The sequence below is a fragment of the Rickettsiales bacterium Ac37b genome (assembly GCA_000746585.2).
Taxonomy (GTDB): domain Bacteria; phylum Pseudomonadota; class Alphaproteobacteria; order Rickettsiales; family Arcanibacteraceae; genus Ac37b.
Genome location: CP009217.2, coordinates 57,672 through 173,014, shown reverse-complemented (window position 1 = coordinate 173,014; position 115,343 = coordinate 57,672). Strand labels below are relative to the sequence as shown.

General features: G+C 30.8%; 114 protein-coding genes and 1 pseudogene (2 of these 115 cut by a window edge). 70 read left to right on the top strand and 45 right to left on the bottom strand.

Annotated features, from left to right (window positions below):
• From proA to NOVO_00870, 3 genes are all read right to left on the bottom strand, one after another.
• Window positions 1–1,104, bottom strand: partial view of a Gamma-glutamyl phosphate reductase gene (gene proA / locus NOVO_00880; GenBank protein ID AIL64586.1) — the 5' portion only. It extends 144 nt beyond the left edge of the window; 1,104 of the gene's 1,248 nt are visible here — the first part of the coding sequence; the start codon lies at window positions 1,102–1,104; its stop codon lies beyond the left edge, outside the window.
• A gap of 9 nt (window positions 1,105–1,113) precedes the next feature.
• Window positions 1,114–2,181 (bottom strand): Glutamate 5-kinase, encoded by a 1,068-nt coding sequence (proB, locus tag NOVO_00875; GenBank protein ID AIL64585.1) that lies wholly within the window; start codon window positions 2,179–2,181, stop codon window positions 1,114–1,116.
• Between the two features lie 335 nt (window positions 2,182–2,516).
• The gene (locus tag NOVO_00870) at window positions 2,517–2,933 is read right to left on the bottom strand and encodes a hypothetical protein (GenBank protein AIL64584.1); all 417 of its coding nucleotides are present in this window, start codon (window positions 2,931–2,933) and stop codon (window positions 2,517–2,519) included.
• Window positions 2,934–3,178: 245 nt separating this feature from the next.
• On the opposite strand from NOVO_00870, the gene NOVO_00865 reads away from it, so the two are divergent.
• Window positions 3,179–3,835: a hypothetical protein gene (locus tag NOVO_00865; protein AIL64583.1), complete on the top strand. Its 657-nt coding sequence runs from the start codon at window positions 3,179–3,181 to the stop codon at window positions 3,833–3,835.
• Window positions 3,836–4,080: 245 nt separating this feature from the next.
• Here NOVO_00865 and NOVO_00860 read toward each other — a convergent pair whose 3' ends face one another.
• Genes NOVO_00860 through NOVO_00850 form a run of 3 tightly spaced genes read right to left on the bottom strand, consistent with a single transcriptional unit; the run spans window position 4,081 to window position 8,111 of the window.
• Window positions 4,081–6,450, bottom strand: coding sequence for an NB-ARC domain protein (locus tag NOVO_00860; protein ID AIL64582.1), 2,370 nt, complete (start codon window positions 6,448–6,450; stop codon window positions 4,081–4,083).
• Window positions 6,428–7,138, bottom strand: a complete 711-nt coding sequence (locus NOVO_00855; protein AIL64581.1) for a hypothetical protein — start codon at window positions 7,136–7,138, stop codon at window positions 6,428–6,430. The genes NOVO_00860 and NOVO_00855 overlap by 23 nt, the downstream gene beginning before the upstream one ends.
• A 4-nt stretch (window positions 7,139–7,142) precedes the next feature.
• Window positions 7,143–8,111 carry a hypothetical protein gene (locus tag NOVO_00850; GenBank protein ID AIL64580.1) on the bottom strand — a complete coding sequence of 323 codons (969 nt, stop codon included), beginning with the start codon at window positions 8,109–8,111 and terminating at the stop codon, window positions 7,143–7,145.
• A gap of 136 nt (window positions 8,112–8,247) precedes the next feature.
• Between NOVO_00850 and NOVO_00845 the strand changes: the two genes are divergently transcribed.
• The 12 genes from NOVO_00845 to NOVO_00790 all read left to right on the top strand — a co-directional run bounded on the left by NOVO_00845 (window position 8,248) and on the right by NOVO_00790 (window position 18,672).
• Window positions 8,248–8,640, top strand: a complete 393-nt coding sequence (locus NOVO_00845; protein ID AIL64579.1) for a Transposase — start codon at window positions 8,248–8,250, stop codon at window positions 8,638–8,640.
• A gap of 152 nt (window positions 8,641–8,792) precedes the next feature.
• Window positions 8,793–9,101: a hypothetical protein gene (locus NOVO_00840; protein AIL64578.1), complete on the top strand. Its 309-nt coding sequence runs from the start codon at window positions 8,793–8,795 to the stop codon at window positions 9,099–9,101.
• A 54-nt stretch (window positions 9,102–9,155) separates the two neighbouring features.
• Window positions 9,156–9,458 carry a hypothetical protein gene (locus NOVO_00835; GenBank protein ID AIL64577.1) on the top strand — a complete coding sequence of 101 codons (303 nt, stop codon included), beginning with the start codon at window positions 9,156–9,158 and terminating at the stop codon, window positions 9,456–9,458.
• Between the two features lie 89 nt (window positions 9,459–9,547).
• Window positions 9,548–10,717, top strand: coding sequence for a Deoxyguanosinetriphosphate triphosphohydrolase (gene dgt / locus NOVO_00830; protein ID AIL64576.1), 1,170 nt, complete (start codon window positions 9,548–9,550; stop codon window positions 10,715–10,717).
• A 393-nt stretch (window positions 10,718–11,110) separates the two neighbouring features.
• On the top strand, window positions 11,111–12,670 hold the full coding sequence (gene secD / locus NOVO_00825; protein AIL64575.1) for a Protein translocase subunit SecD: 1,560 nt from the start codon (window positions 11,111–11,113) through the stop codon (window positions 12,668–12,670).
• Between the two features lies 1 nt (window position 12,671).
• Window positions 12,672–13,055, top strand: coding sequence for a hypothetical protein (locus NOVO_00820; GenBank protein ID AIL64574.1), 384 nt, complete (start codon window positions 12,672–12,674; stop codon window positions 13,053–13,055).
• Between the two features lie 103 nt (window positions 13,056–13,158).
• Entirely contained in the window at window positions 13,159–13,620 is a 462-nt protein-coding gene (locus NOVO_00815; protein ID AIL64573.1) for a Phosphatidylethanolamine-binding protein, read from the top strand.
• Complete coding sequence (gene tmk, locus NOVO_00810) at window positions 13,617–14,288, top strand: Thymidylate kinase (protein AIL64572.1); 672 nt, start codon at window positions 13,617–13,619, stop codon at window positions 14,286–14,288. Before NOVO_00815 ends, tmk begins: the two co-directional genes overlap by 4 nt.
• Before the next feature lie 132 nt (window positions 14,289–14,420).
• Window positions 14,421–15,875, top strand: a complete 1,455-nt coding sequence (glnG, locus tag NOVO_00805; protein ID AIL64571.1) for a Nitrogen regulation protein NR(I) — start codon at window positions 14,421–14,423, stop codon at window positions 15,873–15,875.
• A gap of 14 nt (window positions 15,876–15,889) precedes the next feature.
• Complete coding sequence (gene dat / locus NOVO_00800) at window positions 15,890–16,753, top strand: D-alanine aminotransferase (protein AIL64570.1); 864 nt, start codon at window positions 15,890–15,892, stop codon at window positions 16,751–16,753.
• A 385-nt stretch (window positions 16,754–17,138) separates the two neighbouring features.
• Window positions 17,139–18,323 (top strand): hypothetical protein, encoded by a 1,185-nt coding sequence (locus tag NOVO_00795; GenBank protein AIL64569.1) that lies wholly within the window; start codon window positions 17,139–17,141, stop codon window positions 18,321–18,323.
• Between the two features lie 19 nt (window positions 18,324–18,342).
• Window positions 18,343–18,672, top strand: coding sequence for a hypothetical protein (locus NOVO_00790; GenBank protein ID AIL64568.1), 330 nt, complete (start codon window positions 18,343–18,345; stop codon window positions 18,670–18,672).
• Between the two features lie 143 nt (window positions 18,673–18,815).
• Here NOVO_00790 and NOVO_00785 read toward each other — a convergent pair whose 3' ends face one another.
• The 3 genes from NOVO_00785 to mreB form a co-directional block, all read right to left on the bottom strand.
• Window positions 18,816–19,913, bottom strand: coding sequence for a hypothetical protein (locus NOVO_00785; GenBank protein AIL64567.1), 1,098 nt, complete (start codon window positions 19,911–19,913; stop codon window positions 18,816–18,818).
• A gap of 214 nt (window positions 19,914–20,127) precedes the next feature.
• Window positions 20,128–20,994 (bottom strand): Rod shape-determining protein MreC, encoded by an 867-nt coding sequence (locus NOVO_00780; protein ID AIL64566.1) that lies wholly within the window; start codon window positions 20,992–20,994, stop codon window positions 20,128–20,130.
• Between the two features lie 18 nt (window positions 20,995–21,012).
• Window positions 21,013–22,053 (bottom strand): Rod shape-determining protein MreB, encoded by a 1,041-nt coding sequence (gene mreB / locus NOVO_00775; protein AIL64565.1) that lies wholly within the window; start codon window positions 22,051–22,053, stop codon window positions 21,013–21,015.
• A gap of 195 nt (window positions 22,054–22,248) precedes the next feature.
• Between mreB and yibH the strand changes: the two genes are divergently transcribed.
• Both yibH and emrB_1 read left to right on the top strand, forming a co-directional pair.
• On the top strand, window positions 22,249–23,295 hold the full coding sequence (yibH, locus tag NOVO_00770) for a Multidrug export protein EmrA (GenBank protein AIL64564.1): 1,047 nt from the start codon (window positions 22,249–22,251) through the stop codon (window positions 23,293–23,295).
• Window positions 23,296–23,300: 5 nt separating this feature from the next.
• The gene (emrB_1, locus tag NOVO_00765; protein ID AIL64563.1) at window positions 23,301–24,863 is read left to right on the top strand and encodes a Multidrug export protein EmrB; all 1,563 of its coding nucleotides are present in this window, start codon (window positions 23,301–23,303) and stop codon (window positions 24,861–24,863) included.
• A gap of 235 nt (window positions 24,864–25,098) precedes the next feature.
• Here the strand turns inward: emrB_1 and NOVO_00760 are convergent, their stop codons facing one another.
• The 7 genes from NOVO_00760 to xseA form a co-directional block, all read right to left on the bottom strand.
• Window positions 25,099–26,838 (bottom strand): hypothetical protein, encoded by a 1,740-nt coding sequence (locus NOVO_00760; GenBank protein ID AIL64562.1) that lies wholly within the window; start codon window positions 26,836–26,838, stop codon window positions 25,099–25,101.
• A 70-nt stretch (window positions 26,839–26,908) separates the two neighbouring features.
• Window positions 26,909–27,802, bottom strand: a complete 894-nt coding sequence (gene hslO / locus NOVO_00755; GenBank protein AIL64561.1) for a 33 kDa chaperonin — start codon at window positions 27,800–27,802, stop codon at window positions 26,909–26,911.
• A 25-nt stretch (window positions 27,803–27,827) separates the two neighbouring features.
• Window positions 27,828–29,111, bottom strand: coding sequence for a UDP-N-acetylglucosamine 1-carboxyvinyltransferase (murA, locus tag NOVO_00750; GenBank protein ID AIL64560.1), 1,284 nt, complete (start codon window positions 29,109–29,111; stop codon window positions 27,828–27,830).
• A gap of 5 nt (window positions 29,112–29,116) precedes the next feature.
• Window positions 29,117–29,698 carry a CDP-diacylglycerol--glycerol-3-phosphate 3-phosphatidyltransferase gene (pgsA, locus tag NOVO_00745; protein ID AIL64559.1) on the bottom strand — a complete coding sequence of 194 codons (582 nt, stop codon included), beginning with the start codon at window positions 29,696–29,698 and terminating at the stop codon, window positions 29,117–29,119.
• A 44-nt stretch (window positions 29,699–29,742) separates the two neighbouring features.
• Window positions 29,743–31,602 (bottom strand): Excinuclease ABC subunit C, encoded by a 1,860-nt coding sequence (gene uvrC / locus NOVO_00740; protein AIL64558.1) that lies wholly within the window; start codon window positions 31,600–31,602, stop codon window positions 29,743–29,745.
• 492 nt (window positions 31,603–32,094) lie between these two features.
• Window positions 32,095–32,289, bottom strand: a complete 195-nt coding sequence (locus NOVO_00735) for a hypothetical protein (protein AIL64557.1) — start codon at window positions 32,287–32,289, stop codon at window positions 32,095–32,097.
• 370 nt (window positions 32,290–32,659) lie between these two features.
• On the bottom strand, window positions 32,660–34,045 hold the full coding sequence (gene xseA, locus NOVO_00730) for an Exodeoxyribonuclease 7 large subunit (protein ID AIL64556.1): 1,386 nt from the start codon (window positions 34,043–34,045) through the stop codon (window positions 32,660–32,662).
• A gap of 226 nt (window positions 34,046–34,271) precedes the next feature.
• Here xseA and purD point away from each other — a divergent pair, with 226 nt between their 5' ends.
• The 3 genes from purD (at window position 34,272) to NOVO_00715 (ending at window position 37,241) form a co-directional block, all read left to right on the top strand.
• Complete coding sequence (gene purD / locus NOVO_00725) at window positions 34,272–35,528, top strand: Phosphoribosylamine--glycine ligase (protein AIL64555.1); 1,257 nt, start codon at window positions 34,272–34,274, stop codon at window positions 35,526–35,528.
• Window positions 35,529–35,637: 109 nt separating this feature from the next.
• A complete protein-coding gene (gene def1 / locus NOVO_00720) occupies window positions 35,638–36,180 on the top strand; it encodes a Peptide deformylase 1 (protein AIL64554.1) in 543 nt (180 codons plus the stop codon).
• Window positions 36,181–36,491: 311 nt separating this feature from the next.
• Entirely contained in the window at window positions 36,492–37,241 is a 750-nt protein-coding gene (locus tag NOVO_00715) for an Ankyrin repeat protein (GenBank protein ID AIL64553.1), read from the top strand.
• A 754-nt stretch (window positions 37,242–37,995) separates the two neighbouring features.
• Here the strand turns inward: NOVO_00715 and NOVO_00710 are convergent.
• The gene (locus NOVO_00710; protein AIL64552.1) at window positions 37,996–38,268 is read right to left on the bottom strand and encodes a hypothetical protein; all 273 of its coding nucleotides are present in this window, start codon (window positions 38,266–38,268) and stop codon (window positions 37,996–37,998) included.
• A 320-nt stretch (window positions 38,269–38,588) separates the two neighbouring features.
• Between NOVO_00710 and NOVO_00705 the strand changes: the two genes are divergently transcribed.
• Window positions 38,589–39,776, top strand: coding sequence for an HI0933 family flavoprotein (locus tag NOVO_00705; protein AIL64551.1), 1,188 nt, complete (start codon window positions 38,589–38,591; stop codon window positions 39,774–39,776).
• 9 nt (window positions 39,777–39,785) lie between these two features.
• Here NOVO_00705 and NOVO_00700 read toward each other — a convergent pair whose 3' ends face one another.
• A complete protein-coding gene (locus NOVO_00700) occupies window positions 39,786–40,565 on the bottom strand; it encodes a hypothetical protein (protein ID AIL64550.1) in 780 nt (259 codons plus the stop codon).
• Between the two features lie 327 nt (window positions 40,566–40,892).
• Here NOVO_00700 and dxr point away from each other — a divergent pair, with 327 nt between their 5' ends.
• From dxr to thiD, 10 genes are all read left to right on the top strand, one after another.
• Complete coding sequence (dxr, locus tag NOVO_00695) at window positions 40,893–42,068, top strand: 1-deoxy-D-xylulose 5-phosphate reductoisomerase (protein ID AIL64549.1); 1,176 nt, start codon at window positions 40,893–40,895, stop codon at window positions 42,066–42,068.
• A gap of 140 nt (window positions 42,069–42,208) precedes the next feature.
• Window positions 42,209–42,541: a hypothetical protein gene (locus tag NOVO_00690; protein AIL64548.1), complete on the top strand. Its 333-nt coding sequence runs from the start codon at window positions 42,209–42,211 to the stop codon at window positions 42,539–42,541.
• A gap of 61 nt (window positions 42,542–42,602) precedes the next feature.
• Window positions 42,603–42,995 (top strand): Transposase, encoded by a 393-nt coding sequence (locus tag NOVO_00685; GenBank protein ID AIL64547.1) that lies wholly within the window; start codon window positions 42,603–42,605, stop codon window positions 42,993–42,995.
• A 152-nt stretch (window positions 42,996–43,147) separates the two neighbouring features.
• Window positions 43,148–43,456, top strand: coding sequence for a hypothetical protein (locus NOVO_00680; protein ID AIL64546.1), 309 nt, complete (start codon window positions 43,148–43,150; stop codon window positions 43,454–43,456).
• A 60-nt stretch (window positions 43,457–43,516) separates the two neighbouring features.
• Window positions 43,517–45,568 (top strand): Spermidine synthase, encoded by a 2,052-nt coding sequence (locus tag NOVO_00675; GenBank protein ID AIL64545.1) that lies wholly within the window; start codon window positions 43,517–43,519, stop codon window positions 45,566–45,568.
• A complete protein-coding gene (locus tag NOVO_00670) occupies window positions 45,540–45,791 on the top strand; it encodes a hypothetical protein (GenBank protein ID AIL64544.1) in 252 nt (83 codons plus the stop codon). The genes NOVO_00675 and NOVO_00670 overlap by 29 nt, the downstream gene beginning before the upstream one ends.
• A gap of 85 nt (window positions 45,792–45,876) precedes the next feature.
• Window positions 45,877–46,749: a UDP-3-O-[3-hydroxymyristoyl] N-acetylglucosamine deacetylase gene (gene lpxC, locus NOVO_00665; GenBank protein ID AIL64543.1), complete on the top strand. Its 873-nt coding sequence runs from the start codon at window positions 45,877–45,879 to the stop codon at window positions 46,747–46,749.
• A gap of 646 nt (window positions 46,750–47,395) precedes the next feature.
• Window positions 47,396–48,148 carry a Thiamine-phosphate synthase gene (thiE, locus tag NOVO_00660; GenBank protein AIL64542.1) on the top strand — a complete coding sequence of 251 codons (753 nt, stop codon included), beginning with the start codon at window positions 47,396–47,398 and terminating at the stop codon, window positions 48,146–48,148.
• Entirely contained in the window at window positions 48,126–48,923 is a 798-nt protein-coding gene (gene thiM, locus NOVO_00655) for a Hydroxyethylthiazole kinase (GenBank protein AIL64541.1), read from the top strand. The genes thiE and thiM overlap by 23 nt, the downstream gene beginning before the upstream one ends.
• Window positions 48,924–48,944: 21 nt before the next feature.
• A complete protein-coding gene (gene thiD, locus NOVO_00650) occupies window positions 48,945–49,751 on the top strand; it encodes a Hydroxymethylpyrimidine/phosphomethylpyrimidine kinase (protein ID AIL64540.1) in 807 nt (268 codons plus the stop codon).
• Window positions 49,752–49,754: 3 nt separating this feature from the next.
• Here the strand turns inward: thiD and NOVO_00645 are convergent, their stop codons facing one another.
• The 6 genes from NOVO_00645 to NOVO_00620 form a co-directional block, all read right to left on the bottom strand.
• Complete coding sequence (locus tag NOVO_00645) at window positions 49,755–50,807, bottom strand: hypothetical protein (GenBank protein AIL64539.1); 1,053 nt, start codon at window positions 50,805–50,807, stop codon at window positions 49,755–49,757.
• A gap of 139 nt (window positions 50,808–50,946) precedes the next feature.
• Complete coding sequence (locus NOVO_00640; GenBank protein AIL64538.1) at window positions 50,947–51,087, bottom strand: hypothetical protein; 141 nt, start codon at window positions 51,085–51,087, stop codon at window positions 50,947–50,949.
• A 25-nt stretch (window positions 51,088–51,112) separates the two neighbouring features.
• On the bottom strand, window positions 51,113–52,078 hold the full coding sequence (locus NOVO_00635; GenBank protein ID AIL64537.1) for a hypothetical protein: 966 nt from the start codon (window positions 52,076–52,078) through the stop codon (window positions 51,113–51,115).
• Window positions 52,079–52,105: 27 nt separating this feature from the next.
• The gene (gene aspS, locus NOVO_00630) at window positions 52,106–53,914 is read right to left on the bottom strand and encodes an Aspartate--tRNA ligase (protein ID AIL64536.1); all 1,809 of its coding nucleotides are present in this window, start codon (window positions 53,912–53,914) and stop codon (window positions 52,106–52,108) included.
• Window positions 53,915–54,101: 187 nt separating this feature from the next.
• Window positions 54,102–54,410, bottom strand: coding sequence for a hypothetical protein (locus NOVO_00625; GenBank protein ID AIL64535.1), 309 nt, complete (start codon window positions 54,408–54,410; stop codon window positions 54,102–54,104).
• 152 nt (window positions 54,411–54,562) lie between these two features.
• Window positions 54,563–54,955 carry a Transposase gene (locus NOVO_00620; GenBank protein ID AIL64534.1) on the bottom strand — a complete coding sequence of 131 codons (393 nt, stop codon included), beginning with the start codon at window positions 54,953–54,955 and terminating at the stop codon, window positions 54,563–54,565.
• Window positions 54,956–55,280: 325 nt separating this feature from the next.
• Here NOVO_00620 and rpoZ point away from each other — a divergent pair, with 325 nt between their 5' ends.
• The 3 genes from rpoZ to NOVO_00605 all read left to right on the top strand — a co-directional run bounded on the left by rpoZ (window position 55,281) and on the right by NOVO_00605 (window position 58,793).
• Complete coding sequence (rpoZ, locus tag NOVO_00615) at window positions 55,281–55,673, top strand: DNA-directed RNA polymerase subunit omega (protein ID AIL64533.1); 393 nt, start codon at window positions 55,281–55,283, stop codon at window positions 55,671–55,673.
• Window positions 55,674–55,955: 282 nt separating this feature from the next.
• A complete protein-coding gene (gene fliD, locus NOVO_00610) occupies window positions 55,956–58,382 on the top strand; it encodes a Flagellar hook-associated protein 2 (GenBank protein AIL64532.1) in 2,427 nt (808 codons plus the stop codon).
• A gap of 33 nt (window positions 58,383–58,415) precedes the next feature.
• Complete coding sequence (locus NOVO_00605) at window positions 58,416–58,793, top strand: Flagellar protein FliS (protein ID AIL64531.1); 378 nt, start codon at window positions 58,416–58,418, stop codon at window positions 58,791–58,793.
• Here NOVO_00605 and NOVO_00600 read toward each other — a convergent pair.
• Entirely contained in the window at window positions 58,783–58,953 is a 171-nt protein-coding gene (locus tag NOVO_00600; protein AIL64530.1) for a hypothetical protein, read from the bottom strand. The two genes, NOVO_00605 and NOVO_00600, sit on opposite strands and share 11 nt — an antisense overlap.
• A gap of 615 nt (window positions 58,954–59,568) precedes the next feature.
• On the opposite strand from NOVO_00600, the gene NOVO_00595 reads away from it, so the two are divergent.
• Complete coding sequence (locus NOVO_00595) at window positions 59,569–60,789, top strand: hypothetical protein (protein AIL64529.1); 1,221 nt, start codon at window positions 59,569–59,571, stop codon at window positions 60,787–60,789.
• Between the two features lie 4 nt (window positions 60,790–60,793).
• Here the strand turns inward: NOVO_00595 and NOVO_00590 are convergent, their stop codons facing one another.
• The 4 genes from NOVO_00590 to NOVO_00575 form a co-directional block, all read right to left on the bottom strand.
• Window positions 60,794–61,102, bottom strand: a complete 309-nt coding sequence (locus NOVO_00590) for a hypothetical protein (protein AIL64528.1) — start codon at window positions 61,100–61,102, stop codon at window positions 60,794–60,796.
• Window positions 61,103–61,254: 152 nt separating this feature from the next.
• Window positions 61,255–61,647, bottom strand: coding sequence for a Transposase (locus tag NOVO_00585; GenBank protein AIL64527.1), 393 nt, complete (start codon window positions 61,645–61,647; stop codon window positions 61,255–61,257).
• 315 nt (window positions 61,648–61,962) lie between these two features.
• On the bottom strand, window positions 61,963–62,877 hold the full coding sequence (locus NOVO_00580; GenBank protein AIL64526.1) for a hypothetical protein: 915 nt from the start codon (window positions 62,875–62,877) through the stop codon (window positions 61,963–61,965).
• Between the two features lie 160 nt (window positions 62,878–63,037).
• The gene (locus NOVO_00575; GenBank protein ID AIL64525.1) at window positions 63,038–63,787 is read right to left on the bottom strand and encodes a Carbonic anhydrase; all 750 of its coding nucleotides are present in this window, start codon (window positions 63,785–63,787) and stop codon (window positions 63,038–63,040) included.
• A gap of 314 nt (window positions 63,788–64,101) precedes the next feature.
• Here NOVO_00575 and NOVO_00570 point away from each other — a divergent pair, with 314 nt between their 5' ends.
• On the top strand, window positions 64,102–66,129 hold the full coding sequence (locus tag NOVO_00570; GenBank protein ID AIL64524.1) for a Prolyl tripeptidyl peptidase precursor: 2,028 nt from the start codon (window positions 64,102–64,104) through the stop codon (window positions 66,127–66,129).
• Between the two features lie 546 nt (window positions 66,130–66,675).
• Complete coding sequence (locus NOVO_00565; GenBank protein AIL64523.1) at window positions 66,676–67,617, top strand: Transposase IS116/IS110/IS902 family protein; 942 nt, start codon at window positions 66,676–66,678, stop codon at window positions 67,615–67,617.
• Window positions 67,618–67,676: 59 nt separating this feature from the next.
• On the opposite strand, the gene NOVO_00560 is transcribed toward NOVO_00565, so the two are convergent.
• A complete protein-coding gene (locus NOVO_00560; protein AIL64522.1) occupies window positions 67,677–68,654 on the bottom strand; it encodes an Ankyrin repeat protein in 978 nt (325 codons plus the stop codon).
• A gap of 246 nt (window positions 68,655–68,900) precedes the next feature.
• Between NOVO_00560 and NOVO_00555 the strand changes: the two genes are divergently transcribed.
• Both NOVO_00555 and NOVO_00550 read left to right on the top strand, forming a co-directional pair.
• Window positions 68,901–69,293, top strand: a complete 393-nt coding sequence (locus NOVO_00555; protein AIL64521.1) for a Transposase — start codon at window positions 68,901–68,903, stop codon at window positions 69,291–69,293.
• Window positions 69,294–69,445: 152 nt separating this feature from the next.
• On the top strand, window positions 69,446–69,754 hold the full coding sequence (locus tag NOVO_00550) for a hypothetical protein (GenBank protein ID AIL64520.1): 309 nt from the start codon (window positions 69,446–69,448) through the stop codon (window positions 69,752–69,754).
• Between the two features lie 4 nt (window positions 69,755–69,758).
• Here NOVO_00550 and NOVO_00545 read toward each other — a convergent pair whose 3' ends face one another.
• From NOVO_00545 to NOVO_00535, 3 genes are all read right to left on the bottom strand, one after another.
• Window positions 69,759–72,635: a hypothetical protein gene (locus NOVO_00545; GenBank protein AIL64519.1), complete on the bottom strand. Its 2,877-nt coding sequence runs from the start codon at window positions 72,633–72,635 to the stop codon at window positions 69,759–69,761.
• Window positions 72,636–72,643: 8 nt separating this feature from the next.
• Window positions 72,644–73,474 carry a hypothetical protein gene (locus NOVO_00540; protein AIL64518.1) on the bottom strand — a complete coding sequence of 277 codons (831 nt, stop codon included), beginning with the start codon at window positions 73,472–73,474 and terminating at the stop codon, window positions 72,644–72,646.
• A gap of 165 nt (window positions 73,475–73,639) precedes the next feature.
• Window positions 73,640–73,894 (bottom strand): hypothetical protein, encoded by a 255-nt coding sequence (locus NOVO_00535; protein AIL64517.1) that lies wholly within the window; start codon window positions 73,892–73,894, stop codon window positions 73,640–73,642.
• Between the two features lie 281 nt (window positions 73,895–74,175).
• Between NOVO_00535 and NOVO_00530 the strand changes: the two genes are divergently transcribed.
• Window positions 74,176–74,790 carry a hypothetical protein gene (locus NOVO_00530; GenBank protein ID AIL64516.1) on the top strand — a complete coding sequence of 205 codons (615 nt, stop codon included), beginning with the start codon at window positions 74,176–74,178 and terminating at the stop codon, window positions 74,788–74,790.
• 38 nt (window positions 74,791–74,828) lie between these two features.
• Here the strand turns inward: NOVO_00530 and xthA_1 are convergent, their stop codons facing one another.
• Genes xthA_1 through ubiE form a run of 3 tightly spaced genes read right to left on the bottom strand, consistent with a single transcriptional unit; the run spans window position 74,829 to window position 77,910 of the window.
• Window positions 74,829–75,620 carry an Exodeoxyribonuclease III gene (gene xthA_1 / locus NOVO_00525; protein ID AIL64515.1) on the bottom strand — a complete coding sequence of 264 codons (792 nt, stop codon included), beginning with the start codon at window positions 75,618–75,620 and terminating at the stop codon, window positions 74,829–74,831.
• Window positions 75,621–75,625: 5 nt separating this feature from the next.
• The gene (gene ubiB, locus NOVO_00520; GenBank protein AIL64514.1) at window positions 75,626–77,086 is read right to left on the bottom strand and encodes a putative ubiquinone biosynthesis protein UbiB; all 1,461 of its coding nucleotides are present in this window, start codon (window positions 77,084–77,086) and stop codon (window positions 75,626–75,628) included.
• Window positions 77,087–77,088: 2 nt separating this feature from the next.
• On the bottom strand, window positions 77,089–77,910 hold the full coding sequence (gene ubiE, locus NOVO_00515; GenBank protein AIL64513.1) for a Ubiquinone/menaquinone biosynthesis methyltransferase ubiE: 822 nt from the start codon (window positions 77,908–77,910) through the stop codon (window positions 77,089–77,091).
• 162 nt (window positions 77,911–78,072) lie between these two features.
• Between ubiE and NOVO_00510 the strand changes: the two genes are divergently transcribed.
• Window positions 78,073–78,486, top strand: a complete 414-nt coding sequence (locus NOVO_00510; protein AIL64512.1) for a hypothetical protein — start codon at window positions 78,073–78,075, stop codon at window positions 78,484–78,486.
• A 213-nt stretch (window positions 78,487–78,699) separates the two neighbouring features.
• On the opposite strand, the gene NOVO_00505 is transcribed toward NOVO_00510, so the two are convergent.
• Together NOVO_00505 and NOVO_00500 are read right to left on the bottom strand one after the other, a co-directional pair.
• Window positions 78,700–78,831 carry a hypothetical protein gene (locus tag NOVO_00505; GenBank protein ID AIL64511.1) on the bottom strand — a complete coding sequence of 44 codons (132 nt, stop codon included), beginning with the start codon at window positions 78,829–78,831 and terminating at the stop codon, window positions 78,700–78,702.
• Between the two features lie 56 nt (window positions 78,832–78,887).
• Window positions 78,888–79,847, bottom strand: coding sequence for an Integrase core domain protein (locus tag NOVO_00500; GenBank protein ID AIL64510.1), 960 nt, complete (start codon window positions 79,845–79,847; stop codon window positions 78,888–78,890).
• Window positions 79,848–80,040: 193 nt separating this feature from the next.
• Here NOVO_00500 and qacA point away from each other — a divergent pair, with 193 nt between their 5' ends.
• Both qacA and NOVO_00490 read left to right on the top strand, forming a co-directional pair.
• Window positions 80,041–81,597, top strand: coding sequence for an Antiseptic resistance protein (gene qacA / locus NOVO_00495; protein AIL64509.1), 1,557 nt, complete (start codon window positions 80,041–80,043; stop codon window positions 81,595–81,597).
• 446 nt (window positions 81,598–82,043) lie between these two features.
• On the top strand, window positions 82,044–82,259 hold the full coding sequence (locus NOVO_00490) for a hypothetical protein (protein AIL64508.1): 216 nt from the start codon (window positions 82,044–82,046) through the stop codon (window positions 82,257–82,259).
• A gap of 276 nt (window positions 82,260–82,535) precedes the next feature.
• Here the strand turns inward: NOVO_00490 and NOVO_00485 are convergent, their stop codons facing one another.
• Window positions 82,536–82,739 (bottom strand): hypothetical protein, encoded by a 204-nt coding sequence (locus NOVO_00485; protein ID AIL64507.1) that lies wholly within the window; start codon window positions 82,737–82,739, stop codon window positions 82,536–82,538.
• A 21-nt stretch (window positions 82,740–82,760) separates the two neighbouring features.
• Window positions 82,761–82,982, bottom strand: a complete 222-nt coding sequence (locus tag NOVO_00480) for a hypothetical protein (GenBank protein AIL64506.1) — start codon at window positions 82,980–82,982, stop codon at window positions 82,761–82,763.
• Between the two features lie 210 nt (window positions 82,983–83,192).
• On the opposite strand from NOVO_00480, the gene NOVO_00475 reads away from it, so the two are divergent.
• The 4 genes from NOVO_00475 to NOVO_00460 all read left to right on the top strand — a co-directional run bounded on the left by NOVO_00475 (window position 83,193) and on the right by NOVO_00460 (window position 86,115).
• A complete protein-coding gene (locus NOVO_00475) occupies window positions 83,193–83,834 on the top strand; it encodes a phage prohead protease, HK97 family (protein AIL64505.1) in 642 nt (213 codons plus the stop codon).
• 97 nt (window positions 83,835–83,931) lie between these two features.
• Window positions 83,932–85,128: a putative phage phi-C31 gp36 major capsid-like protein gene (locus tag NOVO_00470; protein ID AIL64504.1), complete on the top strand. Its 1,197-nt coding sequence runs from the start codon at window positions 83,932–83,934 to the stop codon at window positions 85,126–85,128.
• A 112-nt stretch (window positions 85,129–85,240) separates the two neighbouring features.
• Window positions 85,241–85,546, top strand: a complete 306-nt coding sequence (locus tag NOVO_00465) for a hypothetical protein (GenBank protein ID AIL64503.1) — start codon at window positions 85,241–85,243, stop codon at window positions 85,544–85,546.
• Entirely contained in the window at window positions 85,543–86,115 is a 573-nt protein-coding gene (locus NOVO_00460) for a hypothetical protein (GenBank protein AIL64502.1), read from the top strand. Before NOVO_00465 ends, NOVO_00460 begins: the two co-directional genes overlap by 4 nt.
• A gap of 4 nt (window positions 86,116–86,119) precedes the next feature.
• Here NOVO_00460 and ybaQ read toward each other — a convergent pair whose 3' ends face one another.
• Both ybaQ and NOVO_00445 read right to left on the bottom strand, forming a co-directional pair.
• A complete protein-coding gene (gene ybaQ / locus NOVO_00455; protein ID AIL64501.1) occupies window positions 86,120–86,422 on the bottom strand; it encodes a putative HTH-type transcriptional regulator ybaQ in 303 nt (100 codons plus the stop codon).
• Window positions 86,423–86,433: 11 nt separating this feature from the next.
• Window positions 86,434–86,711, bottom strand: a pseudogene (locus NOVO_00445) (pseudogene for Plasmid maintenance system killer protein).
• Window positions 86,712–86,842: 131 nt separating this feature from the next.
• Between NOVO_00445 and NOVO_00440 the strand changes: the two are divergent.
• The 3 genes from NOVO_00440 to NOVO_00430 all read left to right on the top strand — a co-directional run bounded on the left by NOVO_00440 (window position 86,843) and on the right by NOVO_00430 (window position 88,019).
• Complete coding sequence (locus NOVO_00440) at window positions 86,843–87,052, top strand: hypothetical protein (GenBank protein ID AIL64498.1); 210 nt, start codon at window positions 86,843–86,845, stop codon at window positions 87,050–87,052.
• Between the two features lie 50 nt (window positions 87,053–87,102).
• Window positions 87,103–87,495, top strand: a complete 393-nt coding sequence (locus tag NOVO_00435; protein ID AIL64497.1) for a hypothetical protein — start codon at window positions 87,103–87,105, stop codon at window positions 87,493–87,495.
• Between the two features lie 227 nt (window positions 87,496–87,722).
• Window positions 87,723–88,019: a hypothetical protein gene (locus NOVO_00430; GenBank protein AIL64496.1), complete on the top strand. Its 297-nt coding sequence runs from the start codon at window positions 87,723–87,725 to the stop codon at window positions 88,017–88,019.
• Between the two features lie 4 nt (window positions 88,020–88,023).
• Here NOVO_00430 and NOVO_00425 read toward each other — a convergent pair whose 3' ends face one another.
• The gene (locus NOVO_00425; protein ID AIL64495.1) at window positions 88,024–88,530 is read right to left on the bottom strand and encodes a hypothetical protein; all 507 of its coding nucleotides are present in this window, start codon (window positions 88,528–88,530) and stop codon (window positions 88,024–88,026) included.
• A gap of 28 nt (window positions 88,531–88,558) precedes the next feature.
• On the opposite strand from NOVO_00425, the gene NOVO_00420 reads away from it, so the two are divergent.
• From NOVO_00420 to NOVO_00355, 13 genes are all read left to right on the top strand, one after another.
• On the top strand, window positions 88,559–89,098 hold the full coding sequence (locus tag NOVO_00420) for a Phage gp6-like head-tail connector protein (protein AIL64494.1): 540 nt from the start codon (window positions 88,559–88,561) through the stop codon (window positions 89,096–89,098).
• A 5-nt stretch (window positions 89,099–89,103) separates the two neighbouring features.
• Window positions 89,104–89,439 (top strand): Bacteriophage head-tail adaptor, encoded by a 336-nt coding sequence (locus NOVO_00415; GenBank protein AIL64493.1) that lies wholly within the window; start codon window positions 89,104–89,106, stop codon window positions 89,437–89,439.
• Window positions 89,440–89,870: 431 nt separating this feature from the next.
• Window positions 89,871–90,272 (top strand): hypothetical protein, encoded by a 402-nt coding sequence (locus tag NOVO_00410; GenBank protein AIL64492.1) that lies wholly within the window; start codon window positions 89,871–89,873, stop codon window positions 90,270–90,272.
• Between the two features lie 2 nt (window positions 90,273–90,274).
• Window positions 90,275–90,703, top strand: a complete 429-nt coding sequence (locus tag NOVO_00405; protein AIL64491.1) for a Phage major tail protein 2 — start codon at window positions 90,275–90,277, stop codon at window positions 90,701–90,703.
• 184 nt (window positions 90,704–90,887) lie between these two features.
• Window positions 90,888–94,703: a hypothetical protein gene (locus NOVO_00400; GenBank protein AIL64490.1), complete on the top strand. Its 3,816-nt coding sequence runs from the start codon at window positions 90,888–90,890 to the stop codon at window positions 94,701–94,703.
• An 82-nt stretch (window positions 94,704–94,785) separates the two neighbouring features.
• On the top strand, window positions 94,786–95,775 hold the full coding sequence (locus NOVO_00395; protein AIL64489.1) for a hypothetical protein: 990 nt from the start codon (window positions 94,786–94,788) through the stop codon (window positions 95,773–95,775).
• 92 nt (window positions 95,776–95,867) lie between these two features.
• Window positions 95,868–100,160 carry a hypothetical protein gene (locus NOVO_00390; GenBank protein AIL64488.2) on the top strand — a complete coding sequence of 1,431 codons (4,293 nt, stop codon included), beginning with the start codon at window positions 95,868–95,870 and terminating at the stop codon, window positions 100,158–100,160.
• 514 nt (window positions 100,161–100,674) lie between these two features.
• Window positions 100,675–101,058: a hypothetical protein gene (locus NOVO_00380; protein ID AIL64487.1), complete on the top strand. Its 384-nt coding sequence runs from the start codon at window positions 100,675–100,677 to the stop codon at window positions 101,056–101,058.
• A gap of 23 nt (window positions 101,059–101,081) precedes the next feature.
• The gene (locus NOVO_00375; protein ID AIL64486.1) at window positions 101,082–102,179 is read left to right on the top strand and encodes a hypothetical protein; all 1,098 of its coding nucleotides are present in this window, start codon (window positions 101,082–101,084) and stop codon (window positions 102,177–102,179) included.
• 345 nt (window positions 102,180–102,524) lie between these two features.
• The gene (locus NOVO_00370) at window positions 102,525–102,917 is read left to right on the top strand and encodes a Transposase (protein AIL64485.1); all 393 of its coding nucleotides are present in this window, start codon (window positions 102,525–102,527) and stop codon (window positions 102,915–102,917) included.
• A gap of 152 nt (window positions 102,918–103,069) precedes the next feature.
• Window positions 103,070–103,378 carry a hypothetical protein gene (locus tag NOVO_00365; GenBank protein ID AIL64484.1) on the top strand — a complete coding sequence of 103 codons (309 nt, stop codon included), beginning with the start codon at window positions 103,070–103,072 and terminating at the stop codon, window positions 103,376–103,378.
• Between the two features lie 75 nt (window positions 103,379–103,453).
• A complete protein-coding gene (locus NOVO_00360) occupies window positions 103,454–103,816 on the top strand; it encodes a hypothetical protein (protein ID AIL64483.1) in 363 nt (120 codons plus the stop codon).
• Window positions 103,817–103,824: 8 nt separating this feature from the next.
• Window positions 103,825–104,307 (top strand): hypothetical protein, encoded by a 483-nt coding sequence (locus NOVO_00355; GenBank protein AIL64482.1) that lies wholly within the window; start codon window positions 103,825–103,827, stop codon window positions 104,305–104,307.
• 954 nt (window positions 104,308–105,261) lie between these two features.
• Here NOVO_00355 and NOVO_00350 read toward each other — a convergent pair.
• Window positions 105,262–106,191, bottom strand: a complete 930-nt coding sequence (locus NOVO_00350) for a Patatin-like phospholipase protein (GenBank protein AIL64481.1) — start codon at window positions 106,189–106,191, stop codon at window positions 105,262–105,264.
• A gap of 284 nt (window positions 106,192–106,475) precedes the next feature.
• Here NOVO_00350 and NOVO_00345 point away from each other — a divergent pair, with 284 nt between their 5' ends.
• Complete coding sequence (locus NOVO_00345) at window positions 106,476–110,201, top strand: hypothetical protein (protein AIL64480.1); 3,726 nt, start codon at window positions 106,476–106,478, stop codon at window positions 110,199–110,201.
• 176 nt (window positions 110,202–110,377) lie between these two features.
• Window positions 110,378–111,259: an Ankyrin repeat protein gene (locus tag NOVO_00340; GenBank protein ID AIL64479.1), complete on the top strand. Its 882-nt coding sequence runs from the start codon at window positions 110,378–110,380 to the stop codon at window positions 111,257–111,259.
• A gap of 450 nt (window positions 111,260–111,709) precedes the next feature.
• On the opposite strand, the gene NOVO_00335 is transcribed toward NOVO_00340, so the two are convergent.
• Window positions 111,710–112,084: a hypothetical protein gene (locus NOVO_00335; GenBank protein AIL64478.1), complete on the bottom strand. Its 375-nt coding sequence runs from the start codon at window positions 112,082–112,084 to the stop codon at window positions 111,710–111,712.
• A gap of 136 nt (window positions 112,085–112,220) precedes the next feature.
• Here NOVO_00335 and NOVO_00330 point away from each other — a divergent pair, with 136 nt between their 5' ends.
• From NOVO_00330 to NOVO_00300, 7 genes are all read left to right on the top strand, one after another.
• On the top strand, window positions 112,221–112,589 hold the full coding sequence (locus NOVO_00330; GenBank protein ID AIL64477.1) for a hypothetical protein: 369 nt from the start codon (window positions 112,221–112,223) through the stop codon (window positions 112,587–112,589).
• A gap of 71 nt (window positions 112,590–112,660) precedes the next feature.
• Window positions 112,661–113,107 (top strand): hypothetical protein, encoded by a 447-nt coding sequence (locus NOVO_00325; GenBank protein AIL64476.1) that lies wholly within the window; start codon window positions 112,661–112,663, stop codon window positions 113,105–113,107.
• Window positions 113,108–113,338: a hypothetical protein gene (locus tag NOVO_00320; GenBank protein AIL64475.1), complete on the top strand. Its 231-nt coding sequence runs from the start codon at window positions 113,108–113,110 to the stop codon at window positions 113,336–113,338.
• Window positions 113,301–113,555, top strand: coding sequence for a hypothetical protein (locus tag NOVO_00315; GenBank protein AIL64474.1), 255 nt, complete (start codon window positions 113,301–113,303; stop codon window positions 113,553–113,555). Before NOVO_00320 ends, NOVO_00315 begins: the two co-directional genes overlap by 38 nt.
• 156 nt (window positions 113,556–113,711) lie before the next feature.
• Window positions 113,712–114,095, top strand: coding sequence for a hypothetical protein (locus NOVO_00310; protein AIL64473.1), 384 nt, complete (start codon window positions 113,712–113,714; stop codon window positions 114,093–114,095).
• Between the two features lie 15 nt (window positions 114,096–114,110).
• Window positions 114,111–115,244 (top strand): hypothetical protein, encoded by a 1,134-nt coding sequence (locus NOVO_00305; GenBank protein AIL64472.1) that lies wholly within the window; start codon window positions 114,111–114,113, stop codon window positions 115,242–115,244.
• On the top strand, window positions 115,222–115,343 hold the start of the coding sequence (locus NOVO_00300) for a hypothetical protein (protein AIL64471.1). The gene runs 286 nt beyond the window's last position; 122 of the gene's 408 nt are visible here — the first part of the coding sequence; its start codon is at window positions 115,222–115,224; the stop codon falls past the right edge of the window. Before NOVO_00305 ends, NOVO_00300 begins: the two co-directional genes overlap by 23 nt.

Sequence of the window (115,343 nt, the reverse complement as noted above, 5' to 3'; positions counted from 1 at the left end):
AGTTGAGGCATTAATATATACTACGGCAGCATCAATAGATTGTATAAAACATTCTGAGGCTGTATTATCTTCAGTAATAATTGCTTCACTATGTCCTGAGGTATAATTTGTAACATGTTGTATTGCCTCATCTAAAGAGGTAACAGTTTTAATAGACATTTTATATGATAAAAATTCTTGTCCATAAATTTCTTGCTCATTATAGGAAAGCAAATTAGCAGGATAGTTATCTTTGAGTATCTGATATGCTTGTTTATCAACAAAGAGTTCAACATTATGAGATTGTAAAGGTTCTATAATGGTATATAAATCATATAAACGGTCTTTATGTATTAGTAAGCAATCTAAAGCATTACACACACTTACTCTTCTAGTTTTAGAATTATTGATGATATTTTTTCCTTTGGTAATATCTCCATGTAAATCAAAGTATAAATGTACCACTCCAGCACCAGTTTCAATAATAGGTATAGTTGCATTTTCTCTTACAAAATCAATTAAATTTTTACTACCCCTAGGTATGCAAGCATCTATCAGGCCATTTGCCATAATTAAATTTTTTGTTTCTTTTCTATTCAAAGAAAAGAGTGCAATGATATTAGGATTAATGTGATTTTTGACTAAAACTTCTTTAATTATTGATACTAATATGACATTACTATAATAAGCTTCTTTACCGCCTTTGAGTATACAGCCATTGCAACTTTTAAAACATAGACTAAATACATCCATAGTTACGTTAGGTCTTGATTCGTAAATAACAGCTATTACTCCAAGCGGAACAGAAATCTTATTGATCGTAAGGCCATTTTGCATTATTTTTTTTTGCAATATATGTTTTATGGGAGTAGGTAACAATGCAACTTTTTTAATACTATCTGCAATATTGCGTATTCTATTTTCGTCAAGAAAGAGGCGATCATACATAGGATTACCTTTATCCATACTTGCCAAATCTTTCTTATTTTCAGCAATGATTTTTACAGCATTATTTAATAATACTAAAGCTAATTCGTTTAAAACATTATTGATTTGCTCATCATTTAATAAAAAAAGAGCACTACTTGCTTGTTTTACTTTAGTAAGTTCATTTGTAATATTCATAGTTTACTCTTAGAAAATGTAAAGATAATCATAATGGATTAAAGCCGGCTTATTTTTTTGTCCTAAAAAACTATCTAATTTATTAGAATCATATCTTGCTATACCAAGCCCTATGATATCCTGATTAATATTTAAAATTTCTATGATATCTCCTTTTTCAAATTTACCATTATAAGAAAGGATACCTACAGGTAAAATGCTGATAATACGCTTATCTTCTTTTAAAATTTCATATAAGGGATCGTTTATAAATATTTTACCTGTCGGAGAACTATATGCAATCCATTTTTTTATGTTTGATTTTTTATGATACGGAACAATAGTGGTGCCAACCGATTCTCCATTGATTATTCTATTTAATATATTGGGTTGATTTATAGAAGCTATATGAGTCATAATACCAAGTTTTGACATTTTCTTTGCATTACTTAGTTTACTGATCATTCCACCTCTGCCATGTAAGCTTTTGCTACTGGAAACATTTGGCCAATTTTGATTAAGATTTATTGTGTGTAATAATGTAGATTCGGGTAAATCTGGATTACCACTATAAACTCCTTCTATATTACTTAATATAATAAGCTTATCGGCATTTATCTGTGTTGCAATTAATCCAGCTAATTCATCATTGTCTGTAAACATTAATTCTTCAATTGCTACACTATCATTTTCATTGATTATGGGAATAATATAATTATGTTTTAAGGTTTCTCGTATCAATCTAGATATATTTAAATAATGCTGTCTGGTATAAAAATCTTGCTTTGTTAGTAAAATTTGTGATGCTAAAAATTTATGTTTTATCAACATTTTGGAATAAAGATGTATTAATTCATGTTGACCTAAAGATGCTAATAACTGTTTTTCTCCGATAGATGAATTATATTCTTTATTTAGATAGTTGCGTGCTATATTACGACCAAAGCTAACAGCTCCAGAGCTTATGAAAATAACTTTATGTCCCTGCTGTTGTATATCCACTATTTGATTCACAATAGATTGCATTATATCTATAAGTGGCATACCTTCTTTAGATAATATGCTTTGTGTACCTACCTTAATTACAATTATCATCATATTTAATTTTATACAAATAATGCTTTAATTAAAAAAAACCCTTTACCTTTTATAGTACTGATTTTTATAAAATTAAAGTATATAAAGTAAGTATAAGTATATTATTAGCAAATTCAGCCCTAGAGTAAATTGACTTGAATTCGTGACGCGGTTATAGCTGTGGCAATTTAAATATTTTAAATTGCCTTTGCTATAGCTCAAAGTTTTCCTACCATTTGTAGGTTTTGCTTTATCTGAACCTAGTTCCAAATATAACTTAATTTACTAATAATACGTGCAGCCTTACCAAGGCTTTTTGCGCAATTTATATTAATTATTATAGTCTAATATTTTTATTAAAATATTAGTGGAGTATCACTAGTTAATTTTCCCGAAAAGCATATTGTGACACAACTATTATTAATGCCTTCTGATTCCATACTAATTAGTAAGAATCCTTCAGGACAAGATTGGTTACCGTGTAACCTCAATTCTGTACCATATTTAATTGTGATGTTCGTGATCTCTCTCAATGGTTTTCCTGCGATATTATGCATATTTTCTAGTAGTAAAATTAAGTCTTGAACAGAGTTAATCTTATCAAAAGACTTATTAGGGCTTAACTCGTGAATGTACTGATCATTAAACAAATCTACCTGATGAATCAATTGAGGGGTGTAATCTTTTTTGTAAATTTGATAATGTTTACCATCACAAAATACTTCTTTATCACGTATTTTGGTTGTTGGATCAAATAAGTTTATTTGTGCCATATTTATCCTCCACATTCTATATACGTAGTAAATACTAATAATACAATTAAAACAGATTATATTTAATAAATAATTAACTATAACTGTGGATAAGAAAGGAAAAATTAGGTGCTAAGAACCATAGAATTAATAACATTGGATATAAATAGTTAATAAAAACTTTAAGAATTGATAAAGATTTAATTAAATATTATGAATTATTAATAGTTAATTTTATTTTTAATATAGAGTAAAAAGGAAAAATTATGAAAGACTATATTATAGAATTAAGTAAAGCTGTGTTTTCTCTAAGGGGAGCTAGAGGAGAGTGGAAAGCAATGAATGATGGCTATTATACAAAGGCTTTATTTGCAGGTAGTATAGAAGTATCTAAATATTGTAATTTTGCTAGTTTAGGTGAGGGTGAATTATTAGACGAAACAAAACAACATCTTCTTAAATTAATAAAAATTATTCCCTCACTAGATATATATGGTGTAGTACAAGAAGAATATGAAAATAGCGTAAAAAAATACTTAATAGGAAAAGTCAGCCATGAGGATTATAAAAATATTGCTTACCCTATAATTGAATATTTAAGTAACAAAAATATTACAGATTTTTCAAGTATAATTGAACCAGTAAATACAGCATGCCAGTATATAAGTAGTAAGTTAAATCAAGTGGCAAAAAATGCAATAACAAGTTTAAGAGATGCTACTAATCTTCCTCTTCATATATGTGAGCATATTGTTTCATTTGCTAGTAATATTTCTAACTCAGATGTAAAATCGTTAAATGATGCTTTATCTCATAATAGAATAAATATTGATCATTACCAAGATAGATCAGAAAAAAAATATTTAGATCGTTATCTACAGGGCAATATTACTAAGCAAAATTTACAAGAATTTAAAAGATAATCAAAACATAGTTGATTACATGTTAGTATACTTGCGATGAATTAGTATATGCGTTCTTCTCCGCTAATCTAGCAAAAAGTAGGTTTTGCTCATCATTCCTATCTGCTAAGGAAGCTGAAAAAACTATATAATTCTATCCAGCCTAAAGGTGTTTTTTGAAATTTATCCTTAAACATGCTTTTACTTAAAACAACACTGTACACATTTTAGAATTTAACTTACTTTGTTAATGGTCTCATATATTATTATTTAGCTATTCCTGAAGTGAGATTAAACAAATGATCGCGTATTTCAAACGTACGTGGGTGTGAATAACCAAAATGTTCTTGATGTTTTGTAGCATAATACCGTGCTAATCCATCATCATTTAATCTTAAAGAGCTTTCCACGATCATACTATACAATCTACTTATGTCATCGATTGTCTTTTTTACAAATATTTTTTCAAAAATTTCTTCTGATTGCAGGAAATATTTCTGAGCTTCTTGGTATTTCTTTTCTTGCATTAATATCATACCAAATAACATGTATGAAACGGCATTATATCTAGTATTTATGTAATCACCATTTTTAAAAATTTCAATACTTTCTTCAACTGCTTTTTGTGCTTCTACCAGCCGATTCAATCCATATAATGAATATCCTAACATGCCTTTTATTCTACCAAAATATATATGATTAGAATCTAATATATATTGAGTAACTTTTTCCAGCATTTCAGTAGATTTATTATAAGATTCTTTATAATTTTTTTTACGTAATAATATATCTGTTTCCATGGCAGATATTGGAAATAAAGCTCCTACAAATGGATAATGATCTGAGAGTTTTGAATAAGCAATTTTAATATTTTCTAACGCTTCATCTAATTTGCCCTGATCCATTTTAATTCTAGAGCGTGAAATATAAAAGGCATCTTGATTCCCTAAATATTCACCATCACTAAGTGCGCTATCTATAACTTTTTTACCTAAATCAGAATATTTAATTGATTCTTCTATGTCACCTAAAAATTGATAAGTTTGTGCAATTCTATTATACACCATTAATTTTTCCTCATATGCTTTCTCTATACTAGAAATTATTTTTACTGCTTCTTTTAGTATAGTTTCTGCTTCTTTAAAATTTCCATCCTGCCAATCTAATAAAGCTGCTTTCATGACGATTGATCTTACTTTTAATAAAGGATCTATAAATAATAGATGTTTTTTAATATCTTCTATATTATTTATATATTCATTTCCTTTAATAAAATTTCTTTCTCCAGGTAAATAATATTGTAATATCCTTAAATTTAGAGCTAAGACTTCATTATTATAAATATTATTTTGTTTACATAATTCAACAATCTTTATAACATGTGGTAGCAAGTAAGAGTTTTGTTCTAGAAACGGTACTAAAAGGTCTATTTGATGAGGCAAAAATATATTAAACTCCTTAACTAGTAAGTTTAAATATTTATTTAACGTGGTTTCATCAAGTTGATCTAATATTAGCTTCTGGATAATTTCATGAATGTTATATGTTAATATGCTAGAATTCACTTGGTTTTTTTCAATTAATAAATATTGCTCTATTAAAGAAAGTGCTTCATGACTTTCTAGTTCACTGCGTGTATTGTTATTTTCTGCATTTAGTTTAAGCAATAATTCTTGAGGTATACTATTATTATTAAGTAATGAACATATTATTAATAACTTATACGTATCTTCGGATTGTTCTTTTATTTTTGTAATGGTTAGATTAATTGTTTGCATAAGAGATTCTGAATGACTATCAGTAATGTCTAAAAATTTTTCTGAAGATTCTTTCATTTTTTCTTCCCCTTTCCATATAGTTTTGTAATCTTTTTTTAATAATTCAATATAAGTTTTTGGAGTAACACTAAGATGAAACTTTATATACGAGGCTGCTTGTGATATGGCTAAAGGATAATCATATAGTACTTCTGCTAATTTTTCAGATTCATTTTTTGATATATCATTAATCAATTTTTCAATTAAAACAATTGATTCTTTTCTTTTAAAAGTAGGCACTTTTATTATTTCCCCAATCATATTAATTTTTCTTGATGTAATAATTACATTTGCTCGCTTACTATTATGATGTTCAGGTATATAAGGTATTATATCCTCTTTATTAATAACATTATCAAAGACGATTAAATAATTTAAATTTGTTGTTCTTAAATTATTTTTTATTTTATTGATTATATCTTGTTTTGCAAGATTTTTTGTATCTATATAATGTATAGATTGAGAATCAACTATAATATGCTCGTTCCAACTCTCAGATAAATTTTTATATTGATCTTCTAAATTCTTTGCAGCATCAAACCACCATATAATATCATAATTTTCTCTATATAGCTCAGCAAATTTTTTAGCAATTTGTGTTTTTCCTATTCCTCCTACTCCTATAAGAGACACAGTATCTGTTTTATCTTCAAATGTAAGATGAATTTTGTTAATAATTTCTTCTCTTCCTGCAAAATATCTATTGTAATTCTGTATATTCCATATTTTAGGAAAATGTTTATTAGATGCATTACCAAGCGTTGAAGCTAATAATATATATGATATAATACCATATTTAACTATATAAATACGTAACATTATCGTAACATTTATTTATTTTTGACTGATCATTTTTATTTTCTTCTGGCATTTGTACGGGTATAAATAGTGTAAAGGATGTGCCTTTATTCAATTTACTAACATAATCTAATTGGCCTTTTACTTTAAAAATTATATGTTTAAAGAACTCAATTTTTGGTAAAAATACTGATAAAATACCTAATGTTTTTTCATCAATATTAGAGCTTTCTACAATAAGTTCATTATTTAAGTCTAGTCCAAAACCGTTATCCTCTAAAATAATTTTTAAGCACTCTAAGTTGTTATATATAAACTTAGATAAAGTTAGATCAATTTTTCCTTTTTTTCCAAGCCCTCTTAAAGAATAGGCTATCAATGTTATAAATAAATATTTTAGTGATAGCATCTCTATAAAAATTCCACTTAAATCACCTTCATATTTAATTTTTAATTCTATGTTATTTTCAAATACAAATTTTGAATATATTTTTGATACACTATCCATAATAGTTTCTATATTAATTTCATCTTTATGATAATATATTTCGCTAAAAAAAAGATTATTTGTTATATTTTCTATTTCTTGAAGTAAAATTATCTGCTTTTGAGCTGTTAAAGTAAGACTTAATTCTCCTTTGATAGATTTAGCAAAAATATTTACTATATTATTTACATTATGAAGTTTTAAATTAGCATTTAATATCATTTGCTTAACTAAGCACTGACTGGCTATTATTAGAAATAGCAATAGTTTTTATACTATCTTTCATAGTTTGATTATCATCATTCACTGCTAAATGTTGCATTTGTAGTTGATGCAATACACTTTTTAAACTCTTTAATTCACTCTCAAAATTCTTATGTATTTTATCTTTAATTTTTAAATAAGCTAATTGAATAATTTTCCATAAAATAAATATACCTAAGTTTAAAGCAATGGCTGCACATAATATGTGCTTTAAAAGTTTTTTTACTACTATATCGCTAGGTATTCCTACAATAAAAAAATAATCCTCATTAGTAATTTTTTGCATCAATACTTTGGTGTAAATTTTATTCTGATTACGTAATAAATCTAATAGGGTAAAATCATTAAAATTTATAAAAGATTTCTTAAATCCTTTGGACATTAAAAGCATATTTTGCATTGAATCAAATAATGCATACTCTATATTAACATCTAAGAGCTTATCTAAAACTTCATTGATAGCAGAATTAGTTAATATAAGGTTTATAGATGCTTTATTTTTCTTACCTTGACAAGGCATACTTATTATTAAACCTTGATTACTATAATTAATCATAGGAACAACTTTAAAGGAGGTAGCATCTGCATAATTTATGCCCTTTAATAATTTATAAAGTCTATCATTATTTATATATCCATTTTTTCCTATAAGTTTATCATTTGCAAAGCAATAGATACCTGAAGATCTAACGCCTTTATATGTTCCCATATCATAGCCAGTATTATATAATTCTTTAATAGCTTCAGAAATATAAGTTTTACTCCTAATCTTTCTTTTAATAATTATTTTACTTAGAGTTTCTAAGATATTGTAAGAAAATTCTATTTTTTCTAATGTGATATCTAGAACCTTTCTATCTTGATCATCTAAAAAATTATTTATCTTGTTTTTCTCAAATAAGTATATGCCATAAATGATTACATAATTCATTATCAAAAAACCTAACCACTTCTTTAATAGAACTTTAGTATTTTTCATAACATGAACATTTTTATAGTAAATTAAGTTGATAAAGACATGATATATGATATATTAAAAAGCTCATAAACCCAAAACAGTAGAAGCAATGGCATATTCCTTAGATTTACGTAAAAAAGTAATTCACTATGTTAATAAAGGTTATACCAGAGAAGAAGCTGCAAGAATTTTTGGCATAGGTGAAAGAACAATTTATAGATGGTTATCGAGATCGAAATCCGGGAATTTAGCAGCCACACGAGCAGCTAAGCCATGGAAGAAGCTTGATCCAATCAAATTATTAAACGAGGTGTCTAAAAACAGCAATTGGCTATTATCTGATTTTGCAAAGGTTTTTAATGTGTCTACAGCTGCTATCTGTTTGGCATTCAAGACTTTGGGGATCACACGAAAAAAAAGACCACACTCTATCGTGAACGGGATGAAGCAAAACGGCAATTATTTTTGGCAGCTATCGCAAACTATAAAGCGGAAGATATAGTTTATATTGATGAGAGTGGAATTGATAGCTATTTGTACTATTCTTGGGGATACAGTCTCAGAGGAAGTAAAGTTTATGGTGATATCTCAGGTAAAAAACATGATTGAGAAAGCTTTATTGCAGGTAAGGTTGGGAAGAAAATTATTGCGCCAATGTGTTTCAAGGGCACATGTAATACAGAAGTTTTTAACGAGTGGGTTAGTCAGTGTTTGGTGCCCGAACTAAGATTTGGTCAAGTTGTAATACTTGATAATGCAACGTTCCATAAGTCAGCTAGAACTAGGAATTTAATAGAAGATATAGGCTGTAAACTTTTATTCTTACCACCTTACTCTCCTGATCTCAACCCAATTGAAAAATATTGGGCTCATTTAAAAGCTAAAATCAAACCTATCATTACTAATTTTAATAACCTTAGCGATGCTATTGATTATGGCTTCTCTATGCCATTCTCAACTTAATTGACTATAGACTATTATTATAATTTATATAAAGAAATTGAAGAAGATTATGATATGCAAGAAGAATTAAAATATAGAACGCATAAAGTATTGGGCTACAATAGTGATTTAGAATTATTAAGGCATTACATATATAGCAAATTGACTACTGAAGATGGAAGGCAAGAAATACAACATGCTATTTTGTATGGTAGAGGAAAGGGTGATCCACATAATGTAAACCATTGTAATAATAATATAACTCTTAAAGATACTAAAACTGATAAGATTTATGAGGGTAAAAATACATATGCGCAGCTCACTCTAGCTAAAAAATACCATAATAAAGAAAGAAAACTACCAGATCGTACAAGGTAATATATATGTTTAAATTAATTTATTCGACAAAACTTGTATAATTATGTACTTTTTTTAGTATATATGGTATAGTAACTTAAATTTTTTATATGCCAATTAATACAATAGGGTTAAAAGTGTTACTCAAATCTTTTGCATCTAATTCGGAATTTAGTAAAGGAAGATTATACTTAGAAAACCCTCCTGAATTTTTAAATAACTTTCAATATGATCGAGGCAGATTAGTTAATACAACTGCATTTCGTAGATTAGAATATAAAACGCAGGTATTTGTTAATTTAGAAGGAGATCATTATCGTACTAGACTTACTCATACTTTAGAAGTATCCCACATAGCTCGTAATATAAGTAGAATACTTGGACTTTGTGAGGATTTAACAGAAGTTATAGCACTTGCGCATGATTTGGGACATCCACCTTTTGGTCATGCTGGGGAAGAAGCTTTAAATCAAGCTATGTCTTTATTTGGAGGATTTAATCATAATATTCATACTTTTAAGATATTGACGGAACTAGAACGTTGTTATGCTGAGTTTGATGGTTTAAATTTAACATGGGAAGTATTAGAAGGAATTGCCAAACATAATGGTCCTATTAAAAACTTCGATCAAAATAATTTAATTATTCAATATTCCAGAAAGCATGATTTATCTTTGGATAAATTCTCTTCTCTTGAAGCACAGGTTGCTTCGCTGGCTGATGATATTGCTTACACGAGTCATGATATAGAAGATGGTATTAGAGCTGGGTTTTGTGATATTGAAGATTTTTATCAGTTACCTATTGTAGGAAATATATTTAGTGAGGTAGCAAAAAATCTCCATATCACTGAGAAAAGACGTATTGTATATGAATCGATACGGAGATTTACGAATGTAATAATTATGGACTTAATTAAACACACTAATAGCAATATAAAATTATTCCATATCCGAGATATTCAAGATGTCTATAATGCGCCTCAATATATTGTAGAATTTTCTGATGAGATTAAACATTGTCACCTTACTCTTAAAGAATTTTTATTTAAAAATGTTTATAGACACCCTGAGATAAATATTATGTCCTATAAGGCGAAAAAGGTGGTAAGTGGGCTTTTTGAGATTTTTTTTAATAACCCAGATTGCTTACCTTTAGAGTGGCAAAATAAGTGTGATTTTAATAATAAATTGCAAGTTGCGGATACTATATCTAACTTTATTGCAGGGATGACTGATCGTTTTGCTATCAAAGAATATAATAAATTTTTCAATCAGTAGAAATATATTTATAGTCTTTGTTTTATCTGAACCTATTCCCAAATACAACTTAATTTACTATAATTTTACTATGAAATTATATTTATATGGTAAATGTTAGCAAAATCTATTGAAGTTATAGAAAATTTTGTATATCACTATAGATTATGTTATTTTTTTTGGAGCTGGTTATATGGTTCAAAAGAAATGAGAAGTAGAGGTATGATGGTATAACCACTCTTTTATTTATTATTTGTCATACCTTCCTAAGCTGGTATTTAGTTAAATCATGGTAATTAGATTCTAGCATACGTGGAATGACAAAAGAAGGTACTATTTCACCACTGTTGGTAAGTGTAACCATAAAAGTTTAAAGAGATTTTATACAATTTAATAGATTGATGATGGGAAAATATGCTGCATTTTGCAAGATGGAAAATGATTATAGTTGTATTAGTTTGTATATGTGCCTTTGTAATAGCGCTACCTAGTTTTCTTCCTCATGATAAAATACCTAGTTGGTTACCACATAAAACAGTAAATTTAGGGTTAGATTTAAGAGGTGGCTCACAGTTATTACTAAAAGTGGATATACAGGCTTATATATATGAACAATTAGAAATATTACAGGATACTTTAAGAACAAAGTTACGGGCTAAAAATATTGGTTATCAAAATCTGAGTATTAAGCATAATAAAATTCTTTTTAAGTTACGTAATCAAGATGATTCAAAAGAAATAAAATCTACCATTAAGAAGGTTGGTAGTGATCTAGATATTAAAATAACAGATGGTATATGTGAAGTTACGTATACAGAAGAATATTTAAAAAATATGGAAAATAAAGTTGTTGAACAATCCATAGAGATTATTAGAAGAAGAGTGGATGAAACTGGTACTACTGAACCATCAATACAGCGTCAAGGCTTGGATAATATATTATTACAAGTTCCTGGATTAGATAGTCCTGAGCATTTAAAGCAAGTTTTAGGTAAAACAGCTAAATTAACATTTCACTTAGTAGATGAAAATACTACGATTGAAGCAGCTTCGAAAGGCCAAGTTCCTTTAGATTCTATGCTCTTACCTTTTGATCAGAAAGATACTGATATTCCGTATTATGTTTTAAAAAAGAAAATATCTCTTAGTGGAAACATGCTTAATGATGCAAGAGCTACTATCACAGATAAGTCACAGCCTGCAGTACAATTCACGTTAAATAACCTAGGAGAAAGGCAATTTGGTGAATTAACGAAACAAAATGTTGGTCGCTTACTTGCTATTGTGCTTGATAATAAAATTATTAGCGTGGCTTCCATACGTGAGCCTATTTTAGGAGGTAGTTCTATTATATCTGGTAATTTTACTATTTCAGCAGCAAATGATTTGGCTTTATTACTTAGGGCTGGTGCACTACCAGCACCTTTGGAAATTATAGAAGAACGTACGGTTGGTCCCAATCTTGGTAATGATTCTATAGAAGCTGGCAAAAAAGCAGCTATAGTTGGTATAGTGTTAATCATCATATTTATGGTTATGGTTTATAATGTACTCGGGATATTTGCAAGTGTGGCTTTAGTGATTAATATTATATTAATTATGGCGGCATTATCATTATTGCAAGCTACCTTAACTATGCCTGGTATAGCAGGTATAATTTTAACCATGGGCATGGCAGTAGATGCAAATGTTTTAATTTTTGAGAGAATAAGGGAAGAATTTAAAAATAGTAAAATAGTTCCAGCTGCAATTGATAGAGGGTTTAAGCATGCCTTTAATACTATATTAGATTCTAATTTAACTACTATTATTGTTGGAATTTTGCTTTATATTTTTGGATCTGGCTTAGTTAAAGGTTTTGGTGTTACTTTAACAATAGGAATCCTTGCTTCAATGTTTTCTGCTATTACTTTAACTAAGATGATGGTAATAATATGGTTTAATGTTAGAAAGCCTAAAGAAATAATGTTGTGATATGGATATAACGCCTTTAGTATCACCAGATAAAAAAATTATAACTTCATATGGGAACAAAGGGTTTTCAGTTAATAATATCAGGATAGATGGTAGTATTTTAATTATGCCAGATAAACTTGAAAGTTATGCACATATAGATAATATAGCTAATTTAAGTTTAGAGCATCTTGGAAGTTTAAACCAATTAACAGGAGATAATATAATATTATTAATTGGATGTGGAAATGTGCCATATACATTAGAACAGGATTTAGTTGCTCAAATTAAAAATAATTTTTTGCCGATTACTATTGATATGATGACAACTGGGGCAGCGTGTCGTACTTATAATATATTGCTTACTGAGGGTAGAAATGTTGCAGCATTTCTAATCGCTATATAGCAAAATATAATATAAATTAGGTTTTTATCTTTGACATAAGTTTTTTGATTAGAGTATTATTAGGGACAAAGAAGCCCAGTAATCATATTAGAGGGAGACTATAATGGCTTTAATAATAAAATCAAAAGGTTTTAATAATGGAGGATTAATATCTTCTAATTTTACTTGTGATGGTCAAGATATTTCTCCAGAATTAGAGTGGGAGAATGTGCCTGCTTCTACCAAATCTTTGGCGTTAATTATGGATGATCCTGATGCTCCTAGGGGCACGTGGGATCACTGGATTCTATTTAATATACCTGCGATGGTGACTAAGCTAGAATCTAATATTAAGCAATTGCCGGAAGGGACAAAAGTAGGTAAAAACAGTTGGGGTAGAAATGACTATGGAGGTCCGTGTCCTCCTGATCGTGAACATAGATATTTCTTTAAATTATATGCGCTAGATACCATGCTTAATTTGGAAAGTGGTGTTACTAAACAAGCAATAGAGCAAGAAATAGCAGAACATGTGATTGAATATGCGGAAATTATATGCCGTTATAATAGAATATCAAATAAATGATGCATTCATTTAATAATATACCTTTATTTATTACTTTTGAAGGCGGAGAAGGTGCTGGTAAGAGTACGCAGAGTAATTTATTGTACAAAGCGTTAGAAAAAAATAATAGTGAGGTTTTGCACACTAGAGAGCCAGGTGGTACAAAAAGCGCAGAAGTTATTAGAGAATTATTGACTGTGGGTCCTACGGATAAATGGCAGCCGAATACAGAGCTTTTATTACATATGGCTGCTAGGGTTGAGCATGTAGAGTTAGTAATCAAGCCTTCTTTAAAGCAAAGAAAAACAGTAATTTGTGATAGATTTCTTGATTCAACAATAGCTTATCAAGGTTATGGTCATCAGCTAGGTCAAGATATTATAATAAAGATGCACGAATTAGTACTTGGGAATTTTTATCCGGATATTACAATAATGATTAATGTCTCACCTCACGATGCGATGAAAAGAATTGCTGGTAGTATTAAAAGAAAAACCAGACCGGCCAGATATGAAAATATGGGTGAAGCATTTCATAAGCGTGTTTTGGATGGGTTTTCTAAAATTGTTGAAATGAATCCTGATAGATATATCGTAATTAATGGTAATCAAACTATTGAAAGAGTACACAAAGAAATAATTCTGTCTTTAAATAGTAAATTTAATCTAAGTTTGTTATCTGTTTTGTAATAATATATTTATAAATTGTGAATAATAAGGGTTTTATACAATTATTCTGTGGATGTTTTTGTTTTTTTATTTAAACTATATTATAAACTGTTATATTATATAGTTTTAAGATTTAACTAGGTGAGATAAATTATGCCGTATGATATACTCGTTGTAGATGATGAAGCTGACATTAGAGAATTAATTTGTGATGGCTTAAAGGATGAAGGATATAGTACTCGTGTAGCTGCTAATAGTCTTGAGGCTTTTCATAGTATTAATGAAAAAGTACCTTCAGCAATTATATTAGATATATGGTTACAAGGTAGCGAATTAGACGGCTTAGGTATTTTAGAGATTATAAAGCACAAATATCCTTATTTACCGGTTATTATGATTAGTGGTCATGGTACTATAGAAACAGCAATTACATCTATTAAGATGGGTGCATATGACTATATAGTAAAGCCGTTTACAGAAGATAAACTACATGTAGTAGTACAAAGAGCATGCGAAACTTCTAAGTTATTAAAAGAAAATTCTGAACTTAAACTAAAGGTAAGAGATAAAACAGAATTAATAGGCACATCAAGTGCAATGAATAATTTAAAAAACACTATTGAAAAAGTTGCTCCAACAGCAGGACGTATCTTGATTACTGGTCCGGCTGGGAGTGGTAAAGAACTTGTTGCGCGTATTATTCATAAAAAATCTAAAAGGTCAAATGAGCCTTTTCTTACTTTAAATTCTGCTGGTATGTCTTCCGATAAAATTCATTTAGAATTGTTTGGTGAAGAACATAAGAATAATTTATATGATGCGCCTAGGAAGGTAGGTATTTTAGAACTTGCTAACCATGGTACGTTATTTATAGATGAGGTGAGTGATTTACCTTTACCTGCGCAAAACAAAATTTTAAGATTTTTACAAGATAGTGTCATAGAGAGACCTGGTAACGCCAAACCTCTTAAACTTGATGTACGTGTGATTGCTTCTACTAGTAAAGATTTACAGGAAGAGATTAAGATTGGTAAATTCAGACAAGATTTATTTTATCGTTTGAATGTTATACCAGTAAAAATACCTTCACTAGCTGAAAGAAAGGACGATATACCTTTATTATGTGAATTTTTTATTAAAAATTTAGAAAAAACTTCAGGACTGATTCCAAGAAAATTAGGAGAAGATACAATCGCAGCAATGCAAGCATATAATTGGCCTGGTAATATTAGACAGTTGCATAACGTTTTGGAATGGCTATTAATTATGTCACAAGAAACACAATTAAAGGAGCCTATTAGAGTTGAGTTATTGCCTCCTGAAATTTTGTCTGGTGGTGTAAAAATTATACGGCCAGATGCTAGTGCGGATGTTATGTCTATGCCACTTAGAGAGGCAAGAGAGGTATTTGAACGTCAATATTTATTAGCTCAAATGAGTAGATTTAATGGTAATATATCCAGGACGTCTTCATTTGTTGGTATGGAGCGTTCTGCTTTGCATCGAAAATTAAAATCTTTAAATATTAGCACTACCAGTGCTAATAATAATTTTGAAGATGAAAAGGTTATGATGTCTAGTTGGAATAAACAGCACGAACAAGCATAAAGGTAGCTTGTTATATGCCAAAGGTTAGTTATGTAAATGGTAGATATTTAAATCACAGTGCTGCGAGTGTGCATATAGAGGATAGGGGATATCAATTTGCCGATGGTGTGTATGAAGTTATTAAGATAGATAATCGTAAGCTTTTATACAAGGATTTACATTTCTTACGACTTAAACATTCTTTGGATGTATTAAAAATACCTTTCTCTATTAGTAATATTTCCTTATCTGTTATAATTTCTGAATTAATTAGGCGTAATAAAATTAAAGATGGCATATTATATATGCAAATTACGCGAGGGGTTGCAAGACGTATTCACAGTTTTTCTCCTGATTTAATTCCATCTCTTGTAATGGTTATATATAGTGCAAGATCTCAGGAATCAATAAATTTATTAACTATCAAAGGTGTAAATATTGTAACTCAAGAAGATTTAAGGTGGAAAAGATGTGATGTGAAGTCCATCTCTCTACTTGCTAATATATTATCAAAACAATATGCAATGAATAATCAGGCATTTGAATCATGGTTATATAACGAAGAAGGATATATTACTGAAGGAAGTAGTTCAAATAGTTATATAGTAACCCATGAAGGTATAATTGTTTCCCATCCTAGTAATCGTAATATTTTGTCTGGTATTACTAGACAAATAGTTTTAAAAATTGCTAATAAATTAAATATAAAATTTGAAGAACGTCCATTTTCTATTGCTGAAGCTTTAAATGCTAAGGAGGCCTTTTTAACTAGTACTACTCTTGGTATTATACCTGTGGTTAAGATTGATGAGAAGGTGATTAATGGAGGAGTTATGGGAGATATTACCCATAATCTTTTGAAAAATTATAAAAATTATTCTTGTAATAAATTGATTTGAATCCGGGACGTTGTCGCATCAAAGCTCTCTTACTATTTGTATGCTTTACTTATCGCTCCTAGTTCCAAATACAACTTAATTTACTATAGTACCTTATTACTCAAATTACAGTCAAAAGCCTATAAAAAAGGGCTCTTCACGTCTATCTGCTAAGAAAGATGAAAATATTATAGTTTAGTCAACCAAATGTATTAAAGATTTTACATAAATTAACTTTTGTAATATAGTTATCTTGAACCAAGAATTATAATATAGTAAAAACATTTGAATTTGCATACGGCGTCATTCGTTGCTCACCTAGCAATCAGTAGGCTTTGCGCCTCATTCCTTGTATCAAACTTCAACTGTTTTTACTATAACCAATAAGATAAAAGATTATATTATAATGCGTACTCCCACAGATCATAGTTCTCATAAAAGAAATAATAGAGTAGAGAATGTTTATCAGCTCTTATCACTAATGGGTAAAGTAAGGAAGATATTTGTTGTAGATGTTCAAAGATATAGAATGAGTATCACAAACAAATTCCCTAATAGTTGGCACTATTTAGGCCTTGGACTCCATTTAGATCAGGATTATAAAGTTAAACCTATGCAAGAATATAAGCAAGTTATAAGTGATACATATGATGAGTATATAACTTTATTAAAAAATGGTCAAGATCGTTTATTTATTAAAGCATGTATTACTTTAGGTCAAATATTATCAGATAATATTCCTTTATACAATAGTTATCAAGAATTATCTCCAATAGATTGTTACCACGATAGATGGTACCTAAAAATACAAAAAGAGTTCAAAGAAGATTTCAAGGATTATCTAGCAACTGTGTATGTACAACGTGAATATGTGGTTGATCATGATGATTCCTCTTATCTTGAACAAGTATTCAAAAATGCTAGTGAAGGTATTATATGTTTTGTAGATTTAAAAGATTTCTCACCGGATTCTTTGAATGAGATTAAAGAAAAAATTTTAAACCTTGGAAGTGCAGTGTCGCATGGTGCATCTGCTACATCTTATTCCGTAACTGGCATTAGTACTTTAGGCTTGAATATAGCATCCTTTGGTTACAATATATGCCAATACATTGTATTTTCTAAGAGAGTAGAAACTATTACAGAACCAATTTATGCACAGTACAACTCTACTTTAAATCATCATGATGATTTAAATGAGTTGCCATTAATTGGTACATTCCAATATAAAGCCATAACTAAATCGTTAATTTTTGCTGTAGAGGATTCAGAAAATAACATTACTATTTTGTCTTTGGCGTTTATGCCTAATATAGATTATTATAAAATTTTTATAGATAGTGCATATAAGGCGCTATTATTTGATATATTACCAAGTAAAATTGTCGTAGGTATAGATGTAAAAAGTAGTATATCACTTTTTATGGGATCTGTTATGGGATATATTATGGGAGATTTAACAAGAGAATCTGAAAATGAGTATATTCAATTAATCAGATACCCTAGTGTAGCCCTAGGGGGAATAATTAAATATATGATTATTAATATAAGAGATACTATAGGTATAGCAGAAATTATTTGGGTGTTATAATAATATAGGTTATGAATTAATGATAGATGCTGAGCTTAATTATAGTACCTATACTCTGTTTGCTGCGCTTCTTGAAGGAAGTGAGCCACTATTTCATACTTTTTTTGTACCTACCACTGAATTACGCAAAAATATTTTGATAAATGTTGGGATCTCTTTAATTGCCACTGTAAATTCATATTTTATATATGATAAGGAGATACAGCCAATTTTAAATGATATCGTCAATGCGTTTTCTAAGACATTAGAGATTATTGTAGAACCAATTAATGCTCAGTACAACTATATTTTTAATTATCATAATGACTTAAGTGAGTTGCCATTAATTGGTACGGCATCGTCAAGTTAACTAAAAAAGTTAGAAAGAAAGCCATGATTTTAGGCAACAAGAAGTTTTTGCGTCGCATAATACAATTATTCCTTCACTCTTTGTTCCTTTAGTCAAAATACTATACTTAGAAAAAGATTTATAATTGAGTGTAGTAGTTTCTATTAAAACTTCACACAAGCTTGGTAATTATTCAGAATTTTTTTAAACAATACAAAAGCTTCTTGAATGGGAAGGGGATCATATATACTATCTTCTGCAGTAATAAAATTTTTTTCAAACTTTGCCTTTGCAGCTAATTTACCATATTGATTAATATATTTTTTATACTGATACCAGTGAGAGGATTCCATTCCTCTTGTTTCTGGTAGATTTTTTTTGCTTGCGCTTATCAAAGCATTCATACCATTCTGAAATTTCTTATTAGTTTGCTCAACTGAACGCATTGTGTATTCAACCATGTGAAGGCCTTTCGTATTTCCACCTATATAATTAAAACTATCTTTAAACTTATGAGGTATTTTAGTATCTAGAGCATGATTACCTTGAGTGATTATTAAATTATTTCTACCTGTTCTTAAAGCAATTTTATAGTTAATGTGTGAGTACTCTGTTTCTAAAAGAGTTAAATTTTTGGTACGAAATGGTATTTTTTCATAGAAAGGTATTGTGTCTGGATAGTTATAATAATTTTTATTTGCAAAATACCGTGTTCTTAAAACAGTCAGAGCATCATATTTATCTGGAATTTGGCTTAAAATCTGACTTAACTTAGACTGCGGTACCCAGAATTCATCAGCATCAATAGGAAAAACCCATTTAACAGATGGCCACAGCTGAGTTATATAATAGTAAGCTCCTGTAATAATACGAGTTTGTATATGTTCAACTATTGGATCATCGATAATCAATACAGTTGCTATATCTTTAGTTAAACGAGCAAACTTATTGATATGTTCTCTAGTTCCGTCTGAAGATTGATTATCAATTATTATGAATTTTCTAAACCCTATACAGAAATGCCATACCAAATTTTCCATAATTATATCAATTTCATCTTTAACCATAAGGACTAATGCAATGTCTTCGATACCTTCAGGTGTAAATACAGGCGCTAATACTTTATCTACAGCAACATTGACATTTTGTTGATTGGCAAATTTTTGTGAATGTACAAATTCATAAAGTAAATAAAAAAATATACTAAAGCTTATATAAATAATGCTGAGTATAGTAATTATGAATTTTTTACTTCTGATCATATAAAGTTTTATTGTGTTATAATCCTATATAGTAAATTGATTTGAATTAGGAATATTGTTACTCTTCGCGCTCCTATTATTTCTAGGTTTTGCTTATCGTTCTTCGTCCCCAATACAATTTAATTTACTATAATATTACTAAAATAAAACTTATTCTTTAAATATTGTTTAAAATTATTAAATAAAAACTATATAAAGTGCTTAAGCTATAAAATTAATTATTACCTAATTTAAATTCTGATTTTGGGTATCCAATAATAAGTGCTGTGTCTAGAATATTTAGCTGTACGGCGGGTGTAATAGTAATACGGCCACCTTTCACTTCAGAAATTATACCTACTAATATTCCAGGAGGAAAAAATTCTCCATCATCTGAAGTGACAACAATTTCTCCAACTGAAATATTACTATTGTCTGTGGTATATAGTAGGGATAAATGGTCAGTATTTGTACCTTTAGCAATTCCACGTTCCCTAGAGTTTATGGTTATAACTGGTACACGAGAATGAAGATCAGTAATTAAGAGCACCCGAGATGTTTTATGGGCTACATCTTGTACTCTTCCAACTAATCCGTCATTATTAATCACAATTTGTCCTTTGTATATACCACAATCTTTTCCTGCAGTAATCAAAATAGATTTAATATAAGGTGTATTAAAGTTATTAATAACTCTGGTAGTTGTATAAGTATAATCTAAATTATGGACAAAATTTAGTAATTTATGTAATTGTTGATTTTCAATTTTTAATTGTAGGGCTATATTATATTGTTGTTTCAATAAATAATTCTCTTGTTTTAATCTAATATTTTCATGTTTTAAATTAGGAAGCTCTTTTAATGATTTCATAGCAGTTTTTAAGCTGTATAATTCTTCATATATAATTTGGATGGGTGGAGAAATAAAATCTAATACCGTAGTTTTGAATGTTAATAAAGTATGATGTTTTTTAATATCTAAAATAATAAATATTACAACTATTAATATACACAAAGCTAGTATTACGCTATGGTAAAAGCTTTTAATTAAAGCAGTTAAACGAAAAAACCAAAAATTTTTGTTACGATCTATTATATTCATTCATTAATAATGAAGCAACTAGTCTTGTTTAAACAAAACATGCTGGAATTTTTTAAAATTCTCTAATACCTTACCGCTGCCACGTGCTACACATGACAAAGCATCTTCTGCAACGAAAACAGGAAGTTTAGTAGCTTCACGTAGTACTACATCTAATCCACTTAATAAAGATCCTCCTCCGGTCATGACAATACCTTTATCTACTATATCAGAAGCTAATTCAGGAGGTGTACGTTCTAAAGTAATCTTCATAGTTTCAACGATTTGACTTACAGGTTCTTGTAGACTTTCAGCAATTTGTGCTTCACTAATTACAGTTTCCTTAGGTACACCACGGATTAAATCTCTACCTTTAATTTCCATAAGTCTACCTTTGTTGTCTTCAGGCATACAAGCACTACCTACTTGTTTCTTAATTTTTTCTGCTGTAGATTCACCTATTAATAAATTATGCGTTCTGCGTATATAAGAAATGATAGCTTCATCCATTTTATCACCGCCAACTCTAACAGAGTGAGCATGTACTATACCACCTAGTGATAAAACAGCTACTTCAGTTGTGCCCCCACCTATATCAACAATCATTGAACCTGTAGGTTCAGTCACTGGTAAATCAGCTCCTATAGCTGCAGCCATTGGTTCTTCTATTAAAAACACTTCTCTAGCTCCAGCACTTTCTGCAGCTTCTTGGATAGCTCTTCTTTCTACAGGTGTAGAACCATACGGTACACATACAATAATTAATGGTCCAGTAAATCCTCTTCTATTATGTACAGTGCGTATAAAATGCTTAATCATTTCTTCGGCACCTCTAAAATCAGCAATAACACCATCTTTTAAAGGGCGTTTAGCATCAATTTCTGCGGGAGTACGCCCTAACATCATTTTTGCTTCATGACCAAAGGCATAAGGCCTCACTCTACCATTCTCAGTTAGTAATGCTACTACAGATGGCTCATTTAATACTATATCACGGCTTTTGACATATACAAGAGTATTAGCTGTACCTAAATCAATTGCCATATCACATGAAAATAAACCTAATAATTGGGAAAACATACTATATACCAAAAAAATAATTACCATTATATTTTGTACAAAGAAATTACAATTTCTGCAAGAGGTATTTTAGTAAAAGCAATAATTAGTTATCGATTTTTATATAAATGATAAGTAAAATGCTTGTATATCTTGACAAATATCTAAATCAAACCATAGTTATATATTAAAAAGTAACAATTGGTATATTTCAAGATGAGCTTAGATAAAAATTTAACCTATATGGTTAAGCAAAATATCAAAAATATAACTATAATAGTAGCTTTATCTGTATTAATAATATTTTTGTTATATTGGTTCTTCATAGGTCAACATTATGAATCAACAGATGATGCTTATTTAAAATCAGATATTACCATTGTTAAGCCAAAAGTAACTGGTTATATAAAAGATTTGTTTATACAAGATAACCAAGTGATACAAAAAGGTGATGTTATTGCCCGTATTGATGATTGTGATTATCAAGAGAAGGTAAAACAAGCTGAATCTAATCTTGAATTAGCAGCATATTCTATACAAAAACTTGAAAAACAGTTTAAAATTCAAGAAGAACGTATTAACGAAGCAAAGGGTAAATTAGATTATGCTTCATCTGTGTTAGAAAGGGCTAATAAAGATTACGCACGTGCAAAAAATTTAATTAAAGAGGGAGCTATTTCACATCAATCTTATGATCGTAATATTGAAAGTCAGAAAAACTCTCAAGCAGAATATAATAGTGCAAATGCTAATTTTCTTGCTGTGAAGGAACAATTAGAAATACTTGAAGCAGAATATTTAAGTTTACAAGCTAAGAAAAAATACTCTGAAGCAGAATTATCTTTAAGTAAAATTGACTTAGAAAATACGGAGATTAAGGCTCAAAATTCAGGTGTTATTACTAAAAATGCCCTGCAGATAGGTCAATTGGCCCAGCCTGGTATAGCATTAGCTTATTTAGTACATAGTGGCAAGGTATGGGTGGAAGCTAACTTTAAAGAAACTCAGATAGAGCGTATAAAAAATGGACAAAAAGTCATCATTAAAATTGACAGTTTGCAAGGTAAGAAATTTAAAGGTAGGGTAGAAAGTATGTTTCCTGCTACCGGTGCTGAATTTAGTATTTTTCCTCCAGAGAATGCTACAGGAAATTTTACTAAAATAGTTCAACGTATACCTATAAAAATAATGTTTGACGAAAATCAGGATTTATCCAAGTTAAAGCCAGGAATGTCTAGTGTTATTTCTGTATATTTAAAGTAATTAATATGTCAAGTAGTTCATCATATCGTGTATTAACTGTAAACGAATGGATAGGATTCATTGGTTTAATAGTTGGGATGTTTATGGCAGTGTTGGATATCCAAATTGTAGCTAGTTCTTTATCAGAAATACAAGCTGGTTTATCTGCAACTCAAGATGAAATTAGTTGGATTCAAACTTCATATCTCATTGCTGAAGTTATTATTATACCTATCTCGGGTTGGCTCACCCATATTTTTTCAACAAGAATAGTATTTTTTGTTTCATGCTTAGGTTTCACAATTATGAGTGTGGCATGTGCATTAAGCTGGAATTTGGAATCAATGGTGATATTTCGTGCTTTTCAAGGGTTATTTGGTGGAAGTATGATACCAACAGTTTTCTCTACTATATATATTTTATTTCCTCCTAAACAACAGCCGATGATTTCAGTGATAGTAGGAGTTGTAGTGACTGTGGCTCCTATTTCTGGGCCTGTTATAGGTGGGTATTTAACGGAATATATATCCTGGCACTATCTATTTTTGTTAAATATTATACCTGGAATTATGGTGTGTATTTCTACCTGGTTCTTAGTAAATGTTGATTCTCCTAATATTTCTTTATTAAAACAAATGGATGTGCTTGGAATTGTATTAATAGCTATAAGTCTTGCAAGTTTGCAATTTATTTTGGAAGAAGGACCCCGCAAAGAGTGGTTTGATAATAAACTCATTATTGTTTTTACTGTAATAACAATTATAACTTTTATTCTATTAATTTATAGAATATTGACTACGCCAAATTCTGTTATTAGTTTTAAACCTTTTAAAAATAGTAATTTTTGTGCTGGTTGTATATTTAGTTTTGTGATTGGATGGGGTTTATATAGTGTTATATTTCTTATACCTATTTATTTAGCTACAGTACATAATCTTAATAGCTTACAAATTGGCCAATATTTAATGATTACAGGTATATTTCAGTTGTTATCTGCTCCAGTTGCAGGCATGTTGTCAAAAAAAATGGATTTAAGGTTAATGTTAATAATGGGACTAGTGTTATTTGGTACAGTATGTATGATTAATACTAATATTACTTCTGAGTCAGGCTTTATGGATCTTTTTTGGCCTCAGGCAATTAGAGGCTTCTCATTAATGTTTTGTTTTTTACCTATTACCACTATCTCCCTAGGTACTCTTGCTAAGAGTGAAGTAAAAAATGCAAGCGGTTTATATAATTTAATGCGCAATCTAGGAGGGGCTATTGGCCTAGCGTTAAATAATACATTGTTACAAAATTGGCAAAAGAAAAATTTTCTGACATTACGTTCGCAAGTAACAGAAACTAGTTATGAAGCGCAATATACACTTTCATTATTGAAGCAAAAATTTAATAGTTTTAATTATTTTAATCCTGACTTAGCAGCATTAAAGCAGCTTTATAGTTTAGCCTTATTAGAATCATTTGTTATGAGTATTAATCAAGTCTTTTTTTCTATCGCAGGTTTATTTTTTATTAGTATACTCGTTATGGTATGTGTCAAAAAAGTTGATCCTAATAACCAGGCTACAGAGCTTAGCCATTAAGAATGATACTATTTACCATTAAAATTGTACGAGTGATGAGGCCGATAGAGCGTTACTTTATAGTTTTTTTTAAATATGTGTGTTGCCACTCGCTCTTCATGTCTATTCTAATCCAAATTAATTTACTATATAGATTTGATTCGGGATGCGGTTAGCTCAAAGCTCTCCTACTATTTATAGGCTTTGATCTATCTGCCTAGTCCCAAATACAACTTAATTTCTATAGTAAATATTCTTATTTTTCATTAACACGGAATAAGAATTTACCAATCAGAATATCATCAAATTTTTTGGCTACAGGTTTAAATTCGTGCTTTTCTAAAGAAGCTATAAGCTCATCCCATGCCAATGACATAGGGTAGGTCATCTGAGCAGAACCTATATGTTGCCATTCTTCCTTCTGATTTTTTTTAAAAATATTCCCAGAATATTGGCTAATTAATACATATTCGTTTAGATTATCATGATCTAAATCTAATGAAATTACCACGCAACTTGAGGAATCGTTACAGTTATTTATATATGTACTATTCTGTAAAAATAACAGAAAATTATTGTCTAGTGCGCCGCTTGGAAATAGCTTTAATTTTTTTTCTAAGTCTTCTAAGGTAACTGAGGGTTGATTACTATGCTTCCAGTAAGGGGATTGATCGCGCAGCACCATTTCTGCTTTTTTCCTTATAGCACCCGCTTCCTTATGTTTAGAATCTTCTAACACCTCTAATTCTTTTAATTTATTTATTCCAATTTTACCTAAATCATATTTAAAGTAATAATAATCAAAAAGTTCATATGATATATTATTCTCTAAGAGTCTTGTAATTTGAGAATTAGCAGCAATTTTTGTAGGACTTAAAAAAGGAGTGTTAGTTAAAATAAGAATAATTATTGTAAGAATAGATACAAAAATATTAACTTTACCTAATTTATCAAGCCATTTCGCGTTATTAAAAATGCAAGAATATGTATATCCTAACGATTCGATAGTAATAATAAAAATTAATATACCTCCCCATATTCTATCACTAGACCAACCATATTGCTCAACTCTAAGATATAGAGCATAAATACATATAGCTGAATATATAGGTAAGGTAAAAATAGCTATCTTGATTAAAGCTAGGATAGTTTTACCAAAAGGCGCATCATTTTCACCATCTTGATAAGCAGCGTTTAATAGTATAATCGTCCATATAATAAGAGATAATATTAAAGTAGTAGCAGAATGAGTATTCCATAAAGGTTGTAAGCCTGTAAACGGTAAAAATAATATAAAAAGGACTAATATTACTGCGTTAATAGGTAATAACCATTTTAGTAAAGTTAAAATTTGTTTTCGCAAAAAAACTATCATAGTTTCATCGCTGTGTAATATACAGACGGCGATAGAAAATGTAGTACTACTTACAACATATTTAAACCATTTTTTAGATACAAGTTTGGTAAAGAAATTAATATCTATTATATTAAATAGCGCTGCACATAAAATCAATAATATCCATACCAATAATACAAATATAGAGGCTTCTAATAGTAAAATAAAATTTTTCCATGAATAATAATATAAGTTTTTATATAGAGAAGATTTATTTGAATTACTTAAATATGCTTGTAAAAAAGGTAAGGAAATAAACCAAGCTATAGTAATAGTTAGAGAGAAAATACATGTTAAGCTTGAAAATTTTTCTAAAGTAATATTACCCGTATAAATACCAGTTAATGTTATAATAATAGCTGAGCTAAGAATAAAGCACCAAAAGATTTTTGAACCAAAATTTGTAAAAACTAATTGAAATGTAAGAGGTAATAATAAGGTAGTTAAATATATAGGAAGCCAAATATGAATGTTATTATCATGGAAGATATGGTTTTGTAATAAAATATGTAATAAATATAATAGAATACCTTGTGAAAATCCTAAAAGGATGATGGTATAATTTTTTTGATTTATACTTAAAGATTTGTGTTGATTCATATATATACTATTAAAATTAGTCTAAAGTATAATATTAAAATTTTTTTAACATATCAAGATAATATGTAATTTAATTATTTGTTCCTGAGTGTTCATGATCATAAAAGATTTCTTTTTTACCACAAAATTCACACTTAATTTCTATGTAATCATCTATTTTAAAGGAATCTAATTCTTCATACGGTATAGTGTTAAAAATACTTTGTGCTTTTTCTCGTGAGCAACGACATTCAAATATAAAATTTTGTTCTGGAAATAGTAATACTTCATGTTGATTATATAATCTATAAAGTAAATCTTCTTTAGGTAGAATAGGATCTATGAGTTCGTCAATTTTAACAGTCTCGGTCAGTATTTTGATTTCTTCCCATAAATTGTCTAATGCGAATATTTGATTTTGTTCAGAAGGCAATTTTTGTATTATGATACCGCCACCGCACCACTGCATACCTGTTTTTAGGTAGTTTTGCCCAGTAGATACTACCAAAGAGGTATCTATCTGTTCTGATTGTAAAAAATAATTTTCTATACATGCGGTAATAGTTTCTAATTGTAAATCTACAATTCCTTGATATCTATTTGGTAAGTTATGATTTAATGTAATTGCAAGATATCCATTGGTGAATAACTCCGACAATCTAGGGTTTGTTTCATTTTCTATAAGTTTTTTGTAGGAATGAGGATCATACCCAACATAACCTCTAATTTTATTTTGATTAAAACAATCCACTGTGAGTAAACTAATAGGACCATCTGACTTTATTTGTAATGTAGTAGTATTTTGTTCAGATTTATTATTTATACTAGCCAGTATGACGGTTATTATGGTTGCTTCTGCAAGTAAATGTGAAATTAATGGAGGATAATTGTGTTGTTTTATTATCTGATCAACAACGCTATTAACACGGCATATCCTGCCACGTATAGGTGTATTTTTGAATAAAAAAGGTAAAATGGTACTCATATTTTTATGTTTTATAGTTAGATATTTATTTAATTCGTTCTATATCAGCTCCACAAGCTACTAATTTTTCTTCTATTCTTTCATAACCCCTATCTATATGATAAACACGACTGATTTGAGTGTTACCTTTTGCTGCAAGTGCAGCGAGTACTAAAGATACCGAAGCACGTAGATCTGTTGCCATAACTGGTGCGCCTTTAAGCTGATTTATTCCTTTTACCATAGCAACACTGCCATTTACAGTGATATCAGCACCCATTCTCATTAATTCTGAGGCATGCATAAAGCGGTTTTCAAATATATTTTCAGAAATAAGAGAAGATCCACGAGCAATAGACATTAACGCCATAAATTGCGCTTGCATGTCGGTTGGAAAACCTGGATAGGGCTGAGTATGAATATCAGTAGAGTATATATGATCTTCAGATCTTTTTACTAACATACCGGTATCAGTTATGGCGGTACTTACACCTGCATGTTCCAATTTTTGTATTATATTATCAATTAATTCCTGATTAATATTAGTTAAATTAATTTCTCCACCAGTGATAGCTGCAGCAATTGCATAAGTACCAGCTTCAATACGATCAGGAATAACTGTATGATGGGTGCCGTGTAATTGCTTTACCCCTTCAATGGTAATAGTGTCTGTTCCAACCCCTTCTACTTGAGCTCCCATTGCTTTTAAACATACAGCTAAATCGCATATCTCAGGTTCTTTTGCAACATTTGTAATAGTAGTATATCCTTCTGCTAAAGTTGCTGCCATCATTATATTAGCTGTGGCACCAACTGATACCTTATCAAAGCGAATATTAGCACCTTTTAGTTTAGATTTGGTATGTGCTATTATATAACCATCTTTTAATTCAATAGATGCCCCTAGTTTTTCTAGAGCAGATATGTGTAGATCTATAGGACGATTTCCTATAGCACATCCTCCAGGTAAAGATACGCAAGCTTGCCCAAAACGTGCAAGTAAAGGACCAAGTACCCATACGGAAGCTCTCATTTTACGTACTATATCATAGGGAGCTGTATAATTATTAACATTTGCAGCATTAAGTTGTAATACTCTACCATTTTGATAAGTAAAAGAAGCAATCCCATCTACCGTTAAGGAGACCCCATGGTTAGTTAGAAGATGAGACATAGTAGTTATATCTGCAAGTAAGGGAATATTAGAGAGAATTAAAGTATCAGCTGTAAGTAAAGATGCAGCCATAATAGGCAATGCAGCATTTTTAGATCCAGAGATTGCAATTGTGCCTTTTAAAGGTTTACCACCCTTAATAAAAATTTTATCCATATTGTTTATTCTTCATTTTGAGATATATAATGAAGGCTAGCTTTTAAATAAGCATAGCCTGTAAAAATAGTCAAAGCGGCTGCAAGCCATAAAGTAATTTTGCCAGCTAAGTCAACATATTCTAGTGAGCTTCCTTCATTTCCAAGTAACAATAAGAAAATAGCTGTCATTTGTAAAGTAGTTTTAAATTTAGATAATTCACTTACTGGCATACTAACGCGTAATTCTGCTAAAAATTCTCTTAATCCTGATACCAGTATTTCGCGGCAAATAATAGCAAGTGCAGGCATTATATCCGCGCGATCAAAATGTACCAGCATTAATATTACAGATCCTACTATTAATTTATCAGCTATGGGATCAAGAAATCTTCCAAGAGCAGATTGTATTGACCAAGCACGCGCTAAATAGCCATCAAAGAAATCTGTTATACAGGCAAATAAAAACAGCGTTGCTGATATACGGTGTGCCAACGCTCCATTGTTTAAGTAAAAACTTAGTACAATAATGGGTATAATTATGATACGGGAGGCAGTTAGAATATTGGGTACGCGTTTCCATAAAGGTCTTAAAGGCATATTTACCATACATATTACAAGTAAATTATAAAGTTTTTTTTATACTTTATTATTTATTTGCCTTCATGTAAATAGGTGTGAATAACTTTAGCTATCTTTTTACCAATAAATTTTACTTCTGCTAAATCTCTAAAACTTGCTTCTGTTATTGCTTTTATAGAACCAAAATGGCTAAGTAATATTTGTTTCCTCACTTTTCCTATATCAGGTATGTTATCTAAAGAGGAATGGGTTAAAGCTTTACTCCTTTTAGCTCGATGGGTAGTTATTGCAAATCTATGTGCTTCATCCCTGATGATTTGTAAATATTTCATTACTTCAGTATTTTTATCCAAGGTAAAAGGTGGTTTACTTGGAGTAAAAAATTGTTCTTTTCCTGCATTGCGGTCAATTCCTTTAGCAATACATGCTACATTTAAATGATGAGATAAGTTTAGGTCTCTAAGTACTTGCATTACAATTTTTAAATGTCCGGCTCCTCCATCAATTAACAGAAAATCTGGCCATTCTGATGCAGTGTATTGTGGAAATTTCTTTTTGAGATTCATCAGCCTGCGGGTAAGTACTTCTTTTAACATCATATAATCATCGCTATCTGTTGTAGATTTTATATTAAATTTTCGATAAGCACTTTTATCAAAGCCAAAATCTTTAATTACTACCATAACTCCTACAGCAAAACTTCCCATGATATGGCTGTTATCATATACCTCTATACGTTTTGGTATAGTAGGTAATTTAAATAATTTTTGTATTTCAGTTGCAAATTGATGCTGCGTTGTGAAGGCTCTAAGTCTTTGAGTTAAAGCTTCTTGAGCGTTATATTCTGCAAAAATTTTGGCATTAAGTTGATCTTTTTTAAGACGATCAATAATTTTAACTTTATTTTTAGCTATGGTAGTTAAAGCATTTTGCAATAAAGCTCTATCTAGAAGTGCTTCGTTGACAATAATTTCTTTTGGAGGAGTATGGAGTTGATAAAACTGTTCTATAAAAGAGCCTAATATTTCACCTAGAGGTTGGAGTAGGTTGTTTTTAAGAAAATAATTTTTATTACCGTAGTTATGACCATTTCTCAAGAAAAATACTGAAACGCATATTTCATCTAGTTTTTGATAAATAGCGATAATATCTGTATCTTCTTTTATTGATTTAAAATTACTATTTTTAGCTACTATTGTTTTAAGTGAATTTAAACGATCTCTATAGAGGGCAGCGAGTTCGTAGTGCATATTGTTGCTTGCTTTCTGCATTAATTGCTGCAGCTTTTGCTGTAGTTTTTCTGCTTTACCTGAGAGAAAATCATATACTTCGTGAACTGAAGCAAGATAATCTTCCTCTGATATTTTACCTACGCAAGGTGCTGAACATCTTTTAGTTTGGTAAAGTAAGCAAGGACGGAGGCGCGTTGCAAAATAATTATCTGAACAGGTTCTAAGTAAAAAGAGTTTTTGTATAGTAGCAATAGTGTTTTTTACATCTTGAACTGAAGCAAAAGGTCCAAAATACCTACCTTTAACTGTCTTTTCACCTCTATATTTTATAATGGGACTAAAAGGATGATCGGTACGAATCAAAATGTAAGGATAAGTTTTGTCATCACGCAAGAGAATATTATAACGTGGTTTTAGATTCTTAATTAAGTCAGCTTCGAGCAACAATGCCTCTTCTTCTGAAGAGGTTTGTACGGTTTCTATGGTATTAATTTGGGATACCATAGTTTGTAATCTATTATTTAAATTGGCTATTTTAGTATAGCTGCTTAGCCTTTTCTGTAGGTTTTTTGCTTTCCCTATATATAATAATGCACCATGTTTATCTATCATCTTATATATTCCAGATGTTTCTGGCGCATTGATAGCATGATATTTGAGTATATTTATAGATGAGTTAAGATTATCTATTTCTATCACAATATTATATAATACTTTATCCTTGATAATAATTTTTATAGCTTAAGCAATTTAAGTATTGCTTCATTATTTACGTATTATAGTAAAAGCATTTGAATTTGAGTACGGCGTCGCTCAATGTTCACCTAGCAATTAATCCTACTCTCGGACAAAAAATGTAAGTAATGAGCAAGAAATGATGTCATACCTACGAAAGCAGGTATCTCATGAGTCTGAAACATTACTAGATTACCTCTTTCGCGTTCATAACAAAAAAGAGTATATTATATATAGTTTCTTGATTTGAATTAGCATATGCGTTCTTCTCCGCTAATCTAACAAAAAGTAGGTTTCGCTCATCATGCTTATCTGCTAATCCAATTGGAGAAACTATAATCTCTTGCAATTTTGTCCTTGTTTCTAGCCCTATTTTAAATACCCTAAATAATTATACAATGGATATTTAAAATTGAAATATGAAAGTAAAAAATATTCGTTTAGATATTTAATAAACTATTCTTTAAATTCATGATCTTCTAATTTGCGTGCTTGCTCCCTAAGCATGATTGCGATACCAGCTTTGATAGGGTATGCCATTCTTGCTGCAAGACTAACTAATTCATGCCTTTCAGGATTATATATTAAAGGAGTTTTTGTTAAAGGACATACTAATTTTTCTAAAAGTTCTGATGGTAATGTTTTATGCATATTTATTCCCTTTTATTTTATATAATTTTTACAATGTATTTTGATACATTTATATAAACTGTGCAATATTTTTATTTATTGATTTATGCATAATAAATAGGAAATTAATAAATAGAACAAAAGTTATTAACAATTATATAGTTAAGTTTTTACGATTTCTACATTAATATTAATAGCTAAGGCTTAATTTATCATACATTATAGTAAATTGATTTTAACTTGAGGACGTTTTTGTTCCTCGTCTTATGTACTATTTGTACAATTTAACTCGTCTCTTCTAGTCCCAAATACAACTTAATTTGCTATAGTATATGACAGAGATCTAATTCTAGAAGGTATAAGAACTTGGTCATTTAAATGGGAAATAATATTATTTTGATATCTGATATTTACCATCCTCTAGTTCTATAGAGATAGATTTTTCTTTTTCTAAATCTCTAACAGATTTAATAATATTACCTTCTTCGTTTCTAATTATTGCAAATCCACGCTTTAAGATATTTTTATGATTATAGCCAATAAGTTGAGTTGCTATACTTAAAAACAGTAATTTTTTTTGCTCTATTTCTCCTTGAATCAATTTAGGCTTAAATACTGATACTAGCATATTTAATTTATGTTGTTTATTTTGCATAGTAGTTACTATACATTGCTTTAACATATCCGATTTAAACAATAAATTATTATATGCATTAATAATTATATCTTTGGGATTACGTAGTCGTGAGATAGAATTATTTAAAGACATATTTTTTATTTCCATAATTCTTGGTAAGGATGCTATAAGTTTGGTCGACAAATCGTCCAAAGTTTGATACATATTAGTCAGAATCCATGCGTAATTAGGTATAGATTTTGCAAGTATTTCTAAAGATTTTCGTTCATGGCTAATAAAACGTATAATGGTATAATATAAATATCTTGCTTTTTCATCTAAAGTAAGTAACAGTTCTGCTTTCACAGGTACTGCAATTTCAGCTGCAGCAGTAGGCGTTGGAGCTCTTAAGGAGCTTGCATAGTCAATTAAAGTTACATCTGTTTCATGACCTACAGCTGAAATTAATGGAATTTGCGATGAAGATGCAGCTCGTACCACTATTTCTTCATTAAAAGCCCATAAATCTTCTATAGATCCACCGCCTCGTGCTACTATTAATACATCAGGTCTATTATCTGTAAAATTATTAAAACCATTAATAGCACCAGCAATTTGTTCGGCGGCCTGCACTCCTTGTACTAGTACTGGCCATAATATTACCCTTATAGGAAATCTTTCCTGTAATCTATGTAAAATATCTTTAATGACCGCTCCGGTTGGTGAAGTGACTACTCCGATAATTTCGGGATATTTAGGAAGTACCTTTTTTTTATTGGTATCAAATAGGCCTTCTTTTTCGAGTTGTTCTTTACGTTTTAAAAATAGGGCCATTAAAGCACCAGTACCAGCTACTTCAATTTGAGTGACTACTAGCTGATATTTTGACTGGCCTGGATAGGTTGTAATTGCTCCTATACAGATAACTTCTAATCCGTCTTCAGGTAGTACGCTCAAATTATTATAAACATTTTTCCAGCATACAGAAGCAAGGACCGCTTTATCATCTTTTAATGAAAAATAAATATGGCCAGATGGAGAAAGTTTGAGGCCAGAAATCTCGCCGCGCACTCTTATATAAGAAAATCCATCATCAATAGTACGTTTAATCCTAGCTGAAATTTCACTTACACTATAAATGGGCTGATTATGATGTAACATAAATATATATCACCTTATTTTTTTCTTGCTTAATCTATAAACAATATCTTATATTCGCAACTATAGTGAAAACATTTGAACTTTGTTTTCATTATGGAACTGTTAACAAAGTATATAAGTAAGTATATCAACTGTAAATAATATTCAAATTTTTTTAAGTATGCTTAAATACTATAGTAAAAACAAAATTTAAATGTTTTTACTATTATTATAAGGAAATGGTAGTATGAAATTATTAGTCATAGGATCTGGCGGACGTGAACATGCCATTTGTTTTGCTTTATTAAAATCTTCTATTACAACAAAAATATATGCAGCGCCTGGCAATGCAGGTATTGCAGAAATAGCTCAAATTGCTCCTATCGATTATAATAATCATCGTGATATAGCTGGGTTTTGCTTAGAAAAACAAATTGATTTAGTGATAGTAGGCCCAGAAGCTCCTTTAGTCGATGGCTTAATAGATTATTTAGAAAATTATGGTATTAAAGCATTTGGACCATCAAAGAATGCTGCAATCTTAGAAGCTTCAAAGAGTTTTACTAAAAATTTATGTAAGAAATATAATATTCCCACTGCAGAATATGGATGTTTTGATAATCATAATGATGCCAAAACATATTTAGATTCTATAAAATTTCCTATTGTAATTAAAGCAGATGGCCTTGCTGCAGGAAAAGGAGTTATAATAGCCGAAAATAAGAACGAAGCTACTTCTGCCATAGATGATATGTTTGCAGGAAAATTTGGAGAAGCAGGAAATCATGTTGTAATTGAAGAATTTTTAGAAGGAAAAGAAATAAGCTTTTTTGTTATTTGCGATGGTACTGATGCAATATTTTTAGGTGCAGCAGAAGATTATAAACGGGCATTTGATAATAACAAAGGCTTAAATACTGGTGGTATGGGCAGTTTTTCTCCTTCAAGGTTATTAAATGATTTGTTAAAAACACAAATTATGGATCAAATTATCAACCCAACCATGCATGCTATGAAGGTAGAAGGCAGGCCATTTAAAGGTATATTATTTGCTGGATTAATGCTTACAAATGAAGGACCTAAATTGCTTGAATATAATGTACGCTTTGGTGATCCTGAAACTGAATCTATTTTATTATGTTTAAAAACTGATTTATTAGAGCTATTGTTGGCTAGCAATAGTGGTGATTTAAGTAGTATTAAAGTAGAACATTATAATCATCATGCTGTATGTGTTATTATGGCAGCGGATGGCTATCCAGGAGAATATCAAAAAGACACTATAATTAGTGGTTTATCAGAGGTATCTAAATTGCCAAATATAGCTGTCTTTCATGCAGGAACTAAAAAAGATTATAAGCACAATATTGTAGCAAATGGGGGGAGAGTGCTTGCTATTACAGCAATTGGTAATTCTCTTACAGAAGCAAGAGAGCGAGCTTATGATGCTGTGCACAAAATCACTTGGTCAGAAGGATTTTACCGTACTGATATTGCGCTGTAGTGATGAATGATAATCTCTAATTTAAATTAAAAAACTATGGTAATGTTAATAAAATATTGCTAAAAATATTTTGTTAACAATCCTGTATAATGATTAAAAGGATTTATATATGTCAATTTTACCTATTGTTATTGCCCCAAATAATATTTTTAAAACTAAAGCTAACTTAATAGCTAACGTAAATAAGGAAATACAAAGATTTTTAGACGATATGCTTGAAACTATGTATTTTAACCATGCTGTTGGGCTTGGAGCTAATATGGTTGGCGCAATTCATCAATGTGTAGTGGTAGATCTAATGCAAAATGGGCAAAAAAATCCTCTTATTATGGTAAATCCAGTAGTACATATAACATCTGAAGAGAAGCAAGAATTTGAAGAAGCATCGTTATCTTTTCCAGGTATTTCAGCTCCTATTACAAGGCCACGTCATATTACTGTTAATTATATTGATTATGATAATAATGCTCAAGAATTAAAGGCTGAAGGTTTCTTATCTAGTGTATTACAGCATGAAATAGATTATCTTAGTGGCAAAGTTTTTTTAGATTATCTAACTCCTCTAAAACGTTCTTTTTTATTAAAGAAAATGGAAAAATTTAAAAAGCACCCACATCATCATCATGTACATGATGAACATTGCAACCATTAAATCATTCGCTATAGATAAAATAGTCTGCTCTTTATTTTTGATATAATCATTATTATTCAAAGGGATTTCTATATTTACATTTAATAGAAAAAATAATATTTTTTAATAGAAAGATAATATTATAAAGTATTAGGGAGTATGTATAGTGAGAAAAAATAAAGATAAAAATAAAATAGAATATTCTGAAGAAACAAGTAATGATTTCTTAAATGGTCTAGTATATATTAAGAGATGAAGCAGACTTAGAGAAAATTGAGACATATATAACATCTAGTCCCCAATTAATCTCAACTAAAACTACAGAAAAATTTTTGAACGTATTTCATCAAATTGCTTCTAATCACAATTCTATAGCCCTTGGTATAATAGCAAAAATTGAAAAATATCTAACTAAATCTGATCTCAATTTATATTCTGATCGTAATCAAAATGGTGAGACTCCTTTTTTACTTGCCTTATCTAATAGTAATTATGCTATTGCTAGTGAGTTATTGAGTTCGCAAGAACGTATGTTAAAAAAATTTGGATACTCAGAAAATAAAAGTAGAAAACACATAAAAAAAACTATTAATATAGGAAATAATTTTAATTATACCCCTTTACATGAACTAGCAAGAACTGGTTTTTCTCAGGATATGGCTAAATGCTTATTGAAAACTATATTAGAAAAAGGCGCCAATCCGAATGCTCGCGATTCTAATGGAAATACACCTGCGCATGCTATTTTTAATCTAAGTGACTATAATAAACAAACTGAAGAATATGAAATCGTAAGAATAGTAGTAAGTAGAAGGAGCGCTACTCAAATATTAGACTTACTTAAAAAATACAATGTGGATGTCGCAATACAAAATAAAGACGGATATACTGCTTATGATCTTTTAGCTAAAACAACAGATGACTTCAAGAAAGAGAATAATAATTATGTATATTGCATAAAGGAAGAACCTCAAACACGATCAAGCAGATGGCAATCTATTATAAGCTCTGCACTAGAAACAAGGAATTTTGTTGATAGGGTTGAATCTAGTCAAAAACAATCAAATTTCTATACAAGATAATTTAAATAAAGGAGCGTAGTTTTTTTAATGAGTACTACTCTCAAACAAAAAATTGTAAGAGAGGCTTATAATGTGTATTTTACTTCTCCCTATGGGAGAAGTCGCGAAAAACTTTAGTTTTGAGCGGATGAGGGAAATATTAAATAATTAGATTTATTAAACCCTCACCCTCGGAAAGCAAAGCTTTCCTCGACCTCTCCCGAAGGAGAGGTGAAATAAGTATGTGCCTTTTATAATTAATAATTCTAACTTAAATATTTTTTAGTTTTCCTCACCTCTCCCTTAAGGGAGAGGTCGTGTAAATGCTTGCATTTATATGGGTGAGGGTTTATATAATAACATAACTTTTAATTGATAAAATTATTTATAATGAAAAATTTTCAGAAATTTTTACGCAAAAATACAACTTCTGAAGAACGTATACTTTGGTATTATCTTCGAGATCGTCGATTCTACGATTTTAAATTTCGGTAGAAGGAGTCTTAGAGACACTACATCTAACCTTGTTATCTATTCACCCTCATCCTCGGAAAGCAAAGCTTTCCAAAACTATCCCTAATGGAGGAGGTGAAAAAGCATCTATCTGTTAGTTTAGCATTATGAAAGAATACTACACCTTTTTAATATTTTTTCCCCGGACATGATATTATTTCTTATTCATTACTTACATTTTTTGTCTGAGAGTAGGACGATTAGCAGGTTTTGCTCCTCCTTCTTTGTATCAAACTTAAACTGTTTTTACTATAGCTTATACTTAATCAGTATGTGTTTCAGTAAAATATTCATAACTTTTTACACATCCTACCAGAGTTAGGCTGGCTGATACTGTGGCAGCAACAGGCATTGTCAAGTAGTTTAATGAATCAAAGAATTGCTCTACTACATTATAATTATGGTTTTGTTTTTCGTTGGTATATTGCTCATATGTCCAATAAGATGTAAGAGCAGTTAATCCTATAAAAGCTATAGGAGCTGATATAGCTATTGCAGAATTACTATATGATGGAACTTTACTAAATATATTCATTATTATTTTCTCCTAATAAAAGATAATAATCCAATTTGATCGGTTACCGTTATAATAAACTTTTTTATGTGTATAAGTTATTATGAATTTAATTGATTAATTATATAATTATCATTATTTTACAATTTAGTAAAGAAAATAATAATTTATAGCTCTGCAAAATTAAATATAAAATAGTACTTGATATTATGAAAACTAGAATTTCGGGAGAATATAATCTTTCTAGAAAAACTCTTTATAAATGCTTATAAACAGTATAAAACTTTATCGTATAATTCAAATTTCAGTAATCTAGTCCTAAAAGTTTTAGAAAAGATCTTATGAAACAGCAAAAATTTTATGAAGTAATCATAGTAGGAGCGGGGGCTGCAGGACTCATGGCTGCAATAGCAGCCGGAAAAAGAAGTAAAACGGTTTTGTTAATTGAACATACTAATAAGATAGGAGAAAAAATTCGTATCTCTGGAGGAGGACGATGTAATTTTACTAACATAAATACTTCTAGCAATAATTATCTTAGCGAAAATATTCATTTTGCTAAATCTGCTTTAGCAAGTTTTACTCAACATCATTTTATTAAATTAGTTGAATCTTATAACATAGAATATTTTGAAAAAACTTTAGGGCAATTATTTTGTAAAAACTCGTCTAGACAAATTATAGAAATGTTGCTTGAGGAGTGTAGGCGGTATCAAGTAGAAATTAAGCTTAATACCATCATTAATCAAGTCACAAAAAATGATTATTTTAGTATTGCTAGTAACATGGGAGAATTTAATTGTAGGAAATTAATTATTGCAACAGGAGGGTTATCTATACCTCAAATGGGTGCTTCTAATTTTGGTTATGAACTAGCGAAGAAATTTGATCTGCATATTATTCCTACAAAACCTGCTTTAGTGCCTTTAACTTTAAAACCAGAGGATAAAATATTATTAAGTAAATTAAGCGGTATTTCAAATAAGTCTATTGTAAAATATTTGGATAAAAATTTTGCTGAAAATATATTATTTACTCATAAAGGTTTGAGTGGTCCTGCCATATTACAAATATCATCTTACTTAGAAAATTTTAATGATAAAATAGTGCTAATTGATTTATTACCAGATATAAATTTACATAACTTATTTTTGCACGATAAAAATAATAAACAAACTGTAGCTAATTATTTAAAACCTTATTTATCAAACCGATTAATAGAATTTTTTAAACAAAATAATGAAATATTTGCTCAAAAACTTACAGAAATAAAAAAAGAAAAATTAATTGAGATAGCTAAATTATTACATAATTTTCAAATTGTAGTCACCGGTAGCGAAGGATATAATAAAGCAGAAGTAACAAAGGGAGGCATAGATACCGAAGAATTATCTTCTAAAACTATGGAATGTAAGAAAGTCTCTAATTTATATTTTGTAGGAGAGGTGGTGGATGTCACTGGTTGGTTAGGAGGGTATAATTTTCAATGGGCATGGTCATCTGGATTTGTAGCAGGCAACTCTTGTTAAAATCAGAAGCTAATTGTCAAATAACCCTAGATCTTTACCAATAATCTCAGTAGCATTTAAACCGGGATCATCATAAAGGGCAACCGTTAATACCTTATTTTGATACTCGTCACACTCCTTATATTTACTAGGATTGCTAGTATGTAAACACAGATCACCTATATTGGCTCCTGTATAATGATTTGGCTGGCTTGCTGCTACATAATATTCTTTAACATCAATATCTTTTTTTCTTAGCAAAGTAGCAATGCTAAAATGAGTTGCTCCTACTAAAGCTAATACATCTCCCTTATTATTGCATTGCTCAAGAATTTTAGTTGCCATGTAATGATCACGCTTTTTATACGACTCAATGGTAGTTGAAACATTTTCCATAGCATTTCTCTTTATTTGAGGCATGTCCATTGTACAAAAATGAAGGTCAGATGCATCTGTTTGTTTAAAGAGTAATACTGTCTCTTTGAATGATTCAAGAAGGGCTCTCGAAAATGTTCTAATATACTCTAAAATATGCTCTAATGGTATGTTTTTATATATATCACTTAGCTTACTTGGAATAAGTATTTTACATTCATCTAGAATACTTTCAATGTTTGCGCATTGAGTTAAAAGTTTTATATTTAGTAAATATGTATTTAATATATCTGGTTTGCTTTTATCACTTGGTTCTTCAAAGCAATATACTTTTACTCCGCTCTTTTTTAGCAATGGAGTTAATATATTAATAACCTGAGCTGAGTACTTTTCGTGGTGTTTTTCATAAAAAATTATAACTTTTTTACAAGACATTTTTGATACTATACCCCCATACGGTTTTGATTATAAACTATTCTATATATTTTTACAATTAAGATTTTAACTAATATAGAAAAATTATATAATAAATTAGTAATTTAATTTATACCATAGTCCATTTTAAATTATCCGTTAAAGAGTATAATTTTTTCAGCTTCCTTAGCAAATAGGAATGATGAGCGAAACCTACTATAGACGATTTTATAACGCTTACTTTAAAAACTATATTGCTTAACATTAAAGCTATACATAGATTTAATAAAGTATATAATAAAAATAATCTTTGACTAAATAACTATAATATTAAAAAGGTAATGATCAGTGGTAAAAAAAATTAGTATCTTAGGATCTACAGGATCAATTGGTAAAAATTCTGTAAAATTAATTTATAGTCAATTAGAAAAATTTGAAGTACAAGCCTTAACTTCAAATCAAAATGTGGAGTTATTAGTAAAACAAGCTCTGCAATTACAAGCAAAATTAGCTGTAATTGCCGATGAGACTTTATACAATAAATTAAAGCTAGCTTTGGAAGGTACAAATATAAAGGTTGCTGCGGGAATATCAGGCCTATTAGAAGCGGCGTGCATGGAAAATGATTTAGTAATATCAGCTATTGTTGGAATTGCAGGACTTAAGCCAACTATGGCTGCTATTGAAAAAGGTTCTAATATTGCCCTTGCTAATAAAGAATGTTTGGTATGTGCTGGGGATATTATGACCTCTTATGCAAGAGCAAAGCAAGTGCAAATTATCCCAGTTGATTCAGAGCATAGTGCAATATTTCAGCTCTTAGGACAAGATAATATTAATATTGAAAAAATTATATTAACAGCTTCTGGAGGTCCATTTAGGTTATATACTCAAGAGCAAATGCTTTCTATTACTCAAGAAGATGCTTTAAATCATCCCACTTGGCAAATGGGCAAGAAAAATACTATTGATTCAGCTACCTTAATTAATAAAGGATTAGAATTAATAGAAGCGCATTATCTATTTAATATAGAAGAAAATAAGCTTGATGTAATTATACATCCTGAATCTATAATACATAGTATGATTGAGTTTATAGATGGGGCAATGTTTGCGCAATTAAGTACACCTGATATGTGTATACCTATATCATATGCTTTAAATTGGCCTAGTCGAGGAGAATCCCAAGCCCAAAAAATAGATTTTAATACTATCAATAAACTTACTTTTGAAAGAGTTAATTATAATAAATTTCCTGGATTAAAAATTGCTCAAGAAGTATTAAAAGCTAAAGGTTCATTACCAGTTATTATGAATGTGAGCAATGAAGTTGCAGTAGAAGCTTTTATCAATGGTCAGATTAATTTTATAGATATAGTCCCTTTAATTAATGAATCTTTATGTAAATTAAGCTCCTTAACCAGTCCGGCAACTATAGAAGATATATTAGAGATCGAAGAAATTACTAGAAACGCAGTTCAAGCAATGATTATAAACCGTGATAATAATGTAAAAGCAGCGTAATGATATTATAGTAATTATGCTAAAAAACGGTTAAAGTTTTGTAGTATTAATTTATTGTAGTATATTTATTTATATTATGTTTATAAATATAAACTATAGAAACTTAAGTTTCTATAGTGTCGCATAAAGTTTGATATCTTATGAATACCATTATAATAAAATATATAGCTATAATATTTGGTTTTAGTAGTAGTGTATCTATTTTACTTTCTATTAATAAATTTATTTTATTATCTGATTCTTTACCATTATTCATAGCTTGTATAATAATATTATTGATCTGGACTTTATATCAACCTATATTATTTATTCAAATTCGTAATAGAATTCATTACTATTTAGGTCAATTACCAATTAATAATATTATAAAAGAAAAATTTAAACGTTATGATGTATATACCTATCTAATATTTTTAAGTACTATAGGATGCTTATTTTATTTTCAATCCAACTTTGCTACTATAGTAAATTAAGTTGATAAAGACATGATATATGATATATTAAAAAGCTCATAAACCCAAAACAGTAGAAGCAATGGCATATTCCTTAGATTTACGTAAAAAAGTAATTCACTATGTTAATAAAGGTTATACCAGAGAAGAAGCTGCAAGAATTTTTGGCATAGGTGAAAGAACAATTTATAGATGGTTATCGAGATCGAAATCCGGGAATTTAGCAGCCACACGAGCAGCTAAGCCATGGAAGAAGCTTGATCCAATCAAATTATTAAACGAGGTGTCTAAAAACAGCAATTGGCTATTATCTGATTTTGCAAAGGTTTTTAATGTGTCTACAGCTGCTATCTGTTTGGCATTCAAGACTTTGGGGATCACACGAAAAAAAAGACCACACTCTATCGTGAACGGGATGAAGCAAAACGGCAATTATTTTTGGCAGCTATCGCAAACTATAAAGCGGAAGATATAGTTTATATTGATGAGAGTGGAATTGATAGCTATTTGTACTATTCTTGGGGATACAGTCTCAGAGGAAGTAAAGTTTATGGTGATATCTCAGGTAAAAAACATGATTGAGAAAGCTTTATTGCAGGTAAGGTTGGGAAGAAAATTATTGCGCCAATGTGTTTCAAGGGCACATGTAATACAGAAGTTTTTAACGAGTGGGTTAGTCAGTGTTTGGTGCCCGAACTAAGATTTGGTCAAGTTGTAATACTTGATAATGCAACGTTCCATAAGTCAGCTAGAACTAGGAATTTAATAGAAGATATAGGCTGTAAACTTTTATTCTTACCACCTTACTCTCCTGATCTCAACCCAATTGAAAAATATTGGGCTCATTTAAAAGCTAAAATCAAACCTATCATTACTAATTTTAATAACCTTAGCGATGCTATTGATTATGGCTTCTCTATGCCATTCTCAACTTAATTGACTATATTACTTATTATAGCATTTTCACTTTTACAAGTTCTATTGATAATATTCCTTATGGATAATAAAGATTATAAGAAATTTTTAAGATCCGCACATTTTATTCCCTTATTATTCTTTTTTTCTGGGTTTTCTGCTCTCATTTATCAAATTTTATGGCAACGAGAATTATTTATGAGTTTTGGTACTAATACCGAAGCTGTAACTGTAATAGTATCGATTTTCATGTTAGGCTTAGGGAGTGGGGCAATAATAGGAGGTATAATAAGTAAATATTATAGCCGCTATTGCATTAGATTTTTTTTAATTATTGAAATTTTAATTGGGGCTTATGGCATAATTAGTGTAGACCTCATTCAATTTGTAGCAAATAACATAATAGCTGATACAATTTTGAGTATTACTTTAAGGGCATATAGCATATTTATAATACCTACACTTTTAATGGGTGCAACTTTACCGCTACTTGTGACGTATTTAAATCAGCATTATAAAAATATAGGAAAAACAGTTGGAAAACTATATGCTCTAAATAGTATAGGTGCAGCTTTTGCTGCTTTTATTACTACTAATCTGTTACTCACATTATTCGATAAAAAAAGCATAATATATATAGCTGTTGGAGTAAATTTCCTTACAGCAATAATTATATATTATTTTTATAAATTAAATGATCCTAATGTAGAAACATCTAGATTAGATGAATTTCAAGCAATAAATAATACTACCAAAATTTCAATTGCTAAAGCTGCTATAATTTCATTATTTATAGGTTATATTTCATTAAGCCAAGAGATTATATGGTTTCGTGCCTTAAGTTTTAGTACCGGCGGGGAACCAGAAACTTTTGGATTGATTTTGACCGCTTTTTTATTAGCTATTGGAATAGGAGCTTTAAGAGCAGAAAATCTTTACCATAATAAAAATAAAAATTTATTATATTTTATTGCTTACTCATTATCTATATCAACTTTATTATTTTATACAGCTTTTATAGCTATGCATTATTTAAATTCAGTTATTTTAGGATCAAGCTATGTGGTGGGTTATTTGATGGTAGGGGTGTGTGCTTATTATATAGCTCCTATTTTTCCTATATTAACCCATATTTCTAATAATGGTTATGAACAAACTAAGTCTGGTTTTAGAGTATCCCTAATTTATACTGCGAATATTATAGGATCAACGCTAGGACCGTTAATTACTGGATTTGTATTATTTGACTATTTTACTTTAAAACAGAATATAATAATATTAACTTTTATTTCTATTATGCTGGTACTAGCAATAACAGCTTTTATTAATAATAATTACAAAAGTAAGATATTATTATATTTAGGTATAATTATATTATTGATTATCCCAGAAAATAAATTATTTTCCAATTTTCTAGAAAATATACAATACGTTCCTATCTTAAATAACCAATCATTTAAATATACGGTAGAAAACAAAAGTGGCATTATTACAGTGCTTGGAGATAATAGGGGTGATATAATATATGGGGGAGGTGTGTATGATGGTAAATTTAATATTAATTTATTAACTAATAGTAATGGTATATTAAGAGCATATATGGTTGCAGCTTTGCACCCAAATCCTCAAAAAGTGTTAATTATAGGATTAAGCAGTGGTTCATGGACTAAAGTATTTTCCTTATATAACAAGATACAGGCTATAGATGTAATTGAAATTAACCCTGGATATCGAGAACTGATAAGTCGTTATCCTGAAGTCTCAAGCATTTTATATGATAAAAAAATAAAAATTCATTATAGTGATGGCCGGCAATGGTTAAAAACTCATTTCCAGAAATTTGATATGATTGTTATGAATGGTAGCTTTTATTGGAGAAGCAATTCTACCAATCTTCTTTCAAAGGAATTTTTTAATATCATGAAAAATCACCTAAATAGTGAAGGGGTAGTATATTTAAATACTACTAGTTCTGATAATGTAGTTAAAACTATTGCCCAAGTATTTAACCATGTAGTAAGAGTAGAAAATTTTGTAGCCGCAAGTGATGCACCTTTCTCTCTGGATAGAGAGACAAAGATAGAGAATTTTTTACAGTTTAAAAATGATCAGGGAGAAAGTTTTTGCTACTGAATATAATAAAGCTTTAGATAAACTATTAGATATAAAATTAATTGATATAAAAAATGATATAGTTAAGCGTAAAGAACTAATGGTAATTACAGATGATAATATGGCTATAGAATATAAAGTAAATAAGCATTTTTATAGATCTAATACTACTTCCAATTGGTTTACACTATATAAAATATTTAAGAAATCTGCCTGTAATATCATAACTTGTAACAATGCGTAACAAACTGTGATTTGCTATAGTACCTCTAATTAGGCTATAAATATAATAGAGATTATTGTTTTTAAGTTATATAGAGGTTTAAAAAGTGCTATTAAATGGGCCACAATGTACAATTAAGAATATTATAGGATGTTTTGGTATAGGGTTACATAGTGGTAAAAATGTTTCTATAAAATTCCTTCCAGCAGAGGCCAATACTGGGATTATATTTAAACGTACTGACATTATCAGTGGAAAAAATATCATTAAAGCTTCATATGAACTTGTAAGTCATACTATGCTTGGAACAACAATTACCAATGAGTATGGAGTTAAGGTCTGCACAATAGAACATCTTATGGCTGCCATTTGGGGGGCAGGTATTAATAATTTAATTATTGAAATAGATGCTGAAGAAGTACCAATTATGGACGGTAGTTCTGAATCGTTTATGTTTATGATAGAATGTGCCGGTATAAACGAGCAATTACAATCCAAAAAAATTATTGAAATAATTGATACGATTTCTGTACAGGATGGAAATTCTACTATGTCTGTAGAGCCTAGCGATGAATTTTCAGTTAGTATGGAAATTGATTTTACCAACACTATTATATCTAATCAAAAATATAAATTTAACTCTAGTCAGCTCTCTTTTAAGGTGGATTTATGTCGTGCTAGAACATTTGGTTTTATAAATGATGTAGAGAAGTTGCGTCAGATGGGGTTAGCACTTGGTGGCTCTTTGGATAATGCAATAGTTGTAGACGGTGATAAGGTATTAAATAAAGAAGGCTTAAGATATAAAGACGAATTTGTACGTCATAAGGTGCTCGATTCAATAGGTGATTTATATTTATCTGGTTATTACATAAAGGGGCAATTTAAAGGATTACGTGCTGGACACGGAATAAACAATAAAATTTTGCATAACCTTTTTGCAAATAAAGATGCTTGGCGCTTTATGGTTGCAGCATAGCAAAGTATTACTATAGTAAATTGATTTGAATCCGGGACGCGGCTAACTCAAAGCTTTCCTAGTATTTTTCTACTCTCGTACAAAAAATTGTAAGTAATGAGCAAGAAATGATGTCACACCCGTGGAAATGGGTATCTCATTAGTCTGGAACATTACTAGATAGCGTTTATATGCTTTTTAACCTCCTCCATTAGAGAGAGGTCTTGGAAAGCTTTGCTTTCCGAGGATAAGGATAATAGATCTAATTATTTAATATACCTCTCATACGCGTAGAACCTCTGGTTTTTTATGACTTCTCCACATAGGTAAAAGTAAAATATATTATATTCTTGGCTATAGTTTTTTCAGCTTTCTTAGCATATGCGTTCTTCTCCGCTAACCTAACAAAAAAAAGAGGTGTAGCACTGTATCAACATGTATCTTAAAAGAGTAAGCTAAATTAAAAAACTATATAATCTAGTTGACATTATTCTTATATAAATATAAATGATAATTAATCACCGGGGGTGCTAAAATATATATTTAGCTGAGAAAAACCCTTATTACCTGATTGAGATAGTGCTTACGTAGGGAGAGTGTTTTATTATTATTCTTAAACGTATGATTATCTCTATGGGCGCATATAATTTATGTAATAGAGGTAGCCATGAAATTTAGCTCACACATATTAAAACAAATTAGTCGAGTGGCAATGCATAGCAATTTGCGGGGAATCCCTGATCATTTATCTACTAATTTACGACAATCAATGAAATTGTGTCTAGTAACTAATAGGCAAGAGAAATCGTTTAGTTGGTTGATGGATGTGGTAGAAAAAGCTGCAAAAGGCGGAGTAACTATGGTACAACTACGAGAGAAAGATAATATACCTGATAAAGATACAATATATCTTGCAGAACTTCTTCTTAATATATTAAAAGAATTTAATGTACCTTTAATTATTAACGATAGAGTGGATATCTGCCATATTACTAAAGCACAAGGTGTACATTTAGGGCAAAGTGACATGCATCCAGATAAGGCAAGAAAAATTTTAGGAGATAAAGCAATTATAGGATTATCACTTGAGAATTTAGAGCAAGCAGAGATTGCGAATAGACTTACTTCAATTAATTATGTTGCTGCAAGTCCTGTATTTCATAGCAATAGCAAAAATGACTATAACGGATTATGGGGATTGCAAGGATTAAAGGAATTAACTCAAATCTCTAAATATCCTGTAATGTCTATAGGTGGAATTAACCTGAATAATGTCTCTGATATTATTGGAGCTGGTAGCAAAGGAGTTGCAGTTATTTCAGCAGTGCAGAATCAAGATAATCCTGAGTTAGCTGCAAAATTAATGTATAAAGAGATTGATAATAGTTTGAGAAGATATGACAATGATAGATGCAGATAATATATGTGATGATTTACAAAAAATTAGATCTAAATCTCCATTAATTCATAATATAACTAATTTTGTTACTATGGATATTATGGCGAATAGTTTACTTACTCTGGGTGCTTCTCCTATTATGGCACATGCTTCTTCGGAAATAGAAGAAGTGGTAAAAGCAGTACAAGGTATTAATATAAATATTGGTACTTTAGAAGATTCATGGATTAAAGCCATGATAAAAACCGCTACTATAGCTAAAGATAAAAAAATACCTGTAGTGTTAGATCCTGTAGGGGCAGGTTTTACTCAATATCGTACTCAAGCAGCTTTAGCCTTATTAGATATGCAAGTGATAACAGTTGTTCGTGGTAATGCTTCAGAAATATTATCATTAGTAAGTGGTGAGAATATAACTAAGGGTGTAGATAATAATGAAAATGATATAAATAAGGTTGCTGATGCTGCAAAACATTTATCAAGTGCCTTTAATACGATAGTGGTTATAACAGGCCAAAGGGATTATATCATTTGTAATGAAGAAGTAATAACGGTTGAATATGGGCATTCTTGGATGTCAAAGGTTACGGGTATGGGGTGTGCGTTATCTAGTGTTATTGCTGCTTTTCTTGCCGTGAATAATAATTATTTTAGGGCTTCAGTTAATGCTGTATCAATGTTTGGTATAGTTGGTCAGCTAGTTGCAGATTTTTCTGCTGGTCCTGCCTCATTTAAAACTAATTTTATAGATAAGTTACATAATATAACATCTATGGAGATAAAAAATACGTTATAATAATATTTTCAAAGGTTAATTATGAAAAAATATATTCGAGCTCTATCAATAGCTGGATTTGATGGTTCAGGAGGTGCAGGTATACAAGCAGATCTCAAAACTTTTTCCGCTTTAGGATGTTATGGTATGACAGTCCTTACTGCCTTACCCATACAAAACACACAAGGTGTTCAAAAATGCTATTCATTACCATTATCTTCTATAGCAGAGCAAATTACTGCAATTATAGAAGATATTGGGGTAGATGTTATTAAAATAGGCATGTTAGAAAGAACTGAAATAATAGAGGTAATAGCTAGTAGCTTAAGAGCATATAGCCCAATAAAAATAATATGTGATCCAGTGATGGTTTCCAAGAATGGGGAAAGATTAATAGCAAAAGAAGCTATTATTGCTTTAAAAGAACTAATTTTTCCAATAAGTAATATTATTACACCTAATATTTTTGAAGCAGAAGAGATTTTGAATATTAAAATCTCTTCTTATGATGATATGTATAAAGCTGCATTTGACTTATTAAAATTGACGAATAGCGTTTTACTCAAGGGTGGTCATATATTACAAGATGCATTAGCAAAAGATATATTAGTATTAAGTAAGTCAGAAAGTATGTGGTTAGAAGAAGAGCGCATAACTACTAAAAATACTCATGGCACAGGATGTAGCTTGTCGGCAGCAATAGCTGCTTTTTTTGCACATAATTCAGATTTAAAACTATCTGTTCAACAAGCAAAAAAATATATAACCAAAGCAATCTATCACGGTAGTAAGTATGAGATAGGGCATGGACATGGTCCTGTTCATCATTTCTTTAATTTTTGGGAATAAAACCTATAATTCATCATGATCATTGTAGGTTTTTGATATCCCTAAATAACTTATAGATTCAATAACTCCGTCAGCTATATAGTTATTTGTTTCTGATATATCAAGAATATTTTCTAAAATTTTTAAACCTTTTTTTGCTATATCAAATGTCTTTCCAAAGCATTTACTATTTTTTATATTTTTGTCAAAAAAACAGTCTACAGTCTCTACAAACTCATCTTTAATATTGATAGATAAATCTTTAGTTTCTAATAATTTATTGATCGCATGGTCTAATCCTTCTCTAATAGTTTCTACAAGGATGGGCCATTTCTTTACTTCTTTTGTAAATAAAAACTTACCTGTTTTACTATCTACCGTGTCTATCATTTTCTGTAAATTATGTCGTGCGGAAGTTAATTTTAAAAATTCAATAAAACTAGAAGTTATCTCATAAACATCTAGCACTTTAGGTAACGGTATATAATGTTCTTTATCTATAGTTAAAAAGGTTTTACCAGCTTGCTTATTACAAGTATTTATTATATTAGGATTGCCATTATAGATAGTTATATCTTTTAAAGGAAATTGTACGGTGGAGTCAATAGTTTTAATTAGTGGAGCAGAGCCAGGACTATCAAAAGTAGTTGCTTGAGATTTAATTCCTAACTCTTTAGATAAAATAAAGTGACTCACTTCAGCAACGATTGCACCATAAGAATGGCCAGTAAAAGAAAATTTATAATCTTGATAATTTTTTAAAGACTCAATTACCATACGTGCAAAGTGCAATTCCTCATTATAAAAAGAGGTAGGTAACCTGCCAGATAAAATTTCATAATCTTTTCGAATATCATGAACCATATCAATTATACCATGTTCGCCTGTACTAGTACCGCTACTTGCTATTACAACCTCTTTCGTTTTATGGTTGACAAAGGAAAGTCCACGATAACCATTTTCGCTGTATGTATAATCGCTAGAATCTTTATATATTTGCCACTCAGGTAGCTTAACAACTGGATTTTTGGCATAAGAATATGAACTGAAATTTAATAAATAACTCACACTAATCATTAGAGCTCCTTAAAATATTAAATAAAGGAAATAATGTATAACAAAAATTAATTATTTGCAAGAATTTAGTTAATAATTTTATTCATCTTAGATGATCAGATAAATGGCAAATATAACAAAAAATACTATAAATTCTTCACTAAGGTTTAGTCTCATCAAATAAGTCTTCAGTTTCTTGGCCTAATTGGTAACATCCAGCTTGGAGTTTACCTTTTCTACGTAAAAGGTTACGTTGTAGAGCTAAAGATTTTTTGTGAATATTTTTTTTAGGCTTTTCCATTATTATTCCTAATTTATAAACCATATTATGAGAATAAATCGTTTAAACCAGTAGAGGTTATAGCTATATCATAAAGTTTTATACGATCATTATCTATATTAAACAAATAAGATAAAAAATAATTATAATAAAAATTTCCATTAATTTCTCTATCTAACTCTATATTCCAAGAAAATGAATTATCATGAATATTAGGAGGAGGATAAGTAAGCATATTTTGAATTTCATCTTTTATATCTTCATTTAATATAGGCCAAAAATTAACTTTTTCTTTCTGGACAAATTCCCCACTCGAGTTAAATAATTTTTGCATAAGATATAGACTATCAGATATATCATACAATATAATAGGGTTATTCAATTTTTTACCATCTACTAAATACACATCACCAGCTTGTATATTAAAAATATTGATAACATTCGGAGTAGTATTATAAATTATTATATTTGATAAAGGAAGCGTGAATTCATAATATAATTTTATTAATAAATCTCCAGATCCTGCATTATTAAAAGTAATTGATTTTGCCCCAAGTTTTAATATACGTGATAAATAAACTGCATATAAATCTGCAAGTACGGCACTATATAAATGTCCCGTAAAATAATAGCTATATTTTTCATAATCATCTATTGATTTAATGATATTTTTTATAGAATTCACTTCTCTTGAGTAAAATTTATCTGTAAAATCACCAAATAATATATCATGATTACGTAACATTTCTGACATTAAATTGCCATTATCAAGCCTAGAATTAAAAAGGTTATATGATACCACAACCATTTCCTGTGCTTCATAGTTAATGTAAAAACTACTACGATACTTGGCATTATCAATATTATTGGAATATTTATATAGATCCCATCCATAATGTAAACATTTATCTTCTTGTATGTTATCTACAAAGCATAAATTCATTTTTAATAATTCGTAAGTTGCAACCATGACTTCTCCTGTATGTATAGTTTGATATATTAAATTATACATACAGTACATTAAGAATTAATTTAAAACTTAACTATTTTTTAAATTCAATATTTTTTTGGCTAAAGGACTTAATTCTAGATTTAATTCTTTTAATTGAAGACTACTTACTTGACTTGGAGCATTCATAAGCAAATCTTGTGCTTGCTGATTCATAGGAAAACATATTACTTCTCTAATATTAGGCTCATCTGCAAGTAGCATTACTATACGGTCTATACCCGGTGCTAATCCACCATGCGGAGGAGCACCATATTTGAAAGCTTTAATTAATCCTCCAAATCTATTATCTACCTCTTCTTCACTATAACCAACAATTGAAAATGCTTTATACATCAATTCAGGCTTATGATTACGGATAGCTCCACTAGAAAGTTCAATACCATTACATACAATATCATATTGATAAGCTGTAATATTTAATAATTCTTCTTTGGTTTTAGCATTTTCTAAAGCTTCTAAACCACCATTGGGCATTGAGAAAGGATTATGGCTAAAATCTATCATATTTTTTTCTTCATTCCATTCAAAATAAGGAAAATCAACAATCCAGCATAATTTAAAGCTATTTTCTTCAATTAGGGACAATTCTTCTGCTAGTTTTGTCCTTACTTTACCAGCTAGCTTTGCCGCATTATTTTCTATATCACATGCAAAAAACACTGCATCTCCAGCTTGGCATCCTGATATTTTCTTTAATTTATTTAATTGCTCTATGGTTAAAAATTTGGCAATAGGTCCTTTCGCATTTTCATCATCACTAAAAATAATATAACCAAGACCTGGTGCACCAAGCTCCTGTGCAAAAGTAATCATCCCATCAAAAAAACTTCGTGGTAAGTGAGCAACCTTTGGAGCAGGTATAGCTCTTACTATAAATCCTTTTTTAATGTTTTCTCTAAAGATGGTAAAATCTGCATCTTTAAAAATTTCTGTAACGTCACTAATAATTAATGGGTTACGTAAATCAGGTTTGTCACTGCCATATTTCAGCATTGCATCACGATAAGAAATACGTGAAAATGGATATGAAGTAACATCTTTAGAGGAAAATTGTTTAAATATTTCATAGATTACTGGTTCTATAGCACTAAACACATCTTCTTGTGTAACAAATGACATTTCTATATCTAACTGATAAAATTCACCCGGAGAACGATCAGCACGCCCATCTTCGTCCCTAAAGCAAGGAGAAATTTGAAAATAGCGATCAAAACCAGCAACCATTAATAATTGCTTAAATTGTTGAGGAGCTTGAGGTAAAGCATAGAATTTCCCTGGATGAAGCCTACTAGGCACTAGATAATCCCTTGCTCCCTCAGGACTGCTTGCCGTTAAAATAGGTGTTTGAAACTCCATAAACCCCTGAGCTTCCATCTGTTTTCTAATAAAGCTTATGACTTTTGATCTCAGAACTATATTGTTATGGATTTTTTCACGTCTTAAATCTAAAAAGCGATATTTAAGTCTTGTATCTTCTGGAAAATCAAGGTCATTGTTAACCTGTAATGGTAGTAAATCAGCACTTGATTCTAATTTACACTCCTCAATTTCTACTTCAATTTCCCCAGTAACTAAATTATGGTTAACTGTATCAATACTGCGCGCTATTACTTCTCCTGTAATAGTTATCACACTTTCATATGAAATATGATCTATTTTGCTTAGTATTTCTTCAGCTGAACTAACACATTGAGTTATACCATAATGGTCTCTGAGATCAATAAAAAGCAAATTCCCATGATCACGCTTTCTATGTACCCATCCAGATAATTTGACTGTTTTGCCAACATCTTTAACAGTTAATTGTCCACAATTATGAGTTCTATATATATGCATTCTCTCCAGCCATCCTTAAATATTTTATTAATTTATCGATATATCATGGTTATAATATAGTTACAAGTATTATAAGCTCTTATTACTTCAGATCATAAAACTTACTATAATTACCTTTTTATTTCTCCCTTAAGGAGAAATCAATTGAATGCAGGTATTTAACCTAGTTAAGGTTAATTATAGTCAATTAAGTTGAGAATGGCATAGAGAAGCCATAATCAATAGCATCGCTAAGGTTATTAAAATTAGTAATGATAGGTTTGATTTTAGCTTTTAAATGAGCCCAATATTTTTCAATTGGGTTGAGATCAGGAGAGTAAGGTGGTAAGAATAAAAGTTTACAGCCTATATCTTCTATTAAATTCCTAGTTCTAGCTGACTTATGGAACGTTGCATTATCAAGTATTACAACTTGACCAAATCTTAGTTCGGGCACCAAACACTGACTAACCCACTCGTTAAAAACTTCTGTATTACATGTGCCCTTGAAACACATTGGCGCAATAATTTTCTTCCCAACCTTACCTGCAATAAAGCTTTCTCGATCATGTTTTTTACCTGAGATATCACCATAAACTTTACTTCCTCTGAGACTGTATCCCCAAGAATAGTACAAATAGCTATCAATTCCACTCTCATCAATATAAACTATATCTTCCGCTTTATAGTTTGCGATAGCTGCCAAAAATAATTGCCGTTTTGCTTCATCCCGTTCACGATAGAGTGTGGTCTTTTTTTTCGTGTGATCCCCAAAGTCTTGAATGCCAAACAGATAGCAGCTGTAGACACATTAAAAACCTTTGCAAAATCAGATAATAGCCAATTGCTGTTTTTAGACACCTCGTTTAATAATTTGATTGGATCAAGCTTCTTCCATGGCTTAGCTGCTCGTGTGGCTGCTAAATTCCCGGATTTCGATCTCGATAACCATCTATAAATTGTTCTTTCACCTATGCCAAAAATTCTTGCAGCTTCTTCTCTGGTATAACCTTTATTAACATAGTGAATTACTTTTTTACGTAAATCTAAGGAATATGCCATTGCTTCTACTGTTTTGGGTTTATGAGCTTTTTAATATATCATATATCATGTCTTTATCAACTTAATTTACTATAACACTTAAAATTAGAAATTTATATACTAAACTATAGACTACTGATCAAGAATAATATATAAACTCTGTATTATAGTAAATTGATTTGAATCTGGGACGTTGTTACTCTTTGCTCTCCTACTATAGCAAATTAAAAAGCTAATTTGTAGGCTTCGCTCTATCTGCCTAGTCCCAAATACAACTTAATTTGCTATAGTTTAATAATTGATATTTATTACTTTTATAAAAAAGTTTATTGAAGGAAGGGTTTAAATGGCTAGAGTAACCGTAGAAGACTGCATGGAAGTTGTAGACAATAATAGATTTAAACTATGTATATTAGCTGCAAAGAGAGCTAAAGCTGTGTCGCTTGGAGCACGTATGACCGTACCACAAGATAATGATAAATATCCAGTAATAGCCCTTAGAGAGATAGCTGAAGGGACTATAGACATTCAACACCTAGAAGAATCTATTGTTCAAAACTTACAAAAGACTGGCAAAACTGATAGTACAGATGGAGAATTTGTAAATTCTGAGCTTGCTATGGATACTATCGAAGAAACAGAATTTGTTGAATTTGATGTTGACGTAGCGCCTGCAGACGATCTGACATTTGATGAAGATGTATCATTTGAAGATGATAACTTAGATATTGAAGATTAAGATATTCAAATTAGAGCACAAAAATATACTACTGTGCTCTTGCTTCCTCCTACAAATTATGTTTTTAACCCCAAACACCACATTAATCCAATTTTAATATATTACGTTTTATAATAAATGCATTATAAATAGTTAGAGGTATAGCCTTAACTATAGTAAATTGATTTGAACTTGAGGACGCAATTAGCTTAAAGTTCTCCTACTATTTGTAGGCTTCGCTTTATCTGTCCTCGTCACAAATACAACTTAATTTACTATATATCCATGTAGGAGTGTAAGTATATGAGCGTTAATTTTGGTAGTTTTTCTGAGATAGGTGGAAGGCAGGTTATAGGTGGAGTAGCAAGTAATCTAGACTCGCAAAAAATGATAGAGGCTATGTTAAAGGATGACGAAAAACCTATAAAAGCAATAGATGATACTATCAGTAATAATGCTAAAAAAATAAATGCTTACCATAGGTTTGAAAACTTAATAGAGGGTTTTCAAAGATCTTTAAATAGTTTTTATGATCCTCTCTCTTCTACCATATTTCAAAATAAAAAAATTTCTTTAACGGCAAATGCGAATATAAATGCTGATAATTATGTATCTATTGAGCAATTGCCTAACGTAAATATTGAGATAAACAATTTTTCTATAAGTAATATAAAATTGTCAACAAAAGAAGTAAGCTCAGCTAAAGGATTTCATGATAGAATATCCTCTGTTGTAAGCGCTACGCCAATATCAGGACAGTTCACAGCAGGCACCTTCCAAATTAATGGCATTGATATTACGATTAATGAAGGAGATTCTTTAGAAACAATTGCCAAGGCAATAAATAATTCTCAAAATGCAAAAGTCAAAGCTTCCATATTAAAACTTAAAGAAGATGATTATCAATTAAGTATTACATCGCTAGATGAAGGAATTCAAAATGCTTTTATCTATACGGATGATAATCATGTTTTTTTTGAGAGTTCTAACATTACGTGGGCTAATATAGCAGCACAAGACACAACTTTTAATTTTGATGGCAATGAAATTTCTAGATCGAGTAATGTGATAGAAGATTTGGTAGAAGGATTAAAAATTACTTTACATCAAAGTACTTTTACAGATACAGAAATTAAGGTAAATATAAGCTCTGATACAGACGCTATTGTAGATTCTGTAAAAGAATTCATTCATTGTTTTAATGCTCTAATAATATTTTATGAAGAAATGAATCAGAGAGATGAAGAGACCTCTCAATATAGTGATATTTCTCCTCTTGGAGGAGATCGTATATTAAATAATATTATTAACAATATAAAATCATTGGTAAATACTAATTTTTTATGGTTAGGAGAAACAAAATACACTTCTCTTGATTCTCTAGGTATAAAATATCTTATAGATCCACAAGATGTAGAGATTAACAACTCGAACTATGACCCTTCTTTGCCAAAATCTCATAAGAATTCTCCTACTATATCTATAAAAGTAGATGGTGGGCTTCATCTAACAGACGAAAAAATCCTTAGAAACGCCCTAAAAGAAAACATAGAAGATGTACGCAGACTATTTACAATGGAATATAGTAGTACAAATAGTAAATTTTCCCTACGAGATGCTGCTAAAGATACTTCAATAACAAAATTAGATATCAATATGATTAAAACTAATACTATCTCTGAATTAACTACTAAACACTTTACAAGTGATAAGGAAAGCGTAGTATTCTCTAACCCTACAGCAGATAAATATCTAGCTGGAACATTTAAAATTAATAATATAGATATTACTCTTAGTGCTGGCAATAGTATACGGGATATAGCAAACTCTATTAATAATCTTGTATCAAATGTTTCAGCAGTAGTCAAACAAGAGGGGAAGTCTTATAGGCTAGAATTACAACCTAAAAATAGGTTACGTTCATTTACTGTAGATGATCCAAATAAGATTTTTTTAAATAACCCTAAGGCAAGTGTAAAATATAAATTAGCCCCCGGATCAGTAACAGCCAGCTATCAAAATAATAAACCCCATGTTTTAACTATACTAAATAGTAAAGGTTTTATAAGTGATACAGAAAGCATAGTATCGTCTACTCCCGAACCAGATAAATATCTAGCTGGAATATTTAAAATTAATAATATATATATTACTCTTACAGCTGGCAAGAATATACGCGAGATAGCGGATTCCATCAATGCTCTTACCGACACGCCTGTTTCAGCAAAAGTAATACAAGATAATAATTTATATATGCTACAATTACGCCCTAAAAGAGGTTCTTCTTTTACTATACTTGATCAGGGGAAGATTTTTTTTAATAATCCTAATATTGTTAACTTAGAAGCTGAAAATACAGCATTTGGGTTTAGTTTACGTGCTATGGATCATACCGATTTATCAGGCTTAGCTATAAATTATCATGGTGGACATAATCCTGATCAAACAAATATCAATTATTCTCAGGGGATTATGTATCAATTACAAACACATACCAAACCTATTATAAAAGCTGGTTATAACAGCCTTGCTAAAGAGGAAATACAAAACCTAGAAAAAAATAACATTTTTAATAAAGAAGAAAGAAAGAGGCTACAGGAGAAATTAGAGCGCCGTAAAATAGAACTTTTAGAAAATTTTGCAAAGGTAGAAGGCTCAATTGCAAAGGTAAATTCAGTACTAAAATTCCTTGATAATGATGAAACATCAAAACGGTTAGCAGCAAGATAATAAATTTTTAGATTTATATAAATTGGAGATAATATGCATAATAGTCATCTAATAAATAAATATCAAACTGTTCAGTATAGTAATATCAAAAAAACAACGCAAGTTGTAATGTTGTATAATAGTATGGAAAAGTTTATAAAACAATCTATAGATGCCTTAAAAAATTCTAATTTAGAAATACATTATAATATGATGATGAAAACCACCTCTATTATTACTGCTTTACATAATAGCATTGATTTTGATAAAGGAGGAGAAATAGCTAAAGTCTTGCATAACTATTACACTTCTCTTTCAATCAAAATATTATCTATTTATAAAGATAATAATATAGATCTAGTAGAAGAATTGCTAAAAGATATTATCATGATGCGCACTGCATGGGAAGAAATAGATAAATCTAGTAATTAATATTGTCTTTATGATGATTTCTTTCAATTTGAATTATTGCAAATTTTGTAACAGTTGATTCTTTATTTAATTCTTCTTGCTTAAAAATATTTCGTAAATGACTATAAATCACTGATTTATCTATCTGAAATAGAGAAAAGATTTGATTAAAAATATCCATTTACTTTCCTATATTATTACAGATTGTTCGTTAAAGTTTCTTATGCTAGCTGTATTTCTACAGAAATAGTACTACCAATAGTTTCTTGATTCGAATTAGCATATGTGTCATTCTTCACTAACCTAGCAAAAAGTAGGTTTTTCTTATCATTCTTATCTGCTAAGGAAGCTGAAAAAACTATATCGTTTAGAATGGCTCATATATTTTATACTCAATTTACTATTAAACTATTATACTATTTTATAATTTTTATTATATAACTAAGAAAGATATGTAGTAAATTAAGTTGTAATATATATAAACTTACTCCTTATATTTATTCCTCACCTTTAATTTACTATACTTTACTATATTTATGTATAAGTAAAATAAATATTAAGAAAATAATATTTAACAAAATAATTATTAATAAAATAATATTGATTGACATTTATATATATAAATATTATTTAATATTTATTATGTAGAGAATATATTAAATAATAAAGTTATCAAAATGAATATTATTCTAATCCTCAAAAGGTGGAACGTTATATCTTTTTTAAAGGCTCATGTCCAAGAATACAGGAATAAGGGTAATACGGGTTTATAATAAATTGATTAATAGTATTGTGTATGTTAACTAATTTTATCGATGACAGTTTTTCTTATAATACCACAGGTAACCAATATCCACTAGAATCTTTTGCATTAGTGCCATTACCATTTGTGGTTAACGATAAGTGCATTTATATAACCGAATCTACTAAAGATGTTATAGGGAGCAATACAACATCTCTTCTTGTTCCAGTTGATAAATGTTTTTCTCATGAACAATACATATTCACATCATCAACTATCAATCATGAATGTGTTTGTAATGTTTCAGCTTCCAATGCAGCATCAGGTAATACTATTATATTGAATGATCAGTACTTGGATGATGTAACTTTTACCATAGACATATCAGCAGGTTTGATATCTTCTGGAAAATCAAGGCTTTTGGATTTATTAGCAAATGAAGAAACAACACAATTAATGCATATATTAATACTAACATCTCGTATTGATGACCCTTTTGATAAGTACATTATGAAAAATACATTGAGTATCTCGTACCATAAATCTTTACTAGAATCTCTTGCGTTAACTTCAATACCATTTATAGTTAATGATCAATATATTTCTATGATCGAATCCACTAAGCAGGTTGTAGGGAGTAATACAACATTTTTTCGTGCTCCGGATGATAAATGTTTTCCTCATGAACAGTACATATTCATACCGTCAGATATAAATGAAACAGAAAATTATTTTACTATTTCATATAAAAAAATTATATGTTCTTCTGTAGTGGTGGTTATGGGAGCGTTATGCTATCAGTCAAAGCAAAGTTTGGTACATAACACAAAATATTATGTACAAGGAGTGTTAACTTATACAGCTATCTCTATGCTAGAATATAAGTTTGATACTTTTAATACCGAAGATTTTGTTACGGATATAGCATCAAACTTGATATCCTGTGGTAAGTCAGTGTTTTTAGGTTTATTGATGCATACAGGAATAAAGCAACTATTGCAATCTACGTTCACAAACACACCTTTGGCAAAAAATATAATAGTTGCACATGTAGTAGAAGTATCATCTGCAATGCTTAGTACTATCCCCCAAAAATTTGTATTAAAAGTTGAATCTGATGTTAAGAATTTTTATTATAATTCAGATATGCCTCAAGATATTTGTATGTACAAACCACAAGAACAAAATGTAGTATTTGATGCTATATACGAAGGTGGGGCTATGCTTAATAAGATTATGACAAAAGAATTGGCTGGTCCCAACTATAAAGTATAGTCAATTAAGTTGAGAATAGCATAGAGAAGCCATAATCAATAGCATCGCTAAGGTTATTAAAATTAGTAATGATAGGTTTGATTTTAGCTTTTAAATGAGCCCAATATTTTTCAATTGGGTTGAGATCAGGAGAGTAAGGTGGTAAGAATAAAAGTTTACAGCCTATATCTTCTATTAAATTCCTAGTTCTAGCTGACTTATGGAACGTTGCATTATCAAGTATTACAACTTGACCAAATCTTAGTTCGGGCACCAAACACTGACTAACCCACTCGTTAAAAACTTCTGTATTACATGTGCCCTTGAAACACATTGGCGCAATAATTTTCTTCCCAACCTTACCTGCAATAAAGCTTTCTCGATCATGTTTTTTACCTGAGATATCACCATAAACTTTACTTCCTCTGAGACTGTATCCCCAAGAATAGTACAAATAGCTATCAATTCCACTCTCATCAATATAAACTATATCTTCCGCTTTATAGTTTGCGATAGCTGCCAAAAATAATTGCCGTTTTGCTTCATCCCGTTCACGATAGAGTGTGGTCTTTTTTTTCGTGTGATCCCCAAAGTCTTGAATGCCAAACAGATAGCAGCTGTAGACACATTAAAAACCTTTGCAAAATCAGATAATAGCCAATTGCTGTTTTTAGACACCTCGTTTAATAATTTGATTGGATCAAGCTTCTTCCATGGCTTAGCTGCTCGTGTGGCTGCTAAATTCCCGGATTTCGATCTCGATAACCATCTATAAATTGTTCTTTCACCTATGCCAAAAATTCTTGCAGCTTCTTCTCTGGTATAACCTTTATTAACATAGTGAATTACTTTTTTACGTAAATCTAAGGAATATGCCATTGCTTCTACTGTTTTGGGTTTATGAGCTTTTTAATATATCATATATCATGTCTTTATCAACTTAATTTACTATAATATACTCTATCTCTAGTACAATATTAAAGGGGTCTAGAAAATTATATGAAGGGTATAATATAACTGGAAAGGATTTTAGTTCTCTTTTTATAAAAATTTTGTTTGAAAAGCATTCATATGATGCAGCGAAAACATTCTTTGGTCAAAATGATATATACACGCTAAGTGTTATTAAAACTTGCTCTAAGGTAGTATCTAAGAAGCTATTACCCTAAATTGCTATTATAGATGTATAACTTTTTAACTTATTATTTGGGAGTTGTATTTATTATTAGGGATAAGATTAGATAAATAACCATATTCTTTAATTAAATCATTACTAGTATTGAATAAATTTTGAGCTATAGACTCCATGCTATTTAAAAAATGAGTATATTCTTTATTGAATTTCTCTAGGGCATACTCATTTACAGCTTGCTGTTTTATATCAAAAACGCTCATAATTATTAATCCAACTGCAGAGAGGGAAGAAATATTATTTATGTTTTCTGCTGAGGGAAAGCTTAATATAGCTTCTAAATTCAAATTACTACCAATAACACTTAATAATACTCCTACTACCCCTCCTGTGGTAACTATTTCTGCTGAGATACTAATTGTAAGTGCGGCTGTACAGATAGTAAATGCAGTAATTCCTATTAATGACATAAGAACTGCAGCTGAGATATTGATAGTTTCTACAAAATGTTTTTGAAATTTATCTTTATTATATATGTCTATAGCATGATTAATATGTTTTTCCATTAATTCAAATTGCTTTTCTAATTCATTTTCTATATTATCTATTTGTTTTATACTACTATTTAACAATTTATTATTTGATAAGTTAGTTAATATATCTAGAGGAAAAGTTTGACTATTGTTTATAAGTTCTGTTATCAAATTCTTATAATCATTATCAGCTATAGCTAGTTTAAATTTTGACTCTTTACTATTATAAAACAATTGTAAATGGATATTTTCCTTATTCAATAAATTAGTTATTTCTTTTGCGACTTGAGCCTTAGTTTCTCTTTTGATAAGCGCTAATTCCTCTGTCTTATTCTTTTGAAGAAGGTTTTGTTGAAAGAGTTTTTGTAATAATTGATCTGTATCATTAGCAATTTTAAATATATTTTCATTAAATTTTGTAAATAACTCATCTTCAAGCGACATAAGAGGGTTCCTCACATTTTTACTATTACAGTAATAAATTATACTCTACAATTTTCAAAGAATAGTTAATGATTATAATTATAATTACTTAGGTAGTTGTATGATCACATAAGAAGAGAAGATATAATGCTATATAATCTTATAACAGATCATAATAAAGTTATGTTAGGAATTCAACTTTGCCTTCATGAAGATTGTATATAGCGCCTGCTATTACCACTTTTTTATCTTGGATAAGATTACTAATTATACTACTCTTTTTTATATTTTCCATAGAAAGTATTATATTAGTTCTAGCCACACAATCAACAAACTCTTCATTATTTCCAGTACGTTCTCCTGAATAGTTTGTTTTTTGAATTGCAGGCTTAATATTATCTAACAATTCTGTAAGATGTCCTAACTTAACACCATCAATAGCACCTTTGATTGCCCCACATTTACTATGTCCCATTACAAGAATTACCTTTACGCCAGCAATTGCGCAGGCAAATTCTAAACTACCCAGAATATCATTATTCACTACATTACCTGCAATTCTAGTATTAAATACTTCAGCAATGCCTGTATCAAATAATAATTCAGCTGGTGCCCTAGAATCAATACAGCTTAGAATTATAGTAGAGGGATATTGTTCTTGCTGACTAACACGTTTTTGTTCTAGCCAATAGCTGTGACTATGTGATTTTCCGGTACGAAATCGTAAATTCCCTTGCTTTAATCGCTCAATAATTTGTTCTGGGGTCATAGCATCTCGCTCTTCCTTGGTTAGAGTTCCTGCATAAGCGAGTGTTGTTGAACTATTTGGGCATATTGTGCCAAGAATACCAAATGTAGTGCCTACGGTTTTCTTAAAAAAAGATCTACGCGATAGCTTGTTAAATATCATTGATAATCCATATTTATGCATTCAAAAACTCAAGATATAATTAATTAGTTACTTATTTATTCAATAAAGCATCCTATGTGAAAAAGGGATACAAGTAAATCAAAAGATTATATTTATAACAGTAGTTTTGCATAAATTTCTAACTGCTAAAAATTATGGACTTTTTATATTTTATGATTATAGTAAAAACAGTTGATCTTTGAGCTAAAAATCTAGGGGCAAAGCCTAATAATTGCTAGGTGAGCCACAGGTGATATTGTACTCAAATTCAAATATTTTTACTATTATACCTTTTTATCCTTACTATTTTTCAATATATGGAGTTGTTATTAAAAATGATATCTGTTATTTTTAATATTTTAATATTAATAATTGTTTGTATGCCTTATATATCCTTTGCTTCAACTAATAGTCCTAATAATCCTATTATTCCGCGTAAAGTTTTATTTGATAATCCAGATAAGACTTTAGTTACTTTAAGTCCAGATGGTCAGTATATAAGCTATTTAGCTCCCAAAGATGGAGTATTGAATATTTGGGTTGGACCAAGTAATAATTTATCCAAAGTAAAACCAGTAACAGATGATAGAAATAGAGGAGTTCAAGGTTATTATTGGACTTTTGATGGAGAGCATATTATTTACATGCAAGATAATAAAGGAGATGAAAATTTTCGTATATATTCTCTTAGTTTAAAATCAGGAGAGATTACTCTTATTACTCCTGAAGAAGGGGTTAGGGCTTTAGTATATGGAATAAGTGAGAGGGTACCTAATGCAATATTAATTGGAATGAATAATCGGGATAAAAGGTACTTTGATATTTATAAGGTAAATCTTTTAGATAATACTAAAGAACTTATAATGGAAAATAATAAATTTTCTTCATTTATAGTGGATGATGACTTAAATGTACGTTTTGCCATACTTAGTAATGAAGATGGAAGCGATGAATATTACGAATTTCAAGATAATCAATGGCTTTCTTTTATGCATGTATCTCTAGAAGATTCATCGAATACAAGAATTATAGGATTTGATAATACAGGTCTTGTTATCTATTTATTAGATAGTAGAGAAAGCAATACAGCAGTGTTGAAGTCATTAGATCTAAAAACACGCAAATATAAGATCATTGCTGAAGATAAAAGGGCTGATATTGCGGTATTTACCTCTCATCCCACCAAAAAAACAATACAAGCTGTAGAAGTAAATTATGATAAAGCTATTTATAATATATTAGATAGTTCAATTAAAAATGATATTGAGTATTTAAAACTCCTGAATACTGGGGAATTAAATATTAATACTCGTACCTTAGATGATCAAAAATGGCTTGTTGCTTATTCTAATGATACTACTCCTGTGCAATATTACATATATGATAGAAATACTAGAAAAGCTGATTTTTTATTTAGTAATAGAAAAAATTTAGAGCAATATAAACTTGCTAATATGCATCCTATTATTATTAAATCTAGGGATAGTCTAGATTTAGTTAGCTATATTACACTTCCTGCTGATATAGAGTTGAAAAATAAGTTTTGTCCAACTAAGCCATTACCTTTAGTATTATTAGTTCATGGAGGTCCATGGGCAAGGGATAGTTGGGGACTAAATACTATCCATCAGTGGTTGGCAAATCGTGGATATGCAGTTCTCAGTGTAAACTTTCGAGGCTCTACTGGTTTTGGTAAAGATTTTACTAATGCTGGAAATATGGAGTGGGGACGTAAAATGCATAATGATCTAATAGATGCAGTGAATTGGGCTATAGATAGTAAAATAGCTGATCCACAAAAAGTTGCTATTATGGGAGGAAGTTATGGGGGTTATGCTACCTTAGTTGGCTTAACTATGACGCCAGATATATTTGCTTGTGGGGTTGATATTGTGGGCCCTTCTAATCTTATTACTTTAATTAAGAGTGTGCCACCTTACTGGAAACCTATTATTAGCACTTTTAAGAAAAGAATAGGGCCTTGGGATAGTGAAAAAGAAATAGAGAACCTAAAACAGATATCACCACTAACTTTTGCTTCTAAGATTAAAAAGCCATTATTTATAGCACAGGGAGCACATGATCCCAGAGTTAAAAAAGAAGAATCTGATCAGATAGTTAAAGTAATGCGAGATAAAAATATACCAGTAATTTATGCTTTATATGAAGATGAAGGACATGGATTTGTAAAACCGGGTAATAGATTATCTTACTATGCTTTAGTAGAACAATTTTTAATGAAGGTTTTGGGGGGTAGAGCAGAAGAAATAGGTAATGATTTAAAGAATGCTCATTTTCTTTTAAATGATAAGGTAGTAAATAATATAGAATCTCAGAATATTATTGATAGTGCTATTAAGTAAAACGTTATGTGTCACTTGTCATTCACGGAGAAGGTAATGACAAAAAAGAGTATATCTTATATAGTTTTTTGATTTGACTTATAATATGCGTTACTCATTGCTTACCTAGCAATGAGTAGGCCTGGCTTTTCGTGCCTATCTGGTACCACACAGAGTATATCTTATATTATCGACTATAGTTTATTAATTTGAATTAGTATATGCGTTACTCTTCGCTAACCTAGCAAAAAGTAGGTTTCTCTTATCATTCCTATCTGCTAATCCAATTGAACAAACTATATCTTAAACTTTCTTGTCCTGAAGCATGATTTAGGTATAAAGAAGTCTAATCATAGATCATACAATAAGAGTTGCCAAAATAAGTATAATCTGATCAATTATATAGTTGGTAGGATGGGTAAACTGTAAACATAGATGAAGTTATACTTCGAACCTGAGCCTAGACCCATCCTAATAAATATGACTACGAACGGATGTCGTAAGGTATCAACCTTCTGTATGAACATGTAGCATATGTAAATAATATTATAAAAGATGAGGTATAATATGGCAACTTATATTGGAGTTGATATAGGGAAAAAATCTTTGCAACTTTATCTACCAGCTATTGATAAATCTTTTATTCTAAATAACAACCTTTCAGGCTTTACTGCGCTGATAACTCAGCTTAATAAACATTATACTAAACTTACTGACCTAATTTTAGTATTTGAACCGACAGGAGGGTATGAAGTACATTTGAGAAGTTTCTTAAAAGAATTTCAAATAAATTTTACTACCGTTCATCCTAATAAAGTACGTGCTTTTGCCAGGGCTAAAGGACTATTTGCTAAGACGGATAAACTAGATAGTAAATTAATCTATGATTATGCTACAACCTTTTCTTTAGAAGCGAAAACCTGTCATAACACAGAAGCTCAGAATATACTACATAATTTGCTCAAAAGAAGAGAACAATTAATTAACTTTAAAAATCAAGAAATTAATCGCTTAGAAACTGAAACAAATGAGTTAATAAGTAAGTCTCTAGAAAAACATATTGATTATCTTACTCATGAATTAACCACAGTTAATAGTAACATTGCAGAATGTAGTCAAAATCCAGTAATAAAAGATAAAATTATTAAATTAACTTCCATTCCTGGAGTTGGAATTATTCTTGCCACCAAAGTTGTTTGTGAACTTCCTGAGATAGGAATAATTGATTTTAGAAAACTTACTTCTTTAGTAGGCATAGCGCCATTTGCCCGTGATAGTGGGAGTTATAATGGTAAAAGAGGAATTTATTCGGGCAGAAGCAACTTGCGTAAAGTATTATATATGGCTGCTGTAGCTTCTTTAAGATGTAATAAAACAATAAAAAGCTTCTATGACAGATTAATAGTTAATCATAAACCTCCTAAAGTTGCTTTAGTAGCTGTTATGCGTAAACTGCTTGCTTTTATGCACACCTTGATTAAAAATAATAATCATTGGAAATATACTTAACTTTATTGGTATTTTTTATATTGACTTTTATTACGGATGCTCGGGTTAAATTAAGATTTTTACATCATTATACAACGTGAATCGCCATTACGTTTATTTATATTAGTTTTTAGCGTAAAATTATTATGTTTAGTAAGATGTGTAGTATAAGCTTTGGGAAAATTCGGTTTATAGTTATTGACTGTATCATCATATTTAATCATTTTTTCAGTTTCTATGGCTGTCCAACTTGATTCATATTGTTTTCTAGTATAATTTGCAAAAGCAGTAGCGTCAGGTAGAAGATTAAAAACAGTTTTATTATCATTGTTTCGTGCCATTAGGTCAGCTCCATGCATTTTAAGCTTTTTTAAAACTGCAATAGCATTTTTATTATTAGTAGGAGAACTATTTACTATTGATTTTTGTGTTTCCTGGTCAAAAATTGTTACAAGCGCCACACTATGTACAGAAGTATTGCCATTATTGTCAAAAATATTTGGATTAGCCCCATAGCATAATAAAATATCTAGCAAAGTAGCCACATTTTTATCAGCATTCAAGGAGTGTACTATATTAAAGGCATGTACTGCACGGTGTAATGGTGTTTCTCCTAGATGATTTTGAGCATTTACAGTCATTTTTATATCAAAAGATAGTGGTGGTCTTTGATTTTCAAATTTTTTTAACAGTCTAAGTTGTGAACTAATTAAAGATATAGCAGTAGAATAGTGAAATTTAGAAAGAGCTAACATTAAAGGGGTATTATACTCACTATTACTTTGGCTTTGGTATAATGATAAATCTTCGAGAGTAAAAAGATTTTCAATTTCTATTAATAAATTCTCTATGATGGGATGACTGTTTAATGCTATATGGTGCAAAATATTTAGAGAATTTTTTGGGTTCACTTCTGAAATACGTTTACTATCATTCATAAGGTAGAGAACAATATCTTTTTTTTGTTTTTTGTTATTACATCGTTGGAGCGCCTCAAAAAGATTAAAATTTATATTACTAAATTGTTCTAGACTAGCTATTGAGTTTTTTCTAACCATTTTATTGTCCTGTATATTTGAGATTAAATAAAAGAAATTATGTAATAAATTAAGCAATTATGCATCTTGAATTTTTCTGATTAGATTGATTAAGAATTTTCTCTGCATATGTATTATTCCAAGGGTAGCTTTGTTCTCCAGCTATATCATCATAAAGCTTTGTTGCTTCTGGTATAGTAAATTAAGTTGATAAAGACATGATATATGATATATTAAAAAGCTCATAAACCCAAAACAGTAGAAGCAATGGCATATTCCTTAGATTTACGTAAAAAAGTAATTCACTATGTTAATAAAGGTTATACCAGAGAAGAAGCTGCAAGAATTTTTGGCATAGGTGAAAGAACAATTTATAGATGGTTATCGAGATCGAAATCCGGGAATTTAGCAGCCACACGAGCAGCTAAGCCATGGAAGAAGCTTGATCCAATCAAATTATTAAACGAGGTGTCTAAAAACAGCAATTGGCTATTATCTGATTTTGCAAAGGTTTTTAATGTGTCTACAGCTGCTATCTGTTTGGCATTCAAGACTTTGGGGATCACACGAAAAAAAAGACCACACTCTATCGTGAACGGGATGAAGCAAAACGGCAATTATTTTTGGCAGCTATCGCAAACTATAAAGCGGAAGATATAGTTTATATTGATGAGAGTGGAATTGATAGCTATTTGTACTATTCTTGGGGATACAGTCTCAGAGGAAGTAAAGTTTATGGTGATATCTCAGGTAAAAAACATGATTGAGAAAGCTTTATTGCAGGTAAGGTTGGGAAGAAAATTATTGCGCCAATGTGTTTCAAGGGCACATGTAATACAGAAGTTTTTAACGAGTGGGTTAGTCAGTGTTTGGTGCCCGAACTAAGATTTGGTCAAGTTGTAATACTTGATAATGCAACGTTCCATAAGTCAGCTAGAACTAGGAATTTAATAGAAGATATAGGCTGTAAACTTTTATTCTTACCACCTTACTCTCCTGATCTCAACCCAATTGAAAAATATTGGGCTCATTTAAAAGCTAAAATCAAACCTATCATTACTAATTTTAATAACCTTAGCGATGCTATTGATTATGGCTTCTCTATGCTATTCTCAACTTAATTGACTATAACAGCTCATCCGCCTCTCGTGAATGCGATTGCTGCAGATTTTCCCTTAATGCCATAACTTTTATTTTATGCTCTGCCCCATATTTTTTACCAACTTGATCTTGCTCAAGCTGAATCAGATCAACATATTTATTCTTTAATTCTGCTGTTTTTATCTCTAACTCTTTTTCAAAACGAGCATAATTATCATCTCTTGCTCTATTGATAGCTTCGTTATACTGTTGCTGCATAATACCCTGATTATATTGATGCGTCTGTGCTTGAAAATGATTCATCAAATGATTACCTGAAGCCTGATTTGCCACTTGTAACTGTGCATTTATATTTGCAAGTAACTGCTCATACTCCGCATTATAGCTCTGCTGATATTTTGAACTTATTGCCTCTTGTTCTGCTTTAATTTTATTATTAATTTCTGCAATTATTTCCTCTTCCATTTTATCAAATTCTGCTGCGTATTTAACATTTTGCGCCTTAAGCACGCTCTTAATTTTACCCTCTTGTTCCTGCCTATGATTCACTAGCTTATTTCTATAGCCTTGATTTATATCAATACCTAGTTCATCCATCACTTTATCATAGCGCTTCTTATAATTTGTTACAAATTCTTCAACCTTTACTTTAAGAGTTATAGCAATCCAATCTTCACTTGAAGCTTTTCCTTCGCGTTTATGCGCTTCTTCATTTAAAGCTTTAGCCACTTCCGTTCTAAATTTTTCTATTTCATCACCGAATTTATCTTCCCTCTCTGAAGCTTTGATTGCTTTTCCCTTATACCAGGAATCCATATCATCATTATGGTAATGCACATCCGCAACTTCAAAAGTTCTGCCATCTTCATAGGTAAAACTTGAGGTCTCAGTAATAGTGTTTCCCTCAATGATGCGATCATCTGGTTTGGTTTCTAAAGAAATTGATTTTATGCCAAACTGTTTTAAAGTATTTAGTTCTTCAGGTTCACTCCTGCCATTTAAATTCTTATCCTGCCACATTAAGAGTTCATTAAACTTCTCGTCTTTTTGATCTATCACTTTATCATTATTGCTATCAAGCAGCGAAAGCTTATAATACGCAGATATTAAATCATCTCCAAATAGTTCCGTGATATCATCTATTTTACCATTTCTATTTAAGTCCCTGCCTAATTGCCCATCTTCAGTAGATGCCCACCCTATTTTCTCAGCAAAACCATCATTATCTATATCAAAATATACACCTTGGGTGTAGGGGTATAACTTGATTCCATCTCCTGCTAAATCAAATACTAGCGGGCTGACATGTGAAGCTGCATAGCCTAAATCTTTACGTAACTGATGCGTCCACTTTCCTAATGCATATTTCTGATGCTCCATTCCTGCTCTAACAAGCCACCCAGGGTTTTCCTCATAGTTTCCTCCTCCCCACCCTGCTTCTCTCCTTAATTCAGATGTAATAGCATATCTAGCTAACATGTCAGATACACCACTCACTGCCCGGTTCATTATCGTACGTAAATCATCGGTGCAATAGCTATTACCCAAACAACTCTTTAATTGATTTTTAAAACTGCTTCTTGCTTGCGATAACTCATTATTATATTCATTATTACCGTATAAAAAGCTTGGCTCACTGATATAACTACCAACAGTTGGAGCTTGAAACTTGCTAGGTTCCGATAGAAAAGATGGCTTAGTTTCATACAACTGATTATATGCTGGCTTATAATCCATCATAGTTTGCATGAAGGGACTAAGTGGTTTTGCCGTGCTAAACTTCATATAATCACTTGCTGCCTGCCAAAAACTTCCCCATCCTCCTCCATAGCCTGAGGGCGGAGTCCACCCTCCACCACCTGAAGGTCCTGTTGGAGGAGGGTTCCCCCCACCCTTTGGCCCACCATCAAACGGATTCTGAAAATTAAAGCTTGGCCCTTTACTTCCCCCTTCTTTATCCTTCCACCAACTATTTGGACCATTCCGCAGCATCTCCAAATTCTGCATATTCGCCACAGTCTGCCTATCCTGCGCCTCAAATAATATATTCCAATCCAGCCCAACTGCCGCCATCAGATGTTCTAGGTTCGTATTACCCAAATTATTATGATCGTTTCCTGCTGGTTTCATGAACATTTTATCTAATACTTGCGTCTTATATTCCTTATAATCATACAGGTGACCATCAGGGGCATAATAGCCGTTATGTGTTTTTTGGAGAAGGTTATAGACTCGTTCGGATGATATGACAGTTCTATATACTGAAGCAGCTATGGAATCACCAAAATGGTCAATAGGTATATTATAAAGAGTTTTTATACATTCATGGGCGCTCACCCCGTTAGAATACTGATTATTTAATACCGCTTTAAATAAATCTATCTGTTTTACATCTATCGATTTATCATATCCTCCTAAATCCATCCATGAGCCGCTTCCTGCAAATTCTTCAAAAAATGTTCCTCCCCACGCATATTTGCTTAAACCTTGCTTTTCAAATGCATCATAGTGATAATTGGCGATTTTATTATATCCTATAAGTCCATTAATTGATTCTTTATTATCAGATCTTAGATTTGCATCATTATATGCCAATGCAACTCTTATGTTATTTTTAATATTCGCTATTTGCTCAATAGATTTTCCTTCTTGAAGAGCCCTATGTTCTAAATGATTATTCGCTAGCCCTGCAAAAGAACCATGATTATTTACAACATCTCTGGCAAGACCTCCGTAAGCAATACCGCTATTTGCTAAATAATTATAATATTCATTCACAATTTTAGTTGAAGCTGCCACTTCTTGAGAAGATAAAGGTTTTTCATCTCTAACTTTTATAAAATAAGGCTCTAATTTTTCTTTGTATTCTGTAATTTTATTAATATTAAATTGCTCTTTCATTTTTATACCTATAAACTTGGTGTTTGTTGAAATTGGTTTATTTTTTCTAATATTTTTGCTTTAACATCATCATGTTTTTCTAATAAAAAATGGCGACTAAAAAAATAGTTTAAATAGAACTTATTATTATAATTAGTATAGGTTTCGCAATGTGGATGAAAATTTGGCCCATATTTTCCTCCATCACAATCAAGCCAATAATCAGGTCTTAAAGGATCCCCTTTAATTAAAAAATCATGCTTGTTATTAATTTCATAAGCTGTTAAATTTTCTTTTGGTAATTCATATAATTTTTTTATGATATTTGGTTTATTATTTTTATTATTCCAATCTATACCAGTATTATGTTCGTATTTCTCTTGACCTACTTGATCACATATATTCTCTTCCCTACAGTTGACTCGTTGATACGTAGATTCAAGAGATACCCTCACATTATAATCTCTATTTGCTTCTCCTCCAGTTGCAGAAGTCATTTCTGGATATTTAAACATTAAATTAATAGATTCCACTTCTCCATCTGGTTCTCTAGAATTTTGCCATAAATATTCTCTTGGAATGTAGAAGTTAACTCCATTTAGTACAAATTCTGCAATTGCACCTTTTACTTTAGCCCATGGACACCGATTTGATCTTGCCATCATCGGAGTAAAATGTTTTTCAAACCATATTTTATATTTAGTACAATCCTCATCTCTTACAATTTCTCTTGGAATCTGTACTTTAGTTTTCCCATCATTTAACGTTAAATATAAAACTCCACTTTGATAATAGTAATAGCTGTACCCACCTAAAATTATCATTAAACAAATGATAAATTTTTTATTTAGTTTTTTCATTTATAGACTCATATTAATTTGTAACTAAAAATCCAGATTTTAAACTTATATAATATAATTATTACAAAAAGTCTATGCTTAATTAATAATATTAATTGCTTTGTAACATATATAATATTTGATTGCAATACTTAGAACTTATACAACTATAGATTGTATTATTTGCTATTTATACAACTGATTATATGCTGGCTTATAATCCATCATAGTTTGCATGAAGGGACTAAGTGGTTTTGCCGTGCCAAACTTCATATAATCACTTGCTGCCTGCCAAAAACTTCCCCATCCTCCTCCATAGCCTGAGGGCGGAGTCCACCCTCCACCACCTGAAGGTCCTGTTGGAGGAGGGTTCCCCCCACCCTTTGGCCCACCATCAAACGGATTCTGAAAATTAAAGGTCGGCTCACTGATATAATACATTTCATCACACCATATTAACTATTTATTACAAAATGTAATATAATTAGTTGCATAAAATTATTTAAGGGTATATGTTGAAGATAATTTTTATTATTAAATACTAATTTAAACTATAACATTTAACCGCTATAGTAAATTAAGTTGTATTTGGTAGTAGGTCTAAGATAGAACAAAACCTACAAATAGTATGAAAGCTTTGAGCTAACTGTGTCCTCAAGTTCAAATCAATTTACTATACAATAAAAATAGTATTAACCACTAAACAGTTAAAGGAACGGTAAATGGCAAGAATTGGAACCTTAACAAAAGCAATACGTGATAGTATACAACTACTACCCGTACATCTTGATACATTAGAAACTGAACAAATTTTAAAACAAATACCATCTCCACATATAGACTATACTAACTCTGAAAAAAACATTTCTTTAACTTCTTCATTAAGATTAGAACTACAAGCTACAAATAGCAGTAAAGCGATAAGCGACGATATATGCAACATCAATGATCTTGAGTATCTCTCATCTTCCTACATCGTTCAAGATAATATAGAACAAGAAGCACCATATTTATACGAGGAAAATATTAACCTAAATTTTTCAGATATATACCTTATGTTTCCCACTTATAGTAATAAATATACAATATCTTCTTTATATGAGGAAAAGAAAAATAATGCACATCTCACGAATCAAGATTTTATAATGATGAATCAAAAAAACGAAGAAATTTTACTACCGCATAACATCTCATTAGCAGATAGTTTTAGTGATAATAAATTATCTATTTATAATGATGTAGAATATCACTTTGACGATTGTAAATGGATTTACGCTGATACTTTTGAGAGTATTATTAATTTTATTACCCCAACATTTTTTGGAATTATTCAATAAAAGATAGGCAATGATCTAAAAATCTAAGTAATTATATATTATATTTTAAATTCAGCTATTACAGGTACGTGATCTGAAGGTAAAATCCAGTCGCGAGCATTTTTTAAAATATAAGCGTTTTTTAAATTATCAAAAAGCTGTGGAGTAAACCAGATATGGTCTAAACGTCTTCCGCGATCGGATTTACGCCAATCACGGTTACGATAACTCCACCAACTATATAGCTTTTGGTCTTTGGGTATAAAAAATCTATTAGCATCATACCAGTTTAGAGTTTTTTGTAGGTTAGAAAGCTTTGTTACCTCAATAGGTGTGTGACTAACTACTTTAAGTAATTGCTTATGGGACCACACATCGTGTTCTAAAGGAGCTACATTTAAATCGCCAACCAGGATAAGTTTTTTTTGCGCCTGTATTGGATGGCTAAATAATTCGGTCATATGATCCAAGAAAGATAATTTATAGGCAAATTGTGGATTTAAATTAGAATCAGGAATATCTCCACCTGCAGGTACATAGAAATTATGTAAAGTGGTATTATCTGGCAAATCTACGGAAATATGCCGACAGGCATCTTGATGTACGAGTTTTAAAAATTGGATATTTTCAAATTTGATACGAGATAATATGGCGACACCATTGTAAGATTTTTCACCACAAATTGCTATATATGGATAACCTAAGTTACTAATATATTCAAAAGGAAATTCAGAATCTCGTACTTTGGTTTCTTGTAAACAAATAATATCTGGGGAGATTTCTGAAGATAATTTAGATAGATTTTCTAATCTTAATCTGACTGAATTAATATTCCATGTGACTATACGCATATTTCTTACTTTATAAAATAGATGACTAATAACGATATAATAATAGATGTGATAATAGAGATAATGTATGCGCCACTGTTATTGATTTTATTTTCTATAAATATATTTTGTGATTTAGCATCAAGTAATGCAGGTAATTTATAGTCAATAAAATTTATTAGCTTTTTTCCTGCTTGTATAAAGCGCATATCAAATCCTAAATTTTTAGAAGCCCATTGTTTTATCCATGGCTCAGCTAACTGCCACATATTTACTTCCTGATCAAGACTACTACCAACACCCTCTACTATTATTAATGTTTTTTGAAGTAGTAATAGTTGAGGCTGTGTTTCCATTTCAAAATCTTCAGTAATTTTAAAAAGCTGTGCTAATAATTTACCTACCGAGATCTGCTTAGCTGGTAATCCTATAATAGGCTCTCCTATTGATCTACATGCTTGCGCAAAGGTTGCAATTGAATGGTGTTTTGGTACATATCCAGCTTTGATATGAATATGTGCTACATGTAAGTAATCACGTTCTAGAAAACCTTTAAGAATTTCTGCAACATAAACGCGAGTATCATAGTCTAGGCGACCCATTATACCAAAATCTATGAAAACTAATTGCCCTTGATTATTAACTAATATATTTCCATGATGTAAGTCTGCATGAAAAAAACCATCACGATATGCTTGATTAAAAAAACAAATAGATAATTTAGCTGCCAGGTCTTTTAAATTATGTCCCTCCTGAATGAGCTCCTCTTTATTATCAATAGAAATTGCATCTATCCATTCTAAAGTTAATACCTTTCGTGAAGTAAGCTGCCAGTCTATGGTTGGAATATAAACTGAAGAGTCATTCAACAGATTATGTTTTAATTCATCTGCAGCTGCAGCTTCAAGACGAAGATCCATTTCCATTTTGACTGTTGCTGCAAAAGTATCAATGACTTCTAGCAATTTAAGCCTTTTAAGACGTGGGTGGAATTTGTTAACTATCCTTGCTAAATAATAGAATAGCCTTATATCACGCGCGAAAGCCTTTTCTATTCCAGGCCGTAGGACTTTTACTGCAACTTTTTCTCCCCTCAAGTTAACTGCTTGATGCACTTGTGCAATTGAAGCAGAAGCAATAGGGATAGGATTAAATTCTAAATACAGTTCTAAAATTTTTTGATGGAATTCTTGTTCAATGATATCGCTAGCGATTTCAAACGCAAATGGTGTTAATCGATCTCTTAAATTAGCCAAATCTTCTGTAACCTCTGATCCTACAATATCAGCCCGTGTTGAAAGAGATTGCCCAAATTTAATAAATATTGGACCTAACTCTTCAAAAGATTGGGATAATTTTTGCCCTAATCTATATTTAGACTGGATTTTTAAGAAGCGTGGAATAAAAGGTAAAAAACTATATAGATTTTTAAATAATATAAAGATAATTTGAGCTAGTCTTAAATAGTTGCTAATACATGTAAACATTTTTAGATCCGATAACCATAATGTAAAGCAGTAATACCATGATTTAGATTATGATAATTAACAAACTTAAAACCTACTTTTTCTATCATCAATGCAAAGGTTTTTTGGTTAGGAAAATTTCTAATACTTTCTACTAAATATTGATATGCTTCCTGATTTTGGGCAAAGATTTTCCCATATAAAGGTATGATATTGAAAGAATAATAGTCATATAATGAGCTTAATAAACGATTATTAACTTCAGAAAACTCTAAGCAAACAAATTTTCCACCAGGCTTTAAAACCCTATATGCTTCCTTTAATACAGAGCTAATGTCTACAGTATTCCTAATACCAAAGGCAATCGTATAATAATCAAAAGTCATATCATCTATAGGTAATTTTTCTGCATTACCGCATACAAAATTTATACCTGATAATATACTATTATTAATTAATTTATCCCGTCCAAATTCAAGCATTTTATAATTAATATCACATATAGTAATATTAGGAGAACAGTTATTTTGCTTAGCATATTTATAATATAACATTGATATATCAGCAGTTCCACCCGCTACATCCAAAAGAGAGGCATTATAATTGGGAAGAAGTTGTAGCATCCTTTGTTTCCAAAGACGATGGAGGCCAAAGCTCATAATATCATTCATTAAATCATATTTGTTAGCCACAGAATTAAAAACATGGTTTACCATCTCAGGTTTTGCACTACTTTTTACCTGTTGATATCCAAAATGCGTATATTCTACATTTATTGCAGGATCTATATGATTTTTAATGTCCAACTTCCTACCATGTCTCAATGTTATAATTAAGGCAAACACAACTAACTCTATACTATTTGTCTATAATAGATATACTAGGTTGTAAAGATAAATTTTCTACCTACGTAAGTTTTGCTATATTAAGCAAAATTTTATTTGACATTATATATAATATATATTAAACGTTAATGTTTAATATATATTACATACTATTAATAAATTATGAATATGCAATGTGACGCCATAGATACTTATACTGGATGTGATTTTATACTTACTTATATATTAGAACATAATTTACATAATTTAGAAAACCTACTTCCAGACCAGATAAAATGTAAAAAATGGTTTGAGTCTGTAAAAACAGACTGTAAAGGTAATATTTACTTATATCCTTATGAAACTGTACCGCCCTTGGATGATGAATCATGTATTATCCATTATATGACTGAGAATGATTGGAGATATTATAAAATAAACCAAGAATATAAGGATTATGTGCAATCATTTAGCTATTTACCTGTCCTCACCTTAGGGGGGATTATTACTTTGGGTATTTATTATAAATGCTATTCTAATCAGGATATTATATTAAGGGGTGAGAGCGATACAATAGATGTTGCTCCTGCAGCTTAAACAATATACATAGTAAATTGATTTAGATTCGAGACACAGTTAGCTCAAAGCTCTACTACTATTTATTATACTCTTGGACAAAAAATGTAAGTAATGAGCAAAAAATGATGTCATATCCGTGAAAACGGGTATCTCATGAGCCTGGAACATTACACTTAATATCTTCTATATGTTTTATATTTAGAATCCCCACATAAAACTCTGCAGGCGTAATTATTGTAATATTCCTAGCTCTTCTTCAGTCATACCTTTAGCAATAGCTTTACTTCCAACAGTGTCACAAAATTCTTGAAAAGATTTAATCATTTGTTTAGACAATTTCTTATAATCTTCGATAGCCATCATTACTATTACATCTCTACCATTTTGGAGTACTAATATGGCTTCGCTTTATTCTTAGCCTAGGTGTACGGTTTCAGTAGTTGATGGTTAGGATTAATTCTAAAATTATTAGCATTTTGTGTGTAACAAGTCAAGATCATTTCAAAAGGCGTTTTTCTAGCAATAGAAGAAAGCCTTTTAGCATAATTATAAGCCATAACAAAAGCTTGTAGATGACTATCTAACTCTTCTCTACTAGTATAATGATACTTCTTAGTAGTAGCTTCTTTTATAGTCCTATTCATTCTTTCTACTTGACCATTGGTACTTGGACTATAAGGCCTTGTTGTGCGATGCCTGATACCGTAATCTTTACATTTTAGATCAAATCTATGTCTTGCTTTAGGAGCTCTGTACCTGGCTAAACCATTGTAAGCAAATTGAACACCATTATCAGTTAATATGGTATGTATCTTAAAGGGACAGCTACTTACCAAGTTATCAAGAAAATTAACTGTAGTATCGCCATTGCTATTATTATGCAGCTCAACATAAGCAAATTTACTCACTCTACATATTGCCACAAATATGTAAAATTTTCCCTCACCAATTCTTACTTCTGTGATATCAAGATGCATAAATCCTATTTCATAAGCCTTAAATTTCTTCTTCTCTTTGATATTATCTTCTTTGGGTAAACAAGATAAACCGTACCGTTTAAGGCATCGGTAAAGATTTGAACGAGTTAAATAAGGTATTTCTTTAATAAGTGCATCAAAGCAATCATCCAAAGGTAATTGCGTAGACTTACGAAAAGCAATAATCAAAGCTTCATCTTCGGGCTTCAAAATAGTAGTTGCTTTTTTAGGAGCATTAGAGCGATCTTCTACTCCTTCTTCTTTTCTTTGACGCCATTTTATCACAGTTTTAGGGTTAATATTATATTGTTCACTTAATTCTTTGATCGTAGCTTGCGATCGCTGTAATTCTTTTCTAATTGCGTGCGTAGTCGTGGCGCAGCCATGTAATATTTGTCCCACAATTCCTCCAAATTAATTATATCCCTAGCTCTTAATTATATACTCTTTTTTTCTTCCATCAACCCTTGAAATTGTACACCTAGTATGTATGCAGAAGTAATTAAAATTTACTAAATTATCTTTTATTGAGAAGATATAAATCATTAATATATTATTAAAGTTAATCTTATATTATTAATAACAATATTAATTGGTGCAATATAAAAATGTAATAGAAATGACGTCCAAAATACAAAATACTGAATTACCCTCTCATAAATTTAGATGGCATATTTTAATTATTTTAAGCATTTGCTTACTATTGGTATCAATGGATGCAACCATTTTGCATACTGTTATGCCTACTATAATTCTTGATTTAGAGCCATCTAATTTACAGCAATTATGGATTATAAATGCTTATGCGCTAGTATTATCAGGATTACTCATCACAACAGGGGCTTTGGGAGATAGATTTGGTCGTAAAAAATTATTACTTTGGGGGCTTGTAGTTTTTGCTATTGCTTCAATGTTAGTCTATGTGTTTCATAACCCTTGGGGATTAGTATTATGCCGTGCTTTACTTGGTCTCGGCGGTGCAATGATTATGCCTTCTACCTTATCTATATTGCGTAACATTTTTATTGATGCGCATGAACGTATGATTGCAATATCTGTGTGGGGAATAATGGCAAGTGTAGGGGCAGCTATAGGACCTGTGCTAGGAGGAATATTAGTTGAGTTTTTAAGTTGGCAATCAGCATTTTTTGTTAATGCTCCTATTGCATTTGCAATTATTGCGTTTGGCATAATACAAATTCCTGAATCGTCTACTCCTAGTAATGAACCTTGGGACTGGCTAGGGGTATTTGAATCGTTTTTTGGGATGGCTGCCCTAGTTCAGGGTATTAAAGTATCATCTAAATATGGAATTATGAATTTAGCTTCTGGTGGAATGCTCTTAATTGGTATTATATTAATGACACTATTTACTTTACGACAGCTTAAAAGTAAAGATCCATTGGTAGATATACGTTTATTTTTAATTAACAATTTTAGTGTAGGAATTATAGTTTATTTGCTTACTACTTGTGCATTAGGTTCTATAATGTATTTAATGTCCTTATGGTTACAGTTTATTAAAGGGCTTAGCCCTTTATATGCAGGTCTTTATATTTCACCTGTAACAGTTTCTGCTTTAATTACAGCTTTTATTATGCCATATTTACTTGTAAGGTTTACTGCACGTATAGTAATATTTAGTGGACTTATATTTATTACTATATCACTTATTTTACCAAGCATATTAAACAATGAAGATTTACTTTCAAATGCTATATATTTTGCACTACTTGGTATAGGAGTAAGCCTATGTCTTTCTACTACTGTATCAGTGATTATGGCTACAGCTCCTGCAGAGAGAGCAGGAGGAGCAGCGGCATTACAAGAAACTGCATATGAATTAGGTAATGTACTAGGTATAGCTGTTATTGGTAGTATTACATCTTTTATATATAGTACTAGTATAATAATACCTAAGGGTGTATCCAGGGAAATGGCAACAATAGCTCGCGATTCAATTGGTGAAGGAATAATTGTTGCTCACCAATTACCATTTTCACTTGCGGAGGAATTAATCAGAGAAGCTAATATCGCCTTTATAAATGCATTTGATATAGTAGGCATTATTCTAGGTATAATAATGTTGATTGCAGCTTGTTTAACCATGTATTTCTTGCCGCCTTTCAAAGTATCAACTCCTTCACATTAATGTATAAATAACTAACAAAAAGTAAGTTTCACTCATTATATATTTCACTTGTCCCTATTTGGAGAAGTCGTGAAAAACTTCAGTTTTGAGCGGATGAGGGGTATATTAAATAATTAGATTTATTAAACCCTCACCCTCGGAAAGCAAAGCTTTACAAGACCTTTTCTTAATGGATAGGTTAAAAAGCATATAAAGACTATAATATATATTTCATCTCTCCCCTAGGGGGGGGGGGGGGCTTTGTTGCATGGTTAAGCTGTAGTATGAAAAAAGAGAATGAGTTAAAGAAAGTTAGATAAAAAGAATGGACAAAATTGTAAAAAATAGGTGTAGTTGCGTTATTTTTTTATTTTATCTACAAATACCGAAAAGAACGCAACTGGTCACAGTATAATCAGAAATTGAAAAATATAGCAAGAATAAATTTCTATCTTTCTAAAGAGGCTATGAGCAAATGGATTTATCATGGTACAAGGATTGCCGGAGGTAAAATGATATATAGCCCTATTGCCATAGAAACTTGCTTACTGATACGAGAATTTTATCACCTTCCTTATCGTCAAACTCAAGGGTTAGTTGAATCTAGCTTTAAATTAATGCAGCTTGATTTAGATGCTCCTGATTACAGCACTCTTGCTTATATCCGTGGAAAGAAAGAATAATTACTTTTTTACCAATACAACTTAATTTACCAATAATACTTTGCTGGAACGATAAAGAAGTATTAAATAATACAATTTAACTAAAAATATACTTCCATAAAAAGAATTTTACAGTTATAAATAAATATAAGATGCAAAATAATCTATAGTAACAAGTCTATACTATATACAAAATAGTTAATAAATAAAACTATTAGTAGTTTTAATTCAAATTAATTCACTAATAGTAAGTAAAAACCGATCTTAATAATGGTATTAAGATCGGAATTTTTTTGATTAGTTGCTAGCTTCAACTTCTTTGTTGTCTTTAAAAGTGTGCACAACACCTTTAGTGTCAACACAAGAACCGTCTGTAGCACCATTAAGTGAAACAACGCCATTGATTTCTGAACAAGCTGGTGTTGTATCATCAGCAAAAACAACGTTAGAAGCTAATGATATTAAAGCAGAAAGAGCAACCACAGCTAAAGACTTTTTCATTTTTAGAACTCCATACTAAAATTATTTTAACATACCTCTACCACCGGAGAAGACAACAACTACTTTTTTACCATTTACAATCACAATGTATTCACCATCAGGAATTGCTTTTTTTGTCAAAACTGTTACTACCCTATTGGTAATATCAATTTGGCCGGCTCCGTCTGGAAGATCTACCACCGTAGCATGTGCAACAGAGCAGAACAACACAATAAAAGTAAAGATAAGATAACAGTGTTTCATATTCCTCGTGATTATAAAAATCTAACTTATGCAAAAAACTGCACGAGTTATACTCACAGGCGAAAAACCTATAAGCAATATATTGTGTATATATTATTAACAAAAAATTCAAGAAGTTACAAAAGATAGAAAAAATTATTCAAGTGATTTATAAAAACTGTTGCAAAAATGATGCAGTATACTCACTTTTAATAAAAGGACGCACATAAAATGCAAATTAATAACTATAGAAATTTTCCATTATCACTTAAGAATTTTGATGATCAAGGTATTATATCTGGATATGCGAGTGTATTTAGCGTACAAGATAAACAAAATGATTGTATATGTTATGGAGCATTTAAAGAGAGCATTCAAAACCACTACAACAATAATCAGATAAAATTATTGTGGCAGCATCAACAAGATAAACCTATAGGAATATTTAATTTGATTGCTGAAGATAAGTATGGCTTATATATAGAAGCAAAACTTTTGTTAAAGATACAAAAAGCACGTGAGGCATATGATTTATTAAAATCAGGTGCTATCAATGGGCTTAGTATAGGATATACGCCTGTAGAATATGAATTTGATAAGAGTTCTAAAACAAGAATACTCACAAAAATTAATTTATGGGAAATTAGTCTGGTAACCTTTCCAGCTAATATACATGCTGGTATTACTAATTTAAAAAACTATGAAATTAATTGTGATAACTCAATTTATTCAGAGTTAAATAGATTAAGTACCTTAGCAAAAGAATCAGTTAAGATATTAAACACTATAGTTTCTTTATGTGAATTAGAATATACATTACTCTTTGCTAACTTAACAAAAAGTAGGTTTTGCTTATCATTCTTATCTACTTAGGAAGCTGAAAAAAAACTATAATTCTATCTATAAAATTCTTCACCATATTTTAAAAATTACCTCTTGATTATTAATAACTAACCATAGGAGCAAAAAAATGCTTATAACTAATATAGCAAATACAGTAGAAGAAATGAAATCAGCCTGGCAAGAATTTATGTCAGTGAATAATAGAAGACTTAGTGAATTAGAAAAAAAAGGAGTTATGGATCCTCTTACTGAAGAGCAATTGAGAAAAATTAATAATACACTTGATGAATGTAAAGCACGTGTAGCAACTATGGAAATAGCTACCATGCGTCCATCACTCTGTAATAATCAAGATTACAATATAAGTTCTAGTAATACTGAACATAAATCAGCTTTTATAAATTATCTCAGAACTGGTAGTGATAAGGCTTTACAAGCTATCCAAAGAAAATCTATGTCTGTTGCATCTGATGCAGATGGAGGGTATTTAGTAACTCCATCTATATCAAAATCTATTATTCAAGTTTTGACTGAAAAATCACCAATAAGACAATTAGCTTCTAGTGAGACTATTTCTACCGATAGTTTAGATATAATAGAAGATTATAATCAGGCTGAGGCAGGATGGGCAAATGAAATAGGCCCTGTATCAGAAACCGAAACTCCTAAAATAAATAAAAAAAGAATATCAGTTCATGAATTATATGCGCAGCCTAAGGCAACTCAAAAACTAATAGATGATGCAAATATTAATATTGAAAAATGGTTAATAAATAAATTAATAGATATTTTTTCTACCAAAGAAAATCAAAGCTTTATAAGTGGTAATGGAGAAGGAAAGCCACGTGGAATTCTGAGCTACGATCATGGTAAGGAATGGGGCAAAATTGAGCAAATTAATTCTGGTGTAAATGCTGATTTTACCGTAGAGTCATTATTTTTCTTATTCTTTGCATTAAAAGATCAATATGCATCTAAAGCTACCTTTTTAATGCATCGTAGTTTGTTACAAACTATTAGAACACTTAAAGATCCTGTAAGTAAACAATATTTATGGAGTCCAGGCTTGACACTTGGCACGCCTTCAACGCTCCTTGGACTACCAGTTGCTGAAGCAAATGATATGCCAATGGCAAGTAAAGGAAGTTTATCTATAGTGCTGGCAGATTTTAATAAAGCTTATAAAATTGTAGACCGTATGGGTGTTAGGGTATTGCGTGATCCGTTTACAGAAAAGCCTTTTGTAAAATTTTATACTACTAAACGTGTTGGAGGTGATGTAGTGAATTATGAAGCTATAAAAATTCTTAAACTAGCAGAGTAATTGTAGGTTTTGCTTATCACTCCAAGTAATAAATATTTAACTTCTTTTACTATAGTTGTTCTCTAAAACAAGTTCATGTACTATTCTTGCAACCTAAAATTAGGGTATCATAATGCCAAATCAATATCGTGGTGAAATTAATATAGAACTCGCTGGGAAAACATATAATTTACGTCCTACTTTCCAAGCTTTATGTGAAATAGAAAATGAAATAGGGAAAAGTTTAATCTTATTGTTAAGCAAGCTAGATGAACAAGGAATCTTAATCCAAGAACAGATAGCTATTATTAAAATAGGTATAAAACATGCGGAAAATAATAATTTGCCTGAAAATTTAGAAGAACTGATTAAGCAAAAAGATATTGCTTCTTTATTTAAGATAATATGTAAATTTTTAGAAGCAGGATTATGTATATGAGACGTTATAAGCATAGTGACAAGGGAAAAGATCTTTTTGACACCAGTAACTATAGTGCCTTAGCAGATGAATATAAGGCTTTAAAGGGATTAATAGATCATCTTTCTCCAAGCTTAGATAATATTAAACAAAAACTTATGCCTGTTAAGTCAGAACTAAAACTTACTACAGATGCAATGAATATATTAAATAAATTAGCAAAAAATTTAGCAGAAAATATTGGTCAGCAATTAGGTAATGCTGTGATTAATTCTAGTACTAACTCGTTTAGCAAATCTAATATTTTTGGTTTTCTAGAAAAGATATTAAGTAATTTTTGGAATGAAGGTAGAGCTATAGGTGGCAATATTGCAGTAGGAAAAAGTTATTTAGTAGGAGAAAAGGGGCCTGAGTTATTTACTCCCCATACAAGCGGGATAGTTACTGCAAATAATTATATGTCTTCAAAACGACAATCTATTAATGTAGTATTAAATGTTAATTCTACTGCTAATAATGGTTTTGGTAAAAACCATAACCAACAATTAAGAGAACTAACTAGGGCAATATATAATTTAAGTTTGCGCTAGATTATTATTTTTTTTCAATAGAAGATGAAGGAATAAGTATTTTTATATTAGTTGTATCTATATGTTGTTTGGCTTTCCATAAATCATATTGTTGTTGCAGATTAAGCCAATATTCCGGATTAGAATTGGCAAAGGCCTTAGATAGGCGCAGTGCCATTTCTGGACTAATACCAGAATTACCATTAATTAACGAGGATAAAGTTTTTCTAGTAATGCCAAGATATTCTGCAGATTTAGTGATGGTTAAATCTAAAGGTTCTAAATAAAACTCTTTTAATATTTCGCCAGGATGTGGGGGATTAAACATATTAAACCTCTCTAATGATAATCTAAATAGTCAACATCATAAGCGTCTCCATTTTCAAAACGAAATATAAGGCGCCAATTACCATTTATACTAACTGCCCAAAAATTGGCTTTATCACCATGTAATTTGTGTAAAGCTATTCCTGGCAGATTCATATTTCTATATATGTTGAGGCATTTAAATTTGCTAATAATAACCTCAATCTTTTTATATGATTAGGTTGTATTTTTGTGGAATCACCATTATAGAAAAAATTCTTTAACCCTTTATGTTTAAAAGTTATTATCATATTCCAACCTAATTTTCATAAGGTTATTGTAACCTATAACTACTCAAGTGTCAATATTATAGTAAATTAAAAAGAAGCTATATTATGACAAAGTCTTTAATATTTTATATAAATTGTAAAAAAAGAACTATATGGAAACTCATAAAGAATTATGGATCAAGCTATTCCTGGTAGCAGTGGGTGATCTAGGCATAGCTCCTAATCACTTTTGGAATATGACTATAAAAGAACTTAAGATATTATTAAATAACCGTGAATTGTTATACCAACCTAAGCGTATAACTCGTACCCAACTAGAAATATTACAAAAATTATTCCCTGATTATGAAAAAAGTACTTGATTATTTATAAGAAATGTTACAAAATGTAATAAAGTGTATTAGAGGTAGGTATGAAGGTTAGTAATTTTAAAGATAATATAGGTATCTTTAGTAATTATAGTGCATCATTAGTTAATTTAGCTAGTGATGAGGCTTTGCCTGCAGATAAATCTTATAATATAGATTCTGCTTCTTTGAACAATAAGCATTCAGAATTTACTCAGCAAAATAGTAATAAAAAACTTGAAGTTGATCGAGAAATTCTTCATAGAGAATATTTATTCGAGCAAACATGTGCAGATTGTGCTCACAGACAAGCACAATCTTATGTCGATAGTAACACTCATTTAAGTGATTGTTATCAAAGTATTTATGATATGTGTATGCAAGCTGTGCGTTCTTCTCTTGAAAATATTAATAAGTGTGAGCGTAAAATTTCAGGATCTTATAGACTAAACGTATAAAAGCCTTTCCAAAAAATTTGATTATAAAACTTAAACTGTTTTCACTATAGTGAGCATTAGATGAGGTCATACCCATATAAACGGGTATTTCATGAGTCTGGGACATTATTAGATTACCGCTTTTGCGTTCATGACAAAAGAGGAGTATATATTATGTATATATAGCCTCTTTTACAATTTTTTCTTTTCATTCCAATAAGTTATACATCCCTAATAAAGAGTTATATATGATAGCTAATGCTTATGATTTTAATACCCATGGTTTTATAAAAAAACTAATGCAAAATGATATTTCGGAACGACAAGCGGAAGCAATTGTTGAAGTGGTGTATGATATAAAACAAAAAATTATATCAAATGTAATAACTAAAGAGGATATTTATGAAATGACAAAGGTTATGCAGAAAGAAATTGAAAGCGTAAAACAAGAAATACAAAAGCTAGAATTACGTATGACTATAAGGCTTGGGACGATGATGGCATGTTTAATTTCGATGATAGTTACAGCCTTAAAGTTATTATAAATTATTATTCAATTTGACCATTTTTCCAGTCATAAGGATTTTTCCACTTTAATTGTTGCATGCATTTTTGGAAGGATTTATTACGATCGATTTCAAGTGCTTTATTATCGTAAATCGGCACAGAAATATAAGTAATAGTTATATTACCTTTTACATCTATAGACGTCATCATGGGAGGTATATTAGTATTGTTGACTAAACTAGAGGGGAATTCTTTTTCAGCATTGTTGGTACAAATTTTTTTATCATTATTATACAAGGTAGTACTTACCGCTGTTTCATAACGACATATATTAAGTGCTATAGAATCAGAAGATCTAATTTGTGATGCGCAGTAATTATCAATTTCTATTAAGTTAATAGTAAAATAATCAATATTACGTTGCCTTAATAAATGTTTTACATCATCCCAAGTGCGTATCATTTCAGAAGGTTCTATATATCCATATGCTCGATTTGACATAATAATTATTAATAAATGCATTAATATTATTAATAATTTAGTACTCATAAGTAAACCTTAAAAAAATAGGCAATAAATGTTTTCTCATCTTAAATTTAATATAAAATTTTTATCTTCGCCAAATATTCTGCCTGTTTCCTTAGAGGAAGCAAAATTATATTTACGAATAGAACATAACTATGATGACAATTTTATACTGAATCTAATCAGATGTACATATGATACAGCCATAAATTATACCAAACTATCATTATTTACAGGTATTTTACAAGTTACGCTGCCTAAAACTGGTATATATGTTAACCTTCCATATGGTCCTATACAGGAAATTAAATCTGTAAAAATAATTAATAATAATTCGTTCATTGAGCTGAAAAAATCTGATTACACCCTGCAGCCAGATCACAATACATTACATATTCGTGATACATACCACTCTCCTTCAGTTATAACCTATCAGGCTGGTTTTGGAGATAAGGTGCTGGATATACCTCCTGCCATACGTCAAGCCATGCTTATGCATCTTGCGGCTTTATATGATAATCGTGGAGGGGAATTATCTATGCCTGAAAGTGTAAAATTAATTTATAACTCTTATAAAAAGCTGAAAATTTAAATCATATGAAAAATCAATATAATCTTTCATCTAAGTTACGTAGTCGTATAACTATCCAAAAGTCTTATGAAATAATAGACGATAGTGGTGGAACCACAGCTAATTGGGTAGATGTAATAAAAGTTTTTGCGTATGTATTGCCTCTTGAAATACCATTATCTGCAGAACATATATATACTAATCAAATTATCACTTCTAATTATTATAAATTTATTATGCGTTATATTCCAGGGATTACTTGTAAGATGCGTGTTGTTTATAAAGAACGCTTTTTTAATATCCAAAATGTTATCAATGAGTTAGAAGAAAATAAAATATTAAAAATTATAGCGAAAGAATAATATATATTTCACTTCTCCTGTAGGCCTAATCCTTAAAAAGCCATAAGTTTTCAGTGCATGAAGGAGTATAAAATAATTGCTTTACCCACCCGTTGCCCTAGGAAACTAAAATTTTCCTAGGGTCCCTCCTGTAGGTAAGGTAAAGAAGATTTGAATTTATATACAGTAAATTAAGTCGTATTTGGGACGAGGAGCTTTGAGCTATAGCAAAGGCAATTTAAAATATTACGAGGCGTGAGGCAGAAAGCGTAGAAATACTATTGTAGGCAACGAACAACAAAGTAATATTTAAATTGCTACAGCTATAACTGCGTACGCAAGTTCAAATCAATTTACTATAAGAAGTTTTTCGCTGTTTCCCATGTAATCACACACGGGCTATTTTCACTATAGGACTGTTAACAAATTATTTATCTAATAAGAGCTAAAATATGAAAAATCCTATTATACAATGGAGTAGTGCTGTATATCAGCGATTAGCTAATTCTTCAGAATTAGAAGAATTAGGCGTAAAAGTTTTTACATATGTTCCACAAGATACGAAATATCCTTATATTTATTTAGGTGAAATGATTATCTCAGATTATTCTACCAAAACTACTAAGGGATTTAATTTAATTAATTATATTAGTATATACGCTGAAGAACGTGGTAATAAACAAGCTATTATTTTGTCACATATAGTAAAGGAATTATTAGAATCACCAGAATTAATCTTAAAATATTATACACTTGTTAGTATTAGGTTACTTAATTGTCATATTTCTACGCTCCAAGAGAGAAATATTTGCCAGTCAATATTAAAAATTAAATCTATTATAGAGGAGATATAGATATGTCAGCACAAAAAGGGGCGTTAGTATTGCTCAAAGTATTACATAATAAGGACGGTAACATTTTTGAGACTATAGGAGGAATGCGAACTACAAGATTTATATTAAATAATCAGCTGGTGGATTGTACTAATAAAATGTCCGGAGCATGGCGTGAGCTATTATCTAACGTAGGTATTAGCTCAGTAACAATTTCTGGTACAGGCATTTTTACCAATTCTCAATCAGAGCATTATATAAGATCATATGCATTTTCTAATGCAATCAAAAAATATGCTATATATTTTGGTAGTGGAGAAATTTTAATAGGTAATTTCCAAATTACTTCTTACGAACGATCTGGCAATTATAACGAAGAAGAACATTATTCGCTAACTCTAGAAAGTTCTGGTGAAGTAAAATTTAATCTAGCGAGTAAAGAAGTTCAATAAGCTCTATAAGATTTTTTATACTATTTATAAATAATTTATAAGTTTTTGTACTCTATACTGAGTAATTAATAAAATTTTAATGAGCTATGGGTTATAATACAGTATGCTTATTAATATCGACATATTAATTATTACATATTTTATTTTTTATCATTAGGTTAATTTATTTAATTAGAGGCTCATGATGAGTGCACCAGAACAAAATAACGATGGCGATCAGCCAATACCAACCAATTCTCTTTCATCCCTAGAGGCTTCATCGAATCAAATTCCTATAAGAACTGTAGAGTCTATAATGGATCAATTTTTAAATGAGCAATTACCTCATGCTAATAGTTTTATATTTAACAATCTAATAGGTGAAATACAGATTAAAGGTGAATTGCCTAAAGAAAATAAATTTTACAGTGAATATAAAAATATGGTGCATCACAAAGCAGCACTTATGATTAAGGATGTTATGAAAGCTATACTTAAGACAGAGAAAAAATGGGATAACTCTTATGAAGATTTAAATTCTAAGGAATTATACGAAAAGTTAAACGAGAAAGATCAAGCTAGATTTAAAGAATTATTCACAAAAACTGAGGATTGGACAGAGCAAACTTCTGCATTATTTGATCCTGGTAACGAAAAAGCGTTGCAAGAGCAGCTATATGTAAAAATTAAAAGGGAGTTAGTAAAAAATGCTGGATCACCTGTATATTATGCCTTTGCTTCTCAAGAAATAATAGATGCCACTCATATACTATCAGAAGAATTATATAAAGATATATCTATTCCAAATTCTGCCGGTTATGTTTTGTTAAAAAATAATGATAAAAAAAATAAAAAAGATCCTAAAGTATTAATGATATCTGATAACAAGGTGATACAAGAGTTTATTCAACAGGCATTAATAAATACATTTAACCCTGAGGCTAATATAGATTTTGTACGTGAGCCAGGAAAAATGAGAGATATTATACAAAAATCCCCAGAGAAATATAAGGAATTTGCAGGAAAAGTAAATAATATTCTTGCTGCCTATAGTGTTGTGAATAATGCAATTTCAAATATAGATAATAAATATGGAAAAAAAACTTCTCAGGAAAATTTTTATCAAATATTAAATTCTGTGATGCCTGAGATGATTAGATCTGGTATTAATTATTTACATATTAACCAGTCTGAGCTTTCTACGGAGTTAGCTAATGATTTAATTAAAAACAATTCTATACTGGCAGCTAGAAACACTCTTAAATTAGAACCAAATGCGTTAAAAAGAGTTACTCGGAGAATATCTAACTATGGCTCAAATATAGGTAGTAAATCAAAGTTTTATTATAGTATAGATAGCGGTATTGATACTGCTTCTAATTTAAGCGATCGCAGTTTGTCGAGATCTTCAAGTAGGGATAGTATGGCAAGTAGCAAAAGTCGCATTTCGGATGATGAACAAAAAATAGGTACTAAAAATAGTAAAAAGGTGCTTCCTACCTTGATACAGCCCTTTGGAGCTTCAGAAAATATTTTAGAGTATTTAATGCATAAATATGATGAATTAGCAGTTAAGGCTGAGAATGAAAATGTAAGCCCGGAAAGAAAAAGACAAAATTTATATACTTTAAATGCTGAATTATTTGAACTCGCTTCTTCTGAAGCAGAAATTATTCCTATAAATAAATTATCATCAGCGCCAGAAAAAGTGTATATAAAAGATATAGAAAATAATCCAAATGTTGTATATTCGAATATCGGAATAAATGATTCTGCTAATAGTTTAGTAATGGCTGAAACTACTGATGGTAAAATATATTTTGATGAAAAAGAAAAAGGCAGTAATAAATTTACAGGGGTTATCTTTGTTGAAAGAATCAATGCACAAACAGGTGAATTACTTGGGGCTAAAGACGTTATCTATTATAAAGAAGGTGAGGTTGTAAAATTTATTGAAGGACTTGAAGGAGCAAGCCGTTTAGGTCAAATAGAACAATTTAAACAAGCTAACCAATCACCTGCTCATGAGCATGATAATAGAATGAAATCTCCTGAGCAAATAGTTGGTGATGTAGTTAAAGAAGTATTTTCGAAAACTAAGGAAAAATTATCTGAAAATGATATAACAAAACTAACAAGGAATTTATTAAAAACACAAATTGATTATAGTGATAAAAAAGCCTTAAGTAATCAAATATCTAATGCATATGATGTCGTAGAGAAGTCTTTATATAATATAGAAACAACAAGGGGTAAAAGAATTTCTCCGATAATAATGCAGAATTCTTTGGAACAATTATTGCCTGTATTCACGAAGATGGAACCTCAGTATTTGGCAGAAAGTTCAGAGAAGATTGTAACCGAGCTTACGCAGCAACTATACCAAAACCGTAGTCTTTTTTCGACTGCTATAGGAAGTGGATTTAAAATTAATAAAAATGGATTAGAAAAAGTTGCTCAAAATATAGCCTCTTCCTATGAAAGTGAAAGTAAATTGTTTGATCAGAATAATAATTTAGTTAATACAGCGAATTCTGCTGAGCAAGATAGTAGAGGTAAACAGGAATATAAGCAGTTTAAAGTATCGACAGGCATGCAATTGAGTGAAAAAGAGCAGCAGTATGTTTTGGATAGTTTAGGACGTGATAGTGGATTAGTGGCAGATAAGCAGAAAGAGTTATTTGATAATACCTTGAAAAGTATCAAAACTCATGATTTAAGAGCTTTACAAGAAGCAGTAAATAAATCTTTCAGAGAGTCAGCAGAGAAAGGAAAAAATAATACGCAAGTACCAGAGATAAGGGCTGCAGAAGTTGAAAAACAGGCAATGCCGCTCGAAAAACCAGTAATAAATTTACCTCCTAAGTTGCCAGAAGTGCCAAGTTTATCTGAGCAAAAGACAAAGAATACATTTGCAACGATTAAAGGTAAACGTTATATGGCGCCTATGAATAATCCTAATGCGTTGCAAGAGCAACCAAGTATCAAGCCTCAAATAGCTGAGCCTAAACAACAAAATGTAAGTGATGCACCTACATTTTCTACCTTTAAACCAAATACTGAGCAACCCTCTAGGGATATAGATTATGGTAGAAATTTATCAGATTTAGCAAAAAGCGCAGCAAATGAAGAGCGTGCAGAGAAATTGGAAGAAAGAGCAGAGTATGCACAAGAACAACAAGAATATATTAGGACTCAAAATGTAAGTTCTGCACCTGCATCTCTTGTACGGAATAATACTTTTGGAAAAGATGAATATGCTCTTTCAGATATGAAACCATTTGCAGATGAAATTATGAATAAAGTAATAATACAGGCAAAAATAAGTGATAAAAATAAAGTAGAAGAATTAAAAGATTTTTTAAGAAAAGAATTAAATCAATATGTAGATAATAAAGAAAAAGATAATATCTCAAAAATAATGGATATGATGTATCTTCCTGAAATGGTAGGTAGAAAAGAAAATTTCCAACAATTTATAGCTAATGCCCTAGTAAGCATAAATAGGCAAAATAAAATACTAAGTGAAGATATGTTAGTTGATAAAATGGAATTATTTCATTCAAATTTAACCAAAGATCATATCGGTAAACAGCAATTTAATGCTAGTAGCTCTAAAAGATTAAGTGATAAAGAAATGCAATATGTTTTAGATAATCTTAATAATAAAATACTTGCAGATAACGTGATTCAAATTATTAGAGATCATAGTAACTATAATATATTTGCTCAAGAAGTAGAAAAATTAATGCAAGATCATAATATCGACCATAAAAAATATAATAATACGATTTTAAGTGCAAAAGAGTTAAAACATATCAATTTAAATGATCCTAATCAATTAGATTTATTAAAAAATACTGTAGATGTTATTAATAGTTACGATTTAAAAGGGTTAAAAAAAGCTATAAAAATGGCAGTAGTTGGAAAACAAGTAAAAGAGATCAATCGTGATATAGATCCGAGTACTGTACCTCCGCATCCAAATTCTCAACACAAGCATGAACAGAGTAGAGAATAGGATAAGCGATTATGTATTGCATTAAAATATTAATTAATATATTATACACTTTACCAACATATGATAAAATTATGGATGTATAATGAAAAATTCTAATAATAAATTTTTTGATCCATTTTCTAAGGAAGATATATCATTATTGATGCAGGTTGGTACTATTTTAAAACAAAATGGTATGAAGATGACTGATTTTGGGGATTATTTACAATCCTATTCAAAGGAAAAATTACGTTCTGAACAAGCAAAATTAGGTAAACAAAATGCTCAAAGTGTAGGTTCTCCAGAAGATAAAGGTGTAATATCTGAGGAAGTTGGGGTATCGAGGAAATCAGCTGAATTGGAGCGCTATAGTGAAGCGAAAAAGTCAGTGGATATATCAACCGCACGCAGTAAAGTTGACACTATATCTCAGACTAAAGCAAAAAGTAGTAAAGATTTAGTGTTAACGATGTCGTCTTCTTTTCAACAGACCTCTGCCCAAATTGATGCTTTATTGAAATCTTCTAATCATAATCTTTCTAAAGAAGAACTGAGTGCACTTTCAGAATTAAATATTTCTATTAAAAAACTTAATCAGGATTTAGATGAATTAGCACAAAAATCTGAAATGAAGATTCAACAAGAATTGGAAGGTACTCGTCAATTAAAAGAACATGAAGAAAAGCGTAAAGGATTCATGGATCGTATAAAGGAAGGTGGAAAAGAGATAGCTGATACTCTTGCTTCATTATTATTACCAGAAGCGTGGTATGAGAAAGCAAAAGAAAGAGAAAACGAGCTATCAGCGCAAGCAAAGGGTGAGCATAAACAAATTAAGGAGTCAAAACAAGAAGTAAAAAATGAAAAACTTTCTGAGGAAAAAGATAATAATAAAGAAAATGAAGTTAAAGAAGCTAAACGTAATGAAATAAATCCTCAAACTAAACAAGAAGTGGAATCTATTATAAAATCTTTAAGAGAACAACAGCAGATAGGGCAAATTACTCCTTCAGTACCTATTACTAAAGATCAAGAAAAAAAGAGAAACGAAAATTTTTCTCAAGAAATTATTCCGAGCAAAACTAAGAATTAAGGTATTAATGAAATTATTAATGTTATATTAATAATTTTGCTGTAATATCAAAAAATATGGGCATAATCTACTATTATTTGGGGTGATATATTATGGACAAAGAGAATGAGAATGAAGGCTCTCAGCTTTATAATGATCTTGGTAGTCAAAATTTAATTAACCAGACTGAAGAAGCGAAAAAGAAAAAAGATGAAATTATTGCTCCTGCATCAACCTTAACGCAGACTTATATGGTTGATGATTCTAAGTTAGAAGAGTTAATGGAAAAATATAAAATGGAATTAAGTGCTCTATCTAGCATGGGCGGAGAGAAAGATATTATTTCCATAGATAAGTTAAATAAAAAACTATTTGATGATATAACACAAGTAGGGACTTTATTACCCATTTCTAAAATTAGTAAAGCTCCAGATGGTACACATATTTCTGATTTAGCAGATAAGAGTGATGTAACCTATTCTCGTATAGGTGGAGAAAATGGTAATAATCTTACTATGGCCGAAACAAAGGATGGAAAAATATATTTTGATGAAAAAGAAAAGGGAAATAATAAGTTTACAGGTGTAGTTTTTGTTGACCGAGTCGATCCTAAGACAGGCGCTTTATTGCCCTCTAAAGATACCATTCGTTATAAAGATGGACAAGTAGTGGATTTTATAGAAGGAATAGGAGGAAATAGTCGACTAGGACAGCTAGAACAATTCATAGAATCTGCAAGTAAATTTAGAACTATGGAACGTACACAAGAAATTAAAGAAGAACTTGCAGAAAATGTAGCTAGACGTAATACCCAAAATCAGGATAGGGGTACAGCTATGCGAGATCAGCATGATCAGGGAATTGGTTCTGATACGGTTGATTCTTCTCGTCGTACACCTCCACCCTTGCCTCCTCGTCCTGGACGACAGAGTCAAGAGCAGCAACAACCTTCACCAATAGCAGATGCAGCGGCACAAATGCAAGCTAAAAGGGGTGGTAAGAGTGTAGAAGAGAGGATAGAGGAGTTAAGGAGGCAATCACGAGTAGGGCAACAAAATGCTCAGCAGCCTGGCGCACAAGAGCTTGCCGATAGAGCAGCCGCAATGACAAACCGTTATCAGGATAAAACTCCTGAGCAGATAGATCAAGAAATTATGGGTAGTCGTGGTAAACCAGCAGTGGGTCCTACTAATGCTCCTGCCCAAGAGCTTGCAGATAAGGCAGCCGCAATGACAAGCCGTTATCAAGATAAAACACCTGAACAGATAGACCAAGAAATTATGGGTAATCGTGGCAAATCTGGGGTAAGTAGCCCTACACCAGAGCCAGTTTCTTCAGTTCCTAATCAAAATATAGTTAACCAAGGACCAAATGCTGGGCAGTCTGGCGCACAAGAGCTTGCCGATAGAGCAGCCGCAATGACAAGCCGTTATCAGGATCAAACTCCTGAACAGATAGATCAAGAAATTACGGGTAGTCGTGGTAAACCAGCAGTAGGTCCTACTAATGCTCCTGCCCAAGAGCTTGCAGATAAGGCAGCCGCAATGACAAGCCGTTATCAAGATAAAACACCTGAGCAGATAGACCAAGAAATTACGGGTAGTCGTGGTAAACCAGCAGTAGGTCCTACTAATGCTCCTGCCCAAGAGCTTGCCGATAGAGCAGCAGCAATGACAAGCCGTTATCAAGATAAAACACCTGAACAGATAGACCAAGAAATTATGGGTAATCGTGGCAAATCTGGGGTAAGTAGCCCTACACCAGAGCCAGTTTCTTCAGTTCCTAATCAAAATATAGTTAACCAAGGACCAAATGCTGGGCAGTCTGGCGCACAAGAGCTTGCCGATAGAGCAGCCGCAATGACAAGCCGTTATCAGGATCAAACTCCTGAACAGATAGATCAAGAAATTACGGGTAGTCGTGGTAAACCAGCAGTAGGTCCCACTGCTGCTCCTGCCCAAGAGCTTGCAGATAAGGCAGCCGCAATGACAAGCCGTTATCAAGATAAAACACCTGAGCAGATAGACCAAGAAATTACGGGTAGTCGTGGTAAACCAGCAGTAGGTCCTACTAATGCTCCTGCCCAAGAGCTTGCCGATAGAGCAGCCGCAATGACAAGCCGTTATCAAGATAAAACACCTGAACAGATAGACCAAGAAATTATGGGTAATCGTGGCAAATCTGGGGTAAGTAGCCCTACACCAGAGCCAGTTTCTTCAGTTCCTAATCAAAATATAGTTAACCAAGGACCAAATGCTGGGCAGTCTGGCGCACAAGAGCTTGCCGATAGAGCAGCCGCAATGACAAGCCGTTATCAGGATAAAACACCTGAGCAGATAGATCAAGAAATTACGGGTAGTCGTGGTAAACCAGCAGTAGGTCCCACTGCTGCTCCTGCCCAAGAGCTTGCAGATAAGGCAGCCGCAATGACAAGCCGTTATCAAGATAAAACACCTGAGCAGATAGATCAAGAAATTACGGGTAGTCGTGGTAAACCAGCAGTAGGTCCCACTGCTGCTCCTGCCCAAGAGCTTGCAGATAAGGCAGCCGCAATGACAAGCCGTTATCAAGATAAAACACCTGAGCAGATAGATCAAGAAATTACGGGTAGTCGTGGTAAACCAGCAGTAGGTCCCACTGCTGCTCCTGCCCAAGAGCTTGCAGATAAGGCAGCCGCAATGACAAGCCGTTATCAAGATAAAACACCTGAGCAGATAGATCAAGAAATTACGGGTAGTCGTGGTAAACCAGCAGTAGGTCCTACTAATGCTCCTGCCCAAGAGCTTGCAGATAAGGCAGCCGCAATGACAAACCGTTATCAGGATAAAACTCCTGAGCAGATAGATCAAGAAATTACGGGTAGTCGTGGTAAACCAGCAGTAGGTCCCACTGCTGCTCCTGCCCAAGAGCTTGCAGATAAGGCAGCCGCAATGACAAGCCGTTATCAGGATCAAACTCCTGAGCAGATAGATCAAGAAATTACGGGTAGTCGTGGTAAACCAGCAGTAGGTCCTACTAATGCTCCTGCCCAAGAGCTTGCAGATAAGGCAGCCGCAATGACAAGCCGTTATCAAGATAAAACACCTGAGCAGATAGATCAAGAAATTACGGGTAGTCGTGGTAAACCAGCAGTAGGTCCTACTAATGCTCCTGCCCAAGAGCTTGCAGATAAGGCAGCCGCAATGACAAACCGTTATCAGGATAAAACTCCTGAGCAGATAGATCAAGAAATTACGGGTAGTCGTGGTAAACCAGCAGTAGGTCCCACTGCTGCTCCTGCCCAAGAGCTTGCAGATAAGGCAGCCGCAATGACAAGCCGTTATCAGGATCAAACTCCTGAGCAGATAGATCAAGAAATTACGGGTAGTCGTGGTAAACCAGCAGTAGGTCCTACTAATGCTCCTGCCCAAGAGCTTGCAGATAAGGCAGCCGCAATGACAAGCCGTTATCAAGATAAAACACCTGAGCAGATAGATCAAGAAATTACGGGTAGTCGTGGTAAACCAGCAGTAGGTCCTACTAATGCTCCTGCCCAAGAGCTTGCAGATAAGGCAGCCGCAATGACAAACCGTTATCAGGATAAAACTCCTGAGCAGATAGATCAAGAAATTATGGGTAGTCGTGGTAAACCAGCAGTAGGTCCCACTGCTGCTCCTGCCCAAGAGCTTGCAGATAAGGCAGCCGCAATGACAAACCGTTATCAGGATAAAACTCCTGAGCAGATAGATCAAGAAATTATGGGTAGTCGTGGTAAACCAGCAGTGGGTCCTACTAATGCTCCTGCCCAAGAGCTTGCAGATAAGGCAGCAGCAATGACAAGCCGTTATCAAGATAAAACACCTGAACAGATAGACCAAGAAATTATGGGTAATCGTGGCAAATCTGGGGTAAGTAGCCCTACACCAGAGCCAGTTTCTTCAGTTCCTAATCAAAATATAGTTAACCAAGGACCAAATGCTGGGCAGTCTGGCGCACAAGAGCTTGCCGATAGAGCAGCCGCAATGACAAGCCGTTATCAGGATCAAACTCCTGAACAGATAGATCAAGAAATTACAGGTAGTCGTGGTAAAGAACAAAAGAATACCTATGATCCTAGTAAAGCAGACTTTGCTGAAAAGAAAGCATATTTTGAAGGTCAAGATGCGCAAAAATTAGAGCAAGATTTATCTCGTAAAATTACTACAAAAGATAAAGATAATATAGATGAAGTACTTAGAAATCAGTTTAAAAACGCGAGCCAGGAAGCTACTAAAGGAACAGGTATCAAGAATCAGAGTCAGGAAAACAGCACAGGTCATGAGCAAGATCAAAAATCATTAGTTAAGCAAAGGATAGAGTATTATGAAAATCTCTCTAAACCTATAACTCCTAATGCCAAACCACCTTCACCAGGAGTAAGTAAATGATTAAATATTGACCATAGCATTTTTATAACATATTTTTATATATAGTTTTTTAATGATATGTAAATGATATTTAAAAGTAGGTTGGTATGGCCGAAAATACAGAAATTCAAGAGCAAGCAAAATTAATGAGAGAAGCTTTAGAAAAACAAGCTCCGACTGAAAAAGGGGGAGGGGATTTAGGTAATTTAGTCTCTCCCAAAACACCCGCTATTTCTAATAATAAAGGACAATCTTATTCTAGATAGTTATATATTAAAAGAATTGTAAGGTAGAGTATATATAAGATATACTCTTTTTTGCATTATCGCATCCCTTTTTATCATTACCGCCTTTTTTTTCTTTATCTCTTCCACATAGCAATTCCGCGCGGGTATGACATCATTTCTTGCTCATTACTTACATTCCAATAAAAATATTATTAATAATATAATAATTGAAGAGATTATGATATATTAGGGCAATCTTTTAGAAGAACTTAAGTGAAAATACATCAAAGAGGCAGGAGGGTATTTCAATGAAGAAGTTTTTAATAGTTCTAGCCATACTAATTTCATATTTATTTGCTAAAGATTGGCTGGATGATAGGCCTTTTAAATTTGAACGATATAAAGATGATAAACAATTTGATGCAGCTTTAATCAAGCAATTTCCTTTAGGTTCAGATATGAAGGAGATGATAAAATTATTTGAGCAATCTGGTGCTGAATGTGCAGATAGATCGCATGAAGAAGATAAGCCGAAAGAATATCAAAAATATGATATATATTATTGGTGTAAATATAATAGTGATTGGCTGAGTTTTGATCCTCTGGGAGTATATGAAATATGGTTTTTAGGGGATAAAAATTATAAGTTAATGCATATATCTGGTTCAACATATCCAGCATTTGTTATTTAATTATTTATAAAGAGGAGAAAAATATGACATCAGCAACAATTGAAATTTTTGTAAGGCCTGTAGAGAGGACATTTGGTTTAGCTCAACATATCTATATTGTGAGCGCAGATAGCCAAGATCATAAAAAGATTTTAAGAGCAGGACCTGAAACTAATATAAAAACTGCTATGTTTACGGATGACCTGAAAGTAGTTTATCTACCTTATATAGAAGCAAATAAAGATTTGTTTAAAGGTGACTTTGATCCTAAAAATAAGGTAAAAATTTATACCATCACCGGCACAGATGCTGAAATAAAGGCCAAGATGGATAAGATGTGGGAGATTGGCAAGCAAGTAAATGATAATAATTTGGATTATAAATTGCCTTCCAGCGTACTTGGTTGTCCTGAGTCAATTTGTCATGTACAAAATAGTAATATGGCAGCTAATTTAATGGCAAAAGCTATTGAGGTAGATCTAAAGCCAGTCTTAGAGGAAAAGAAACTATGGGCACCTGGTATTGAGGGAGATTTTGCTCATACTATAATGGATAGAGTGACTAATGGCTATGTAGATGGACTTACAATTATGCAGGGAGCTTTAGAAGCTAAAGCACAAAATACTAATTTAGGTTTAGGTGCTATTATAAGACAAAGTAAAGAGAAATTAGAGCAGTTTCGTTCTCATAAGCAAGAATATTCTGCTGCAGAAGAATATGCTAAATTCAGCCAGTTGATTGAGGATTTAGATCTTGGTTTTAGTTTAGATAGTGCAAAGGCTTCTAAATATAAAATACATGCTTTAGATAAAGATTATTATGGTAATACTCCTGTCGAAGTTTTTAATCAATATATCTCTGAATATCATAATAAGGTAATATCAGAAGGTGGTCTTAATAGCTATAAGTGGGCTGTACAAGATTCTGATCAAGCTAGAGTTTATTATCAAGTTAAAGCTATTCGTGCAGATAATAGTAACTATAAGATTAATGAATTTATGGTTATAAATAAGAATTCTTATTATGATCCAAACTATGTTACTCTGGTTGCCAATCAATGTCATAGTTTATCTGAATTTAGAGTTTCATCTTCGCCTTTACATGAGAAACTAGATGAGATTTGTAGTTTTGCAGGTGTATAGTAAAAACAGTTGAAGTTTGATACAAGGAATGAGGAGCAAAGCCTACTAATTGCTAGGTGAGCAACGAATGACGCCGTATGCAAATTCAAATGTTTTTACTATAGACCATACTCCAGGTTATATTGAATAAAATAGGTGGAGTTTGATGTGACAACGTTCCAAATAACAAATTAAAAAGCTTATATAGTATATTCAATTAATAAGATTCTAATTTATGGTTATTAGATACCTTTATCATTGTTATGCGCATGTGAATTGGCAGATGGTGTTGTATAGTAAATTAAGTTGATAAAGACATGATATATGATATATTAAAAAGCTCATAAACCCAAAACAGTAGAAGCAATGGCATATTCCTTAGATTTACGTAAAAAAGTAATTCACTATGTTAATAAAGGTTATACCAGAGAAGAAGCTGCAAGAATTTTTGGCATAGGTGAAAGAACAATTTATAGATGGTTATCGAGATCGAAATCCGGGAATTTAGCAGCCACACGAGCAGCTAAGCCATGGAAGAAGCTTGATCCAATCAAATTATTAAACGAGGTGTCTAAAAACAGCAATTGGCTATTATCTGATTTTGCAAAGGTTTTTAATGTGTCTACAGCTGCTATCTGTTTGGCATTCAAGACTTTGGGGATCACACGAAAAAAAAGACCACACTCTATCGTGAACGGGATGAAGCAAAACGGCAATTATTTTTGGCAGCTATCGCAAACTATAAAGCGGAAGATATAGTTTATATTGATGAGAGTGGAATTGATAGCTATTTGTACTATTCTTGGGGATACAGTCTCAGAGGAAGTAAAGTTTATGGTGATATCTCAGGTAAAAAACATGATTGAGAAAGCTTTATTGCAGGTAAGGTTGGGAAGAAAATTATTGCGCCAATGTGTTTCAAGGGCACATGTAATACAGAAGTTTTTAACGAGTGGGTTAGTCAGTGTTTGGTGCCCGAACTAAGATTTGGTCAAGTTGTAATACTTGATAATGCAACGTTCCATAAGTCAGCTAGAACTAGGAATTTAATAGAAGATATAGGCTGTAAACTTTTATTCTTACCACCTTACTCTCCTGATCTCAACCCAATTGAAAAATATTGGGCTCATTTAAAAGCTAAAATCAAACCTATCATTACTAATTTTAATAACCTTAGCGATGCTATTGATTATGGCTTCTCTATGCCATTCTCAACTTAATTGACTATAAATCAGGTTATAGGAAATTCATATTCATTAAGTTGTCGGGCTAATTTTGGTGATAAATACTGTAAAATGAATAAAGATAATTTTTCTTACCAAGGAATAGTAGGTGAAGCGTTAAGTAATAATCAATTTACTGATCCTATTTCTCATTACCATGAAAATTATTTTAAATATGGGGAATTAAAGTTTATTAGTGGTAATAATATAGGGTTATCTAGGGAAATTAAAGAATATAAAGCTGGAGAAATTATTACTGTTTTACCCTTTCCCTATGATATAAAAACAGGAGATCATTATAAAATAACTGCAGGATGTGATAAAACATTCCAGACATGCTGTAAGCTTTATAATAATGCTATAAATTTTAGAGGAGAACCACATTTGCCTGGTACCGGACAAATCTTAAAAACAGCTGGTACAACAGAATTTTGAGGTATAATATGAAATTATCAGATCAAATTATTGAAGAAGCAAGAAGTTGGTTAGGTACAAAATTTCATCATCAAGGACGTTTAAAAAAATCTAAAGATAACTGTGGTGGTTGCGATTGTATAGGTTTAATAATAGGGATAGCTGCCAAATTTAAATTGTTATCTAAGCAATCCGATAATTTGTTGCTTAAAGATTGTGATAATACATCCTATCCCAAAATACCTAACGGAACAAGTTTATATACTAAGCTATCTTTGCATTTGCAAGAAATAGAAATTAATCAATTACAGTACGCAGATATATTGTTATTTAATTTTAATGATAATCCACAGCACGTGGCATTAGTAAGTAATTATATAACATATAATAATGACCAAATATTTAGTATTATTCATGCCTATATTAAAGCAAGAAAAGTGGTAGAACATCGTTTAGACACAATATGGAAAAAGCGGATTACAGCCGTATTTAGATTTAGAGAACTATATTAGGTTTATTTGAGGGTATCCAGTTTGTATTTCAATGTTTTAATTTCACTTGAAAGCTTGTATATAGCGAAGTAAAAGTTTATAAAAAGCGTCTTTAATTAATAATTAATGATTAAGATATGTATAATAAAATTCCTAAGTTATGTCCACCTAATTTGGTAAAAGAGCTGTTTTTAAAAGCTTTTGAGGGAAAATTATAGTTTAATTTGTAATAATAGCGGGTCCTAAAGTTATTAATTCAGCTCTCTAAAAAGAGCTTGTTGTATAGTTAGCGAATAGAACAGTATATAACTTCTACCTTGTAAGAATCCGCAGAAAACTTTAAATTTTGAGTGAAAGAAGAAAATATTAAATAAATTATACCTGCTGAGTCCTAACCTTACGAAATCAAAGATTTTCAAGGATAGCTCCTCTAGGTTCTGTGAAGTTTTCTAAAAAATATGGTTTTTAGCAAATTTTTGAGCGAAAAAATAGCTTTTATTCGAAGGAATATTAATATATTTCAAGCAATAAAAGCTTTTTTTGCAGCCAAAAAGTGCTAAGAAAACAGTTGTTGAGAAACCTTCACAGAACCTAAGGAAATGTAAAAAACTATATATACTACACTATAGTAAATTAAGAATTAAGTTGTATTCGGGACTAGGTCAAATAGAGCGAAGGCTACAAAAATAGTAGTTTCAAATGAAGATGCATATGTCGTCATTCGTCGCTCTCCTAGCAATTAGTAGGCGTAGGCTCCTCCCTAAGTCATTCCATTTGAAACTACTATAGTAGAAGAGCTTTGAGCTATAGCAAAGGCAATTTAAAATAATACGAGGCGTGAGGCAGAAAGCGTAGAAATACTATTTTAGGCAACGAACAACAAAGTAATATTTAAACTGCCACAGCTATAACTGCGTCCCGGATTCAAATCAAATTACTATAATTCTAAGGATAGATAGTAATTTAATATACTTCTTATCTTCTAACTTTTGGTTTAATGTTTAATTTTCTCATATATTGTCTAATTTGTGGTAATGCTGCTTCGGCAGCTTGTTTACCAGCTTTATAAATTGCCTCACGATTGCTATCATCAAACATACCATAGCCAGTTAAAGTAGGTAAAATTTCAACATCTGCCAATTTTGATTGTATATCTGAAAGTTCATGATAGAGAATATGGATAGCATGATAAGTTAAAAAAAGTAAATTAGATTCTAGCTCCTTAGCAGGTGGTACACTGATATTTACTGCGATGGTGAATTTAGGAGAGAATTTTTTAGCAACTTTGACTGGAACAGGATCGGTAAATCCTCCATCTACTAAAACCTTGTCATAGAGTTTTAATGGTGAGAAAATTGGTAATAATGCAGAAGAGGCATGTACGGCTGGTACAATAGGTCCGCTATCTAAAATATAGGTTTGATTATTAATTGCATCTGTGGTGACAATTATTAGAGGAATTTTTAGATGTTCTATATTTTTAGTTTTTATATTATTAATTAAGAATTTTTCAAGCCCTATGCCTGAAACTGGTCCAGTCAAGCTAGTAAAAATTTTTAAGGTGTCTATATAAGAATAATCTAGAATTTCACTTCTTTTAGCACTCATTAATTTAGCTTTAAGTAAAATATAATCAGGATTATCAGCATACATAGCTCCCACAATGCTACCGCTACTGGTTCCTACAATAAGATCTATCGGTATATTATTTTTTTCTAAAACTTCAAGCACACCAGCATGTGCAAGGCCTTTTGCCCCTCCTCCACCTAAAACTAATGCTATACCTATATCTTTTTTTGGTTCTACAATGGGAGGACGTGGAGGGGTAGGCACTAGCGTAACAGGTTTAACTGCACATGCATTAAGTAATATAATCAAAGCAATGGTTATAAAAGATTTTAGCATTTTTCCTCAAGATAATATGCGGTACTGATCGTAGGTTAATTTAGCAGAAATTATAATTTTGTCAGTTGATATAAATAATTATTTCAACCTAAAACGTCAAATAAAAATAGATAGTGATAAAATTCTATCATAGTGCGCGAGGTAAAGGAGGCAGGAAATAGATCCTTCACTTCTCCACATGCAAAAATGCCTGGAAGGGGGATAATTAGCTGCATATAGCCTAAGATATTACTCTTAAATTAAAATAATTTTCTAAATTTTTAAATTATATAAAGGTTAAAGTTATGGCATCAATTATTTTAGGTCAAGCTATGTCTGTGATAGGTGGGGCGATTGGAAGTAGTGTAGGTGCAGCTATAGGTTATGGTATAGGAACTTTTGTTGGTGGATATATAGATAATCAGTTATTTTCACGTTCTAATTCAAGTAAAACTGTGGGTAGCAGGCTTGCAGATTTAACAATTCAAACTTCTACCTATGGTAAAACAATTCCTATATTATATGGTGTAAATCGTATTGCAGGTAATGTAATTTGGTCACTTCCAATTAGAGAGCATGAAGTAACTACTAGTGAAGAAATAGGTGGTAAAGGTGGAGGAGGAGGGCGTGAAGTTATTCACAGTAATTATTATTATACTGTAACGTTAGCTATAGCTCTTGGTGAAGGGCCTATTGATGGTATAATTAGCGCTTTTGCTGATGCGGCTCGATTAAATCTTACATATGGTAAATATAGGTTATATAAAGGCACGGAAGATCAATTGCCTGATTCTTTAATTGAGAGTTATCAAGGTGTAGGTACAACACCAGCTTATCGTGGGCTTGCATACATTATTATAGAAGATTTCCCTTTAGGTAATTACGGTAATAGAATACCTAATTTCACATTTGAGGTAAAGCGTAGTGTTATAAGGCATGATAATAAAAATCCTCCTCTTGAAGACTTAATCAAATCAATAGTTATGTTACCCGGATCTGGAGAATTTGTATATGATACTTGTATGCAGGCCAAGCTATATGGTGGCCATACGGATAGTGGTTTGTTTATTCCACTCGGTAAACAGCAGAAAATTAATCAAAATAGTGGAGAGAATAAATCAGATGCAATTTTATCTTTAGAGCAATTACAGAATAGTTGTCAAAACTTAGAATGGGTGGCACCAGTTGTAACTTGGTTTTGTAATAGCACTTTGCTTGAGAATGCTACTATAAAACCTGGCGTAGAGTATAAAGGGGGTGTTATTACATCACCAGATTTATGGAAAGTAAGTAAATATACTCGAGATACAGCTTATATGATTAGTAAGGATGCAGCTGGTCATCCTAACTATGGTGGTAGTATTAATGATCTAAGTATAGTGCGTTATTTAGAAGAGTTAAAAAGACGCAATTTAAAAATTATGTTTTATCCTATGTTTTTTATGGATACGCCTCAAAAACCATGGCGTGGACGTTTAACTGGTTTGCCTCATGCAGTAAGAGAATTTTTTATACAACCTCAAGGTTATAACGAATTTATTCTTCATTATGCAAAATTACTTGTAGGCAAAGTGGATGCTTTTGTTATAGGATCAGAATTAATAGGTTTAACAAGGATTAGAGACCATAATAATAAATTTCCAGCAGTTGAAGAATTAATCAAGCTTGCGGAGGAAGTAAAAACAATTTTAGGTAATAATGTAATTATTACTTATGCAGCGGATTGGTCAGAATATCATCATACTGAAGGCGGATGGTATAATTTGGATCCTTTATGGGCTTCAAGTTCCATAGATGTAATTGGAATAGATGCATATTTCCCAATTACTGAAGGTAGTAAATCTTCTTATAGTGAAGAAGAAGTTATAAATGGCTGGCATAGTGGTGAAGGATATGAATATTATTATGATGGTAATAATCGTAATGTAAAGCATCCTCTATCACCAGAATATGCATGGAAAAATATAGAATATTGGTGGAAGAATGATCATCTTAATCCAGATGGGTCTAAAACTGCTTGGAAGCCTAAGTCAAAAAAAATATGGTTTACCGAATATGGCTTTCCATCTGTAGATGGAGCTACCAATCAACCAAATGTATTTTATGATCCTACCAGTTCAGAAAGTAAATTTCCTATATATTCCAGAGGTAAGGTAGGTTTTGCTACGCAGCGTCTAGCTTTAACAGCGACAGAAAAGAAATGGAAACATTCAGAAATGGTAGATAGATTGTTTCTGTGGTGCTGGGATGCTAGGCCTTATCCATTTTGGCCTAATCTAATGAATGTATGGAGAGATGGTGGGGCCTGGAAATTTGGTCATTGGGTAAATGGTAAATTAGGACTCTCTAGTTTAGGAGCTATTATATTGGATTTATGTAAACGTGTTGGATTAGCCGAATACGATATTGATGTATCTTCCCTAAAGCACATCATAAATGGATATGTTATAACAGATAAACAAGAGGTACGCTCTAGTATTGAACTCCTACAGCAGGCTTATGGTTTTGATATTATTGAATCAGATGGCAAAATTAAATTTACTTTGCCTATTAAATCCCCTGTTTTATCGGTAAAAGCAGAAAATTTGGTAGTTCAAGAAAATCAGCAAGAAGTTTTAATCATAACTAGAACACAAGAGCTAGATTTACCAAAAAAATTTGAAGTTTTATATATAGATAAAGGAAATAATTATGAACAAAACTTAGAAATGGCAGAATATATGCATACTTCAAGTTGTGCAATTGAAGCAATAAATTTGCCAATAGTGCTAGATAGACAGGCTGCTAAAAATATTGCTGAAGTAAATTTGTATAATAGCTGGGCTGAGCGCACTCATTATAGATTTTGTTTAGCGTTTAAATATATAAATCTTGAACCAGGGGATGTAGTTAATATTATAACTAATACTTCTGAGCACAAAATCAAAATCACCAATTTATGTATAGGAAACAACTATACTTTACAAATATGCGGAAAATCAGAAAATATATTAACCTATGAAAGTGATTTTTCTAACGCAGATATAAATATATCGTCCAAAAATAATATTCCTGCAGTTATTTTAAGCCATACAGAATTTGATATTTTAGATATTCCATTATTACCTACCTCATTAAATACTAACGCTTGTATATATATAGCGGCAACTAGTAATGAAAGAGGTTGGAGAGGAGCTAATATTTTATATTCACGTGATCAAGGTATTAATTATTATAGATTGAGCACTATTATTAAACCAGCTGTGATGGGGTCTGTATATAATAAATTAGCAGCAGGGCCTATTACTCATTTTGATTATATGAATTTTATTATAGTTTTTTTAATACATGGTGAATTAGAAACTGTACCTCTATCTAATGTATTAAATGGAGCAAATTTTGCTATTATAGGTAATGAAATCATACAGTTTACTACGGCAGAATTAATTGAACCTTTTAAATATAAATTATCAGGCCTACTTCGAGGTTGTTTAAATACAGAGGAAGAAGTTAATAATCATAGTGAAGGAGAACGATTTATTCTTCTTGATCATCGTATAAAACAAATTGATATCCCATATAACTTAATAAATAACAATATACTTTGTAGAGCTATGACTATAGGAAATGATATAGAAGATACAGCTTTACCATCCCCAAACAGTTTTGTTTATAAAGGTATGGCACTTAAACCATTTTCTCCGGTGCGTTTAAAATATAGTTATAATAGTAATAATAAAAATATTAAAATTAGTTGGGTAAGAAGAGTAAGAATTAGTAGTAACTGGTCTGATAATACTGATATACCTTTATTTGAAGATAAAGAGGTATATGATGTTGAAGTGATAGGTAAAGATAATGAAATTATTGAAAGTAAAACAGTTTATTTTAACGAATGTAATTTTGATTATAATTTCCTATATACCTATTGTGTAGAAAACTATCTATCGAGTCTAATATTCTATGTATATCAAGTTTCTAGTATAGTTGGAAGAGGAAAAAAAGCAAAAATTAGTGTCTCATTCACTTCTGGCCATGAGAGAAATCTTTAGCCCTTCATCCGGAAGGGCGAGTTGAAAAAGGTGGAAATATATTGTTTACTATATACTCTCTTTTAAAATTTTAATAAATAATAGAAATCATAAAAATATATTGATATATATCTATATAATTTATAGATTAACTATTATAACTTATATAGCTTAAAAAAAATGTATAGGAATTTATTATGAATAAATCTCAGGCTATCGGCCTAATTAAAGAAAAATACCCAAATTTTAATGAAGATAATGCAACTGAAAATCAATATTCAATTGCTTTTCATGCTGCTCTAAATTCTTTTGATTCCAAGATGCTAGAAGCAGTTTTATCTTTAATACCTGCATCTTTTGCTCGTAATATAATTCATATGCATAAGGATGAGGCATTTAGAGATGCAGCAGAAAAGGGCCACTTGTATATAGTAAATAGGTTGTTAGAATTAACCCCTAACGATCAGCAAAGAGAGCACATGATTCACCATAGTGATGACGTGGTATTTATATTGGCAGCAGAAAAGGCACATTACTATATAGTGGATAGGTTGTTAGAATTAACCCCTGACGATCAGCAAAGAGAGCACATGATTCGTGCCTACAATGATACGGCATTGCGTACAATAGCAAAAAATAAAGATATAAGAAGTATTCAGTGTATACTTAGCTTTAATCCAGAATTTGAGCCTTTAATATTAAAATATGCTACAGATGCTAAATTTAAAGAAGAGATTATAAATAGTAGAGAGCTCACTAAAACATTAAGAGAGGTAATAGAAAAGTCACCACATTTATCGATTACTAAGATATTTGCTTATATGGATGCTGCAAAAGAGATGCTACCTTTAGTTTTAGTAAGTAAAAATTTTACTAATTATTTTGATGAAACTGTTCCAAAAGAAATAACAAAAAAAATTTTAAAGGATGTTGTACCAGGGTTTAATGAAAAGGAAATGAATAACCTAGTGAGCGCGATGAAAGATGTTCGTGATGATGAGCCTAATAAAGAAGTTAGTTTTGTTAAAAAACTAGCAGCAGAAAGAAGCAAAGCTTCACAACCTAGTTTGCATCAATAAAGAAGATAATGAAAAAAATACTAGTGAAAACACACCAGTAGCTGTGGAAAGAAAAAATAATTACTTATTTCACTTCTCCCCTAGGGGAGAAGTCGTGAAAAACTTTAGTTTTGAGCGGATGAGGGGTATATTAATAAATCTAATTATTTAATATAGCCTATAATTAAGATATACTCTTTTTTGTCATTAACGCAAAAGCGGTAATCTAGTAATGTTCCAGATTCATGAGATACCCGTTTTCACGGATATGACATCATTCTTGCTCATTACTTACAATTTTTTGTCGGAAGTAGGACTATTTGTAGATTTCACTTTATTCTTAGCCTGGCCCCAAATACAACTTAATTTACTATATTATTTTACAGGATTTTAATAAATATAATTTGAATGAAGAAACAAAAAAACCTTGGCATTTATATTTACCAAGGTTTTTTTATATTTTAGCTGAAATTAGTTATTTTTCCATTTATCAGCCTGATCTTTAGCTTTATCTTTTAAATCTTGAGCTTGATCATCAGCCTTATTTTTTAAATCTTGCGCTTTGTCTTTAGCTTGATTCTTTAAATCATGAGCTTTGTCTTTAGCACTATCTTTGGTGTCTGTAGTTTTATCTTTAATTTTTTCAGCTGTTTCTTTTACTTTATCTTTAGCTTTATCAGTTAGATCTTTAGTTTTTTCTTTTACTTTGTCCCAATTTTCTTTTGCATCTGATTTTATTTTTTCATATTCACTTTCTGATTTCTCAACATGTTTATCATTTGCATAAGAACTAGTTGCAAAGAGTGGAAGTATTACAGTACATAATACCAGAGCTATTTTTTTCATAGTAGACCTCTCTATTTATTACAAGTGTTAAATGTTGTACTTATACTTGGATAATCCAAGCTCTATTCCCCACTCTACAACATTTATTTATAAAAAAAACTAAAATTATTAAATTAACCACAAAAAATGAGGATTTATGGTAAATACATCACATTTATTAATTCCATTACTAATGCCTAATCAATCTCAGAAGGAAGTTATCATTAACGAAGCGTTCATTATTATTGATGTTATGTTAAATAGAGGAGTTAAAAGCATTAATGTAGATACTCCTCCAAATTCTACCCAAAATGGTGATATTTATATTGTTGGTGATAAGCCAACAGAGGAGTGGGTCACAAAAAATAAGCATATAGCTTATTATCAAGACGGATGGAGATTTATAAAACCCAATGAAGGTATGCAATTCTGGGTTAATGATAAAGACCAAATATATATTTATAATGGTGAGAGATGGATAAGTTTTGCTGATAGTATTATCCAAATTTTAAAAAATCAATCATAGGTTTAATTTCTTTTAGAAAGCATTCTAATATAGCAAATTTACAATTAAATAACAACAATTATGAGATTATTATGGTGACTTTATTAGCAGCTATTGCTGGTTTTATAGGTTCGATTTGTCCTGAAATTTTAAAAATTATTAGGGATAAAAATGATAAAAAACACGAATTAGAAATATTGGATAGGCAACTCGAACTTCAAAAATCTGGCTTTACTTATCGGTTACAAGAAATCGAATCTAGCTATGCTATGTCGGAAGCAAGAGCTATATATAAAACTTATAAGACGGGCATACATTGGGTTGATGCTTTAAATGGTACAGTGCGTCCAGTACTCGCATACGCGTTTTTTATCCTATATACTTTAGTTAAAATTTTACAATATTCGATGATGGAAGCTAATCTTCCTCTTTATATTTATCTAGACATTTTATGGAGTGTTGATGATCAAGCAATTTTTGTAGCTATCATAAGCTTTTATTTTGGTCAGCGTGCTTTAAATAAAATAAAGAGGAAATAAATGCAGGAAAAATTGCAAACAAATATGGCTGGACTTAATTTAATAAAAAATTTTGAATCATTACGGCTTGCTGTATATAATTGCCCTTCGGGTTATAAGACTATAGGTTACGGTCATGTGCTATTACCAGGTGAAAATTTGGAAAAGCTCACTAAAGATGCTGCTGAAGAATTATTATACAAAGGATATAATATTGGCAGAACGGTCTGTACTGAGAAATATACATATTAATTTAACTCGAAATCAATTTTCTGCTTTAGTATCTTTTACGTTTAATGTAGGTGGGGCTGCCCTACAAAGATCGACGTTACGTATGAAAATAAACAATCATGAGCACAGCAGGGTGTCAAGTGAATTTATGAGGTGGATATATGGAGGAGGGCATAAATTACCAGGATTAATTAGGCGTAGACATGCTGAGGCTTTGCTATATAGTCAAGATGGTTGATTTTCTAGTTTTGGCTCGTGCCATTCATTGATTTGACTTATCTTTATACAATTTATGGTTGTCCTAAACTTAAAATCATATATTATTATCATTAATTATTTTTAAATAATTTAAACAATATTTAAGTTCTACCCATAGATAGAGGAGAATCTTTAGATGAAGAAGTTTTTAATAGTTCTAGCCATACTAATTTCGTATTTAATTGCCAAAGAATTATTTGATAACAGACCTTTTAAATTCGAAAAATACAAAACTTATGAAGAATTAAATACAGCCTTAAAAAAAGAATTTCCCTTAGATTCGGATATGCGGGAAGTAATTAAGGTACTAGAAGAATCTGGTGCTAAGTGTGAAGATAGATCGCAACATGAATCATTACCAAATGATTTAAAAAAATATGATGTATTATACAGATGTGAGTATGATAGCGGTGTTTTTACGCTTCACATGTTGGAATCCTATACCATATGGGTTAAAGGAAATAAAGCTTATAAACTAACGAATATAAGTGGCATAAGAATAAAAGGAATAGTTATATAATAAGGAGTAAGAGATATGGCAGAGTCAAATATAAAAATATTTGTAAGATCTGTAGAATGGACAGCAGGGCTTGCTCAACATATATATATTATTAATACTAATAGCAAAGGCGAACAGAAAATTTTAAGAGCCGGGCCTCAGTATAATAGTATGTTAAAAGATGATTTAAAAGTAGTATATGTACCATATGTTGAATCAAACGAGAACTTAATACATAGTGATTGGAATCCAAAAAATGAAATAGAAATCTATACCATAACCGGTACAGATGCCGAAATACAAGCCAAGATGGATAAGATGTGGGAAATAGGTGAGCGAGTAAATAATGGTAATTATGATTATAAGGTTCCTGTTATTTTTTGTCCTCCCGTAATTTGTCATGTGCAGAATAGTAATACCGTAGGTTATTTAATGGCAAAATCTATTGGTATTGATTTAAGACCTATATTGCTTGAAAAGAAGCTATGGGCTCCTGGTGTTGATGGCCGTTTAGACCATACAATTATGGATAAGTTTGTTAAAACTTCTCTAGAAAATAATGCAGAATATAAAGCTAATCTTGCTAAGTACGGCGAATATACTGAAGAAGAATTTAAGGTGCTTGGCTTAGATTATATTATGGCGCAAAATAAAGAAAATATAAAAGCAGATCAAATAAAATCTCTACAAGAATATGCTAATTTTGAACAGCTTATGCAAGATTTAAAACTTAATTGGGAAGTTATAATTACTGTTCATAAATCAGAATTATCAAAGTTACGTCAAGAGTGTAATCATATGGTAGAGAAAGAAACTAAAGCTTTATTTGAGGAAAGGGAGAACAATTTATTAACTGCACATGATAGTGATAAAACGGCAAAAGGAAGTGAATTACAAGCAATAGCAGATGCAGAATGCCATGCAAGAGGAAAGACTCGTTGTGGTGATATTTATCTTAAGTATGGTGCTTTATATGCAGAGTATGAATTTTCCCAACGATCATTATTGGCAACGGAAATTGCAAAATTGAAAACAGAATATGATATGAGGGTTCTTAACAACCAAGAGGAATGTGAAAATAGAATTATGAATTTTTTCAATGATAAAATACATATCAAACTTTCAGGTATCAATCACGACCATTTAAATGATAATTTGGGGAACCCTTAGATTGAAAAAGTTTTTAATAATTATTGCCCTATTATTCTCATATTTAATTGCCAAAGAATTGTTTGATAACAGACCATTTAAATTCGAAAAATACAAAAC

Coding starts and splice junctions, on each gene's coding strand:
- NOVO_00690 (AIL64548.1), top strand. CDS start 42,209: ATGAATACCATTATAATAAAATATATAGCTATAATATTTGGTTTTAGT.
- NOVO_00325 (AIL64476.1), top strand. CDS start 112,661: ATGGTGACTTTATTAGCAGCTATTGCTGGTTTTATAGGTTCGATTTGT.
- NOVO_00680 (AIL64546.1), top strand. CDS start 43,148: ATGTGTTTCAAGGGCACATGTAATACAGAAGTTTTTAACGAGTGGGTT.
- NOVO_00440 (AIL64498.1), top strand. CDS start 86,843: ATGGAAACTCATAAAGAATTATGGATCAAGCTATTCCTGGTAGCAGTG.
- glnG (AIL64571.1), top strand. CDS start 14,421: ATGCCGTATGATATACTCGTTGTAGATGATGAAGCTGACATTAGAGAA.
- NOVO_00555 (AIL64521.1), top strand. CDS start 68,901: ATGGCATATTCCTTAGATTTACGTAAAAAAGTAATTCACTATGTTAAT.
- NOVO_00540 (AIL64518.1), bottom strand. CDS start 73,474: ATGAAAAAACTAAATAAAAAATTTATCATTTGTTTAATGATAATTTTA.
- NOVO_00350 (AIL64481.1), bottom strand. CDS start 106,191: ATGCTAAAATCTTTTATAACCATTGCTTTGATTATATTACTTAATGCA.
- NOVO_00310 (AIL64473.1), top strand. CDS start 113,712: ATGAAGAAGTTTTTAATAGTTCTAGCCATACTAATTTCGTATTTAATT.
- hslO (AIL64561.1), bottom strand. CDS start 27,802: ATGAGTACCATTTTACCTTTTTTATTCAAAAATACACCTATACGTGGC.
- NOVO_00570 (AIL64524.1), top strand. CDS start 64,102: ATGATATCTGTTATTTTTAATATTTTAATATTAATAATTGTTTGTATG.
- NOVO_00465 (AIL64503.1), top strand. CDS start 85,241: ATGCCAAATCAATATCGTGGTGAAATTAATATAGAACTCGCTGGGAAA.
- NOVO_00670 (AIL64544.1), top strand. CDS start 45,540: ATGATCAGGGAGAAAGTTTTTGCTACTGAATATAATAAAGCTTTAGAT.
- NOVO_00585 (AIL64527.1), bottom strand. CDS start 61,647: ATGGCATATTCCTTAGATTTACGTAAAAAAGTAATTCACTATGTTAAT.
- NOVO_00485 (AIL64507.1), bottom strand. CDS start 82,739: ATGAAAAAGTCTTTAGCTGTGGTTGCTCTTTCTGCTTTAATATCATTA.
- dgt (AIL64576.1), top strand. CDS start 9,548: ATGCCAATTAATACAATAGGGTTAAAAGTGTTACTCAAATCTTTTGCA.
- NOVO_00545 (AIL64519.1), bottom strand. CDS start 72,635: ATGAAAGAGCAATTTAATATTAATAAAATTACAGAATACAAAGAAAAA.
- NOVO_00410 (AIL64492.1), top strand. CDS start 89,871: ATGAAAAATCCTATTATACAATGGAGTAGTGCTGTATATCAGCGATTA.
- fliD (AIL64532.1), top strand. CDS start 55,956: ATGAGCGTTAATTTTGGTAGTTTTTCTGAGATAGGTGGAAGGCAGGTT.
- NOVO_00560 (AIL64522.1), bottom strand. CDS start 68,654: ATGGTTAGAAAAAACTCAATAGCTAGTCTAGAACAATTTAGTAATATA.
- NOVO_00600 (AIL64530.1), bottom strand. CDS start 58,953: ATGGATATTTTTAATCAAATCTTTTCTCTATTTCAGATAGATAAATCA.
- NOVO_00390 (AIL64488.2), top strand. CDS start 95,868: ATGGACAAAGAGAATGAGAATGAAGGCTCTCAGCTTTATAATGATCTT.
- NOVO_00605 (AIL64531.1), top strand. CDS start 58,416: ATGCATAATAGTCATCTAATAAATAAATATCAAACTGTTCAGTATAGT.
- rpoZ (AIL64533.1), top strand. CDS start 55,281: ATGGCTAGAGTAACCGTAGAAGACTGCATGGAAGTTGTAGACAATAAT.
- NOVO_00405 (AIL64491.1), top strand. CDS start 90,275: ATGTCAGCACAAAAAGGGGCGTTAGTATTGCTCAAAGTATTACATAAT.
- def1 (AIL64554.1), top strand. CDS start 35,638: ATGTCAATTTTACCTATTGTTATTGCCCCAAATAATATTTTTAAAACT.
- mreB (AIL64565.1), bottom strand. CDS start 22,053: ATGTTTTCCCAATTATTAGGTTTATTTTCATGTGATATGGCAATTGAT.
- NOVO_00355 (AIL64482.1), top strand. CDS start 103,825: ATGAAATTATCAGATCAAATTATTGAAGAAGCAAGAAGTTGGTTAGGT.
- NOVO_00335 (AIL64478.1), bottom strand. CDS start 112,084: ATGAAAAAAATAGCTCTGGTATTATGTACTGTAATACTTCCACTCTTT.
- NOVO_00460 (AIL64502.1), top strand. CDS start 85,543: ATGAGACGTTATAAGCATAGTGACAAGGGAAAAGATCTTTTTGACACC.
- NOVO_00565 (AIL64523.1), top strand. CDS start 66,676: ATGGCAACTTATATTGGAGTTGATATAGGGAAAAAATCTTTGCAACTT.
- NOVO_00635 (AIL64537.1), bottom strand. CDS start 52,078: ATGTATAATTTAATATATCAAACTATACATACAGGAGAAGTCATGGTT.
- purD (AIL64555.1), top strand. CDS start 34,272: ATGAAATTATTAGTCATAGGATCTGGCGGACGTGAACATGCCATTTGT.
- xthA_1 (AIL64515.1), bottom strand. CDS start 75,620: ATGCGTATAGTCACATGGAATATTAATTCAGTCAGATTAAGATTAGAA.
- NOVO_00685 (AIL64547.1), top strand. CDS start 42,603: ATGGCATATTCCTTAGATTTACGTAAAAAAGTAATTCACTATGTTAAT.
- NOVO_00475 (AIL64505.1), top strand. CDS start 83,193: ATGCAAATTAATAACTATAGAAATTTTCCATTATCACTTAAGAATTTT.
- NOVO_00790 (AIL64568.1), top strand. CDS start 18,343: ATGATAGATGCTGAGCTTAATTATAGTACCTATACTCTGTTTGCTGCG.
- NOVO_00840 (AIL64578.1), top strand. CDS start 8,793: ATGTGTTTCAAGGGCACATGTAATACAGAAGTTTTTAACGAGTGGGTT.
- thiE (AIL64542.1), top strand. CDS start 47,396: ATGAAATTTAGCTCACACATATTAAAACAAATTAGTCGAGTGGCAATG.
- NOVO_00340 (AIL64479.1), top strand. CDS start 110,378: ATGAATAAATCTCAGGCTATCGGCCTAATTAAAGAAAAATACCCAAAT.
- thiM (AIL64541.1), top strand. CDS start 48,126: ATGACAATGATAGATGCAGATAATATATGTGATGATTTACAAAAAATT.
- tmk (AIL64572.1), top strand. CDS start 13,617: ATGATGCATTCATTTAATAATATACCTTTATTTATTACTTTTGAAGGC.
- ybaQ (AIL64501.1), bottom strand. CDS start 86,422: ATGTTTAATCCCCCACATCCTGGCGAAATATTAAAAGAGTTTTATTTA.
- NOVO_00580 (AIL64526.1), bottom strand. CDS start 62,877: ATGTCGCTTGAAGATGAGTTATTTACAAAATTTAATGAAAATATATTT.
- NOVO_00380 (AIL64487.1), top strand. CDS start 100,675: ATGAAGAAGTTTTTAATAGTTCTAGCCATACTAATTTCATATTTATTT.
- murA (AIL64560.1), bottom strand. CDS start 29,111: ATGGATAAAATTTTTATTAAGGGTGGTAAACCTTTAAAAGGCACAATT.
- NOVO_00590 (AIL64528.1), bottom strand. CDS start 61,102: ATGTGTTTCAAGGGCACATGTAATACAGAAGTTTTTAACGAGTGGGTT.
- NOVO_00820 (AIL64574.1), top strand. CDS start 12,672: ATGGATATAACGCCTTTAGTATCACCAGATAAAAAAATTATAACTTCA.
- emrB_1 (AIL64563.1), top strand. CDS start 23,301: ATGTCAAGTAGTTCATCATATCGTGTATTAACTGTAAACGAATGGATA.
- NOVO_00860 (AIL64582.1), bottom strand. CDS start 6,450: ATGTTACGTATTTATATAGTTAAATATGGTATTATATCATATATATTA.
- aspS (AIL64536.1), bottom strand. CDS start 53,914: ATGCATATATATAGAACTCATAATTGTGGACAATTAACTGTTAAAGAT.
- secD (AIL64575.1), top strand. CDS start 11,111: ATGCTGCATTTTGCAAGATGGAAAATGATTATAGTTGTATTAGTTTGT.
- thiD (AIL64540.1), top strand. CDS start 48,945: ATGAAAAAATATATTCGAGCTCTATCAATAGCTGGATTTGATGGTTCA.
- NOVO_00470 (AIL64504.1), top strand. CDS start 83,932: ATGCTTATAACTAATATAGCAAATACAGTAGAAGAAATGAAATCAGCC.
- NOVO_00645 (AIL64539.1), bottom strand. CDS start 50,807: ATGATTAGTGTGAGTTATTTATTAAATTTCAGTTCATATTCTTATGCC.
- NOVO_00705 (AIL64551.1), top strand. CDS start 38,589: ATGAAACAGCAAAAATTTTATGAAGTAATCATAGTAGGAGCGGGGGCT.
- NOVO_00435 (AIL64497.1), top strand. CDS start 87,103: ATGAAGGTTAGTAATTTTAAAGATAATATAGGTATCTTTAGTAATTAT.
- NOVO_00865 (AIL64583.1), top strand. CDS start 3,179: ATGAAAGACTATATTATAGAATTAAGTAAAGCTGTGTTTTCTCTAAGG.
- NOVO_00640 (AIL64538.1), bottom strand. CDS start 51,087: ATGGAAAAGCCTAAAAAAAATATTCACAAAAAATCTTTAGCTCTACAA.
- NOVO_00620 (AIL64534.1), bottom strand. CDS start 54,955: ATGGCATATTCCTTAGATTTACGTAAAAAAGTAATTCACTATGTTAAT.
- NOVO_00370 (AIL64485.1), top strand. CDS start 102,525: ATGGCATATTCCTTAGATTTACGTAAAAAAGTAATTCACTATGTTAAT.
- NOVO_00815 (AIL64573.1), top strand. CDS start 13,159: ATGGCTTTAATAATAAAATCAAAAGGTTTTAATAATGGAGGATTAATA.
- NOVO_00855 (AIL64581.1), bottom strand. CDS start 7,138: ATGATATTAAATGCTAATTTAAAACTTCATAATGTAAATAATATAGTA.
- NOVO_00575 (AIL64525.1), bottom strand. CDS start 63,787: ATGCATAAATATGGATTATCAATGATATTTAACAAGCTATCGCGTAGA.
- proB (AIL64585.1), bottom strand. CDS start 2,181: ATGATGATAATTGTAATTAAGGTAGGTACACAAAGCATATTATCTAAA.
- NOVO_00510 (AIL64512.1), top strand. CDS start 78,073: ATGAATATGCAATGTGACGCCATAGATACTTATACTGGATGTGATTTT.
- NOVO_00305 (AIL64472.1), top strand. CDS start 114,111: ATGGCAGAGTCAAATATAAAAATATTTGTAAGATCTGTAGAATGGACA.
- dat (AIL64570.1), top strand. CDS start 15,890: ATGCCAAAGGTTAGTTATGTAAATGGTAGATATTTAAATCACAGTGCT.
- NOVO_00530 (AIL64516.1), top strand. CDS start 74,176: ATGGCAAGAATTGGAACCTTAACAAAAGCAATACGTGATAGTATACAA.
- NOVO_00535 (AIL64517.1), bottom strand. CDS start 73,894: ATGTATTATATCAGTGAGCCGACCTTTAATTTTCAGAATCCGTTTGAT.
- NOVO_00710 (AIL64552.1), bottom strand. CDS start 38,268: ATGAATATATTTAGTAAAGTTCCATCATATAGTAATTCTGCAATAGCT.
- NOVO_00780 (AIL64566.1), bottom strand. CDS start 20,994: ATGAATATAATAGATCGTAACAAAAATTTTTGGTTTTTTCGTTTAACT.
- NOVO_00850 (AIL64580.1), bottom strand. CDS start 8,111: ATGAATTATGTAATCATTTATGGCATATACTTATTTGAGAAAAACAAG.
- NOVO_00420 (AIL64494.1), top strand. CDS start 88,559: ATGTTTTCTCATCTTAAATTTAATATAAAATTTTTATCTTCGCCAAAT.
- yibH (AIL64564.1), top strand. CDS start 22,249: ATGAGCTTAGATAAAAATTTAACCTATATGGTTAAGCAAAATATCAAA.
- NOVO_00625 (AIL64535.1), bottom strand. CDS start 54,410: ATGTGTTTCAAGGGCACATGTAATACAGAAGTTTTTAACGAGTGGGTT.
- NOVO_00760 (AIL64562.1), bottom strand. CDS start 26,838: ATGAATCAACACAAATCTTTAAGTATAAATCAAAAAAATTATACCATC.
- NOVO_00395 (AIL64489.1), top strand. CDS start 94,786: ATGAAAAATTCTAATAATAAATTTTTTGATCCATTTTCTAAGGAAGAT.
- NOVO_00345 (AIL64480.1), top strand. CDS start 106,476: ATGGCATCAATTATTTTAGGTCAAGCTATGTCTGTGATAGGTGGGGCG.
- NOVO_00330 (AIL64477.1), top strand. CDS start 112,221: ATGGTAAATACATCACATTTATTAATTCCATTACTAATGCCTAATCAA.
- NOVO_00550 (AIL64520.1), top strand. CDS start 69,446: ATGTGTTTCAAGGGCACATGTAATACAGAAGTTTTTAACGAGTGGGTT.
- NOVO_00365 (AIL64484.1), top strand. CDS start 103,070: ATGTGTTTCAAGGGCACATGTAATACAGAAGTTTTTAACGAGTGGGTT.
- NOVO_00595 (AIL64529.1), top strand. CDS start 59,569: ATGTTAACTAATTTTATCGATGACAGTTTTTCTTATAATACCACAGGT.
- NOVO_00835 (AIL64577.1), top strand. CDS start 9,156: ATGCAAGAAGAATTAAAATATAGAACGCATAAAGTATTGGGCTACAAT.
- NOVO_00400 (AIL64490.1), top strand. CDS start 90,888: ATGAGTGCACCAGAACAAAATAACGATGGCGATCAGCCAATACCAACC.
- pgsA (AIL64559.1), bottom strand. CDS start 29,698: ATGGTAAATATGCCTTTAAGACCTTTATGGAAACGCGTACCCAATATT.
- NOVO_00320 (AIL64475.1), top strand. CDS start 113,108: ATGCAGGAAAAATTGCAAACAAATATGGCTGGACTTAATTTAATAAAA.
- NOVO_00505 (AIL64511.1), bottom strand. CDS start 78,831: ATGATGGCTATCGAAGATTATAAGAAATTGTCTAAACAAATGATTAAA.
- NOVO_00845 (AIL64579.1), top strand. CDS start 8,248: ATGGCATATTCCTTAGATTTACGTAAAAAAGTAATTCACTATGTTAAT.
- NOVO_00425 (AIL64495.1), bottom strand. CDS start 88,530: ATGAGTACTAAATTATTAATAATATTAATGCATTTATTAATAATTATT.
- xseA (AIL64556.1), bottom strand. CDS start 34,045: ATGTTACATCATAATCAGCCCATTTATAGTGTAAGTGAAATTTCAGCT.
- NOVO_00795 (AIL64569.1), top strand. CDS start 17,139: ATGCGTACTCCCACAGATCATAGTTCTCATAAAAGAAATAATAGAGTA.
- NOVO_00490 (AIL64508.1), top strand. CDS start 82,044: ATGAGCAAATGGATTTATCATGGTACAAGGATTGCCGGAGGTAAAATG.
- NOVO_00480 (AIL64506.1), bottom strand. CDS start 82,982: ATGAAACACTGTTATCTTATCTTTACTTTTATTGTGTTGTTCTGCTCT.
- NOVO_00430 (AIL64496.1), top strand. CDS start 87,723: ATGATAGCTAATGCTTATGATTTTAATACCCATGGTTTTATAAAAAAA.
- ubiB (AIL64514.1), bottom strand. CDS start 77,086: ATGTTTACATGTATTAGCAACTATTTAAGACTAGCTCAAATTATCTTT.
- NOVO_00700 (AIL64550.1), bottom strand. CDS start 40,565: ATGTCTTGTAAAAAAGTTATAATTTTTTATGAAAAACACCACGAAAAG.
- NOVO_00735 (AIL64557.1), bottom strand. CDS start 32,289: ATGCATAAAACATTACCATCAGAACTTTTAGAAAAATTAGTATGTCCT.
- NOVO_00360 (AIL64483.1), top strand. CDS start 103,454: ATGAATAAAGATAATTTTTCTTACCAAGGAATAGTAGGTGAAGCGTTA.
- NOVO_00870 (AIL64584.1), bottom strand. CDS start 2,933: ATGGCACAAATAAACTTATTTGATCCAACAACCAAAATACGTGATAAA.
- NOVO_00785 (AIL64567.1), bottom strand. CDS start 19,913: ATGATCAGAAGTAAAAAATTCATAATTACTATACTCAGCATTATTTAT.
- NOVO_00675 (AIL64545.1), top strand. CDS start 43,517: ATGGATAATAAAGATTATAAGAAATTTTTAAGATCCGCACATTTTATT.
- NOVO_00375 (AIL64486.1), top strand. CDS start 101,082: ATGACATCAGCAACAATTGAAATTTTTGTAAGGCCTGTAGAGAGGACA.
- NOVO_00415 (AIL64493.1), top strand. CDS start 89,104: ATGAAAAATCAATATAATCTTTCATCTAAGTTACGTAGTCGTATAACT.